We start from the raw sequence: 115,343 nt of genomic DNA on the forward strand, positions 1-115,343 counted from the left end.
GTGATGCCGCAGCATGCGCCACAGCAGCCGGACCGGAGCAGGAAACCGGACATTTCTAATGAGCCAGAACCGGACATTTCTAAAAAGCTCTGACATACAAAAGTTCGATAATTTATCTTATGTCAAATTGACTTTTCAACGGAGGCTATTCACAAAACGTGCTTCGGAGCCTCATCCAGTTTGAAGCGGCCGAAAACCCCGCCGGTCTCTCACGTTTCGTATCCATACGGAAATGAAGTGATTGATTTCGCAAGCCGAGGCAAGCGAGCCAACAGCTTAGATAGGCAAGGTCCTGCAGTTACTCAACGAACTCGGTTTCACTGCGCACGCCAATCCGCCCATCGACATTCCACGGTACATCATGACGCCGCCATTAATAACATCAGCGTTCAAAACCTTCCGCTGCAGCCGCGCCCTCACCTAAGCCCTTTTCCCCAACCCATCCCACCTGGTGTTACCGCCCGCTTATGTCTATGCTTCCTTAACCCCTTGGCCACTCGCAGCGCCAACGACGCTTCCGCGCCAACCGAAGCCGTCCAAAGCCCAGCAAGGGGGAAAACCTAAAACGGAGAAAACCCAATGACAGTATCGATCTCGCGGCGCGCCATTCTGCTGTTCGCCGGTCTCGCACTCTCGGGCACGCTGTCGCTCGCGCAAGCGGCGCCGGTCTCATTTACCGTACCGCTCACGGGCGACCAGCAGGTGCCTCCGGTGCAAACTCCCGGTAGCGGCACCGCCAATCTCACGTACGACTCCAGCACCCACGTCGTGACGTGGAACATCACCTTCAGCGGTTTGACGAGCCCAGCCACCATGGCGCATTTTCACGGCCCGGCTCCTGCCGGTAAAAACGCCGGCGTGAAGGTGTGGATCTCGCAGAAAGGCAATATGTCCGTGACGAGTCCGCTCAGCGGTCAGGCAACCTTGTCCGCGGATGACGCCCAGATTTTCGAAGCCGGCAATATGTACATCAACGTCCACACCAAGACCAACCCGGGCGGTGAGATCCGCGGCCAGGTCATGCCGCCGAAGGGCAACTGACGCACCGCGCTTCAGCCATCACAGCAGACCTGGTCAGAGATAAGCCGCAAGCAGCACCACCACCGCAGCGCCAATCGCAAGCGGCAGCAGTGCCAGCACCGCTGGCCGCTGCCGCGGCGCGGCAATATTCGAAGGCAACGCCTTATAGCCCGTCAGCATCGGGCTTAGCAGGTTGTGCCGCTTCACCACGGCGTACAGTGCGATCACCAGCACATGCAGTGCGACCGCCGCCAGCAACACATCCCACACCACCCCGTGCAGCGTGGAAATTGCACTGGCGATCCAGGCGGGCACCCATTCGCTCAATGGACCCTCGTCCGCGACCTCGTTGTACACGTACAGGCCGCTTAGCGTCTCAAGCAGGAGCAGCACGAGCAGCAACAAGACCATCCATCCGCCGGCCGCGTTATGGCCCACCTGATCGTCCGGCTCGCGGCGAAACAGGTGCGACAGATGCCGCACCGCGGCCGCCGGTGACGCCACAAAATCTCTGAAGCACGCCGTATCGCTGCCGAAGCAGCCCCACAGTAACCTGAACAGCAGCAACGCGAGCAGCGCTTCGCCGGCCCGCACGTGCCAGTCGATCAGATTCAGCTTCAAGGTCGTATAAGCGGCCGCAACCAGTACCACCATCAACCAGTGAAACAGGCGCGTCGGCGCATCCCACACGAGTACGCGGCGACGACCCGGTTGTCCCGGCGGCGAAACGGGTTCGTCAGCGTTCATGAAGTTGGGCCTCCCCAGTGAAGCGGCCAGCAGCGACAGCGATCCGGATGCAACAGAAATCTAGAAGAGATAAAGCCCTGCGACAAACACCACGCCCGAGAACAGCAGCGCCGTTACGCAATATCCCATGATGTCGCGCACGCCAAGGCCGGCAATCGCCAGCGCAGGAAGCGCCCAGAACGGCTGCGCCATATTGGTCCATGCCTCGCCGTAGGCGATCGCCATTGCTGACTTTCCGAGGTCGGCATGCAGCGCCTGCGCGGCCGGCATGACGAAAGGCCCCTGCACCACCCAATGGCCGCCGCCGCTCGGCACGGCAAAATTGATTACCGCTGAACTGAGGAACGCGAGCAGCGGGAACGTATGCACGTTGGCAATCTCCACGAACCATGTGGTGATGATGCCGGCCAGTCCCGAGTGATCCATCAATGCCTGAATCCCGGCGTAAAACGGAAACTGGATCATGATCGCGGAAGCGCCCTTCGCTGCCGCGCCCACCGCGCGCGCGTATGCCATCGGCGTCTTGTGCAGCACCATGCCGGCGGCGAGGAACACCAGGTTCACGGTATCGATGTCGAGCGTAAACCCCTTCTGCACCGTACGCACCACCAGATAGACCGCGCACACCAGCGCTACCAGCAACGCCAGCACGCGGCTTTCCTCGAGCCGCTCGGCAAGCGTTGCATCAGCCGGAAGCTTTCGTTCGACGGATGGCGGGTCCTCGAGCAACGCCGGGTCTACCGCCACGACGTCCTCGGGTTTGGGCATCATCAGCCGCGCCAGGATCGGCAGCAGCACGATCAGACCAAACGTGATGAAGGCGTTGTAGCCGGTGAAGATCGTGTGCGCGACGGGAATCAGTCCAATGGTCTTTTCCATCGGATTGCCCTTGGTGGCCGCAACCAGCGGCACCGACCCGGACAGTCCGCCGTGCCATGTGAGGAAGCCCATATATGCAGATGCCACGAGCAAACGGTAATCGGTGCCCTTCACGCGCCGCGCGACTTCGCGCGCCAGCATCGCACCGAGCACGAGGCCGAAGCCCCAGTTGATGGCGCATGCAATCGCGCCGCAAAACGCCACCAGCATGACGCCTTGCGCAGGCGTGCGGGCCGCACTTGCCAGTGCGATCAACAACCGCTTCACCGGGCCAGAACTGGCGAGCGCATGACCGGTCACCAGAATCATGGCCATTTGCATCGAGAAGGCCAGCAGGTTCCAGAAACCGCCGCCCCACATCGTCACCAGTTCCGCCAGCGCTTTCGGCGTCAAGGCAAAGGCCAGCACGAACGTTGCAATCGTCAGGAAGATCGCAAAGATCAGCGGGTCAGGCAGCACGCGATGCACCACCTGAGTAAAAAAGCGCGAGATACGCTGAATCAACTGTCTACTCCTCGTCACCAATGATATTTTTAACGGGCGGTTTAAATCTTGCGCCGGATTGCTTTGGCCGCGTCTTTTCCGCCCACTTCCCCGGCCGCGATTCTTGCATGAAACGAGGGGTTTTGCTGCGACGCAGGCACACGTCCTGCGTCGCAGCGTGTCTACATAGGAGATTGTCTGATCATGGAATATCGTCAACTCGGCCGTTCCGGCCTCAAGGTGTCGACCGTCACGCTCGGCACGATGACAATGGGTGGCAAAGGAAAATTTGCGAGCGTCGGTGAAGTGGGCCTCGAAGAGGCGCGCCGGCAGATCGATATGTGCCTCGAAGCCGGCGTCAACCTGATCGACACGGCCGATGTCTATTCGAACGGCGCGTCGGAGGAGATCGTCGGCGCGGCGCTCGGCGGCAAGCGCAAAGGTGGCGTGCTGATCGCTACCAAGGCGCGCTTTCCGATGGGCGACGGCCCGAACGATCGCGGCCTGTCCCGGCATCATCTGATCGAGGCGTGCGAGGCGAGCCTGCGGCGTCTCAAGACGGATGTGATCGACCTCTATCAGGTGCACGAGTGGGATGGTCTCACGCCGCTCGAGGAGACGCTCGAGGCGCTCGATATGCTGGTGCGGCACGGCAAGATCCGTTACGTCGGCTGCTCGAACTACTCCGCCTGGCATCTGATGAAGGCGCTGCACGTGAGCGAGCGGGACCGTCTGCCGCGTTTCGTCAGCCAGCAGATCCACTACACGCTCGAGGCGCGCGAAGCGGAATATGAACTTGCGCCGCTCGCGCTCGATCAGGGGCTCGGTATTCTGGTTTGGAGTCCGCTAGCCGGCGGTCTGTTGTCGGGCAAGCATCGCCGCGACACGACGCCGGAAGGCACGCGCCAACTCGCGGGCTGGACCGAACCGCCGATCCGCGATCAGGACCGCCTCTGGAACATCGTCGACGCTCTCGTCGAGATTGCCGGCGAGCTCAATATCTCCGCCGCCCAGGTCGCGCTGGCGTGGACACTGGGACGTCCGGCAGTCGCTTCGGTGATCATCGGCGGGCGCAACGAGAAGCAGTTGCGCGACAACCTCGGCGCGGCCGACGTCAAGCTGAGCGATGCGCAGCGCGAGCGGCTCGATCAGGTCAGCGCCCCTCCTCTGCTCTACCCGTACTGGCATCAGTTGCAGACCGCCAGTGACCGCCTTGGCGTGGCCGATCTGTCGCTGCTGGGGCCGCATCTGAAGAAGAAGGCGTAGGCAAACTGCCTCTGGAGCCGCATGCAAACAAAAGCCGGCCGCCAGCTCCCGCTGGCGACCGGCTTTTTATACTGCCCGGTTTGCGCTATCCGCGCACCCCGCTCAGAACTTGTGGCGCAGACCGAGGCTGACCAGTTCCTGAGTGTTGGTGCCGCCGTAGCCATACGAGCCCACGGAAGCCTGCGCAGCCACGATACCCGTACCTGCTGCATCAAGCGTATCGCCGCTGGCGTGCTGCCATGCGCCCACCAGATACACATCGGTGCGCTTCGACAGGTTGTAGTCCGCGCCCACCGAAACCTGGTGGTACGTCGCGCCCGTCTCGCCGCTCGACTTCGTGTAGCTGTAGCCCACGCCCAGCAGCATCGCCGGGGTCAACTGGTAGTCGAGGAAGCCTTGTCCGGTGTTGAACTTCTCCGTCGAGGCAAATGCCGACTGTCCGTCCGCCTTGTACTGCGCATTGCTGTAGCCTGCGCCGAACGTGAACGGACCGGCCACATACTGCGCCGCAACGCGCGCGATATTGATCGACTTGGCGCTCTGCAGGCCGAGGTTGATCAGCGAACCGTCAAAGGTGCCGTCGGACGTGCTGGCCCAGCCCGAGCCGGTGGCCGTCGAGGCGCGCACGAGACCGTCGGTCGTTTCATTGTCGGCGACGAAGTAACCGGCGGCCACCGAAATCGGCCCGTTGCTATACGACGCTGCTGCCGACCAGGTCTGTCCCGAACCCGTCTGTCCGGCCACGCCGCCGAGCGCATACATACCTTCGACCTGGAAGCCCGAGAACACCGGCGACACGTACTTGATCGCGTTGCTGGTACGCGAGCTGTTGTCGTAGTTGTCGACGTCACCCGCAGTCGCGAAGGTACTGCCGAAATAGTTGTCAGCCGTGATGCCTTGTACGAGGTCGACGAGCGGATCGTACTGGCGACCCAGCGTGAACGTGCCGTACTGGTCTGCGCTCAAACCGACGAATGCCTGACGGCCGAATTCGCGGCCGCCCTGTGCGAGGCCGCCTGTGCTCGGGTTAAAGCCGTTTTCCAACTGGAAAATCGCCTTCAGACCGCCGCCCAGATCTTCGGAACCCTTCAGGCCCCAACGGGTGCCGGACAGGTCGCCATTGCTGGCGTTGCCGACCGACCATTGGTTCTGGCCAGCCGCATTGGCGTTATGGATGAAAGTAACGGCGGTATCGATCGTGCCGTAAAGGGTTACGCTGCTTTGTGCATGGGCCGCACCAGCAGCGCCCAGCAGTGCGAGAGAGAGCGTGGACAGCGTTATTCTTTTCATCATTTCTCCGTGCAGATGAACGATTGGTTATTGCGAAAAGGACAATAACGCGCCGGACTCTTCCGGGACACTGAAAAAAATTTCTGTCGTAAAAAGTCTACAAGGGCTGAAAGCCTTTGCCTGCAAGGCTTTGCCGGACTATTGCTGGAGGAGAAATACTCATTTGATGCAAAGGAGGGTATTGATTCATCGTTAACGGGATTGCAATAGATGGCCCGTTATCCGGTTCATTCTTTCATATTCAGGCAAGAAAGCGGGCTGAAATGTTCAGGTGATTTTAAAATGACTCCGCAATTAGCTGCTTAATCCATTTCTCAACGCATGTTCGTGAGTTATTTTTATGAACCCATTTTCAGACTTTAAAACTCACTCCGCCGCATTCTGCGAACGCCGGTAATGAATATGCGCGGGGACCTTTAGCGAATCGGGATGTGCATTGCCTTCCAGCATCGAAAACACGCAGCGCAAGCTGTGTTCGGCGAGTTGCCGGCTGTCCTGGACGATGGCGTCGATGGCGAGCGGCAGGCAGTCGAGCAGCGGATGATCGTCGAACGACATCAGCCGGCCCGGCGCCTGCGCCAGCTTGTGCGCCTCGCTCATGAAAGACAGCGCGCCCTCGAGCAGGGTAATCGAGCCGGCGAACAGCGCCTGCGGATAGTGCCCGTGCGTCGTGAACCAGTCCTGCATCAGCGCGCGGCCGGATTCGCGCTGGAAGTCGCGCTGGTGAACCCAGTCGGGCTGCTCGCTCAGGCCGTGCGTCGCTAGCGCCTGACGGTACCCGGCGAGCCGGTCGCAGCTTGCCGAGAGTTCCGCCTGGCCGCCGAAGTACACCACTTCGCTCGCGCCCTGCTTCAGCGCGTCGCCCACCAGCGTGGCGACGATTTCGGTCGCATCGGTGACCACATAAGGAATTTCGCTCTGCTCCACCCGGCGATCGGCGAACACGAGCGGCAGGCGCTTTACCCACTTCTGGTAGCGCTCCGGATCGGCGGTGCACGGTACGACCACGAGCCCGTCCACCTGATGCGAAACCAGGTGCGCAATCCCTTCGGTTTCGCGGACCGGATCTTCGTCGCTGGTCACCACGACCAGTTGATAGCTGTATTGCTCGCGGCATCGCCATTCCATCGCCTGGGCCAGCGCGGAGTGCACGGAGTTGGTGAGGTCGGGAATTACGAGGCCGATCGTGTTGCTGCGGCGCGAGCGCAGCGCGCGCGCCGACTTCGACGGCGTGAAATTGTGCTCTTTGGCGACCTGAAGCACGCGCTCGACGGTGGCCGCCGAGATGCGATAGCGCTCAGCATAGCCGTTCAGCACCATGCTCGCGGTGGTGCGGGACACGTTCGCCAGACGGGCGATGTCGTCAATGGTCAGACGCTCGAACTGGGACACGCGGGCTTCCTCGCGGCAGGGTGTTGACGACGATGATATCCGTGCCGGATGGTACTACGGGGACACGGCGCTGAAAACGTGCTGGCTGATCCGCACAAGCCGGAAGGTCAATGCAGGGACAACGGCGTGGTCGATTGCGCGATCGATTGCACAGCTAACTGCTGCGCTGCTCGAGACGCTGGTCGAGGCGCTGTTTGAGCCGCTGCGGCACCAGCACCGGCAAGCGCAACAGGAAACCGCAGAAGAGCCGCAGATGCATCCACGACAGCAGCAGGTTGTCGCGCAGGTAGTTGAAATGCGATACGCCACCTTCGTCGGCGCGGAAATAGCGCACCGGCGCTTCGATCCTGATGGGCCGCACGCCTTCCCAGCACAGACGCACCGCCGCTTCCGGATCGAAGTCGAAGCGCCGCATCCACACATGGCGGCTCATCACCTCGCGCAATGGCTCGACCGGGTACACGCGAAAACCGTAGAGCGAATCGCCGATGCCTGACCACAGGGTTTCGAGGTTGGCGCAGGCATTGGACAGACGCCGCCAATATACGCGCAGCCAGGGCGCTTTCGAATCGAACTTCGGCAAGCCCAGCACCATGGCGCCGGGGTGTGCCTGCGAGGTGGCCATGAAACTCGCGATCAGATAGGCCGGGTGCTGGCCATCGGAATCCATCGTGAGAACGTGCGTGAAACCGAGGCTGGACGCTTGTGCAAGTCCGGTCAGCACGGCCGCCCCTTTGCCCTGATTGTGCGGCAGCACGATTACGCGCAAGCCCTCGTCGTGTTCGGCCATCGCCTGCAACCGTTGGGCACTATCGTCCGTGCTGCCGTCGACGATCACCCAGACGGGGTTCCAGTTCTCGCGCGCACTGCGCACGGTTTCATAGACCTTTTCGCCGGGGTTGTAGCTCGGAATCATGACCAGGTGGGTCGACGATGGGCGGAGTGTGCGCATGGCAAACAGCAGGTTGAGCGCGGCTAGCGGATGCGATGGGTCGCCACGTACGCAGCGAGCGCGCCGAGCGTCGCGAAGATTTTCTCGTTGTCCGGGTTGTCCGAACGCAGTTCGAAGCCGTACTTCTTCGAAATCAGCAGCGCGATTTCGAGGATATCGATCGAGTCGAGTCCGAACCCTTCGCCGTATAGCGGAGTGTCGGCCGTCACCGTGTCGAGTTGCACGTCTTCGAGATTCAGTTCGCCGACGATCATCGCGGCCAGCTCTTCTTCCAGTTTATTCATTGCCTTGGTGTGCCGGAGATCAACGCCAGTGGAAGGGGTGCAGAACGGCCCGTATCGGGTCCCTGCGCCGCTCCTCCTGGCTGGCGCATGGGCAGGCCCTCTAACCCCGTCGCAGCGGCGATCTGCCCGCTGTCTTCGAGTTTGTAAAGTGTGGGGCGATTCTAGACGAAGCCATCCCCGGTCGTATACGGGCAAAGGGTTACATGAAGTTTTGGGCCGGCATGCGTCTTTTGTAAGGCCATGAAAGGCAAAACCCGTCGCGGACCTCGCCCGGGACGGACGGTACGCTAGAATTGCGCCCGCCGCGTGCGCGGCCGGGGTCAAACAAACAGTTACAAAAGCGGGTGCGAACCCCGTGTGCCCGGGCGGGTCTTTAACAGGTCCCCTGCGGGAATGAAAAATGCGTGATGACGGGTATGCCGAGGACAAACGGCGACCATTCATGTGATGAAAGAACCGGCCAGGCGTCGTGCAAGACAGCGGACGAACTGGCTTTAAAAATACCCCTACTTATGCAGCACATTGTCCTTATTCCTGACTGGTATCGCGGGGCGAGCGCGCCGGCGGCTCGTCGAGGGAGGTCGTCGTGGCTCAGCTAAAGCGTATCGTGAGCGGCGCGGCGACGGTCGGCGTGATCGCGGCATGCGAGCTCGGCACGCACTACGCGGCTAGCACGCCGGGCGCGCAAGGCTTCGGTCTGGCCGTCGTCCTCGCACCGCTTCTGTTGCTGACGTTGGCCGCCGCGGCCCGCTCGGCGCAGCGTGCCTGGTTGCTGCCGGGCTGGGTCTGCGGCTGCGTGGCGTTGTGGTTTGCGCGCGCGCCGCTCGTGCGTCACTTCGAATGGGGCGCTTATTTTGAGCACCTCGCCGTCACCCTTATCATGGCGTTCGCATTCGGGCGCACGCTCGCGGCGGGCCAACGCCCCCTGTGCAGCCAGTTTGCCGCGCTGGTGCATGGCAAACTGACGCCGGCCATTGCTCATTACACCCGCCGGATCACGGTTGCCTGGACCGCGTTCTTTCTGGGCATCGCGGCCCTCTCGACACTGCTGTTCGTTGCGGCGCCGGTGGTTGTGTGGTCAACCTTCGCCAACTACATGACGCTGCCGCTGGTGGCCGCGATGTTCGTCGCGGAACATGCATGGCGGCGCGTCGCGTTGCCGGACGTGCAGCGTCCCAGCATGGTCGCCACGGCGCGCGCCTACCGGCATACGATGCACGGCCGGGCCGGACGCGCACAATGAATCCGGTTCAACCTCCGCGCAGCCTTGAATGGCGTAGCGCGGAGCCACGGTAACTGCCCTGACTGACGTTATGCCGAGCTTTCCTTTGTTGTTCCACTCGTCGTCTGAACAGACGATTGCCTGGCGCGACGGCACGCCGGTCTCCGTACGCGAGTTTCTCGCCGACGTGGCGGCCCTCGGGAAGGCACTGCCGGCCGGTGGCCATGTGTTCAACATGTGCACGGACCGCTATCGTTTCGCGGTCGGCCTTTGCGCGGCCCTGGTGGCAGGCAAGATCAGCCTGCTACCTTCCGCGCATACGCCGGAAGCGGTGCGCCAGCTGGCGTCGTTTGCTCCCGATACTTTTTGCCTGCACGATGCCGCCGACTGCGCCGTGGAATTGCCGCGCTTCCGGTTTCCGTCGGCAGGTATTGCTGCGCAGTCCTGTGGGTCTTCCAGCAAGGATTCCTCAGCTGGTTTAGCGGACTCCGCGACCCTCTTCCCCGCTGCTGCAGAAACCGTCGTGCCGCAAATCGACGCGACGCGTGTCATGGCTTATCTGTTCACCTCCGGTTCGACCGGCGCGCCGGTCCCGCATGGCAAAACATGGGGTAACCTGGTGCAGTGCCTGCGCACTTCGGCGGACCGTCTCGGCCTGTTCGGGATGGGTGCCTGCACGCTGGTCGGCACGGTGCCGCCGCAGCACATGTACGGTTTCGAGACCACCGTGCTGCTGGCGTTGATCGGCGGCTTTGCGTTCAGTAACCGCCAGCCGTTCTATCCGGGCGATGTCGCCGCCGAACTCGCTGCCGTCCCGCAGCCGCGGGTGCTGGTCACTTCGCCGGTTCACCTGCGCGCGTTGATGCTGTCCGACCAGGCGATGCCGCCGGTCTCGCTGATGTTGTCCGCGACTGCGCCGCTCACGCAGGAACTGGCGCGCACCGCCGAGGCACGTATCGGCGCACCGTTGCTTGAGATTTATGGCAGCACCGAAAGCGGCCAGATCGCAACGCGCCGTACCGCGCAGGGAGCCGCCTGGGATCTCTATCCGGGCATCAGCCTGGAGACGCGGCGCAGCGGCGATGCTCAAGATACGAGCGGCGAAAGTGAAGGTGAGCCACGAGACGGCGACGCTACGGTCTGGGCGTCCGGTGGTCACCTCGAAGCGCCGTTACCGCTGGGCGACGCAATCGAACTGCTCGATGCCGGCCGTTTTCTGCTGCATGGCCGTAAGGGCGATCTCATCAATATCGCCGGAAAGCGGACCTCGCTGGGTTATCTGAATCATCAGTTAAACGAAATATCTGGCGTGGTCGATGGTGTGTTCTTCATGCCGGACGAACCTGCCGCTGCGCTTGCGGACACCGCCGACACCGCGGGCACTTCGGGCATCACCGGCGCAGGGCGCGACGAGCAGGTGACGCGTCTGACTGCGTTTGTGGTGGCGCCCGGCCTTGCGCCCGCCGATCTCCAGCGTGCGCTGCGCGAACGCATCGACGCCGCATTCATGCCGCGCCCGCTGTACTTCGTGGATGCGCTGCCGCGCAACGCAACGGGCAAGCTGCCGCGTGATGTGCTGACGGCGCTAGTGGCTCAACAGGCTCAACAGGCTCAATCGACGCAACAGATGCAAGGGATGCAACAGGCCCGGAAGGCACAACACGTTCGGCACGCGCAACCGGCAGCCGCTGCGTCGTCCGCAAGCCCGGCCGCCGGCGCGCGCCCCGCCACCTCAACGATTCGCTTCACCATCGCCCCCGACCACCCTGCCCTCGCCGGACACTTTCCCGGCCAGCCGATCGTCCCCGGCGTGGTGTTGCTCGACCACGCCATCAGCGCGATCGGCACCGCGCTGAACCGGTCGCTCGATGCCTGCCGCCTGCGTTCCGCCAAATTTCCAGGTCCGGCTACACCGGGCACACCGCTCGATCTGAGCTTCGAGATCACGGCGAGCGGTGCCATCCGCTTCACCATCAACGCCGCAACCCGCGTCGTGGCGAGCGGCCTGCTGGCTGGCATGGAGCCAGCCGCCCCGGCCACGCCAGTAGCTCCAGCAACCGAGGCGGTGTGCTCATGAAACGCCCCGCCTGGACCCAACGCAAGGAGCGCAGCAACATTCCGCTGATGCGCCTCATGACGTGGCTGTCGCTACGCCTCGGCCGGCGCGTAAGCCGTATCGTGCTCTCGCCTGCCAGCGCCTATTTCATGCTGTTTTCCCCGGCCGCATGCAAAGCGTCGCGTGCTTATCTCACGCGCGCCCTCGGACGGCCGGCGACCTGGCTCGACGTCTGGCGGCACCTGATCGTGTTCGGTGCGACCATCCACGACCGCATCTATCTGCTCAACGACCGCTTCGACCTGTTCGACCTGCGCGTGCACGGCAGAGAAGTCATGCGCGACACGCTGGCCGAAGGGCATGGTGCGTTCCTGATGGGTGCGCATCTGGGCAGCTTCGAAGTCATGCGGGCGCTCGGGCGTACCCAGCCGAATCTGCGGGTCGCCATCACGATGTATGAGGACAACGCGCGCCGGACTAACAAGATCCTTGCGTCCATCAACCCGGCGGCGAAGCAGGCCGTGATCGGCCTGGGACAGGTGGATTCGATGCTCAAGGTTCGTGAGCATCTCGACACCGGCAGCATGATCGGCATTCTCGCCGACCGCACCATACTGGGTGACGCCCGCGATTCAATGCGCTGGGTCGATTTTCTCGGCGCGCCCGCGGCGTTTCCGCTCGGACCGCTGCATATGGCGGCCATGCTCAAACGCCCGGTCATCTTTATGACCGGACTGTATCGCGGCGGCAACCGCTACGATATTCACTTCGAAACGCTGGCGGATTTTTCCAGGGTAGAGCGCGGCAAACGCGGCGCCGAGGTGCAGGCCGCCTTGACGCGCTACGCGGCATTGCTCGAAAAACATTGCCGCGCTGCGCCGTACAACTGGTTCAACTTCTTCGATTTCTGGCACGCCGAGCCGATTCCCGACGGCGCAGCCGCGAGTGGACCGCAGACCGTTGCTGCGACGAGGGTCGAGGTCGAGACCGCGCCCGAAGTGGCGGCCACGGTGCAAACTCAGCCACGCGGTGAAGCCACGGCCGAACCCGTCGCCCGGCAGGCGAGCCGGAGGCTCGCGACACCGTTGGTGTCCAGCGCCGATCTCACCGCGATCAATACGACGATCACCACCACGAGCAGGAATACCTGACGCATGACTGCAGCCCGCCCACTGCCCCGTGTTTCCCTGCGCTGCCGGCTTCGCACGCTCGCCGCGCTGCTGACGCTTGCCAGCGCCTGCTGTGCCGCCGGCGCCGCCACCGCGGCCAGCACCGACGCCACGAGCTGGAACCTCGACCGTCTGATGTCCACCCTGGGACAGAAAAAATCCGGGCGCGCGAGCTTCGTCGAAACGAAGTATCTGTCGATCGCCAGCGAGCCCGTGACATCCTCAGGCGAACTGACGTTCACAGCACCGGACCATCTGGAAAAGCGCACGGACAACCCGAAGCCGGAAGACCTCGTAGTCGACGGCGACAAACTGACGATTGCCCGCAACGGCCACAAGTACACGCTCGCGCTGACGCAGTACCCGGATCTGTCGGCTTTCATCGAAAGCATTCGCGCGACTTTATCGGGCAACCGTTTCGCGCTCGAGCAGGTGTATAAGGTGGCGGTCACGGGAACCGGCGACGACTGGACGCTCACGCTCACCCCGCTCGATTCCCGCATGCTGAAGACGATCAGCACCATTACGCTGACGGGTACACGCGACGTTCTGCATACCGTCGCGATCCAGCAGGCCGACGGCGATCATTCGCTGATGCGCCTGCAAAACGACGCGGCCAACTGATGCGCGAGCAGTCTGTCGGCGGTACATCACCAGGTGGCATGGGGCGGCTGCTGCGACAACGCGCCGTCCTGATATGGCTCGTGTTTTTGCTGGCCTGCGCGGTGGTGATCAGCCGTACGACGTTCACCGCCGACCTGTCCGCTTTCCTGCCGCGCTCGCCGAGCGCCGGCCAGCGCGTGCTGGTCGACCAGTTGCGCGACGGCCTGGTGTCGCGGCTGATTCTGGTGGGCATCGAAGGTGGCGATCCTGCGACCCGCGCGGCGCTCTCGCGCAACATGGCCACCAGCTTGCGCGGCGACACGCAGTTTGCCTCGGTAAACAACGGCGAACCCGTCAGCGAGACGCGCGACCAGCAGTTCATCTTCCAGCATCGCTATGTGCTGAGCCCTGCGGTGACGCCGCAGCGTTTCTCCGCAGACGGCCTGCATCAGGCGCTCGGTGACAGTCTCGATCTGCTCGGCTCATCCGCGGGCATGTTCACCAAGGAGCTGCTGCCGCACGATCCGACCGGCGAAGTTGCCGCGCTCGTCAACCGCCTGGATAGCGGCGCGCAACCGAGGTCGCAGGAAGGCGTGTGGGCCTCGCGCGACGGCAAGCGTGCGGTCATGGTCGTGCAGACCACCGGAGCCGGCTCCGACACCGACGCTCAGGCCCGCGCCATGGCCACGCTGCAACAGGCTTTCGATGCCGCGAAGCGAAGCGTCCCGAATCCGTCCGCGTTCCGCCTGGTAATGACCGGGCCGGGCGTGTTTTCCGTCGAGACGCGCGACAACATCAAGCATGACGTTGCCCGCCTCTCCGTGGTTAGCCTCCTGCTGATCGTAGCGTTGCTGCTGGTGGTGTACCGCTCGCCCCTCACGCTCCTGCTTGGTCTGCTGCCGGTACTGTCGGGCGTGGCGGCAGGGCTCGCCGCAGTCAGCCTCGCGTTCGGCACGGTGCACGGCATTACGCTCGGCTTCGGCACCACGCTGATCGGTGAGGCGGTCGATTATTCGATCTATCTGTTCGTGCAGTCTTCGCGCGCGCAGGCTCATGGTGCCTTGTCTGCTGCTGGTTCTGCATCCTTGCGCGAAGATGCGACGCTGCGCAACTGGATTGCCGTCTACTGGCCAACCATCCGCCTCGGCATGCTGACGTCGGTCTGCGGGTTCGCTTCAATGCTGTTTTCAGGCTTCCCGGGCCTCGTGCAACTGGGCGCGTATTCGATCGCGGGCCTGGTAGTGGCAGCGCTCGTCACCCGTTTCGTCCTGCCGCATCTGCGCGGCGCGCGTTTCGCGATTCGCGACGTCGCCCCGCTCGGCGCAAGACTCGCCACGCTGACCGCCGCCGCACCTCGTCTGCACTGGCTGCTGGTCGCGTTGCTGGTGGCGTCGGTCGCAACGCTGGCTTTTCATCGCCAGCATGTCTGGAGTCACGAACTGTCCGCGTTGAGCCCGGTGTCGGCACAAAGCCAGGCGCTCGACGAAAGCCTGCGGGCCGATGTCGGCGCGCCCGACGTGCGTTATCTGGTGGTGATCTCGGGTGCGAGCCAGGAAGCGGTGCTGGAAGGCGCCGAGAAGGTGTCCGCGCAATTGCAGCCACTCGTGGACAAGGGCGTGCTGGCGGGCTACGAAAGTCCGGCGCTGTATCTGCCAAGCATTGCTGCTCAGCGCGCGCGTCTCGCCAGCCTGCCGTCCGCGGATGAGTTGACGGCACGGATGCGCGAGGCCGTCGCCAATCAGGCTATCAGCGTCAAGCCGGAGGCGTTCGCACCGTTTATTGCCGATGTCCAGGCGGCCCGTCAGCAGCCGTTGCTGCAGCGCGCGGATCTGCGTGGCACTTCGATGGCGCTCGCCGTCGACGCTCTCCTGACCGAACGCGCAGGCCGCTGGAGCGCGATGCTGTCGCTGCGCGCACCGGATAGCGCGCAGAACGCAGGGCATGCCGCCGCCCCCGACGAACCGAGCCTCGACGCCGCCACGATCGGCGCCGCGGTCGCACGCGCCCAGGTGCCGGATGCGCTCTTCGTCGACATGAAGGCAGAGGCCGATCGCCTCTACGTCAACTACGTGCGCGAGGATATTCATCTGTCGCTCGCCGGGCTCGGCGCGATCGTCGTGCTGCTGCTGATCGCGCTGCGCTCGCCGCAGGCGGTGGTCCGCACGCTCGCGCCGCTCATCGCCGCCGTGCTGGTGGTTAGCGCGGGCCTCGCGCTGGCGGGCGAGCAACTGACCATCCTGCATCTGATCGGGATGTTGCTGATCGTCGCAGTGGGGTCGAACTATGCGCTCTTTTTCAACAAGCCCAACCGTGGTTCGGCAGGGGGCCTAAGTATTGCCCCGCAAACTCTGGTTTCACTGCTGATTGCCAATCTTGCGACCGTGGCGGGCTTCGGACTGCTGGTGCTCGCCCGTGTGCCCCTGCTCAAGGCGTTCGGTTTGACCGTGGGTCCGGGCGCAATCCTCGCCCTTTTGTTCTCGGCGATTCTCGCACCGGCCATCACGCGGGGCGACGCGGCCGAAACAGCAGAAACAGTCGAGCCAATCGAAGCGGCCGCACGCCGTACTGGAGAGCGAGTATGAATTCGACGACACCACGCACGTCATTGCCCTCGCGTACCTCGTATGCAGCGCCTGGCGTCGCACGACGCTGGAAGCCGTCGCCTTTTGTCACCGGCTCGGCCGCGCTGCATGTCGGCGCTGCGGCAGCGTTCCTGGCACAGCCAGCGCTCTGGCCTTGGGCGATGGGGAGCCTCGTCACCTCGCATCTGGCGCTGGTAGCCGCCGGTTTGTGGCCGCGCAGCACGCTGCTGGGCCTGAACTGGACAGCACTGCCCGAAAGCGCCGGCAAACAGATCGCGCTGACCATCGACGACGGCCCCAATCCCGAGGTCACGCCGCGCATCCTCGACCTGCTCGACCGTTACGACGCCCGCGCGACGTTCTTCTGCATCGGCGATATGGCGCGCCGCTATCCGCACTGCGTCGAAGCGATCGTCGCCCGTGGCCATGCCGTGGAGAATCACAGTCAGCGGCATCGTCATAACTTTTCGGTGACGGGGCCGCGTGCCCTGGAGCGCGAAATCGCGGCGGCGCAACAGACGTTGACGGACATTACCGGGACGAGGCCGCTCTTCTTCCGGGCGCCCGCCGGATTGCGCAATCCGTTCCTCGAACCGGTGCTGTGTGGGCTCGGACTGCATCTGGCGAGCTGGACCCGGCGCGGCTTCGATACCCGCACGCGCGACGCCGAGGTGGTGGCGCAGCGGCTGCTGCGCGGGCTCGCGCCACGCGACATCCTGCTCGTGCACGACGGCAATCCGGCCCGCGATGCGCACAATCAACCGGTGGTGCTTGACGTATTGCCTCGCGTGCTCGAAGCAGCCGCGGCTGCGCAGTTGCGTTGCACAACGCTGCGCGCTGCAATCGCACCGGGAGCTGAAGATGCCTGAGACGCCGGATAGCACGAGCCTGCCGTTTGCTACCATTGACGCAAGGACTTCGGCGTCATCGGCCGGCCCTGGGTTGGCACAATCCGCCCGGGCCGTTCCATCGAACCGTAACAGGACCGAACCGTCGTGAAACCTCTCCTGCTCACGCATTTCACCGCCACGAGTTGTGCCGGACGCGGCCTCGACGCCACGCTTGCCGCGCTACGCGAGCAACGCGGCGGGCTCTCACCGTGCCGCTTCGAGCGCGCGACGCTCGACACCTGGATCGGCGAGGTCGAAGGCGTCAATGACGAGCCGGTGCGCGCCGACCTGCGCGACTTCGACTGCCGCAACAACCGGCTCGCGCAACTCGGCCTCACGCAAGACGGCTTTGCGCAGGCTGTCGCGGCGGCAGCGCAGCGCTATGGCGCAGAGCGTGTCGGCGTGTTTATCGGCACCAGCACGGCTGGCATCCTCGAAACCGAACTCGCGTACCGGCAGCGCGATCCGCAAAGCGGTGCCCTGCCCACCGGGTTTCACTATGCCGAGACGCACAATCCCTATTCGTCCGCCAGCTTCGTGCGCACTTATTTTGCGCTGAAGGGTCCAGCGCTGGTCGTTTCGTCGGCATGCTCGTCGGGCGCCAAAGTGTTCGGCTCGGCGCGCCGCATGCTCGCCGCTGGGCTGATCGATGCGGCCGTGGTGGGCGGCGTCGATTCGCTGTGTCTCACCACGCTGTATGGTTTCAACTCGCTCGAACTGCTTTCGAATGGTCCCTGCAAGCCTTTCGATACCCATCGCAGCGGCATCTCGATCGGCGAGGCGGCGGCGTTTGCGCTGCTCGAGCGCGTGCCGGATGGAGACGACAGCGCAAGCGCTCCGCTTGCCGACGATGCGATCCTTCTCGCCGGCATCGGCGAATCGAGCGATGCGTACCATATGTCGTCGCCGCATCCCGAGGGACTCGGCGCACGCCTTGCGATGGAGCAAGCCCTGGCGAGTAGCGGGATCGCTGCGGCCCGGATCGACTACATCAACCTGCACGGCACGGCGACGCCCAGCAACGATGCCGCGGAAAGCCTCGCGGTCAACGCGCTGTTCGACGGCACGCCCTGCAGTTCCACCAAGGGGGCGACCGGCCATACGCTCGGCGCGGCGGGAGCGCTGGAAGCCGTCATCGCCGCACTGACGTTGCGCGAGCAGTGGCTGCCCGCCGGCATCAACACGAGCGAGGCCGACCCAGCGCTGGGTCTCAACTATCTGCTGACGAGCCGGCCGGCCAGCCTGCGTAGTGTGCTCAGCAATTCATTCGGCTTTGGCGGCACCAATTGCAGCCTGCTGTTCACCCGCGGGTTCAGCCATGCGGATCAAGCATCTGACGGGACTAGCGGAGACAACGGGAGGGCAGCGTGATGATTCCCTTGAGCGCTGTCATTGAAAGCGTCGGTTTGATAGGTCCGGGCCTTGCCAGCTGGGTCGAAGCCCAGGCCATCCTAGCCGGCCGCGCGCCTTACGAGGCTGCGCGCACGGTAGTGCCGGCACCGGCCAGCCTGCCCTCCGCCGAGCGGCGCCGCACCGGCACCAGCGTTAAACTCGCCCTCGCGGTGGGCCATGAAGCGGTGGCGGCAAGCGGCCGTGATGCCGCCTCGCTTGCCACGGTGTTTTCGGCATCGGGCGGCGATGGTCAGAACTGCCATGCAATCTGCGAGACGCTCGCGAGCGACGACCGCAAGCTCTCGCCCACCCGTTTCCACAACTCGGTCCATAACGCGCCGGCCGGCTACTGGAGCATTGCGACAAGGGCGATGGCGCCGTCCAACGTGCTGTGCGCGTACGACGGCAGTTTCGCCGCGGGCCTCCTCGAGAGTCTTTGCCAGGTGGCGGTCGATGGGGTGCCCACGCTGCTGATCGTCTTCGACACCGAGTACCCGGCACCGATGCGCGACGTCCGGCCGGTCCCCGACGCTTTCGGCGTGGCGCTGCTGCTCTCGCCAGTGCAAGGTGCGGATGTGCGCACACCCGCAGGCACGGATACCAGCGCGCTGGCGCGCATCGACGCACGCCTCACCGACACGCCCGCCAGCGTGCTTGCCGTGCCGGAGTTCGAACAGATGCGCCGCAGCAACCCTGCCGCCCGCGCCCTGCCCTTGCTCGAAGCGTTGGCGAAACAGCGCCCAGCGAGCGTCGTACTCGATTATCTGCAGGACGTACAGCTTCAACTCGATATCACTGTGCCGAACGGCTCTAGCGAGTAGACAACGCGATGACTTCAACCCTGCCGCTTTCACCGCCGCTCGACCGCGCGTGGATTGCCACGAAGATCCCGCACAGCGGCGCGATGTGCCTGCTCGACCACGTCGCGGAGTGGGACGCCGACCATATCCGCTGTATGGCCACCAGTCATCTTGACGTGCATAATCCGCTGCGTGCGCACGGACGCCTCGCTGCGGTGTGTGGCATCGAGTACGCTGCCCAGGCAATGGCCGTCCATGGTGCGCTGCTGGGCGCAGCCGGACAGCAACGTCCGCGGGCAGGTTTTCTGGCCAGCGTGCGCGAAGTCGATGCGCAGGTGGCGCGCCTCGATACGCTGGATGGCCCCTTGAGTGTCGAAGCCGAGCGCTTGAGCGGCAACGAGAATAATATTCTGTACCACTTCGCATTGCGGTGTGACGAGCGCCTGCTGCTGACAGGCCGCGCCGCCGTCATGCTCGATGCAAGCGGTGCTCTTTAGTGGTTCCTTGTTTTGCCCTTGATCTGTCTTTCAACGGCCGGGCTCGCGTCGAGCCCCGGCGTTACTTCAGGACCTGTGTGATGAAGAAGCTCAGCGCGCTGACCGCGCTTATAGCAGTGACATTTGCCACGCTCACTCCGATGGCCCATGCGGACGTCTCCGATGCCGCACATCAATTCAAGAGCGACGTGAAGACCGCTGGAAAGGAAACCGGACACGCGTTCCGTGATGCCGGTCATGCGGTTGCGCACGGGGCGAAGGCAACGGGCCATGCAGTGGCGCATGGCGCGAAGACCGCCGGGCACGCAGTCGCGAACACGACGAGCCACGGGTATCACAAGACCAAAAACTGGGTAAAGGAGAAGACCTCCTGACCGGTTTGCGTCGACTTCGGCATAGGCATAGGCATCGGTACGGGCGCCCTTGTCGCCCTTACCCTCTCCCGCATCAGCGCATGTTCCCCGTGTGCCCTAGCGAGTAACGTCCCGGCTGCGGCCACACCGTCAAGCCATGCGGTTCCATGCCGACCGGAATCAAATGCATGGTGCCCGAGGTCGTGTCGATCGCGTACACCACATCGTCGAAGCGGCCCGACAGCCATAGCATCTTGCCGTCCGCGCTGACGTTGCCCATGTCGGGACTGCCGCCACCGGGAATCGGCCACGTGACCAGCACCTTGCGCGTGGCAAAGTCGAGCACCGAAATGCTGCCCGGGCCATGCCTGGGCCCATGCACACGGTTCGAGCCGCGGTTCGAGATGTACAGCTTCGTGCCGTCGCGGCTCGGATACAGCCCATGCGTTCCGATACCGGTATGGATAAAGCCGACCTTGGTAAAACTATCGCCGTCGACCACGAACACGCCATCGGCCATCATGTCCGCCACGTAGAACACCTTGCCGTCCGGCGAGATTCGGATGTCCTGCGGCATGCCCTTGGCGTCGAGCTGCAGATAGCCCAGCACCTTGCGGTTCACCATGTCGATTTTCGCCAGCTTGCCGCCGAATTCGCAGGTAAAGAGCGCGTATTTGCCGTCGATCGAAAAGTCCGCGTGGTTGATGCCCTTGCACTCCGGCACTTCGAGGCTCGACTTGAGCGCCATCGTGTGAGCGTCGCGGAAGTCGAGCCGGGCGCGCGCCTCGGCCACTACGATTGCTTCCTTGCCGTCCGGCGTGAAGTACATGTTGTAGGGGTCGTCGACCATGTCCTCTTTGCCCGGCTTGCCGGTTTTCGGATCGATCGGCGTGAGGCTGCCATCGAGCCGGCCCTCGGCGTTATTGGCGACCCACAGCGTCTGCAGATCCCACGAGGGCACCACGTGCTGCGGACTACGGCCGACTGCAAATCTGTCGACCACCTTGAAGGTGGCCGGATCGATCACGTAGACATCGTTCGAGCGCAGGTTGGGCACATAGACGCGTGGCAGCGCGCCGGCTACGGCGGCGCTCATGCGATTGGCGCCCGCCTCGCTGTACAGGTTGCCCGCGTTGACCACCGGCGGCATACCCGCCACGGTCGTGACGGCGGGCGCTGCCGCCGCCGCGAGGCTAGTCATCCATAGTCCTGACAGGACCACCCCAACCAGCGACACGAGCTGCATCCAGCGACCGGACCGGTAAGCCATAGCGACGAACTCCATGAACGAGCGGCATATAAGCGCACCACAAGCACAACGCGGACAACGAGGACGAGGCGACAGACAATGCCATGCACAACGCACGCACCTCAGTGCCCCGCCGTATCTTTCCTGATTGCTTCCACAGTGCGCGACACGATTGCGTCGATGCCCTGCTGACCGAGCTCGGCGGTCGCGCGACGCGGATCGCCGCCGTACACGCCATCGGCGGCCCCTGGCTTCGGGCCGCTGCGCAGCTTATCGAGCCGGACCATTTGCGGCGCCACCGCGAGCAGCAGCGACACGTCTGCGAGTCCCGCATGGGTGCCGATCTCGTCGTCGTGAAAGCCATGCTCGCGCAGAATCGCGTTGAAGCCGTCCGAACTTGTGCCGTAGTACTCCGGCGGCACGAAGGCACGCGTCGAGGTGCCGGCCCACGACTTGTTCAACTGCGCGACGACGTGCTTGAGATCGTTCTGATAACCGCCGTGGTCGCCGAGAAACACGATGTTTTTAAAGCCATGCACAGCGAAGCTGTTGGCGGCGGATTCGAGCATCTTTTCGAAGACGTCGTCCGGAATCGTGATGGTGCCCGGAAAGCGCATGTGCGAAGTGGGCGGCGCATAACCACCCTCCGGCACATAAGCCACGATAGGCGCGACGAGCGCATTGCCGAGTCCCTGCGCGATGCGTTGCGACAGCACCGCGACGCGCGCGTTGTGTTTGCCGAGCGCGACGTCGGGTCCACTTTGCTCGGTGCCGCCGATGGGAATGATGATGGTTGTCTTGCCTGCCGCCACCTCGTCGCGTACCTCTGTCCACGTGAGGTTTTCGAGGAACACGGTTTTCGGCGCTTGCGCGAGAGCGGTCTGGGTGGCGATCAGCAACACGATCGCGGCGAGCGTTCGCTGCGGTGAGAAGCGCATGAGGCGGCCCTGTCCCGGAAGATTGACGACGCTTGTGAGTATATCCGTCGCTCGTGCAGGCCGAGAGGCATTTACCGGAACGGGTGGTTCTCGAAACAGGACCTTGTTCAAGGGTTATCCCTGGTGTTTCAATTCCACCAAACCTTTCTTTTTGCTTTCTTTATTCTTTCAATTAAGGTTAAATTGAGGCCTTCGTTAAGCACGAGGAGACCTCAAATATGTCGCACTTCATGCAGGGCGCGGTGACGCTAGGTGGTTGCATCGGCATGTTCACGCTGATGGTGACCATGATTGAAATGCTGAAGGGATAACAGCATCGGCCTTCAGCCCGTGGCATCTCGCCACGAACTGAAGGCCGGCCACCCGCCATCAACTGCAGGTTACGACGCTCCACCTGACACCGGCGACGGATTGCGTTCCGCGAAGCCTTCCTGATGCCAGTACGGATACACGGGGCGCACTGCGCTGGCGGCATCGAGCTTCGCCATCTGTTCGGCCGTCAGATTCCAGCCGACGGCGCCGAGATTCTGCCGCAACTGTTCTTCGTTACGCGCACCGATCAGCACCGTCGAAACCGTGGGACGTTGCAACAGCCAGTTCAGCGCAATCTGCGGCACGGTCTTGCCGGTTTCGGCCGCCACTTCGTCGATCGCGTCGAGCACGCGGAACAGATATTCGTCCGGCACCGGCGGACCCATGTCAGCGGTTTTATGCAGGCGGCTCTTTTCCGGCAACGGTTGACCGCGTTTCAGCTTGCCGGTCAGACGCCCCCAGCCGAGCGGACTCCACACCACCGCGCCCAGGCCCTGGTCGAGTCCGAGCGGCATCAACTCCCATTCGTAGTCGCGTCCTACCAGCGAGTAATACGCCTGATTCGCGACGTAACGCGGATAGCCATAACGGTCGGCCACGTCTTGCGACTTCATCAGATGCCAGCCGGAAAAATTCGACACGCCTGTATAGCGGATCTTGCCTGCCCGCACGAGATCGTCGAGCGTCGACATTACTTCGACGACCGGCGTCTTGGCATCGAAGCCATGTAGCTGGAACAGGTCGATATAGTCGGTCTGCAGACGCTTCAAGGCGGCGTCGACAGACTGGATCAGGTGAAAACGCGACGAGCCGACACTGTTGGGCCCATCGTCGAAACGGAAGGTGGCCTTGGTCGAGATGATGACCTTGTCGCGCTTGCCCTTGATCGCTTCGCCGAGCACGGCTTCGGACGAGCCTTTCGAATAGATGTCGGCGCTGTCGAACATCGTCACGCCCGCGTCGAGACAGATATCGATCAGACGGCGTGCTTCGGCGACATCGGTTGCGCCCCACGCCTCGAAGAATTCGCCCTTGCCGCCAAATGTTCCCGTGCCGAAGCTGAGCACCGGAACCTTGAAGCCGGACGCGCCCAAATATCTCTGTTCCATCGAATAATCTCCGTAAGGTTGCTTCGCATTTGCTGCTCGCTTACTGCTCATGTGCTGCTAATGCGCCGCCCGATGGCCACGCATTTTCCATCCTGCAACAACAGGGCTCGAGTCTACGCGCGTCCGCCGGATCGCGTCGGCGACGCCGGCAGCCTTGGGGAGTTGCAACGCCGTGTAGAAAATTCAAGCGGAGAGGATGACCTTACCTGCGACAGTCCCGCCAGTTCACCAGACTCACCCGGTTCACCGTCACTCGCAAGTCACGAGCGCATGCAGTTCGTCGATATTGAATGGCTTGGCGAGAATCGCCACGCCGATATGTTTGGCGCGTTCCAGTTCGTCGGCGTAGCCGGTCATCAAGGCGATCTTCTGGGCGGGCCAGGAAGTGCGCACCCGTTCTGCGAGGTCGACGCCGTTCAGCTTGCCGGGCATCTGGATGTCGGAGAGCACCAGTTCGAAAGTCTCCCCGGCGGTGAGGACATCAAGTGCCCGGTCCGCAGTCGCTTCGTGATGCACTTCGCATCCGAAAGTTTGCAACACGGCCGCGATGCCCGCTGCGACATCCGCGTTGTCCTCCACCAGCAGCACCACGCCCTGCGCAGCGGAGTGGTCGTCGCCGGTCGCCGTGGCGACTACCGGCTGCGCCGCCCGCGCTTCGCGGTAACGCGGCAGATATAGACGCACCGTCGTGCCGCTGCCCACCACGCTGTCTATTTTCGCGGTGCCGCCCGATTGTTCGCACATCGCGAGGACCTGCGCGAGCCCGAGGCCTGTGCCAGAACCGTGCAGCTTGGTCGTGAAAAGCGGCTCGAAGGCGCGGCGCGCCACCGCCTCGGCCATGCCCTCGCCGTCATCGGAACAGGTGATGAGCACGTATTCGCCATCGGGCAGCAATGTGTCGCTCGACACCAGCCGCACGTTCTGGCAGCGAATCGCGAAGCGCCCGCCTCGCGGCATCGCATCGCGCGCGTTGACCGCGAGGTTCATGATGGCGAACTCGAGCTCGGTCGGGTCGACCAGCACGCGCCAGATCTCGTCCATCAGATTGAGCTTCACCTGCACCTTGTCGCCCACCGCCGCGTCGATCAGCGGGGCGGCGCCGGGCAGCCATTTCGCCAGCTGGACCGGCTCCTGTTTGAGCGGCTGCTTGCGCGCCACGCTCAGGAGGCGGCGCGTCAACGCCTCCGCAGTCGAGGTGGCGCGCTCCACCGCCTTCACCTCGTTTTCCATGTTGTTGAAGCCCTTGTGGCGGGCCATCTGCATGTTGGACGAGACGACCATCAGCAGATTGTTGAAGTCGTGCGCGACGTTGGCCACCAGATTGCCGAGCGCGCCCATGCGTTGCAACTGACGGGTCGATGCCTCGGCGGAAAGCCGCATCGCCACTTCGCCCTGCCAGCGCTCCCAGGCCTGACGCTCGGTCTCGAGCTGGCGCAGCGAGAAGAACACCAGCAGCCAGATGGCGATGCACGGCACCACCGTGATGGTCGCGATCAGGAAGAAGTGGTGCCACCACTGCTCATAGATCGCGGAGGTGGCGTAGGCGCTCATCACATACAGCGGATAGTCGGCGACCCGGCGGAATGCCAGCAGCCGCTCCACCCCGTCGACGCTCGAAGTCATCCGCACGTGGCCGAACAGTTCCTTGTCGCGCAACGCATCGGTAAACGGCGTATGCGCCGACAGCTCGGTGCCCGGTGGCCAGCCCGGATAACGCACCAGCAACTGGCCGTCCTGGCGGTACAGGCCGAGCGCGAGCGATGGGTCGCCTCCCGTCAGGTCGCTGTAAAAACGCGAGAAATAGTCGCTGCGCAGCGCGATGGAGACTTCGCCGAGGAAGCGCCCGTCCGCCGTCGAGCGGGCCAGCGTCGTGTTGAACACATCGGTCTGCGAGACCTGCCCGTACATCGGCAGCGAGAAGTACGTCGACGGGCGGATCGCCTTTGCCGAGAGGAAATCGTCGCGTGTGGCGACCGAGACGTCCGGGGCGGGAAAGACGCGGCTATTGACCAGCAGCTTGCCCGCCGGGTCGAAGATCGCAATGGCCGCCACCTGCGGGAAGTCGCCGCCAATCTCGCGCAGGTGCTGGAAGATCTCGCCTTCGTGGGCGCGGATCGCGGCCGCGTCGTCGTCACCCAGCAGGTCGAGAATACGGGCGATGATCTGCTGGTTCAGATCGAGCACCTTGACCGCCTGCTCGTCGGTCACGCGTGCGAGGCGGTCGATCATGTTGTCGGAATCGGCAATCCGGCGCTGATAGTCGAAGTATCCGTAGCCTGCGAGACAGGCGAGCGGAAACAGGATCGAGGCGACGAACACCACGAGCAGGATGCGCCGCGTTGCAGCAAAGTTGCGTAACGGCAGGGGTAAGTCGACGACGGCGCGCTCCGCATGTTGCACGTGACGATCTCCTCTGACGAATCGATAAAATCAGTGTAGGTCGAACTGGGTGGCTTGCAGACAACGTGCCCGATACCGCGCGCGACCCTAATTCGGTTTCGCCTGACTGTACGACAGGCCGCGCCCAGACACAAACATATGGCGCTTACAGCAGGCTCTATGGCGTTCAAGGGCGTTCCGTCGCGATCCGCCAGGCAACTGGGCACAACGATTGCTGCCGCAGCGGGCACCGCCCTATCGGAACGAATCGTCATGTCTGACCAGACCGCTCCATCCCACGGTGATGAAGACCAGCAACGCGACCGGCAATCCAGCGCCGGCGACTCCGGGCGCGCGGCGAGCGGCCAGAACGGCGCGAACGACCGGTCCACCAAGAACGACAACGGCAGCAAAAACGACAAGGACAGCAATAACGGCAACGGCAAGGACGAAAAGGATGGCAAGGACGCCAACGGCTCCGGAAAGAACAAGAGCAAAAAGCCGCTGATCATCCTTGCCGTAGTGGCCGTGATCCTGCTGATCGGCGCGTTTATCTGGTGGTTCGCGACCCGCAACCAGGTCACCACCGACGACGCCTACACCGACGGCAACGCCATCACGATTGCGCCGCAAGTCTCGGGTTACGTGGTCCAGCTGGCGATCAACGACAACGTCTACGTGCACAAGGGCGAGCTGCTGGTCGTCATCGACAAGCGCGAGTATCAGGCCCAGGTGGACGCCGCCCAGGCTCAACTGGGGCTCGCGCAGGCGCAGTTGAATGCGGCCCAGGTCCAGCTCGATATCGCGCGGGTGCAGTATCCGGCGCAGTACCTGCAGGCCAAGGCGCAAACCTCTTCGGCCGAGGCCAACCTGAAGCAGGCGCAGGCCGCCTACGTGCGTCAGCATGCGGTCGACCAGCGCGCCACCTCGCAGCAGAACATCGATACCGCCGACGCGCAGCAGCAAACCGCCCGCGCCAGCGTGCAGCAGGCACAAGCCCAGCAGCAGACGGCGAGCCTCGTGCCGCAGCAGATCAGGCAGACCGAGGCGACGGTGGAAGAACGCCGTCAGCAGGTTCAGCAGGCTGAGGCGCAGCTCGAGCAGGCACGCCTCAATCTCTCGTACTGCGAAGTGCGGGCGCCCTCCGATGGCTGGGTCACGCGCCGCAATGTGCAGTACGGCAGCTTCCTGCAGGCGGGCGTGTCGCTGTTCTCGATCGTCACGCCGGACGTCTGGGTGACGGCCAACTTCAAGGAGTCGCAACTCGAGCGCATGCGCCCTGGCGACAAGGTGAACGTCGAGGTCGATGCGTATCCGAAGCTCGAACTGCATGGTCATATCGACAGCGTGCAGCTCGGCAGCGGCTCGGTTTTCTCGGCCTTCCCGGCGGAAAATGCGACCGGCAACTTCGTCAAGATCGTCCAGCGCGTGCCGGTGAAGATCGTGATCGACGACGGCATGCCGCGCGATCAGCCTCTCGGTCTCGGACTTTCGGTGTCGCCCAAGGTCTTCCTGAAATGAGCGAGGCCAACTGGAAGCCTGCCGGCAATCCATGGCTGATCGCGATCGTCGTGACGCTGGCCGCGTTCATGGAAGTGCTCGACACCACCATCGTCAACGTGGCGCTGCCGCATATTGCCGGCACCATGTCGGCCAGCTACGACGAAGCGACCTGGACCTTAACCTCCTACCTGGTGGCGAACGGCATCGTGTTGCCGATCTCAGGTTTCCTTGGCCGGGTGATGGGCCGCAAGCGCTATTTCCTGGTCTGCATCGTGGCGTTTACAATCTGCTCGTTCCTGTGCGGGATTGCCAGCAACCTGATGCAGCTGATCGTGTTCCGGCTGCTGCAAGGGTTCTTCGGCGGCGGTCTGCAGCCGAACCAGCAGTCGATCATTCTCGACACCTTCCCGCCTGAACAACGGGGACGCGCGTTTTCGATTTCGGCGGTGGCGATCGTGGTTGCGCCGGTGCTGGGCCCGACGCTCGGCGGCTGGATCACCGATAACTTCTCGTGGCGCTGGGTCTTCCTGCTCAACGTGCCGGTGGGCATTCTCACCTCGCTCGCCGTGATGCAGTTGGTCGAAGATCCGCCGTGGCGCAACAAGGACAGCGGCAAGGTGTCGATTGACTATATCGGCATTACGCTGATCGCGATCGGTCTCGGCTGCCTGCAGGTGATGCTCGATCGCGGCGAAGACGACGACTGGTTTTCGTCGACGTTCATTCGCATCTTTGCGGCGCTGGCGGTGGCGGGCATAGCGGGGGCGATAGCGTGGCTGCTCTATGCGAAGAAGCCCGTGGTGAATCTGGCGTGCATGAGGGATCGTAACTTCGCGCTTGGCTGCATCACCATGGCGGCCTTTGCGATGATGCTCTATGGCAGTGCCGTGCTCGTGCCACAACTCGCCCAGCAGCAACTCGGCTATACCGCGACGCTGGCGGGGCTCGTGCTATCGCCTGGCGCGATTCTGATCGTCATGGAGATTCCGATCATCAGCCGCGCGATGCCCTACGTGCAGACGCGTTTCCTCGTGGCGACCGGTTTTCTGCTGCTCGCGCTCGCCCTTGCCTACTCGCATACCCTCGTGCCGAATGTCGACTACGACACGCTCGTCAAGATGCGTAGCGCGCAGTCGATTGCGATCGGCTTTCTGTTCGTGCCGATTACGACGCTCGCCTATCTGACCGTGCCGCGCGAACTCAACGACGACGCCTCGGCGCTGTTTACGATGTTCCGTAACGTGGCGGGGTCGATCGGCATTTCGTTATCCACCGCGCTGATTCGCGAGCGCACCCAGGCGCGCATGGCGCATTTGTCGGTCCATACGACGACGCTCTCGCAGAACTACAACGACACGCTGCAGCGCACGGCGCATACGATTGCCGGCATGACCGGCCAGCCGCTCGCGCAGGCGATGAAAACCGCCGCCGGGCAACTCTATACGACCTTCATCTCACAGGCGACCATTCTGGCTTACGTGGATGTGTTCGGCTACCTCGCACTTTTCTGCGCCATGGTCATTCCCGTGACGTTTTTCTTTTCTCCGGCCAAAGCCGCAGGCGGCGGAGGAGGACACTGATATGAGCCACGTTCGCCGCGTACGACGTGCCGCGCTCCGGCGTGCACTCCCCGTTGCACTTCCTCTTGCAGTGCTGCTCGGCGCCTGCACGGTTGGACCGCAGTTTCGCGCTCCGCAAGCCGACACGCCGGCGCAATGGCACGATCCGCAGCAGGCTGCCTCAGAGGCGGCGGCTCGTGCCGCGACGCCTGCTTCGGCTGCGGCGCCAACAGCCGCATCCGTGCCCACGATGGACTCGGATCCCGATCCGCAATGGTGGCGCAGCTTCTCGGACCCGACGCTCGATGGGCTGATCGACCGCGCCGCGCGCGACAACCTTGACCTGCAGGAGGCCGTGCTGCGCATCGTCGAAGCACGCACCCAGGAGCAGAGCGCGGCTGCGCAAGGTCTGCCCAACGTACGCGCAAGCGGTAGCTATCAGCGCGAACAGCTCGGCGCGAAGGGCTTTCTGGAATCCGATGGCGTCTACAACAAGGTCGATCAACTGGGCGCGCCGAACTCGCCGGTCAACCAGATCGCCCCTGGGGCGGGCGCTACGCTCGAAAACGGCGCCAACAATGTCCTTAACCAGCTGACCGCGCCGATCAACCTATGGCAGGTCGGTTTCGATGCTTCGTGGGAGCTGGATCTGTTCGGCCGGGTGCGCCGCTCGGTCGAGGCCGCGCATGCGCAGACCGAAGAGGCGGTGGAAAGCCGCAACGACGCACTGGTGTCGCTCGAGGCCGAGGTCGCGCAAACCTATATGCAGTTACGCGGCGCCCAGGCATTGCGGCAGATTACCCAAAGCCTCGTCGATCAGCAGCGCGATATCGTCGCGTTGACGCAAAGTCAGGCGAAGGTGGGGCTTGCGAGTCAGCTCGATGTAAAAAGTGCGACAGCGCAATACGCGCAGACCCAGGCGCAGTTGCCTCAATACGATCAGCAGATCCAGCAGGCGCTCAATGGCCTCGCCTATCTGCTCGGCGAGCCGCCGGGCTCGCTCGCGGATGAACTGTCCGCGCCTGCCGCGGTGCCGCCTGTACCGCCGAGCGTGCCGGTCGGCATGCCGTCGACACTGGCGCGCCGACGTCCGGACATCCGCCGTGCCGAGGCGAGTCTGCATGCGGCCACCGCCGATGTCGGCGTCGCGGTGGCGCAGTTCTACCCGGATATCTCGCTGACCGGCCAGGTCGGCACGCGCGCCACAAACGCGAGCGGTTTGACACACTGGTCGAGCCTGTTCTATTCATTCGGGCCGAGCATCTCGCTGCCGATCTTCGAGGGCGGCTCGCTGGTGGCTAACCTCCATCTGTCGCAAGCGCAACAGCAGCAGGCTGCACTCGATTACCGCAAGACGGTGCTGATGGCGTTGCGCGATGTCGACAATGCCCTCGCTGTCTACCGTACCGATCAGGCGCGCCAGGTGTCGCTGGGCGACAGCGTCGCGGCGCAGCAGGCCGCCTTCGAACTCGCGCGCGACAGCTACCGCAAGGGCCTCGTTACTTTTATCAACGTGCTCGACGCAGAACGGCAGCTAAGCGATGCGCAGCAGCAGTACGCGCAGGAAACCATGCAGGTCAGCACTGACCTCGTGGCACTGTACAAGGCGTTGGGCGGCGGATGGCAAGCTGGTGGGAATGCGACAGGCGCGACGGATGCGGTCCCGGCGAAAGCGCCGGGCGGTTGAGGATGGTACTTCCAGAACTACGCCGCGATATCGTCGACCGTCTGCGCCGGTTCCATTTCCACCGGAACGGTAGCGGCGATCCGGCAGCACGCATTCAGCATGTCCTGCATCGACGTTGCGTAGCAGTCCGCACCGATCGCGCTTTGCAGATCGTCGCTCCACTTTTCCGGCTGCCCTTGCGGCCACAGGCCAACGACAATCGACGCATCAGGCAGGCGCTGACGAACCCGCCTCACGAGATAGCGCAGATGAGAGGGAATACCGTCGATGTTCAGATAGAACAGGCATACGATGGTGACCGCCGACGTATCGAGCGTATCGATAGCAGTGCGCGACGCCGCTTCATGCGGCAGCGAGCGGCAATTCAGATCGTGCTTGCCGAGCAGTTGCAGCAGCAGGCTGGTCGCCAGTTGATCGAGCGGACCGCGTCCGGCGATGCATAGCACCTGATGGCCAGCCCGATTGCGTTCGGCGCGCTCACGCTGGATACGCGTCTCGTCGCTCGTGTTGCCGGCCGTGCCTTGACCTGCCCCCATGCCCGCTTCGCCTTCGCTCGCCGCCGCTTGTGCTCTGGCTTCGCGCTCGAGGCTCGCTTCATCCACGGGCAATCGCGACCGTTCGTCGGACGGCCCGACTGCCGCCCAGTTTTCCTCGGGTTGATCGAGCCTGGGATCGCGATCGGGAAAGCTATCGAGCCCTTCGGCCAGGTCGTTAGTGGTGGATTCGATCCGTGCGAGTTGCGCGGCGGTGACGCTGCCACGCTGCACGTCGTTGGCCGCCAGTTGCAAACCCTTGAGGGCAACTTCATCGTAATACGCGCAGAGCGAACGCTCGCGAAGCAGACTCTCGGCTTGTGCGAGCGCCTCATCCGGGTCGCCGGCCAGCGCACGCTGATAGAAGTTCTCGATCGGCGTGAGCGCGGGTTGATCACCTAGCAGCACGTCGAGAAACTCGAGCCGTCGAACATGACGGCCCAATACCAGCAGACATAAGGTCAAGGGCGTGGAGAGGATCAGTCCGATAGGCCCCCAGATCCAGCTCCAGAAAATCGCGGCGACCACGACGGAAAACGGCGAAAGACCCGTGCTGTGTCCGTACAGCAAAGGCTCGACCACTTGCCCAACCAGCACTTCGACGCTCACGAAGAGCGCCAGCGACCAGATCGCCATCGACCAGCCGGGACTCACCGCTGCGGCCAGAGCGGTGGCAAGCACCGCCGAAATCCAGATGCCCACGTATGGCACGAGCCGCAAGAGCGCGGCCATGATGCCCCACAGGATAGGGCTCGGCACTCCGATCAGAGAAAGGCCGATGCCGATCACCACGCCCACCCCTGCATTCACGCCGAGCTGCGACACGAAGTAGCGGCTCAGACGACGCGCGGCCTCGTCCATCACGGTCGTCGTGCGATGCAGATCGCGCGAACCGAACAGACGAATCGCACGGTCGCGCAGATCGTCGCGCTGGAGCAGAATCACGATCGTCACGACGAAAACGATAAACGCTGTTTCAAGCGGGCTAATGGCAGGTGTCAGAAAACGCCGCGCGAGTTCGAATGGCGTGGGCACCGGCTCGCGCACGACGACGGGCATCGCGGCGGGTGCCTGTGCATCGGATGATGGCGCCACGGCACTGCGCGAGGCCGGTGGCGGCGCGGGGGACGGCTGCTGCTGCGGCTCGGTGACACGCTGCAGCGCCTGACCGGCTGTGCCCATCAGGCGGTCGAGCTTGCCGATGGTCAGGTTGTGCGCGGTGTCGAGCTTGCGCTCGATGGTGGCTTCATAATGCGGCCCGTTGGCGACGAGGTCGGTGAGCTGAGTCCCGATCACGCTGGCGAGCAGCACAATGACCGAGACTGATAGCAGCACCGCGGCAAACACCGAGGCGACGTGTCCTAGGCGGATGCGCAACAACGCATTCGCCAATGGCGCGACGAGGAAGCTGAGCAGGATCGCGAGCGTGATCGGAATCAGCACGTCGCGCGCAAAGTAAAGCGCAGCGACGGCCAGCACGCCGACCGCCAACGTGATCAGCCCCTCGATGCCCAGCGCGGTGCTCGGAGCAATACGTGTCGCCGTGCGCGTCAAGCGTGGGTCGTCGAAGTCCCGCATCTATTCCTTGTGTGTCGGCGTTACCGTCACACCCGTATGCGAGTCGCCCTCCGCGCCCATCGATTCCTTCTCGACTTCAGCGCGCGCCTGCTCCCAGTATTCGTCCGGGTTGCCCTTGGGATCGGTCGCCTGTTCCCACAGGTAGTACGCGCGGGTGCGAATCTTTTCTTCGGTGCTGTTTGTTTCGAGTTCGTGGTCCTGTGCCATCTTGCCCTCCTGGGCGTTTTGCCTTGAGTCTGCTTTGGTCGGAGCGACCGCCGCTGCGTTCTTCATTGCCTGGATTTTCTTCGCTGGCTTGCACCAGAGAATCAGGCGAATGCAAAGGCGCGCGGGGGTGCCTGCGTTTACATGTTCAGCAAGCCCTATACCTGGCGTTACGGACCGTGCTTAGCTCGTTTTGCCGGGATCATCGGTGGTCAACTGCTGCTCGAGTCCGTCCAATACCCGCTGGGTTGCACGGCTTGAAGCATCGAGCGCGAACAACAGCAGCGAGCGGCCGGTGACCTGGTAAGACGCGCCGGCAGAAAATGCCGGCAGTTCGTCGCGTACCGGCATGTTCGTGTCGAGAAGGCAGGTCCATTGATCGCCCTCGGGAACATCCGGCAACGTGAAATTGACCACGTCGTGATGCGCGTTGAGGACCAGCAGCAGTGTCGCGTCGGAGGCTGGCCGGCGAATGCCGCTCGCCTGGGCACGGCCGTCGATCACGAGGCCAAAGCAGCGCATCGCTGCGTCGTCCCATTGTTCCTGCGAGAGATCCTCGCCAGTCGGCGACAGCCAGCGGGTATCGGTCACCTCGAGCGCAGCGTTGTATTCGCCAGTCAGAAAGCGTCCGCGCCGCAGCACCGGCAAGCGATGCCGCAAGGTGGTGAGGTTCTTGACGAACTCTGTCAACGCACGCCCGTCGTCGTCGATCGCTTCCCAGTCGAGCCAGCTGATCTCGTTGTCCTGACAATAGGCGTTGTTGTTGCCCTTCTGGGTGCGGCCGAATTCGTCGCCGGCGAGGATCATCGGCGTACCTTGCGAAAGCAGCAACGTGGCCAGCAGGTTGCGCTTCTGACGCTCGCGCTGCTGGCGGATATCCGGATCGTCGGTAGGGCCTTCCACGCCGAAATTCCACGACTTGTTATCTGAGTGGCCGTCCTTGTTGTCCTCGCCGTTCGCCTCGTTGTGCTTGTCGTTGTACGAAACGAGATCGTTCGTGGTGAAGCCGTCGTGGGCCGCGATGAAATTTACGCTCGCCCACGGACGCCGGCCACGCCGGTTGAACTTGTCGCCGGAGCCGGTAAGGCGTTTGGCGAGATCGGGCACCATACCCTCATCGCCTTTCCAGAAAGCGCGGGTGGTATCGCGGAAGCGGTCGTTCCACTCTGCCCAGCCCGGCGGAAAGCCGCCCACCTGATAGCCGCCCGGACCGCAATCCCAAGGCTCGGCAATCAGACGCACGCTCGAGAGCACCGGATCCTGCCGGCAACTGTCGAGAAAGCCGCCGCCTTCATCGAAACCATGCGGCTCGCGACCGAGAATCGTGGCGAGATCGAAGCGGAAACCATCCACTTTCATTTCGCTTACCCAGTAGCGCAAGCTGTCGGTCACCATCTGCAGCACACGCGGATGCGACAGGTTCAGCGTATTGCCGGTACCGGTGTCGTTGATGTAATAGCGCGGTTCATCCGGCATCAGACGGTAGTACGAAGCGTTGTCGATGCCCTTGAACGAGATCGTAGGGCCGCGTTCGTTGCCTTCGGCGGTGTGGTTGTACACAACGTCGAGGATTACTTCGAGATTGGCGTTATGGAAGCGGTCGACCATCGCCTTGAATTCTTCCAACGATGCATTCGCGCTCGCGAAAAAACGCGGGTCAGCCGCAAAGAAGCCAATCGTGTTGTAGCCCCAGTAGTTCGTCAGACCTTTATCGAGCAGATAACTGTCGTTGACGTACATGTGGATGGGCAGCAGTTCGACGGTGGTGACGCCCAACCCCTTGATGTAGTCGATCACCGGTTGCTGGCCGAGGCCGGCGAACGTGCCGCGCAGATTTTCCGGCACGGCGGGATGGCGTTGCGTGAAACCGCGCACATGCGTCTCGTAGACAATCACGCGTTCCCACGGCAGCGCATTGCGCTCGGGGTGGCTCCACGAGAAATTGGCGTCCACCACCTTGCACTTCGGCACGAAGGGGGCGCTGTCGCGCTCGTCGAAGGAAAGGTCGCCGTCTTCGTGATCGAGCGTGTAGCCGAAGATTTCCGGCCCCCACTTCAGATCGCCAATATGCGCCTTGGCGTACGGGTCGAGCAGCAGTTTGTTCGGATTGAAGCGATGGCCTTCCTCGGGTGCATACGGGCCATGCACGCGGTAGCCATAGATCGCACCGGGCTTCAGATCCGGCACGAAAACATGCCAGACCTCATCGGTATATTCGGGAAGTTCGATGCGCTCAATTTCCGTCTCGCCCGTTGAATCGAACAGACAGAGTTCGACCTTTGTCGCATGCGCGGAAAACAATGCGAAATTGACTCCGACGCCGTTCCAGGTCGCGCCCAGCGGGTAAGGGACGCCTTCCGCGATGCGTGCGGCGTATTGGGCGGGAGGAGTTTGGGAGGCCTCACGTGACATGTTTTTTCCTTGGACGATGGGAGTGATTGCACGGGAGCCTGTGCGAAAGACTAACTTAAGCAAGTTATGGTCCCGAACGGCCGATATCCCTTCGCACGTTGTTTGGCACGCGTTGTTTGAATCGTGCCAAGTGGCAAGGCATGCGTTTTGCCTCTACCTCTTACGCGCACGAATCAGCACGGCGAATTGGGTAGGTCCGCGCTGTCTTTTGCATGACTAAACCAAACGCGCCTCGTCAGGCGCCCCGAGGGTGGACACCATGACACGAACATCGAAGATGCAATTTGCGGCGGGTGTGCTCGCCGCCCTGCTCTCTTGCGGAGCTTTCGCGCAGGGAGCGCCGCAAGCAGTCACTGAAAAACGAACCGACGTCGTGCAACTCGGCAGCGGTTACCGCGCCTCTAAACTGCACGGCGCGTCGGTGTACAACCGCAACAAGGATGACATCGGCACGCTCGACGATCTGATCGTCGCGCCAGGCGATCACAGCACGTATGCCATCCTGTCGGTGGGAGGATTTCTGGGGATGGACAAGCACCTGGTCGCGGTGCCGTTTGCCGAGCTGCAGATCGAGAACCGCCAGGTGATGCTGCCCGAGGCCACGAAGAAGTCGCTCGAGGCGCTGCCTGAATTCAAGTACGCGCCTGATTGAAGAGGATTTTGCAGCGCGGGCTGTGCGCAGGTGTGCGGGATTGTCCGCTGCCAGTTACAGCGGGCCGTCTGCCCTGCTTGTCGTTGCGGCTTCCAGCACGCGCAACAGACGTTGCGGCGTGAGCGGCTTCGCGCAATGCGCGTCGAAGCCCACTGCTTTCGCTCGAGCCCGATCATTTGCCGATGAGAACGCGGTACACGCAACCAGCAGCATATGCGACGTGGAAGGATGAGCCCGCAGCCGCCGTGCGAGCTCTAAACCGTCAAGTCCCGGCATCTTGATGTCGAGCACTACCGCGAACGGTTGCCAGTCCCCTGCCACATCGCAAACCGTCAAAGGGTCTTCGAGTGCGCGGCATTCGAAACCATCCGCATTGAGCAGCAATTGCAATGCGTCGGCCGCTTCGCGGTAGTCGTCGACCACCAGCACGCGGCGATGCGATGCCAACGCTTCACCGATTGGCCGCCACACCACTACGTCGTCGCTATCATTGATTCCGTCGTCTGCAGTCACTGCATTCTCCCCTGTGCCACAAGCGTGCACATCGGACGTCGGCCGCAAGATTCGATCCTGATGGTGCCTGCAAGCAGGCGAAGCGACCGGTCCAAAGGAGCAAGAAGTATCAAAATGCACAAGCGCTGACCAGCCTGGGAAACCCCTTGTGTGCGCAACCAGAGCCATCACGCCACGCATCTGGCATGGCTCTCAGGGAAAATCCCGAGTGGGTTCGCGTCAGGCGGAGCGATCGTCGATAAAGCCTTTTAACATTGCCAGCGAATCGGCATCTTCGATCGTCTTGTCCGTGCGCCAGCGCAGCATGCGTGGAAAACGTACCGCTACGCCCGACTTGTGCCGTGGACTCGCCTGAATGCCTTCGAAGCCGATTTCAAACACGAGCGTCGGCGTCACGCTGCGCACAGGGCCGAATTTTTCTATCGTCGTTTTGCGTACGATCGCATCGACCTGGCGCATCTCTTCATCGGTGAGACCAGAATAGGCCTTGGCAAACGGCACCAGTGTGCGCACGCCATCGGCTTCGTCCCATACGGCGAAAGTAAAATCGGTGTAGAGACTCGCGCGACGGCCGTGTCCGCGTTGTGCATAGACCAGTACGGCATCCACCGCGTAGGGATCGATCTTCCACTTCCACCACGTGCCCGAGGCCTTGGTGCGACCCACGCCGTACATCGACTGACGCTCCTTCAGCATCAAGCCTTCTACGCCGCGGGCCCGGCTTTCGTCGCGCAACTGTGCGAGCGCGGTCCAGTCGGGCGCCTCCACCAATGGCGAGACTCGCAGCAGATCGCGGATCTGCGAGCCGTCCAGCGAAACCGCCAGCGCTTCGAGTTGTGCGCGGCGCTGCGCGAGCGGCGTCATGCGCAAATCGTTGCCCTGTGCTTCGAGCAGATCGTAGGCGAGGAACGCGGCGGGTGAATCGGCGAGAATTTTCTTCGTGAGGGTTTTGCGCGCGATGCGCGGCTGCAGCCGGGCAAACGGCAACGGCGCCAATGCATCGGGTTCCCATGCCAGAATCTCGCCATCGAGCACGAAGCCATCCGGCAATGCTTCGCCCAGCGCGGTGACTTCGGGAAAGCGCGCGGTGATCAGATCTTCGCCGCGCGACCATAGCCATACCTGGCCGGCACGTTTGACCAGTTGCGCACGAATGCCATCCCACTTCCATTCGATCTGCCAGTGTTGCGGGTCGCCCAGCGTCTGCGGTTCGGCCTGCAGCGGATGCGCGAGAAAGAATGGGTACGGCAGACCGAGGTCGCTGTCGTTCGCTGCATCGAGGGGCGCGCCCTGCTCCGCCTCGTTCGTGGCGTCGCCATTTGCTGCATGGTTAGGCTCCGGCGCTATCAGGCGAAGGTAGCGTGCGGCATCGGGTGTTTGTTGCGAATCGGTCCAGCCCACCATGCGCTGTGCGATTCGTTTGTGATCGACGCCTGCCACTTCGGCGAGCGCACGCACCACCAGTTGCCGTGCCACGCCAACCCGAAAGCCACCGCCGATCAGTTTGGTCAGCAGAAACCGCCCGCCCCAGTCGAGTTCGTCCCAGTACGCGAGGAGCCGCGTGCGCAGTTCTTCGGGCGCGACGCCACGCAAGGTCAGCACGCGCTGCTCGATCCACTGCGTGAGCCCCAGCTCCGAGATGCGCTGCGCCGGCGGCAGAATATGCGCGATGGTCTCGGCCAGATCGCCGACCGCCTGGTACGACTCCTCGAAGAGCCACGCTGGCAAACCTGCGCGCTCGCAGGCGATTTCTCGCAGCAGGCGCGTCGGCACCGACTGCCGCGGTTTGCCGCCCGCCAGAAAGTAGGACGCCCACGCGGCATCCTCGGGCGCCGCCGCGCTGAAATAAGTGGTCAACGCTTCGAGCTTGTCGTGCGTCGAGGTGGTGGCATCGAGCGCGGTGTAAAGCGCAGCAAATCGTTTCATGACGCGCGGCTCACGGTGGATCGGATGCGGCTGGCGTGGCGGCTTCGACGGCGCTTGCGGCATCTTCGAGGGCCTCGTCGCCGTACTGCGTGGCGAAGGCGCCCGCTTCGAGGCCCTGTTCGCGCAGCCAGCGCACCATCGGTTCCACCTGGCCATGCGTGACGATCACGCGCTCAGCACCGGTCTCGCGAATCGCGGTGTGCAGGCTGGCCCAATCCGCATGATCGGACAGCACGAAGCCGCGGTCGACGCCGCGTCTGCGACGTGCGCCGCGCAAGCGCATCCAGCCGGATGCAAATGCGTCGCTGTAATCGCCGAAGCGCTTCAACCAGGGGCTGCCTTGCGCCGAGGGGGGCGCGACGACGAGCGCCTGTTTGAAGACGGCTTTGTCCTTCGCGGCAATTTCACCGGCCAGTCGAACTGGCGGCAACGCGACGCCTTCGGCACGATACGCGTTATTGATCGACTCGAGCGCACCGTGGCAGAAAATCGGACCAATGGCTGCGTCGACACCCGCGAGCAAATGCTGCGCCTTGCCGAACGAATAGCAGAACAGCACCGACGCACGCCCTTCTGAAGCGTTATGCCGCCACCACGAGTCGATGCTGTCGAACACGGTTTGCGGCGGCTCCCAGCGATAGATCGGGAGTCCGAACGTCGACTCGGTGATGAAGGTGTCGCAGCGTACCGGTTCAAACGGGGCGCAGGTGGGATCGGAATCGAGTTTGTAATCGCCGGAGGCGACCCATACGCGGCCGCGATGTTCGACGCGTATCTGCGCGGAGCCGAGTACATGACCCGCGGGATGCAGCGAGACCATTACGCCGTTGATGTCGAGACGCTCGCCGTATGCAGCGGTTTGCAGATCGATACCGGGCAGCCTTGATAACAGAACACCCGCGCCTGGCCGAGCGGCGAGATAGTGCGTGTGGCCCCAGCGGGCGTGATCGGAGTGGGCGTGGGTAATGACCGCACGGTCGACGGGCTGCCAGGGATCGATGTAGAAATCGCCAGGCGGGGAATAGAGGCCCTGCGGACGGGCAACGATCAGATCCTCTGCAGGAGTTGCTGGCATCGAGTCGGTTCGGAAGCAATGAGAAGTTGACGAAGCGTTGGACATTCCCTTCTCCCAGTCTAAAGGAATCTAAAGGAATCGCTGGTTAGCCGTTTCCCCCCTGAACTTCGCGCTCTGCAAATATTGCATTCATCTGTGGAATCTACGCTTCCTCCAGCGGTGCAAGCTACCTGTCAGCACCGCCGAATCCCGATACCACGGACGCTTGCGCTAAAAACCCTCGATCAGGCATACGCTCTGCTACTGCGCCTGGGATGCCAATTTCCCACGCGGCCTGCTCCGCTCTCGCGTTCCCATGATGACAAAAGCCTCGGTTCTCGCGGTTCTCTGCACAGCCTGCCTCACCACTGCATGCGTACATGTGGGTCCCACCCGATTGAGAGCTGATCAGGTCGATTACGCGAGAGCGCTAGGCGACGCAAAAAAACGCGAAATCCTGGCCGCAGTCGTCGGACTACGTTATGGCGATGCGCCCGCGTTCCTGACGGTCAGCTCGATCATCGCGGCCTATCAGTTCGACTCGACCATCGGCGCGACCGGAAACGTCGGCTCGGGCAGCGAGCCGAACTATGCGCTCGCGACCGGCAGCGTGTCTTACTCGAATCACCCCACCTTCACCTTCTCGCCGACCACCGGCGAAGCATTCGCCTCGGCCTACATCCGGCCGCTCGCACCTGAACTGGTGTTGCCGCTCGCCGAAGGCGGCATCCCGATCGATCTGTTATTGCGGATCACTGCGCAATCGATTGGCGGCCTGCAGAACGGCAGCGCGCTCGGCGGCGACAATGCCGCGGGCGCGCCGGGCTTCTTCGAGTTGCTGCAGTCTCTCAGACGCCTGCAGATGGCAGGCGAGCTCAACGTGGAATCGCGCCAGGAGAACGGCAAAGCGAGCGTCTATCTGGCGATGAGCGCGGCGACCAGCGGCGTGTCGCCGCAAAGCGTCGCTGACCTGGCGCGCGTTCGCCGTTTGCTGAATCTCGCGCCGAATACACGGACCTATCAGATCGTCTATGGACCGTCGTCTGAACGGGGAGACCGGATCCCCATGGTGACCCGTTCGGTGCTCGGCATCCTGACCGATCTCGGCGCGCAGGTACAGGTGCCGCTCGAACAGATCAGCAGCGGTGCGACCAAGCCGACGGTGGGCCTGATCGGTGGAGAAACGCGGCCTACCATCATCGTGCATTCGGGCGAAAAGCCGCCTGCAGATGCCTATGTGGTGGTCAACTATGGCGCCTCGGCCTATTGGGTCGAGCGCAATGATTTCGATTCGAAATACGCCTTCACCGTCGTGCAGAACCTGATGGCGCTCGCCGAGGCCGATACCAGCACCAAGGCTCCGGTTGTGACGATTCCAGCAAATTAGGAACGCTGATCAAAAGCTGGCGGCACAATAAAAAAGCATTCAGGCGGCCTGCAACTGCCAGGCCAACCTGAATGCCTTCGGACTCACCGGGCGCGAAGTTACTTCTTCTGCACCCGGGCAATCTGCTGCTTGGCCGCGTCGTAGACATGTTCCGGCGTAAAGCCGAACTTTTTCTTCAGTTCGCTCAACGGCGCCGAAGCACCGAACGTATGCATCACGACCTTCGCCCCGAGCCGGCCCACGTAGCGGTCCCAACCGAGTTCCGCGGCCTGTTCGACGCAAACCCGCGCGTCGACACCAGGCGGAAGCACGGAGTCCTTATAAGCGTCGTCCTGGGATTCGAAAATATCCCATGCCGGCATCGACACCACCCGCGCGGCAATACCCTCGCTCTTCAGCTTTTCGTAGACGTCCACGCAGATCGACACTTCGCTGCCGGTTGCGAGCAGTAGCACTTGCGGCTTCTTGCCGTCGGCGGCATCGGCCAGCACGTAGCCACCCTTGCGCACCCCTTCGGCCGAGCCGTATTTTTTGCGGTCGAATGTCGGCAGCGGCTGACGCGTCAGAATGATGCACGAAGGATGGCGCGGCCTCGACAACGCAACGCGCCACGTCTCGGCCACTTCATTGGCGTCCGCGGGCCGCAGCACAGTCAGACCCGGCACGCCGCGCAGCGACGCCAGCTGCTCGATTGGCTGGTGCGTCGGACCGTCCTCGCCGACGCCGATCGAATCATGCGTGAACACATAGATGGCCGGCACTTCCATGATGGACGACAGCCGGATCGGCGGCTTCATGTAGTCGCTGAAAATCAGGAACGTCGAGCCGTAAGCACGCAGGTTCGATAGCACGAGGCCATTCACCGCGGCACCCATGGCGTGCTCGCGAATCCCGAAGTGCAGATTGCGGCCGCCGTAGCTGTCGTGCTCGAAGCTGCCCGCCCCTTCGAACTTCAGATTCGTCTTGGTGGACGGCGAAAGATCGGCCGCGCCGCCAATGAGCCACGGCAGACGCGCGGCGATCGCATTGAGAACCTTGCCCGACGACTCGCGCGTGGCGATGCCTTTGGCGTCCGGCTCGAAAGTGGGAATATCGGTGTCCCAGCCATCCGGCAATTCGTGCGCCTCGATCTGCGCGAACTCGCGCGCGAGATCCGGATACTTTTTGCCGTAGGTGTCCAGTTTCGCGAGCCAGTCGCTACGCGCCGCCTTGCCGCGCGCACCGATGCCGTCCGCGAAGCGCGCCATCACGCCATCCGGCACGTAGAACTTCTTGTCTTCGGGCCAGCCGTAAAAGCGCTTGGCGGCGGCGACTTCTTCGTCGCCGAGCGGCTCGCCGTGCGCGGCCGAGGTGTCCTGCTTTTTCGGCGCGCCCCAGCCGATGATGCTGTTCACCACGATCAGCGTCGGCTTGTCGGTCACGCTTTTCGCCTCGTTGAAGGCGGCTTCGAGCGCGGCGGCATCGTTCGCGTCCGTGACGTGGACCGTATGCCAGTGGTAGCCGTGAAAACGCGCTTCCACGTCGTCGCTATAGGCGAGATCCGTGTGCCCCTCGATCGTCACGCGATTGCTGTCGTAGATCCACGTCAGGTTCGACAACTGCAGATGGCCCGCGAGCGAAGCCGCTTCGTGCGAGATACCTTCCATCATGTCGCCGTCGCCGCACAACGCGTAGACGCGGTAATCGAACAGCGGCGCATCGGACTGGTTAAAGCGCGTCTCGTAGAAGCGCGCGGCCATGGCCATACCGACACTATTGCCTAGGCCCTGGCCGAGCGGTCCAGTGGTGGTTTCGACGCCGGTCGTCATGCGGTATTCGGGGTGTCCCGGGGTATTGCTGTTGAGTTGACGGAACTGCTTGATGTCGTCGAGCGATACAGCGGGTCTGCCAGTCGGTTTACCGTCGTCGTCGACCGCCTTTACACCGGCGAGATGCAGAAGCGAATACAAGAGCATCGACGCGTGCCCTACCGACAGCACGAAGCGGTCGCGATTGGGCCACAGCGGCTCGTCAGGGTCATAGCGCAGATGGTTTTGCCACAGGTGATAGGCGACCGGGGCCAGCGCCATTGGCGTGCCGGGGTGGCCGGAATTCGCCTTTTGCACGGCATCCATCGATAGCGTACGGATTGTGTCGATACACAGCTTATCGAGGGAGGGATTGTTTTGCATGGGAAGCTCCTGTTCTACGAAGGGCGACGTCGAAGTGACGCGCGGCAATTGAACATTCCTGCGGAAACGGGCCGAAAGCGAGGCTTGCCCGGAGCGACCGGCATGGGGCGGCCGGCTGCGGGCGCCCTGCATGGGGACAGCCCATCTTAAACGGCCCAGTGGCGGCCAACCGTCCGATCATGCGCCGATATGCGGCAATAGCCAACTGTATGGCGTGCAACGACTAGGCGGCGGCCGCGCAACAATCGCCGCAATGTCCTGCCTGCTGCCGTCACGCAGCTTTCAAAGCTTGCGGCGACTACAGACTCAAGCAGCATGCAGCCAGTGTTCGACGACCGGACCGTGCGTGCCGTCGAGCGGATCGCGCGGCGGAAACGGCAGCGCCTCCATGGTTGCGCGCTCGGCGGGCGTCAGTGCGTCGCGGCGAATATCCCACTGCTGGCCTGCCGGATAGCCGCCCACCACCTGAAAACGGCCCGAGAAGGCCTGCAGGCAGTGACCGGTGCCTGCAGGCAGCAGCAGCGCATCCCCCGCGGTGACTTTCACGACGCGTCCGCCGGGGCCGCCCACGATCACTTCGGCGGAACCCGAGGCGATGCCCAGCACTTCGTGGGCAGTGGCGTGGAAATGGTGATAGTCGAAAATGCCGTCGCGCCACTGCGGCGGCCAGTCGTTACGCTCGAAGAGAATCTCGAAGGCAGACGCGAGGTCGCCGCTGTCGGCGCGTAAGGCGCGCCGGTAAATCACGACCGGCAGCCTGGAATTGTTCGGTACCCACTCGCGAGGATCCAGCGTGAAAACCTCGTACTGTTCGTTTGCGACGTCCCGCGCGTATTCGGCATCGTTATACATGGTCGACTCCAGAATGTGTCCAGCAACGCTCGTTGTGCCGCACAAACCGCGCCTGCTCTGTGGGTTGCGAGTACGCCTTCTTTGCTCGCCTGAGCCGCCATGAGCCTGCTTTGACGCCCTCGCCCTGGCGTGCGGGGACAGGTTCGTTCATGCAAGGGAACACGTCTTGCTACCGCATTTCATTGATGCCGGTAATCGCCGTGCGTACAGGAGATCTGCAAGCCGCGCCATGTCAACTTCTTCCACCGAGTCTCGCCCGACGGCCCGCGACGCTGCTGCTAAACGCAGCACCGACCAACCCCATCATCGCCCCGGCACCTCGAGCCTCGTGCTGGGTTCGCTTGGGGTGGTATTCGGCGACATCGGCACCAGCCCCATCTATGCGTTCCGCCAGGGGGTGCTCGATGCCGGCGCCAGCACGCCACTGATCGTCATGGGTGTCCTGTCGACCATTGTCTGGGCCGTCGTGATCGTGGTGATGCTGAAATACGTCTGCTACGTGATGCGTGCGGACAACCAGGGCGAAGGCGGTATCGTCGCGCTCACGGCGCTGGTGCGCGCCGGCTGCGACAGGGACGGCAAGCCGGCGCCCCGTATCCTGCTGCTCGTCGGCCTGTTCGGTGCGGCGATGTTCTACGGCGATTCGATGATTACGCCCGCCGTTTCCGTGCTGTCCGCGGCCGAAGGGCTACCGCAGATCGATCATGCATTAGCCCCGCTCGTCGTGCCCGGCGCTGTCGCGATCCTGATTGCGCTCTTCCTGTTCCAGAAGCGCGGCACGTCGACGGTCGGACGGTGGTTCGGTCCGGTCATGACGCTGTGGTTTCTCTGGCTCGCTGCGCTTGGCATTTACCGGATCGCGCAGCATCCCCAGGTCCTGAGCGCGCTGTCACCGTGGTGGGCGATGCACCTCGTGCAGGAACGCCCGACGATCGCCTTCGTGATCCTCGGCGCGGTGATTCTCGCGCTGACCGGCGCGGAGGCGCTGTATGCCGATATCGGCCATTTCGGACGCCGTCCGATTCGCGTGGCGTGGCTGATGGTGGTGTTTCCTTCCATCATCCTCGGGTATTTCGGCCAGGGCGCCACGCAGCTTTACGAGGCCGGCCCGAAGGACCAGCCGTTCTTCTCGATGGCGCCAGGCTGGGCACTGATTCCGACTATCGTGATTGCGCTGCTTGCCACCGTGATCGCGTCGCAGGCGGTGATCTCCGGCGCTTTTTCGATGACGAGTCAGGCAATCGAGCTCGGCTTTCTGCCACGCATGCGCGTGGTGGAAACTTCGCGTGAGCACCGCGGCCAGGTGTATGTGCCGGCCGTCAACCTGATCCTGTTTGCGGCGGTGATGTTTCTGGTGCTGGCGTTTCGCTCGTCCGCGAAGCTCACTTCCGCCTATGGCATTGCCGTCGGTCTGACGATGCTGACCACCACGATCCAGATGATCAGCCTGTCGCGACATGTCTGGCATTGGCCGCGCCTTGCGATGGCGGCCGTCAGCGTGCCGTTGCTGGTGGTAGACGGCCTGCTGGTAGCGGCCAACGTGCCCAAGATTCCGCAAGGCGGCTGGTTTCCAGTCACGATCGGCGCGGTGATGTTCGTGCTCATGACCACCTGGCAGCGCGGCCGTGAGGCAGAGGCGCAGCGCGCCGCGAAGACGGCGACGTTGGAGACCTTTTTGGCTGAAGCGTTGGGCGATGCGGAACCGCTCGCACGTGTGCCGGGCACGGCCGTCTACCCGGGCAATCTGCGCGGCATGACACCGGCCGCGCTGCACAGTAACGTGCGCCATAACCGCGTGCTGCATCGGACCTCGATCTTCTTCACCAATCTCTCGGAATCCGCTCCCCGGGTCGACGAAAAGACCCGTATCGAGACGCGTGACCTCGGCAACGGCTGCTACGAGGTCGTAGCACGGCATGGTTTTGTGGAGCGGCCCAATCTGCCCACGTTGCTCGCCTCGCTCGACGGACGGCTCGGCGACTGGCGCTACGAGCCGAAGCACACCACGTTCTTTTTGCCGCGCGAAGAAGTCGTCAAGGGACATCACGGCGATGCCATGCGGGACTGGCGCAAATCCCTATTTGCTGCGATGTCGTTTCATTCGGCATCGAGCGCCGAGTACTACGGGCTAGATGGCGACAGCGTGGTGGAACTCGGAGTGCAAGTGGTGCTGTGAGCGCTGCTGTGAATCAATGACCGCGCTGCTTGTCCGGTGACACCTGCTGTGCCTCGCGGCCACCGCCTCCGGGTGGCTCGCTACGCTCACCCGTGCCGAGCGGCACCTCCGCAGTCTGCTTCGGACGTTGGCGCGTGCGCGCCGGATCGGTACGCTCCGCCTCTTCCTTTTGTGCCGCCGTAAGGGTATCGCCTCGCGACTTATCCTCATCGCGCGGTCCTGCATTCTGGGGCTTCGTATCGTGTTGCATCACAACCTCCTGTAGATGACGACATGAGCATCGCAGCAACAACCGGACCGCTTTATCTCGCCAGAAAGCGGCAAACCAGGCACGGGGGTTGCAGCAAATTCCTCATCGACTTTGTAAAAAGGAGAACGGCGTGGCCGCCTCCCCGATTGCGATTGCGACGATCCGCGTATCGGACACGGAAATCAAGGCTCAGGCGCAGCACGATCCGCCGCGACAATCGAGCGGCCGTATTCAATCGCGGCATGACGCGCTTCATCCGCGCTTTCGTAGGGTCCGATCTGCGGTGCGCCTTCGAATGGAAACAGGATTCTCCGGTCGGCCTTGCGGATAACCTTTAGGCCACCGATATATCGACCGTCTCCCGTGCTGTGGTAACTCGCGAAGATTTCAAACTCGTCATCGGCTACGTCGGCTTTGTGTCGCGCCATTCTTCATGCTTCCCTGTATAGAGGCTTTCTTCGCCGCATCCCTTTGCGCTCAGCGGTCAGCTTCGCGCGTGGGAGCGTTTAACGAGCACCGAGCAACGGCTGTTCCTGAGCATGACGAAAGATCGCGACGAGCCCGTTTAGCCCCTGTATGGCATGCGCGTTGCATCCGCAGGGTTACGCCCTCGCGCAAATTTTCGTTCAGCGGAAATCATCTTCATGACGTCAATGCCGTTCATCCCAGTCTGGCAAGATCTCGCCATCCGGCTTGCGGTGGCGTTGCTGGCCGGCGCACTGCTTGGCCTGAATCGCGGCGAATCGGGCAAGGCAGCGGGCCTGCGTACCACCATGCTCGTATGTCTCGCCGCTTGCCTCGCGATGCTGCAGATGAACGTGCTGCTCTCGCAGGCCGGCAAGCCCGAAGGTTCGTTCGCGGTGCTCGACCTCATGCGTCTGCCGCTCGGCATCCTCTCCGGCGTCGGTTTTATCGGTGCGGGCGCGATCCTGCGCAAGGACGGTCTGGTCACCGGGCTGACAACGGCAGCAACGTTGTGGTTCGTCACCGTGGTGGGGTTGTGCGCCGGCGGCGGGCAGATTGCGCTCGCCGTGATCGGGATCGTGCTCGGGATGTTCGTGCTGAGCGCGCTCGCAAAAATCGAACACCGGCTGCCGCGCAACCTGCGTGCTTCGCTCACCATCCGCTACGACGTTGCCTGCCGCGAACGGGCCCGATGGCTGGATGAACTCGAACGCCTGCATTGCCGGGTGGCGTCGCGCGGTTTGCGGGTGGATCCGGCAAGCGGTGTCCTCGAAGAGCGCTTCCAGGTGCATTGGCACGCTCCCGAACGCAATGACACAGTCGAGCGGGCGATGGCACACATGGCGAGCACGAGCGTGCACCCCGCGGAGTGGTCGATCGACGACTGACGGAGGTGGGGCATTCTCGATACACGTGCAACGCGGTTGTCCCTGTCTTTGATCAAGCTCAGCGGCCCATTTCTTGCGGATCTTTTTGCGCCGATGTCTTGCATCCAACCCAATGTCCAGGAGCCAGTATGAGCACAGATGCCCCCATCAAGGAGTACTCGCACCCCGCAGGCGGCTGGGGCTCGGTGAAGGCGGTGGCCTCGATCCTGGTTCAGGAGCACGTCGCACTGCACGGCGCGCAGGTGCTCATGCACCAGAACAAACCGGACGGCTTTGCCTGCGTAAGCTGTTCATGGGCAAAGCCCGCCGACCCACACCTGTTCGAGTTCTGCGAGAACGGCGCGAAGGCCACGGCCTGGGAGATCACCAACAAACGTGTCGACGCTCAGTTCTTCGAGACTCATACGCTGAGCGAGCTGGAGTCGTGGTCCGGATTTGAACTTGAATCGCAAGGACGGCTCGGCGCGCCGATGCGCTGGGACCCGGCTAGCGATCGCTACGTCCCCACAACGTGGGAGGATGCGTTTGCCGACATCGCCAGCGAGCTTCGCGCGATGGATCCGAAGGAAGTGGTGTTTTACGCGTCCGGTCGCGCTTCGCTTGAAACCTCGTACATGTATCAGCTTCTCGCGCGCATGTATGGCAGCAACAATCTGCCGGACAGCTCGAACATGTGCCACGAGAGCACCTCCGTGGGTCTCGTGCCGGCGATTGGCGCGCCGGTCGGCACCTTTACGCTCGCCGACTTCGAGAAAGCCGACTGCCTGTTTTTCTTCGGCCATAACACCGGCACCAACGCGCCGCGCATGCTGCACCAGTTGCAGGATGCGCGCAAACGCGGCGTGGAAATCATCACGTTCAATCCGATCAGGGAGCGCGGCCTCGTCGACTTCGCCAATCCGCAGTCACCACTCGAGATGCTGACACCCGGCGCGACACAAATCAGCACCCAGTATCACCAGGTCAAAATAGGCGGCGACGCCGCGGCGATTGCAGGGCTGTGCAAACTGTTGATCGAATGGGATGACGAAGCACAGCGGAGCGGCGCCCCGCGCGTGCTCGACGCCGCCTTTATCGCCGAGCACACGCATGGCTTCGACGAGTTTGCCGCGGCCATGCGTGTAACGACCTGGGAAGAGATTGAAGGCCACGCGCATCTGAGCCGCGCCACGCTCGAAGCAGCCGCTCGCGAATACGCCCGCGCCCAAGCGGTGATCGTGCTGTACGGCATGGGCATTACCCAGCATCGCAGCGGCGTGCATAACGTGCAGATGCTCACCAATCTGCTGCTGTTACGCGGCAATATCGGGCGCCCCGGTGCAGGCATCTGTCCGATTCGCGGCCATTCGAACGTCCAGGGACAGCGTACCGTGGGCATCACCGAGAAGCCGGAACTCGCCCCGCTCGACAGGCTTGCGGAACTGTACGACTTCGAGCCGCCACGCGATAAAGGCATGAGCACTGTTGAAGCGTGTCGCGGTGTGCTCGATGGCAAGGTAAAAGGTTTCATCGGACTCGGCGGCAACTTCCAGGTCGCGACCCCCGATCATCATGTGATGGACCCGGCGTGGCGCAAGGTGCGGCTCACCGTGCAGATTGCGACCAAGCTCAACCGCAGCCATCTGATTCACGGCGAGGTCGCGTATCTGCTGCCGTGCCTTGGACGCATCGAGATCGACCGCCAGGCGAGCGGCGACCAGGCGGTTAGCGTCGAAGACAGCACGGCCTGCATTCACGGTTCGCACGGTTACGTGGAGCCGGCGAGCGAGATGCTGCTTTCGGAACCGGCCATTGTCGCGGGCTTGGCCAACGCACTCCTGCCGCGCAATCCACGGGTCGACTGGGATGCGTGGGTGGACGACTACGCAAAGATTCGCGACGCTATCGAGCAGACCTATCCCGACCAGTTCCGCGATTTCAACGAGCGTTTCTGGCAACCGGGTGGCTTTCACCGTCCCATTCCCGCCTGCGAGCGGAAGTGGAAAACGCCCAATGGCAAGGCGAATTTCATCGTACCCGAGACGCTCGATGAGGACGCGGATATGCCGTCCACCGGTCCGGATGTGCTGCGTCTGATGACGACTCGCGGCGACAGCCAGTTCAACACCACGGTCTACGGTCTGGACGATCGCTTTCGCGGCGTGACCGGCACGCGCGAAGTGCTGCTGATGCATCGTGACGACCTGACGCGGCTCGGCTTTGCAGAAGGCGACGCGGTGCGTATTTCCACGGTGTCGAACGACGGCATCGCGCGCGAACTCGACGGCATGCGCGTGCATGCGTTCGATATTCCACAGGGCTGCATGATGGGCTACTACCCGGAATGCAATCCGCTGATCCCGCTTTACCACCACGCGAAATCGAGCCTCGTGCCGGCGGCGAAGTCGATTCCGGTGCGTCTGCGTAAGTCGAGTGGTGGCTAACGGCTGCAGGCTGGCGTTGCGGCAGAGCGCGACGGTTTCACCTTTGCGAGCGCCTCACAAACGGCGATAATCCGACCCAGGGTAAAGAAAATCTTGGTCTGGATCGTATGCGTCCCCATCTCCCACTTAACGCGCTACGCGCGTTCGAATCGTCGGCACGCCATCTGAGTTTCACGCGCGCCGCGCTCGAACTCAACGTCACGCAGGCGGCCGTCAGCCAGCAGGTGCGCATGCTCGAAGAGCGGCTCGGCACGACGCTGTTCAAGCGCTTGCCGCGCGGGCTCGGCATTACCGACGAAGGCCGGGCGCTCCTGCCGGTGCTGAGCGACGCCTTCGGACGCATCGAAAGCGTGCTCAAGCAGTTCGAGGGCGGGCATTTCCACGAGGTGCTCACAGTGGGAGTAGTCGGCACGTTCGCGGTCGGCTGGCTGATGCCACGGCTCAAATCGTTTCGTGACGCACATCCATTTGTCGAGTTGCGGCTGCTGACCCACAACAATCTTGTAGATCTCGCCGCGGAGGGGCTCGACTTCGCGATCCGCTTCGGCGAAGGAATCTGGCCTGGCACTCACAACGAATTGCTGCTCGACGCTCCGCTGAGCGTGCTGTGCGCGCCGGAGATTGCCAGACGGCTCGCCACGCCTCGCGACCTCGTCAAGGAAACGCTGCTGCGTTCATATCGTGCCGATGAATGGACCCTCTGGCTCGACGCCGCGGGACTCGAGCCGTGGACGATCAACGGTCCGGTGTTCGACTCGTCGCGACTGATGGTGGAAGCCGCCATGCAAGCCGCGGGCGTAGCGCTCGCACCGCCGTGCATGTTCGGACGCGAACTGCAAAACGGGCTGCTGATGCGCCCGTTCGACACTGAAGTGAGCACCGGCAGCTACTGGCTGACCCGGTTGAAATCGCGGCACATGGCGCCGGCAATGGAGTTATTCCGCGACTGGATTCTCGCGGAAGCGCGAGGCATGCGGCTTGCTGCTTAACCTTGACCCGTATCGTTGATCCGGATCGTTCAAGTCAAGGAGCACACCATGTCGAAGCAGCACACCGAGAAGCATCCGCACGCCGACAAGGGCGAAGCGCAGATCGATCAGGCCGTGGAAGACAGTTTCCCGGCAAGCGACGCACCGTCGACGGGCGGCAAGACGCGGCTTGAGCCCAAGGAAGTGCAGCAAAAGGATAAGCACGACCCGCATCATGACGGCGATTCGCGCTAAAAGAGCCAATGGATGCCGCGCATCGGCGTGCGAGACGCGGCATCAATCAGTCCTGCAGAATAACCCCCGGTTTTTTTGAATTTTCGGTTGTCGTAAAACATAATAGATTTGCCATGATTTTTTATGGCGCGGCGCTATCATTTGACGCTTGCTCGGCTGAGTCCGATAAATCGATAAATAAGTAAACAAATGGACGCATCATTGCAAAGGGCGTTAGCAGCGCACGCGCTAGCACCAGAAGATCTGGCTGCTCTAAAAGACATTTGTCTCGCGCTAATCGAGCTTAAGCGTGACGGTGAATTGTTGCCATGGGCCGAGAAGGCATTAACGCTGGATCCCCGGAACATTGAATTCGTCTGCCTGCGCGCGCATTGCCTGACGTTACTCGGGCGGCACTTCGAAGCCATCGCAACCTGGCTTCACTACGCGTCGCTGCCTTGGAACACCACTTTCTATCAATTGAATCTTGGACATAGTCTTGAGATGGCAGGCGACTTCGAGCGCGGCATCCCCATGTTGCGGCGCGCATGGCAGGGGGCCGCGGCCGATAACGCCCCTCTGGCCCCAGTAGCCGAGCGCCTATTGGGCGAGGCCCTCCTCAAGACTGGACTGCCTCAGGGTTTCAACCACTGGCTCGCGCGCAATCAGGACAACAGCGGCAGTTATCGACCAGACGGTGTACCCAGCTGGACGGGTGAACAGGATCTGCGTGGCAAGCGCCTGCTCGTCACGAATCAGCTAGGCTTCGGCGATCAGTTTTTGCTCTTTTCCTGCCTTTCGCATTGGCTTGCGGCCGGCGCCACCATTATGGTCAGTTGCGACAGCCAGATTCACGCGCTGATGAAAGCGGCGTTGCCGCAATGCACCGTTGTCAGTGCAGAGCGCCCGCTCGATCGGGGTGCCCCATTACCCGAGGCGCTACGGGATGCTGTGAGGGCCTTCGCGCCAGACCTGCACATCACATTGCTGCATCTGCCAGTGCTGGCTGCAGCGCGCACGACGCCGCCCGTGCCGTACTTTACGCCCTACATCCAGGCACCCTTAACAGAACGAAATATTGCCGCCGGATGGGTGCAAGCCCTGAGGGCGAAACACTCCGGGAAGCGTCTGGTCGGGCTCTTTTGGGATTGCAGTCAACGTCACTTTATCGAGGCCAGCAGCATTGACCGCTATTGGGCTGCTGCGCGCAGCTTGCCGCTTGCTGCCGTGAATCGCCTGGTTAGCGATGCGCGAGTCGAACCCAACATACACTTGGTGAGTCTGCACCATCCCGCGGCTCAGCCGCTTGCCGGCATTCCGTCGGGCGATCTTGGCCAATACGACCCGGGCATCGAAGATTTTGCGGACACAGCTGCCTGCATCGAACAACTGGACGCGGTCATTGCGGTGGACTCAGGCGTTGCCAATCTCAGTGCAATGATCGGCAAGCCCACCGCTGTGCTGACACCGGTCTCCTGCGACTGGCGCTGGGGTAGCCAAGGCTCTATCACGCCCTGGATGGATAACGTCAGCGTACTGCGCCAAACGTTAACGGGAGACTGGGATACGGTCGTCGACGATGCCATCCGCTGGTTGAACGGATAGGCCCGAGACGCGCACCGGCCGTTATCTGGAACCTTCGAACGCGCTCCGATAGGCGTACAGCCCTGGCAAACCACCCGTCATCACGAACAGCAAGCGCTGTCCGGCGCGATACGCGCCGGTCTCGATTCCATGCAACAGACCCGCAAAAGCTTTACCGCTGTACACGGGATCGAGCAGAAGCCCTTCCGTTGAGGCCAGCAGTCGCACCGCCCGCAGCATCGCTTCAGTGGGGATCCCGTAGCCGTCGCCAAGCTGACTGCCGTCGACAACCACCGCTTCACTGGGCACGCCGAGCGTTGGATCGATCAGGCGGATCGTCTGATTGGCCTTGTCGAGGGTCGCGGCGCGGGCGGCTTCGGCTGGACCATACACACCGTATCCGATGACTGAGGGCGTGGTACGACCCAGCGCGATCATCCCGGCCACGAGGCCGGCGTGCATGCCACCACTGCCGTTCGGTCCCACGATGTAATCGAACGGAACGCCCATCTGCTCCGACTGCGCGACGATTTCCGCCGCGCAATCCGCATAGCCGAGGCAACCGGCCGGGCTCGATCCACCCAACGGACAGACATACACCTTGCGTCCTTCGGCGCGTAAAGCTGTCGCGCGCTCTTCTGCAAACGCTAGCGCATTCGCGTCGCCCGGCAAGTCGTGCACATGGGCGCCGAACAGGCCATTCAGCACGATATTGCCGTTCTCGAGGTAGTCGTCGTCGTACCGCGGCACCAGTCGAGTCAGAACCAGTTCGCACTTCAGACCGGCTCGCGCCGCCGCTGCCGCGGTCAGGCGCGCATGGTTCGACTGGCGCGCGCCGACCGTGATGATCGTGTCTGCGCCCTGCGCGATGGCTTCGCCGACCAGAAATTCGAGCTTGCGCAATTTGTTGCCGCCACCGCCAAGCCAGTTCAGATCGTCACGCTTGACGAACACTTCGACACCGCCAAGCTGCCGGTTCAGGCGTGCGAGAGGCTGGATAGGCGTGGCTCCTTCGAGCAGGCTGAAACGAGGAAACCGGTGGAGTGCGAGTGGAGAGGCGGTCGACATCATGTAGTTCCGTGTTGGCTGAAGCTTTAAGGTAGCACGCTACTCGCCGACCCACGTCCCACGCAGATCGCTGTCGTGCAGCAACTGCAGCAATGTGCCCGCAGGGCGGCTGAGCCGTCTGGCGGCAAGCGCGATGAACTCCACATCCGGCAAAACCGGCAGGCTCGCACTGTTGACCGGCGCCGCGAGGCCACGTGCCGTCAGATATTGCGGCCGCACGGTAATGCCCAGGCCGCCGCGTGCCGCGGCAATGCATCCTGAGTGACTGCTGCTCGTGCATACCACCTGCCAGCTGAAACCCGCTTCGGCGAGCGCATCCAGCACCACGGCGCGGGTGACGCTCGGCTCCGCCACGAGGATCAGCGGCAGCGGTTGCGTCATGTCCACCAGCGTACCGGTACGCGCAAGCCACTCGAGCCGTCCGGTGAAAAGCGGCACGCCGCGCCGGTCGCCGAGACGCCGCTTGCCGACCAGCAGATCGATCGAACCCGCGTCCAGCAGTTCATAAAGTCTGCCGGTCATGCCGATGGTGATTTCCAGTTCCACGTCGGGATGGGCATTGCGGAACGCCGCCAGCACGGTGGGTAGCGGGCCGAGCGCTACGTCATCGGACGAACCGAGCCGCACCCGGCCCTTCAGGCGCGGCGCTCGAAACTGCGATTCGGCCCGCGTCAGCGCCTGCAGGATCACGCTGGCGTGCGCGAGCATCGCCTCGCCATCGGGCGTCATGGCGAGCGAGTGGGTATCGCGCACGAACACCCGGCGGCCGATTTCCTGTTCGAGCCGCCGGATGTGTTCGCTCACGCTCGACTGCGTGAGGCCGAGTTGCCGCCCCGCCTCCGTGAAGCTGTGACACGCGGCGACAGCGGCAAAAGTCTTGAGCCAGATGGGATTGAGCATGCGTCATTGTTATCGGCAATGCCGATAACAGTCAATGTCCCTAGTGGGGTTCCCGATTGACGTATATGTCAATATCATGTCGCTATCCCGATTAATTGCCCAATGCTTGCGTCGTCAGTTGCGTCATCGAATGACTCCCACCGCCTTGTTGCGGTGCAAGGCGCGCGAGGTGCCCCAGCATCCCCGAGAAGTTCACATGAGTAAGGATTCAACCCAGACTGCGCTGCTATGGATCGTCGCTGCCGGCTTCTTCATGCAGTCGCTCGATACGACGATCGTCAACACGGCCTTGCCGTCGATCGCGCACAGCCTGAACGAAAAACCGCTGGCCATGCAGCCGGTGATCGTCGCCTACACGCTCACCATGGCGATGCTCACGCCCGCCTCCGGCTGGCTCGCCGACCGCTACGGCACGCGCCGGGTTTATTTCGCGGCCATCCTGATCTTCGTGCTCGGCTCGTTGTGCTGCTCGAGCGCACACACGCTCGGACAACTGGTGGTTGCGCGGGTACTGCAAGGCGTCGGTGGTTCGATGCTGTTGCCGATCGGGCGGCTTGCCGTGCTACGCAGTGTGTCCGGCGAGCAGTATGTATCGGCGCTGGCGTTTATTTCCGTGGCGGGCCAGGTCGGTCCGATTGTCGGACCGACGCTGGGCGGCTGGTTCGTGGAGGCCATTTCGTGGCACTGGATCTTCCTGATCAATGTGCCGATTGGCGCCATCGGGCTCTTTGCCGTGCACCGCTATCTGCCGCGCGGCACGACCTCGGCCGCGCCGCCGTTCGATCTGGCGGGCTGCGCCCTGCTCTCGCTGTGCATGATCGCGTTCTCGCTCGCAGTGGAGACACCGGTACAAACCCATCGCGCTGCGTGGGCCGCGGGTCTGTTCGTGCTGGGTCTCGTCTCGGCCCTCGCCTATGTGCCTTACGCAAAGCGCCGTGCCAATCCGCTGTTCAAGCTCAAACTGTTTAGCGAACCTAACTTTAGCGTCGGCCTGATCGGCAATCTGGTGTGCCGCGTCGGCTCGAGTGCGGTGCCGTTCCTGCTGCCGCTTCTGATGCAGTTGCAGCTCGGCTATACGCCGCTCCATTCAGGCTTGATGATGTTGCCGGCCGCGCTCGCGGGTACCGTGGCCAAACGCTGGATCGCGCCGCTTATCCGGCGTTACGGCTATGACATGTTCCTGCTGGTCAACACGGTGATTGTCGGTGCGGCAATCGTGGCCTTCGCACTGATCTCGCGCGGCACGCCGCTGTTTGTCGAAATTATCGTGCTGGCCGTGTTCGGCGCCGGTAACTCCATGCAGTTCGCCGCAATGAACAGCGTAACCTTGAAGGGTCTCTCTCACGAGGACGCGGGCAGCGGCAACAGCCTGTTTTCGATGGTGCAGATGCTGGCGATGGGGCTTGGCGTATCGATCGGCGGTGGCTTGGTGAAGCTGTTCGCGGCACAGCTCGGCTCGGCGGCGATGGGCTTCCGTCTGAGCTTCGTCTGCATGGGTGTGATTACGCTGGTGTCGGCGCTGATATTTCGCCGTCTCGACGAAGCGCCGCTCGCTACGGCCAACGTCGGCCGTGCGGCATCCGGTGCCGTGCGCTGACGCGCGGCGGATGATGGCCGCTGGACGCCAACGAGCGTCCAGCGGCCATGTCGATCAGCGAATGTGGTCGCCGAACAGGCCGAGCAGGCCGATGATGATCAGATACAGCGCCACGATGTAATTGAGCAGGCGCGGCACCACGAGAATCAGAATGCCCGCAATCAGTGCCGCGAGCGGCCCCACGTTCGTCACGATATGCATGTGTTTTTCTCCAGGATCGAAAGCGGAAAATGCCGCACGGCTGCAGCCACCGAACCTCCGGCGCCAGCTGCCGCAGATGCAGCGGGTTCGCCCGCGCAACGGCATGCGTTGCTTGAGCGGCTGCTCAGGCGACTGCCTAAGCGCCAGCAAGCGGCGTGCCCGCTCCGGACGGTAGCGCGACGGTAACGTATACGCATGGTCTTATCAATCCGCCAGGTGAATCAACGCCTGTAGCGCTGCCTCGGCGCGAGCCTCGTTGTGGCCACGCCGGCGATACGTTCAGTGCAACTTCAATGCAACGCACGCCACCGCTTCAGGCCGAAGCCCACGGCCGTTACGCCCGGTTTCAAATTCACACAATTTCGCGCTGCCACGGCCCGCGCGCTTACAGCCTAAGCGTCGCCCATCTGCTACGCTGATCACCTACCAACTACAGCGACCTCAGGCGCGTTTCTCATGCCAATCCGGCCCACTGCCACGCTCAAGCTGGCAACCCGCGCGGCGTTTGCCGCAGTACTCGCCTTTCCTTGCGTCGCCTTCGCCCAGGTGGATGCGCTCACGAATCAACCTATCAACCTGATGGCAGGACCCGGCGACGACTATCCGGTAGTAACCGGCCTTGGGCCCAATCAGCCGGTCGAGGTGTTCGACTGCGTCAGCGATTACGAATGGTGCGATGTAGCGCTCGGCGATCTGCGCGGCTGGGTCGACGGCAACTCCCTCACGTATGCGTACGAAGGCAACGAAGTGCCGCTGCAGAGCTACGGCGCGGTGATCGGTCTGCCAATCATCGTGTTTTCGATCGACGACTACTGGGGCCGCTACTATGCCGGCCGTCCGTGGTATGGCGATCGGGATCGCTGGCGTCATGGCGGGCCGCCCGGCGGCTACCAGGGACGCCCGTATCAGCCGCCGCCTCACCCGGGTCAGCCTTACCCAAACGGCGGCCATCCGTACCCGCCGCCGATGCAGGGTCAAGGTCAACCGGTGTATCGTCCGAATGCGGGACCGCATGGCGCCCCGCAGCAGCCGCAGGGACAACCGCAGCAGCAGTACGGTGGCAGACCGCCCGAGAACAGCGGCAGGCCGCCGGCCCAGATGCCGGCACGTCCGCAAGGTCAGCCGCAGCAACAACCGCAGGGCCGCGCGCAACCGAACGAGGGGCGCCACGAGCCGCAGCCGAACCCTTGAGCGCAGCAGGCGGGCGATGCGAATCGTGCAACGCCCGCGTCTGCTGCGACCGCATTGCACGGAGTCCACCTTGAACGACGAACCCAAATCCTCTTCAATCGATGCTAATGGCGGCATCGATCCAGACCTGCTCGACGTCGCACGCGAAGTCTTCGACGCCGCACGGCGCGGTGAAGCCGCCACGCTCGCGGCGGTGATCGGCAAAGGGGTGCCGCCCAATCTGCGCAACGAGAAAGGCGACAGTCTGCTGATGCTGGCGAGCTATCACGGTCACGCCGATGCGGTGCGCACCCTGATTGAACACGGCGCGGATCCTGATCTGCGCAACGACAACGGCCAGAGCCCTATTGCGGGCGCGGCGTTCAAGGGCTTCAAGGAGGTTGTCGAAGCCCTGCTCGCGGGCGGCGCGGATGTCGAGGGTGCCTCGCCGGACGGCCGCACTGCGTTGATGATCGCGGCCATGTTCAATCGCACCGAGATCGTCGATCTGCTGCTTGCCCACGGCGCCAATCCGCAAGCGCGCGACGCGTCGGGCGTAACGCCGCTCGACGCGGCCAACCGCATGGGCGCGCCCGATACGCCGGCGCAACTTACGAAGGCGAGGTCTTGAGATACGGGTCGTCGAACGGATCGCGAATTTCGATAACCTCCTCCAGTTCGCACGGTTCCATGCACGGCGTCGGCTGCAAGGGCTCCGCCGCGGCAGCCGGACAATTTTCATAGCCGTACAACGGCTCGGCCAGCTTGACGCCCCATGCGGACAGCGTATCGCCGAAGCCGCCGCGCGCCCGGCTTGCGCGCCGCGCACTCGTCACGACCCGCGGCGCGGCGCTCCACGCGATGCATGCCCCGCTCGCCTGCAACTGCTCCACCAGTGCCACATCTTCGCTGCAGGCGAGCGGCGCGAAACCGCCTGCCCGACGATACGCCTGCGCAGATACGCCAAGGTTGGCGCCATGCACATGACGATGGCCGTCCGCGTCGACATAGGTCTGGCGGAAGTAGTCGCGCACCTGCTGTGGATGCGCCGCCCAGTCGTCGACGCAGATCGACCCGCACACGGCATCCGCAGCGAGCGACAACTGCGCCGCCAGCCAATCGGGCGCAACGCGGCTGTCGGCATCGGTGAACGCGAGCCAGCGCGCGCCCGCCACGAGCAGGCGCTGTGCACCGGCGCCTCGCGCGATGCCGACATTGCGCGCCTGCAACGCGAGCGTCTCCACGCCGCAACACGTGGCGATCTCGGCGGAACGATCGGTGCAATCGTCGAGCACCACAATCGTTCGCACCACTTCGCCGCCCAGTGCGGGATCGCGCGCCGCTTCGAGAATCGACGCGAGGCAGCGCGCGAGCCACGCCTCCTCGTTATGGGCAGGAATCACGATACCGATCATGCCAGCCCCTCCTGTTCGGCCACCGAGCGCGGGTCAGGCGACCAGACGTCGAGCAGCATGTCGGCGTCTTCGTGACGCGCGAGCCGTGTAAGTCCGCAGCGCGCATCGAGCAACGCATGCACGGATGCCGCCGATTGTGGAGCCGCATCGAAGGGACGGCGCCAATGGCAAGCCAGCAAGGTGCCGTCCGGCGAGAGTGCCGCCTTGATGCATTCGGCTAGCCGCTCCAGTTCTGGCGAGCTCAGGTAATACGCGAGTTCGCTGATGACGATCAGGTCGAATCTGCCGGCCGGCCAGTCGTCGGGCACGCTGCCGCGCTCGACCAGCACGTGTGGCAGCGCCTCGAGGCGCTCGCTTGCGAGGCGCACCGCGGTTTCGTTGAGATCGGTCGCGAGCAGACTGTCGCAACGGGCAGCAAGCTGCGCCGAGAGCTCGCCGTTTGCGCAACCTGGCTCGAAGACGCGCCGATAACGCTCGCGTGGCAGCAGCGCCATCGTCAGCAGACGTTTGCGGCGCTCGTACCAGCGGTTGCGAAAGCCCCACGGGTCGTCGCAGGCTTCATAGAGTGAGTCGAAGTAGCAGCCTGATGAAATCATTTCGGACACCTTGTTTTAAAGCTCGAGGTCTGGCTCGTTGCGCCAGCTCTGTATCAATCGTCAATCCTGCTTGTCCCGCCATTTTCTGAAGCGAATCGCGCGGGCTGTCTAGAGCGACCACGCGCCGTTGTCTCCGCGGGATTCGGCATTACCATTCCCGCCTGCTTGCTCCGACAGCACGCGCTCGCCGAGCGCGGCCAGATCGCGCTCGGCGTGGCTCTGTCTGAGGAAAACCGGCAAGTCGGCCATGGCGCGGGCAAAGCGCTCGTTGCGGCATAGCGGCGCGGCGCCGAGCGCGCGGCCCGCGTGGGTCATGACCGTGGTGGCCGCCGCCTCGACAATCAGGCGTGCGCGTAACGCCGCAATCTGGACGTCAGCGCGCGGGCGAGCGTCGATCTGCGCGGCAGTGGCGCGCAACACCGCCGCAGCACCGGCCAGCGCGACATCGACCGCTCCCATGTGCGCGAGACGATGGGCATCGGGGCGAGCCGCTACGGCGTCGGCCATCATGTGAGCGATGCCTGCGGCGGCGCCGTACCAGCACGCCGCGATACCCGCGCCGCCCTGCCAGAAGCCAGCGCGGTTGACGTAGTCGCGCGGCGTGCCGATCTGAATGGCGCGGGTTTGCTCGAAGCGGACATCGCCGCTTTCGGTCGCGCGCATGCCGACGGCTTGCCAGTGGTCTGAAGAGATCGAAACGGACGGCTGGGTTAGCGCGACGGCGGCCAGCACCGGCTCGTCGCCCAACCATGCGGTCACCACGGCATGGCTGAGCGCGCGTGCGCCTGAGCACCATGCCTTGACGCCATCCAGCTGCAATTGGCCGTTTGCAAGCGGCGTAGCGGTCAAGCGGGCGTCGGGCGCCTCGGCTGCCCATACGCCCCAACTACTTCCGGGGGGCACGGCAGGCGCCTTAAGTTCGGCGAGGATCGCGAGGGCGTCGGTATGCCCTTCGAACAGTTTGACGAGACCGAGATCGCGCGCTGCGACTGCCGCCAACGCACGCCAGCGGGCCAGCGTGTGGCCGCTGCCCGGCAACGGCAAACGGTCATGACCGGCTGCGATCATTTGCGTCAGGATGACGCCTAGTGCGGCGGGATCCGCTGAGTCGAAGCGTGCATGAGTCAGGAAATCTTCGAGCGCCGCGCCGGCAGTTTTTACAGAGTCCTGACGATGGGCGGCGACCGTATCTTCGTCATACACGGCGTTTTGGGCACGCCGCTTCGCCTCGTGATCCGCGGCACGCATACGGGTATCTAACATGAGGGCCTCCCTGGCCGCGTCGATGTGTCGGCGCGGCCGTTCAGGAGCCGCAGCGCTTGCTGTGTTCGAGCAAGCGCTGTGCCGCAGGTAGCGGCTACGAGCAAGACGCCGCTCGCGGGAACAACGCATAATGAGAAAACAGACCCGGTTGTCGCACTTTCGCCCCACGCAGGGCGACGCCGGACAAGGAGATCGAGGTCCCATGAAACGAGCCCTTTCGAACGACGACGCGTTGCAGCGCGCCGTGCTGCTCGAGCTAAACGCGGCGGATGTGCCTGCGGGACGAGCCGCCGTCGCGGTGGATGCCGGCGTCGTGACCCTGCTTGGCTACGTCGAACACGCCGGGCAAAAGCAGGCGGCCGAAAGCGCTGCGTTGCGGGTGGAGGGTGTCAAAGCGGTGGTTGTCGCCATCGAGATTCGCGGTGTTGACTCCGAAATACAGCACGATGACCAGCTCGCTGTGGAAGTGCTCAGGCGCCTCGCGTGGGACGCGTGGTTGCCAAAGGACCTGTTCAAGGTAAAGATCGAACGCGGGCACGTGGCGCTGCTGGGTCAGGTTGACCGGGACGAGCAGCGTTCAGCCGCTTTGGAAGATGTGACCCGCCTGTTCGGCGTGACAGGGGTATCCGACCAGATCACGTTGGCGAGCGGTGACAACGGGCCCAGGCTTGCGAAAACCGGCAAAAGCAACAAAAGCGGCGGCGGGCGCCGCGGCGGCTAACGCTTCTCGTGTTGCATCAACGTCCGGCAATGGCGGGCGATCTGCCGCTCCTCCTCGGTGTGAAGAACGCGCACCCTCCCCGCAGGATTGTCGGCCTTCAACCCGAGAAATTCCAACCCGGTACAGACGCGGCGCCGCACCTCCGCGCTGTGCTCGCCAATGCCGCCCGCAAACACCAGCAGATCGATCCCGCCGAGCAACGCCGCGTAGGCGCCGACATATTTACGCACCGCCGTCGCGAACACTTCGACCGCCAGCTCTGCGTCCCCATCGCCTGCGGCGCTGCGTTTCTCCAGCGCCTGCATATCGCCCTCGCCGTCGGTAAAACCGGCGAGACCGCTCTGGCGTGTCAGCAGCGTTTCAAGTTTGTCCGCATCGAGATGCTCGGTGCGCATCAGGTATAGCAGCACCCCAGGGTCGAGATCGCCACTACGCGTGCCCATCGGCATGCCGCCGGTTGGCGTCATGCCCATCGAGGTATCCACAGAGCGCCCATCCCGCAACGCGCACACGCTCGAACCGTTCCCCAGGTGCGCAAACACCGCCCGCGAAGGCAGATCGGCGCCCAGACGCCGCACCAGCGATTCGTACGATAAACCGTGAAAGCCGTAGTGAATCACGCCGGCCTGCGCATAGCGGCGCGGCAACGCAAGCTGCGTAGCCACGCGCGGCATGGTGCGATGGAACGCGGTGTCGAAACAGGCGTAATGCGCCGCGTCGCCGAAAATCTTCTGTGCCTGATCGATCAAGGCAAGCGCGGGCGGGATATGCAGCGGCGCGAAATGCACCGCCTCCTGCAGACGCTGCCTGACTTCCGGTGTGAGAAGCTGATGCTCGCGCAGATGCGGGCCGCCATGCACCACGCGGTGGCCGACTGCCACCGGCCGCGTATGTCCATGGTCCGCCAGCACGCTGGCGAGACTCTGCAGAGCATCGGTTTGCGACTCCAGCACCTGGTCTTTCTGCAGCAGCACGGTGCCGTCGGCTGTCTTTATCTTCAGGCTGCCGTCCGGTCGGCCGATTCCCTCCGCGCTGCCTTCGAGCAATAACGTTTCGTCATCCTGATCGGCCTGCGAATCGCCGGCAGCGTGAGCCGCCTTGAACAGACCAAACTTGAGCGACGACGAGCCGCTATTCAGAACCAGGATGGTCGGTTCGCTTTTCGCAGTAGTATCCGGCATCGTCTTAGCCCTTCCATGTCCAGTTGCGGATCTCCTCGCAGTCGATACCCTCGGCATGCGCATACGCGACATGCTCGATGATCTGACCGCGCAGCCACTCCTTCACATGATCGCCGACGCCGCGCAGACCGGGCACCCGATCGATCACGTCGATTGCGAGCGAGAAGCGGTCCACCTGGTTGATGATCGCGAGTTCCAGCGGCGTGTTGATGTTGCCTTTCTCGTGATAGCCATGCACGTGCAGGTTCTCGTGATTGGTTCGGCGATATGTGAGCTTGTGGATCAGCGACGAATACGAATGGAAGTTGAAGATCACCGGCTTGTTGGCCGTGAACAGCGAATCGAAGTCGCGGTCCGACAAACCATGCGGATGCTCGGTGTCGGGCATCAGCCTGAACAGATCGACCACGTTGACGAAGCGGATCTTCAGCGTCGGAAACTTCTCCTTCAGAATCTCCACGGCCGCGAGCGATTCCATGGTCGGGATGTCGCCTGCACAGGCCATCACCACGTCCGGCTCGGCGCCGTGATCGGTGGAGGCCCAACCCCAGATGCCGATGCCCTTCGTACAGTGCGTGACGGCGTCGTCCATGCTGAGGTACTGCAGATGCGGCTGTTTATCGGCGACGATCACGTTGACGTAATCGCGCGAGCGCAGACAATGGTCGGCCACGCTCAGCAGACAGTTGGCGTCAGGCGGCATGTAGATGCGCACCACATTCGGACTCTTGTTGGTGACCACGTCGAGAAAACCCGGGTCTTGATGCGTAAAACCGTTGTGATCCTGACGCCAGACCAGCGACGTGATCAGCAGGTTGATGGACGGCACCGGCTGCCGCCATCTCAACTCGAGCTTCGACTTTTCGAGCCACTTGGCGTGCTGGTTGAACATCGAATCGATCACGTGCACGAACGCTTCGTAGGTGGCAAAGAGCCCATGCCGGCCGGTCAGCACGTAACCTTCGAACCAGCCTTCGAGCGTGTGCTCGCTAAGCATTTCCATGACGCGGCCATCCACCGAAAGCTCGCCGCCATCCGCATCGCTGGGTTCGGTTTTGGCGAGCCAGGTTTTCTCCGACACTTCGTAGATTGCGGTTAGCCGGTTGCTGGCAGTCTCGTCAGGGCCGAACACGCGGAAGTCGCTCATATTGCGGCGCATGACTTCGCCGAGAAACTTGCCGAGCACTTCGGTAGGCGGTACGTACTCCGCGCCGGGCGTCTTGACCTCGACGGCGAATTCGCGGAAGTCCGGCATGTCGAGCGCCTTGCACAGCAAGCCGCCGTTGGCGTGCGGATTGGCGCTGATGCGGCGCGTGCCGCTCGGCGCCATGTCGCGCAGTTCGGCGACCAGCTTGCCCTTTTCGTCGAAGAGTTCTTCCGGACGGTAGCGCTTCATCCAGCTCTCGACCAGTTTGAGACTCGCATCGTTGGTCGCCGGATCGAGAATCGGCACCTGGTGCGCGCGCCACGACCCTTCGACCTTATGGCCGTCCACTTCCTTCGGGCCAGTCCAGCCCTTCGGCGAGCGCAACACGATCATCGGCCAGCGCGGCCGCACGGCGCTGCCACTCGAGCGCGCCTGCTGCTGGATCGCACGGATTTCGCCGATGCAATGCTCGAGCGTGGCCGCCATCTTCTGATGCATCGACTCCGGTTCGTCGCCTTCGACGAAATACGGCTTGTGTCCGTAGCCTGTTAACAACGCTTCCAGTTCCTCATGTGGAATGCGGGCGAGGATCGTCGGATTGGCGATCTTGTAGCCGTTCAGATGCAGGACCGGCAACACCGCACCGTCGCGGATCGGGTTGAGGAATTTGTTCGAATGCCAGGAGGTCGCGAGCGGTCCGGTTTCCGCCTCGCCGTCGCCCACCATCACGGCAACGATCAGATCGGGATTGTCGAAGGCCGCGCCATAACCATGCGAGAGGCTGTAACCGAGTTCACCGCCCTCGTGGATCGAGCCGGGCGTTTCCGGTGTGCAATGCGAACCGATCCCGCCGGGGAACGAAAACTGCCGGAAAAAGCGCTGCATGCCGGCTTCGTCTTCACTGCGGTCAGGGTAGATTTCCGAATAGCGGCCCTCGAGATAGCTGCTCGCCAAGGTAGCCGGCGCGCCATGCCCGGGGCCGGCGATATAGATGACGTTGAGGTCGAGCTTTTTGATCAGGCGGTTTAGATGCACCAGCAGGAAACTCTGCCCGGGATCGGAACCCCAGTGGCCCAGCAGGCGGCGTTTGATGTGTTCGGCTTTGAGCGGCTCGCGCAGCAGCGGATTGGCGCGCAGGTAGATCATCCCCGCTGCGAGGTAGTTGCAGGCACGCCAGTAGCGGTCCATCTTGCGCAACGTCTCGTCGTCCAGCACGGGGGAAGTCGAGGGGGAAAGGGTATTGATCTCGGCCATCGGGTCGCTCCATGGTTAGGGTCCCGCGGTTGCCGCCGCCGTAGGTACGGCAGCAGCTCGCCTTCATTCAGTCTCCGAATCTGACAGGGGCAGCGTGTTAAGGTTCGCCGCCTTCTTTTGCATGGTTGTCGTGGGGCGGCCGAGTGGATCAGCCGCCCGCGGATGGTCGGCCAACGGATAGCCGCCTCCGCACTCTCCTATAGTGCGTGGTCGTTATGCCAGCCAGATGACAAAGCGGTGACGGTGCGGGCGTATCGCCATGGCAACCGGCCTTCAGAGCACGCTGAGGTCCATCGAGGCCAGTTCTCCGATATGTTCGACTGTTACGTCTGCCGGGGGATAAGCGGCAATATTGGCCGGATCGAGCGCGTAGTGCCCCTGGCGGGGGAAGACTGTCGTCAGCCGTTCTTTCCAGATCTGCTTCATGGCGGCGAGGATGCGCAGCTTGTCGTCCACCATCACGTAGCGCTTTGCCGGATACCGTTGCACGACTTCGTCGAGCATCCGTTCCTTGTGGATGTAGATCAGCACCCGCCCTTCCACCGCATCCCATAGCCCCGACTGCTTGATCTTACGGGGTTGGAACACGACGTCGCCATCGGACAGGATCACGGTAGGCCCGCGCTTGGCCATATTCCCGATTGCCGCAAGTGCGTCCGGGAACAGGCGGGTGGCGAACGGGTAATCGATCAGGAACGACGACATCAACATCAGCCGCGTGTCGCATTGACGTTCCAGCCGGTAGCGTTGCAAGGCCCCGAGGTAATCAGCGTAACCCAGCTCGCTGCGCAAGGTTTCGAAGATTTCCCAGTAGCGGTCGCTGCTCGTGGTTCCGAACTGTTCGGTCAGGTGCTCGCGTAAATCCGCCACGACCTGATCGTTGTTTAACAAGGTATTGTCGACGTCGAGCAGGAATACGACTTCTTCAGGCGCGCTCATACGATAGGTTCCTCCGCAAACGATGACTGGGATGTTGGGTACGGTAGGTATCGATCATACGCGCGCTGGGGTGATGGTGCCGCTAAAGCGGGCTGAGGGACTGGCGAACGCCGGCAGCGTCGGACGATGATGACCGAATCGGGAATTGGCTAACGGATTGTCAGCTATCCGAAGTGAATGGACTTTGAAATGGAATCGGTGCCGGGCAAAGCTGCATTCTTCGCTCAACCACCCTCCTCCGGCGCCCACCGCTCCTCCCGCGCCACCCGCTCGAGCGCCAGCTCGAACATCGCCCGGGCGCGATTCGCCACCTCCCCCAGATAGCGATGCAGCGCCGCATCGGCCGGCGTGCGCGACATGCAATCGTCGCTGTACTGCTCGAACGACGACAACTGCTGGATCAGGCCGGCAAGATGGCGCGGGCACTCGCACGCGATGGTGGTCGAGCGCCCGGCGATCGATGCAAGCGCGTCGTCGGAGTAGCGACGCGGCGTACGTGCGTAGGCTTCAACAGCATCGCGTGGCTGCGTCTGCGGTGACAGGTCGCGCAGAATCTGCCGTGCCTGCAGCTTCTCAAGCGGCTCGCGATACACCCGCACGCCCGCATAGCGCAGCGTATTCACGCTGTGCTCGGTACCGAATGCGTAGACGACAGCGAGCACCTTGGCATGACACGTTTCGCCGAGCCCAAGCACGGCTTGCACGAGTTCGTCGTGCAGCGACGCGACATGAATCACCAGCGCATCCGTTTTCAGCGGATGCGCCTGAGCGTCCTTGATGTCGTCGAACACGGTGAGGCGTGGCTGGCTGGCGGAACGCAACTCCGGCAGATCGCTGCGCAAACGGCGTGCGAGCGAGGTGCCGACGATCGTGAGCGTCGACTCCGCGACATCGTCCAGCGGACCAGGCGGGAACGCTGCTTCTGCATACGTCAGCGCGAGGCGATCCAGCTGATCGAGTTCGAGCCGCGCGATCGAGCCGATCGCGTGACCGCGTTCCACCAATTTCTTCAGCAGGATCAGCCGCTGCACATCCTGCGACGAATAGAGGCGTTGCCCCGAAGCGCTTTTGGGCGGCGCGACCACGCCATAGCGCCGCTCCCAGATCCGCAGCGTTGTGACGGGCATGCGCGCGAGACGCGCGGCGGCGCCGCTGCGATAGCACTGGAGCTGCGCTTTCTCTTCTTCGCCGACGTCTGACGGGGCAATCGCGGGGTCGTGAGGGGGCTGTTGGGTCATGGGGATTCAATACTCTGTTGACGCGTTAATGCATCGATATTCGACGATTATAGAGACCGACAAAGAGTCAGTTAAGCCTCAATCGGAATATTTACCGAGTCAGTATCGTTTCACATTCACGGCTCGGTTTGCAAAAGCAACCGGCCAATTCCGCTCCGTATTCGCACGCATTGCGCCCGCACGCCACGCCGTGCGAAATTGCCGCGAGCCATCACCCGCTCAGCCGTCAACCTTACAAAACCTTTAGAACAAGAGGCGCTCATGTCCACACAGCAGGCGGCGGAAATCGCCGCCCGGTTTGACCGGTTACCCCCTTCGCGTACCGTCTGGACCATGGTGATCCTGATTTCACTCGGCGGCGTCTTTGAGTTCTACGACCTGTTCTTCACCGGTTATGTGGCGCCCGGCATGGTCGAGTCCGGACTGTTCAAACCCGAATCGCTGGGATTTTTCGCGGCACTGCAGCCGCTCGCGGTGGCCGGGTTCGGGACTTTCGTGTTTGCCACCTTCGCCGGCCTGTGGATCGGCACCGTGGCGTTCGGCTTCGTGGCGGACCGTTTCGGGCGACGCGTCGTATTCACCTGGTCGCTGATCTGGTACATGGTCTGCACGGTGATCATGGCTTTCCAGACGTCCGGCTTCGCGCTCGATATCTGGCGTCTGATTTCGGGCATCGGCATCGGCGTCGAACTGGTCACCATCGACACCTACATCTCCGAACTGATCCCCGGTGGGGAGCGCGGCCGGGCCTATGCGGTCAACCAGTTCATTACGTTCTCGGTCGTGCCGGTGGTCGCCTTTCTCGCCTATGCGCTCAAAGGCACCCAGCCGCTCGGCCTCGAATACTGGCGCGTGGTGATCCTGATCGGCTCTGTCGGCGCCGTGATCGTGTGGATCCTGCGTCGCAAGATTCCCGAAAGCCCGCGCTGGCTCGCGCGCCATGGACGCATTGAGGAAGCCGAGCGCATCGTCGCAGATATCGAACGTCGTGTCGCCGCAGAGAAAGGTGTGGTCTTGCCGCCGCCGCAACCGGTCGCGCCCGAGCAGGCCGGTACGGGCTCATATGGGGAGATTTTCGGGCCGCAATACCGTCGACGTACCCTGCTCCTGTCGATCTTCAACATGGCCCAGGTAGTCGGCTTCTATGGTTTCGCCGCCTGGGTGCCGACCCTCCTCATCCATCGCGGCATCCATGTGACTGCGAGCCTTGGCTATGCATTCGTGATTGCCATCGCCAATCCGTTCGGGCCGCTGCTGGGCGTGTGGTTTGCCGACAAGTTCGAGCGCAAGACGCAGATCTGCGGCGGCCTGATTACGATGGCGGTGGTGATCGCCGTGTTTTCCCAGGCCTCCGAACCATGGCTGCTGATCGTGCTGGGCGTGCTGTTCACGCTCGCGGCGAACATCATGTCGTACGCGTATCACGGCTATCAGGCCGAACTTTTCCCCACCCGGATCCGGGCCCGGGCAATCGGCTTTGTCTATTCGTGGAGCCGGATCTCCGCTGCCTTTGCGGGACTCGCAATCGGGATCCTGTTGCATGGATATGGGGTAGCGGGCGTGGCAGCTTTCATCGGCGTTTCGATGCTGGTCGGCATTGTGATGATCCTGCTCGGACCGTCGACGCGCGGGCTATCGCTCGAGTCGATCAGTCATTGATCCTGATTCATGCAGCTGCTAGCTGTGTGGCCGCCATCCGCATCGCCGATGCGACGGATGGCGCTCGACACGCCCACAAAAAAAGAAAGGCCCGGCTATGGACCGGGCCTGCAAAGGTCACCCCCTGCAAAGCCAAGGGGCAACTGGACGTAACTCTCGGAGACTGCGCGGTGCATGAAACGACCGGTTCGTGCGACGCCGCATACATCACTACTTTATGCGTCCCATCTTAAAGGGAACTTAAGCTCGCATCGTTTGCAATCGGACAGCGGCAATCCTGGATGCGATGCATAATTGACCCCAGCCCATCAACCAACGGACGCCCAGTCATGACTGAACGCGAAAGCGAAGCAGCGAACAAGGTCAAACCATCCGGGCGCGCCCCGGGATCGTCGCGGATAATCTGGGTCATTGTTCTGACATTGCCGGTCACCATCGTGGCGCTCGCCATTACCCTCGAGATTTTTGGTTTTCTGTTGCGCCTCGGTTGAACACTGCAGGATTCCTAAGGTTCGCCAGGGAAAATTCCTGCGAACACTCCATCACAGCTGCACCGCTGCCGTACTATCCTGATCGGCGAACGTTAGCTACCTAATCGTCAAACGCCAGCTCGGCATCGATCTGCTGGCCAAGCGCCAGCACCGCCCCGAATCCCGTCGAAACGATCCCATTCTGACCGAACGTCAGCGCGCCATCGAGCCGCGCATTGGCGCGATAGGCGCTCATCGTGTCGAGTGGCTCGTTTGGCCAGAGCGGATCGGGTACTCCGCTCGCCTGATCGATCGTGGGCATCGGGCAGCGCGCGCAGGGCTTGACGAGTCGAACCTGCACCGCACCCTCCCCCGTCCAGATCGTGAGGCTGTCCACGAAGTCTTCTTCATAGGCATCGAGACCGTTGAACACCAGATTCGGTCTGAAGCGGTTCATCGGGATCGGCGGCGCGCCTTTACCGGCAAGACGGCGGTTCAGATCGGCCAGCGACCCCTCGCCGATGACCAGCAAGGGAAAGCCATCCGCAAAATGCGTGATGGCCTGCATGTCTCCCGTCCAGTCCGGGTCCACCACGCGCTGCACGGCCGGATCGAAGCGCGCGAGCCGTACAGGTTCGCCGAGGAAAGCGGTGAACCAGGCCGCCGTTTGCGGACCGGTGTCGAACGCGGGCATGGTGTCTCGCCAGACCGTGACATCAAACCGTTCGGGCTGTTCGAGCGCCTCGGCCACGAGCGGCGTTCGCAACTCAGGCATGCCTCGCGCGGAGACGATCAGTTCGCTCTCGCCCAACGCCACCTGAATCAGCGCAAGACGTCCGTGGCTGCGCTGCGTCAGCATCTGTCCACTGGGCGTACACGCCAGCCAGTTGCGATCGTATTCGAGGCCCGAGGGCAACAGCCGCGCCTCGTTTAGCGCGATACCGGCGCACGACTTGATCGGATAGACATAAAGACCGCTGACGGCTGGCATGATGGGGGGCGTTATTTGATCGTGTAGAGGCCGATTGTAATAGCCGCCGCGCACGCGCGCCCAACTGGGCATAAATCAGCGCCTGGCTGCCCGCCCCGTCATCCGCCCGAGAATGTCCACGCGCTCGATCAACTGATGGTAGATCACCGCCAGCACATGCCCGGCAATCAGCGCATAAGTGGCCCACGCGAGCAGCGCATGAATCTGCCCGCCGAGATGGCCGAGTGCCTTGTCCTGCGGCACCACGCCCGGCACCTGGAACAGCCAGAACCAGTTGACCGGATGGCCGCCGCCATAGGAGTTGATGTATCCGCTAATCGGCATTGCAAAGAGGATCACGTAGAGCAGGCCGTGGCCGATATGCGCGAGGGTTTGCTCGAACGCCGGGATCGAAGCCGGCAATGGCGGCGCGTTGCCCGACAGGCGGGTGACCACGCGGATCAGCGTCAGCAGCAGGACGGTCAGGCCAATCGATTTGTGCAGGTTGATCCAATTGCCCCGCATCGGGTCGTGGCGATCGAGGCTGGTCATGTACCAGGCAAGCGGAATCACGACGAACATGCACAACGCGGTGAGCCAGTGCAGCACCCGCAGCGTCAGGCTATAGGTCGTATGGACCGACGGCAGCGCGGTGCTCGCCGTTGAGGCTACGCGGGACGGACGGGACATGATGAGAACCTTTCAATCGGATTCGAATGTGAAAAGCTTGACATAAAAATATGGCAGGCGTGCTGTCTGGTCAGTTGCCATTGCCAGTCTCCGGTTACGCAGCGTTACGGACCTCGGGCGGCAAGCGCGCCCGTGCTCTCGATGCGCCGGCGCCGGGTTCCGACACGCCCTGCGGCGCTTGGACGTAAAATCCCGAAGCACAGCGTAGCCGCGACGCCTCGACCGGCGGCGCGCACGGCTCACCCCATACGCAAACCGCGCGCCTCATGAGGGCGCGCCGCAGGATTGGGACGAATAGATGTAGAAGGATCCTTACCATAACCTAGACAGGGAATTCATTATGCTGACGAAACATGTGTTGGGCGTTGCCGAAGTCACGCAGATTCTCGCCGCCGCGCGAGCCGAGGCCGAGAAGAACCAGTGGGCCGTAACGATTGCGGTCGCCGACGACGGCGGCCATCTGCTCGGCCTGCTGCGACTCGACGGCTGTGCTCCGGTCGGCGCCTATATCGCCGTTGAAAAGGCCCGCACCGCGGCCCTCGGCCGGCGCGAATCCAAGGTGTACGAAGACATGATCAACGGCGGCCGCACCGCGTTTCTGAGCGCGCCGCTGTCGGGCTCGCTCGAAGGCGGCGTGCCGGTGATCGTCGACGGCCAGGTGATCGGTACGGTGGGTGTGTCCGGCGTCAAGGCGGACCAGGACGCGCAAGTGGCCAAGGCGGGCGCGGCCGCACTCAAGGGTTGAAATGAATCCGTAACTCCAGCGAAACGACCGACCAAAGCGCAGTAACAAGGCAAACGAGCAAGGCAAACAAGCAAGGCAAACAAGCAAGGCAAACGAGCAACGCAACTGCGCAGGGCAAGCGCGGAAGGCAGCCACCCAGGCCAACCGCGAAGGCCCCTGCGCAAGCAAACGAACCATCAGGCCGGTGACCCCACACCGGCCCAGCCCAATCAGATGGAGCAGTCCATGACTGACATGACCAAGCGAAGCGGACTGCAGGTAGCCGCGAATCTCGACCAGTTTATCGAACACGAAGCCCTGCCGGGCACCGGTGTAGACAGCGCCGCCTTCTGGGCGGGGTTCGACGCGCTGGTGCACGACCTCGCACCAAAGAACCGCGCCCTGCTGGCCGAGCGCGACCGCCTGCAAACCGAACTCGATCAATGGCATCGCGCCCATCCGGGCCCGGTGCGCGACCTGGCCGCTTACCGCAGTTTCCTCGAAAGCATCGGCTACCTCGTGCCGGTGCCGGCCCGCGTCAAGGCCACGACCGATCGCGTGGACACCGAGATCGCCGAACAGGCCGGCCCGCAGCTCGTGGTGCCGCTGTCGAACCAGCGCTACGCGTTGAACGCCGCCAATGCACGCTGGGGCAGCCTGTACGATGCGCTGTACGGCACCGACGCAATTCCCGAAACCGATGGCGCGGAAAAGCAGAAAGCCTTCAACCCGGTGCGCGGCGCTCGCGTGATCGCCCGCGCGCGTGCCTTCCTCGACGAAGCCGCCCCGCTCGCCCATGGCTCGCATGCGGACGCCACCCGCTATAGCATCGAAAACGGCCAGCTCGTCGTGGCATTGAAGAACGGCGCCACGGCGCTGAAGACGGCCGCGCAATTCATCGGCTATCAAGGCGAAGAGGCGGCGCCCTCCGCCATCCTGCTCAAGCACAACGGTCTGCACTTCGAAATCCAGATCGACGCCGAGGATTCGATCGGCAAGACCGACGCGGCCCACGTCAAGGACGTGCTGATGGAAGCGGCGGTGAGCACGATCATCGACTGCGAAGACTCGGTCGCGGCCGTCGATGCGGACGACAAGGTCCAGCTCTACCGCAACTGGCTCGGCCTGATGACCGGCGATCTGACCGAAGAGGTCACGAAGAACGGCAAGACCTTCACGCGCCGTCTGAACGCCGATCGCGTCTACACGGCAGCCAACGGCACGGCGCCGGTCGTGCTGCATGGCCGCTCGCTGCTGTTCATCCGCAATGTCGGTCACCTGATGACCAATCCGGCAGTGCTGACGAAAGAGGGCCACGAGATTCCGGAAGGCATTCTCGATGCGGTGATCACCACCCTGTGCGCACTGCACGACCGCAAGCACAGCCTGAATTCGCGCACCGGCTCGGTCTATATCGTCAAGCCGAAGATGCACGGCCCGGCTGAAGTCGCGTTTGCGAGCGAACTGTTCGCGCGCGTCGAAGATCTGCTCGGTCTCGAGCGCAACACGATCAAGATGGGCATCATGGACGAGGAACGCCGCACCAGCGTCAACCTCGCCGCATGTATCGCCCAGGCGTCAGCGCGCGTCGCGTTCATCAACACCGGCTTCCTCGACCGCACCGGCGACGAGATGCACACTGCCATGCAAGCCGGCCCGATGCTGCGCAAGGGCGACATGAAGTCGACTGCATGGATCACGGCCTACGAGCGCAGCAATGTGCTGGAAGGTCTCGCCGCGGGCCTGCGTGGCCGCGCGCAGATCGGCAAGGGTATGTGGGCGATGCCGGATCTGATGCACGCGATGCTCGAGCAGAAGATCGCGCATCCGAAAGCCGGCGCGAATACCGCATGGGTACCCTCGCCGACCGCCGCCACGCTGCACGCGCTGCACTATCACCAGGTGGACGTGCAGGCGGTGCAAAAGGAGCTGGAGAAGATCGATCTGGCGAGCGTGCGCAGCGAGCTGCTGGATGGCCTGCTGACGATTCCGGTGGTCGAAGCCGCGAAGTGGAATGCCGACGAGATCCGCCAGGAAGTCGAGAACAACGCGCAAGGCATTCTCGGCTATGTGGTGCGCTGGGTCGATCAGGGCGTCGGTTGCTCGAAGGTGCCAGACATTCACAATGTCGGCTTGATGGAAGACCGCGCGACGTTGCGCATTTCCAGTCAGCATATTGCGAACTGGCTGTACCACGGCGTGGTAACGCGTGAGCTCGTCGAAGAGACGTTCAAGCGCATGGCCAAGGTGGTCGACGAGCAGAACGCCGGCGATCCGTACTACAAGCCAATGGCGCCCAGCTTCGACACGATCGCGTTCAAGGCGGCACAGGCGCTTGTGTTCGAAGGACTCGAACAGCCGAGCGGCTACACGGAACCGTTGCTGCACAAGTTCCGGCTCGAGGTGAAGAAGGTCTGAGAAACGCGCCGGCGGCTTCTTCTATAGCCGGACCCTGAGCGAAACGAACGGGCGCCACGCATTTTGCGGCGCCCGTTTTTCATTGGTGTGCCCGCATTCAGCGTCGATCAGTTCTACCAGGATTTCGGCGAACCCACCGACGGCATCGCGCGCCCGTTCCCCGACGCTGCTTTCAGGCCGCGGCAGCTGTGAGATGGAGCGGCAAATAGGCCTGCAGATACTCTTCGAACTCAGCCCGCACTTCCGGATGGCGCAACGCGAACTCGACCGTCGCCTTCAGGTAACCGAGCTTGCTGCCGCAATCGAAACGCGTGCCGAAGTAACGGTATGCCAGCACCTGTTCTTCCGTGAGCAGCGACTGCACCGCGTCGGTCAACTGCAACTCGCCGCCAGCACCCGGCTTGAGCGCGCGGATATGCTTGAAGATGGTCGGCATCAGCACATAGCGGCCCACCACGCCGAGATTCGACGGCGCCTTGTCCGGTGCCGGCTTTTCGACAATGCCCGACAGCTTGATCACGTCCTCTTCCCACTCGCGGCCGTCGACCACGCCATATGAGCGGCTGTCCTCGCGCGCAATGGTTTCCACGCCGATCACCGAGCTGTGATAGTGGTTGAACACGTCGACGAGCTGCTTCATCACCGGTTGCGTGCTGTGCAGCAGGTCGTCGGCGAGAATCACGGCGAACGGGCTGTCGCCCACCAGTTTTTCCGCGCACAACACGGCGTGGCCGAGGCCAAGCGCCGTGGCCTGGCGCACATAGAAGCAATCGACATTGGCCGGTTTGATGCCGCGCACCAGTTCCAGCAGTTGCTCCTTGCCGCGCGCCTCGAGTTCTGCCTCAATCTCGTACGACTTGTCGAAATGGTCTTCAATGGCGCGCTTGCTGCGGCCTGTTACGAAGATCATCTCGGTGATGCCGGCCGCTATCGCCTCTTCCACTGCATACTGGATCAGCGGCTTGTCGACGATGGGCAGCATCTCCTTGGGACTTGCCTTGGTGGCCGGCAGGAACCGTGTCCCGAGACCTGCCACGGGAAACACGGCTTTGGTAACTTTCAGCATGGTATGCATTCCCACATCGGTTGATGAAAGTGTGCGGTTCGCCGGATGGGCGCCGAATAGAACTGATCGAAAGTGTCGTTAAAATCTAATTCGCGTTTCGTCAAAATTAAAGTAAATCGTGTGAAAAAATAATCTATAAGCCTTTATCGCACCGGGTGATTAACTTTGCACGTCAACGCAGGAAACAATTACGCCGGAACAGGCCGAATGCCGTAATTTTTACGGGCCGGTAACTGCCCGGCGCGCGGCGTCAGGCGGCGCCTTCCTCGTTTTCGTCCATTGGCGGCAAATTGCCGGGTTTCATCCGGAAGCGGCCGATCGGTTCATTGCGCAGCGCCTCCCGGTAAGCCGAAGCGGCGACAAGGATCAAAAGCACGGCAATGCCGGCGAGCAGATGCAGGTTCATGACTCCACCTCTGGTCAGAAGAATCAGGGCACCAAACTATCACGACAAAATCGGCAAATAATTCTGTGACCGCTGATTTGCCAGCGAATTACAAATCGAAACACATTTAATTTTTTTGCCACTGGATATGCCATTTTTTATTCATTTTTTTACCTCGGCGGTGTTCTAGCATGTGCATGCGGCGACTGGTGCGCATAGGGCGTCCTTTGAGCGGCCGATTTGCGCACGGGTTCGCGTTCGTATGAACCGCTGGCCGGTTTAGCCGTTTAGCCCCGTTTAGCCTCTTCCCTCGCCCGATAAAGGACCGCGCATGAGCGATTCAGCCTTCGATGCCAGTGGCGCATCCCTGCAGGCTTCCCTCCCCGCTTCCGCGTCCATCCCGGCTCGCCCGCTGCGCGATTCGCGCGTGGACAGCGCCGGCAAGGAACACGTCATCGATGCCATGCGCGGCTTTGCCGCCTTGCTGGTCGCCTATTTTCATTGCCGCCAGGTGGCCTGGGTCGGCATGGAAAGCTTTCACCGGACTGTCGGCCACGCGCTGGGTTTCAGTTCCATCGCGGCCTACCTGACGTTTCCGATCGCCTGGGGCTCGGCAGGCGTGCCGATTTTCTTCGTCATCAGCGGCTATTGCATTCATCGCGGCGGCGCGTTGCGTCTCGCGCAAAACCCGGTTTACCGGCTCGACACGGTCAATTTCTGGGCGCGCCGCTTTGCGCGGATCTACCCGGTGTTGCTGGCCGCGTTGCTGCTGACCTTCGCGCTCGACTGGTTCAGCTTCCAGTTGCCGCCCGTCAACCACAAGTTGCGCGAGATCGGCCTGCAGGCGTTTCTCGTCAACCTGTTCTCGCTGCAAGGCGTAGCGGGCAAGACGTATGGCTCGAACGGCGCGCTGTGGACGCTTTCGCTCGAGGTGCAGTTCTATGTCATTTATCCGCTGCTGTTCGCGCTGCGGCGCCGGATCGGCATGACGCCGGTGCTGGCGCTGGTCGCGCTCGTCAATATCGTATCGGCACTGGTGCTCGAGCGGCACGACCTGCAGTTCTTCACGTCGTACTGGTTCTCGTGGACACTCGGCGCCTGGATTGCCGATGCGCGGGCCCAGACGGGGGCCGCTGTGTCGCTCGACAAGCGGCCTGTCTCGAACTGGCTCTACGCGGTCGCGATGGGGTTCGTGGTGCTGGGCTGCGTCGCGTTTCACTTCGGCCAGTACGGTGCGTTCCAGTTCTGGGCGCTCGGTTTCGCTTTCTACCTGTACAGGGCACTGGATCGGCAACGCGCTGTGGATACGCCCATTACGCGCGTGCTGTCGCGGTTCGGCGACTTCAGTTTCTCGCTCTACCTGATTCACTTGCCGATTTTCGTGCTGCTGTCGTCGCTGCTTTACCGCTCGGCGCTGCAATTGTCGATCTGGCCGTCGTTCGGCTTCATGCTGGTGGCCGTGCCGGTTGCCTATGTGTTCTACCGTCTGGTCGAGCTGCCTGCGATGAGGTGGTCCGCGAGCCTCAAGCCGAAGAACAGGGGCAGTCGTGTTGCTACGCGGGCGGCGTGAAATCGGCAGTGGCAGCCGCCCGTGATTCAATAGTGGCGGCCGCCGCCTAAGCGATACAGCGCAGGCTGCCGGTTGACCTGGCCCGCAGTAACGGCCCGATAGACCAGGCAACAGCAAATCGTCGGAACGCGCATGACAGAAGGGCCGCAACGTTGCCGTTGCGGCCCGTCTGCTTCGTCGAGCTTCGTAGCCTCAACCTCTCGTCTTGCCTCCTGCCACGTCCTTCAGAATCCGTTCGACGCCATTCACATAAGCCTTGGTGCCGAAGCGTCCCAACGCTGTCTGGTAGCCGTTCGTGACGAGCCGTTCGCGCAGTCCGTTATTGCTGCGCAACTCGGCAAGCACATCGGCCAGCGCGTTTGCATCGCCGGGCGTGCACAGCACGCCATTCACACCATCCTCGACGATTTCCAGCACGCCGCCGGCCCGTGCCGCCACGACGGGGCGCTGCGCCAGCATCCCTTCCACGATCACGCGGCCGAACGGCTCCGGCGTGATCGACGTATGGGCGATGGCATCGACCGCACACATACAAGCGGCGATATCGTGCTGAAAGCCCAGAAAATGCACCCGCGCGCCCAGTCCGTGCTCCGCAACGAATGCACGCAACTCCGCCTCGTAAGCGTCTTCGCCAAACAGCGGCGCCCCTACCAGCACCGCATGCATGTGCGGATTGAGGACCATCGCTTCGAGCAGCACATGCTGGCCTTTCCAGCGCGCGAGACGGCTGAACGAGCCCACGAGGAACGCGTCCTGCGGCAGCTTCAGACGGGCACGCAGCGCCGCAACCGGCACGCCGCGCAGCGCGTCGAACGGTGCGGCCGAAATCCCGTTGAAGACCACGTCGATGCGCTTCTCATCGAAACGCGTCAACTCGGCAAACGCACGCGCTGACGCCGCTGAATTGGCAATCACATGCGCGAGACCCAGCTTCGCGCACCACTTGATGATGCTCAGTTGCTTGCCGCCAAAATGCTCGGGACTCACGATATCGCGCAGGTGCCACACCACCGGGCGCCGTGCGAGCCGCCCCGCGAGCGCGCCGATCACCATGGCGCGCTGCGTGTTCGCGTAGATCACATCGGCATGCTTCGCGCGAGCGACGGTGGCCTTCACTAGCCCAGCCACCCCTTTGATAGCACGTCCAAGCGGTGGCGTGCTGCCCTGCTTGCGCACCTCGCGCAGCGCACCGGAATCCAGTACCCGCACGTTCACGCCAGCCGCATCGAGCGCGGTGCGAAATGGCCCATCGTCGAACAGCACGACTTCGATTCGCGATTTCAGCGCCTTGACGATCTCGAGCAGCGACAACTCGGCACCGCCGAGCACGCCGCTCTGATCGAGCGCCAGTATCCGTGGCGTTTTCCCGGCAGCGACTTCAGCAGCCGGTGGCGCAACATACGGCTCGTAAGCCGGCATCGTCGCACCGTGCAGGGCCGGCACGGCAGCTCGCACATGTGCGAAGAAACGCGAGCGGAAATGCGCGGCGGAAAAACGCTCCGCATTGGCACGGCAATCGGCAGCGGAAAAACGGCTTGCATGCGCGTCGAAATCCTCGACTGCGGCGATGATCGACTCGGCGCGCCGATCTTCGAAGAACATGCCGGTGGGCCGCGAGTTCGACAGATCGCGTACGGTTTCGAGCGCCCCGCCCTTGCCGTACGCGATCACCGGCGTGCCGCAGGCCTGCGCTTCGACCACCGAAATGCCGAAGTCTTCCTCGGCAGCGAACACGAACGCCTTGGCCCGCTGCATCTTTTCCTGCAGCACCTTGAATGGCTGGTAGCCCATGATCTCGACGTTAGGCCCCGCCTTCGCGCGCACCTTCTGCATGTCGGGCCCGTCGCCGATCACGACGAGACGCCGCTCCGGCATCCGCGCAAACGCTTCGACGATCAGATCGATCTTCTTGTACGGCACCATCCGCGATGCGGTCAGATAGAAATCTTCCTTCTGCTCGTGCAGTACGAAAGCCTCCACGTCCACCGGCGGGAAGATCACAGCCGCGTCACGCTGATACACCTTGCGGATGCGCCGCGCGATGAATTGCGAGTTGGCGACAAAGGTGTCCACCGAATTCGATGTGCGGATATCCCAGTTGCGGATGTAGTGAAGAATCAGCCGAGCCAGCGCGGATTTAGGCCCGTTGGTCAGCTTCGATTGCTCCAGGTACTGATGCTGCAGATCCCACGCATAGCGGATCGGCGAATGCACGTAGCTGATATGCACCTGGTCCGGGCCGGTCAGCACGCCCTTCGCGACCGCATGGCTGCTCGAGATCACCACGTCGTAAGCCGACACGTCGAGCTGCTCGATCGCGATCGGCATCAACGGTAAATACGTGCGGTACTTCGTGCGCGCCTTCGGCAGCTTCTGGATAAACGAGGTCGTCACCGGCTTGCCGCGCAGGAAGCTGCGGTCCTCGAGGAAATCGACCACGCTGAACAGATCCGCATCCGGAAAGCACGCCACGATCTGTTCGAGCACACGCTCGGCACCCGCGTAGGTGACGAGCCAGTCGTGCACGATCGCCACGCGTACGTGGCTGTTCGCGCGCGGCACACGTCGAGGCGGCGCGTGCTGTGCGGGCGGTGTAGCGACTTCGGCCAGCGCGCTGCGCTGGGTGGGCCGTATGACGGCTTCCTCTAGGACGTCCTGGTTCATGCGCTTTTCCTCGGATTCAGTCGCAACAGCAGCGAACGCGCAAGATCGCGCAAGGCAGGCGTCGAGGTGATGGACCACGCCACATTGACAGCCGCCACTACGGTGCCGGCGACGATCGCCAGCGAGAGACTAGGCACGGCGCCCGCAAGCCACAGGCTTGCCAGCAAGAACGCGAGATGGGGGAGCATGTCGAGCACGATCGGCCGGGCACGAACCGCCGACAGCCACAGCAGTACGCCGTAGTCGAGCAGCGCGCGGCCACCTACGGCCACCGCCGCTCCCGTCAGACCGAAGTACTTGATGCCGAACCACAGGCCGGCGGCATAAACCGGCAATTCGAGCAGGCCGACGCGCGCCGCCACCGCCGGATTGACCTGCGACTGGATCATGATGCGGCTCACGTTGGCCTGGCCGACCAGCCATACCGTGACAATCAGGATGCGGCCCACAGGGGCGGCGATCGTGGCAATCTCATTGCCGACCCAGATATGCAGGAATGGGCCGAGCACGAAAATCGCGCCCAGCGCAATCGGCGTAAAGGCGCCGTTGAGAAACTCGAGCGACTGTTGCGCAATCTGGTCCGCGTGATCGCGGCCGACGGCGGACAGACGCGGAAACAACGTGCGCCCCAACGCGGTGGGCACGATATTCAGGCGCGTCACGAGGTTCTGCGGCACCGTGTAGAAGGTCACGAAGCGAGCGCCGAGGGCGGTGCCGAGAAACACCTTGTCGAGCGTATCGGCCACCATAAAAGCGACGCTCGTCACCAGCATCCAGCCGCCGAAATTGAACAGCCCCTTGGCCACACCGAGTTGCGGCGGCAGGATGCGCCGCAGATTGAGCACCTTCAAGGCAGAGCGTCCGAGCAACAACGCGGCGAACAGACGCGCCACCACCGCGGCGGCCAGTACGTTCTGCAGGCTCGGCCCCATCCACCACGCCACACCTAAAGGCAGCAGCTGAAACGCGAAGGTGCCGAGCGTCTGGTTGGTGTTGTAGACCCCAAAGCGTTCGGCGCCGTTGATCGCGCCGCCAAACACCCATGAGAGGTTGGCAATCGGAATCGCAATCGCGAGCCACGGCAGCGCCATGTAGACCTCGTGCTGCAATGCCGGCGAGACTTTGCTGAAATAGGCGGTGTAAAGAAATGCGCCGAAATAAATAATCAGGCCGCCGATAATTCCCGTCACCAGATTCAGCCAGGTGGCACTCCAGAACACGCGTGCGCACTCGTCCGAGTCTTTCGAAGCGAGCGCCTTCGAGATATGGTTTTGCGCCGCCATGCTCATGCCGAGATCGAGAATCGAGAAATAGCCGATCAAGGTCCACACGAGGGCAATCACGCCATAGCGCTCGACGCCCAGCAGCCGGATATACGACGGCACTGTCACGAGCGAAACGAAGGTCGGCAACACCAGGCCGAAAAAATTGATGCCTACGTTCTTGAGAATGCCTTTGTCCATCGGATGCCTTTTGATTCAGCGATGCAGCGTGCACCGCGATGCACGCGCCATAGAAAAGCCGCGCGATGCAAGCCCATGAAGTCTGCTTCGAGTAAAGCACGTTAAAAATGCGTGCCGTTCTCTATAAATCGACAGAAAAATAATTCGCCGCACGATGCATGTCATGCGTCGAAATGTGCAGCGCCGGAAAATAAATCAATCTGACATCAAGACGGCTTCCATCGGTACATCATCACCTTGCCGCGCGCGTCCTCTTCCACGAACACGAGGTATTCGCCGTTGCTGCGCCGGTAGGCGCTCACGCCGTTCGGCACGTCGACCCAGCCCGAGGCCTTGCCCACCTCCGGCCCCGGCCGGATCACGCCGACTTCCTTGCCGCTGTCCTTGTCGAACACATGCACGGCGCCTACCGGTTCGACCGCGAACACGTATTGCCCTTCCACGGTGAGCCCAATGATCGTTACGACCGGTTTGGCATGCGTTTCCCATGGCAGCGTGATCGAGTAACGCAGGACCGGCTTGCCGCTCGACCAGTTGTCGTAGCGCACCAGCACGCGGCCCACCTCTTTCCAGAAGGACCGGTCGACGGGCATGTCGGCCGTATAGCCGGTCACATAGAGCGAGTCGGTCTGCGGCACGTACACCGCGCGGCGCAGTTCGGTGAATGGCTGCGGTACCGGATAGGTGGTCATGTCCGAATAGGAGTAGACCGGATTGCCCTTCGCATCGAGGCCGCCGAAGTGCAGCCGGTCGATGCCCTTGACCACGCTCGTGCGCCAGATGTCGCCGTTGCTGTCGACCCACCAGCCCCAGCCGCCGACGAGTCGCGTGCCGCTCGTGTTCGGCGTGAACTCGTCACTGTCGAATTTGCCGTTACCGTTCGTGTCGCGCCACATCCACTCGCCCCCGGGCGGAGCGTTCGGCACGCCCGCGACGCCACGCTCGCGGCCCGCAATGAAGCCCGAAGGAATCGCCGTCTCGCCGTCGTGCGCAGCGTCGAAGCGGTAAATCTTCAGATGGTCCGCATACATGTCGGTCAGATAGAGAAACGTGTGTCCCTTCAGTTGCCGGGCGATCGGCAAACCGGGCCACATGTCGGTATGAAAGACCGGATCGTCCGGGTATTTGAAGCGATTCGACAGGAAACCTACGTATTTCCAGTCCTGTCCCGCAGGCTTCGACAGATCGAGTTGAAAGCGTTTGTTGCCGGTGTAGACGCTGTCCGGGCGCGCTGGGTCCATCCACGCGCCATCGACGAATAGCAGCCCCTGCACCTGCCAAAGCTGCTTGCCATCCGGCGCGTAACTTTCGAGCGTGGCGCCGAGGCCCGCGCCAAGCGGCGCGAAATGCGGGCCCATGCCGTTGGTGGACACATAAACGTTGCCGCGCGCGTCGACCCCGACGCCGGTCAGTCCGTTAAAGCGCTGTGGCCCGGGCTGTCCTGCCACACCTGCGAAGATGCCGCCGCGTTCGCCGAGCGTGCCCGATGCCACGTAACGCCCACCCTCCTTGCTGAAGAACAGCACCTGCTGACGCGGACCGTTGTCGGCGACGAGCACGCGGCCTTGTGCGTCGAGTGCGACGTCGACCGGCACCGAATCGGCCGGCAGCGGTAGTGTGTCGGAGAGAAGCTGGCCGCTCGCCGAGTAGTGCGCCACGTGTGGCGTGGCATCGGTGAGCGCGCCGCTTATCACCCACAGCGTGCCGTCAGCCGCGAGCGCCATGTGCCCCGGCTCATGTACGGTCCACTGCGCTTTGCGTTGCATCGATTCGGCGTCGTAGACTTCGACGCGGTTTTGCGTGGTGTTCGATACGTACAGCGTCGTGTCGTTGGCCGCGAGACCCTGGACGTCGGCGTTGGTGCCCGCGGGCACTTCGTTCACCACCAGAAAGCCTGCTGCCATTTGCGCGTGCGGGTCGGTCGCGCCATTGGGCAGCGTGGCCACCGGCTGAAACAGCGCGCTAAGCTTCGGATCTTCGATCTTGCGTCGCGAAATGCCGAACCACTGCTTGCCCTTTTGCGGCCAGATGCCCTGCCCGACCAGATGCCCCCTCTCGTTGCCAAGCGCAACAGCCATGAAGACATAGTGCTGGTTCACCGCAATCGCATTGCCGCCGCCTGCACCCCAGCCATGCGTGCCGCCGGCGAATCCAAGCATCTTGCCGTTCTGATAGGTACTCGCCTCGGCGCCGCTCTCGTCCCATGGAGCGTTGGTGTAGACCTTGCCGTCCGGCGACACCGCGATCGCCGTGATATTGATCTGTGTCCACGTGCCGTCGCCAAAACCGAAGGTATTGCCGATCCAGGAGGTCTTCGCGTTCAGCGCCGTTTCGGCTGAGGCAACGCAAGCTGCAAAAGAAAGCCAGACAACCAGCAGTTTCGCGAAGCTGAGACGAGCCAAGGTGTTCCTCCAGTCAAGGGTTACCGGGCCACATTACCTGCTAACCGCGCCGTGAAGAAATTCGAAAATAATTCAAAAATATTCACTGGAATGCGGTAAATAAAGGCAAATAAAGATTTGAACTTTTGAAAGCATCATTCTGGTTTTTCAATCCGCCGGTTCTTTTCATTCCCGTTTTTTCATCAATTTCTTTTCCTTAGAATGAATCCCACTTCCGTGGCCTGCGCCGTTCGCAGCTGAATCAGGCCGGCAACGCAATGCCCATGCCGCGAACGAGTTCGCCTCACGCCCACCCGATGCCCACCATGGACGGTTCATGACAGTTAGCACCCTGGCTGCCCCGCCTTCTCCTTCTCACTCGCGCCGCATCCTGCAGCTCGACGGCCTGCGCGCGATCGCCGTGCTGGCGGTGTTCGCGCAGCACGCGCTAAAGGCGCCGCTGTGGATGGGCGTCGATCTGTTTTTTGTCCTGAGCGGCTTTCTGATCACCGGCATCCTGCTGGATCGTAAAGCGCGCGGGCAATCGTATTTCGGCTATTTCTATGCTCGCCGCGCGCGCCGCATTCTGCCGCCGTATCTGCTGCTGATGGTGGTGTCCTCATTGCTGTTCGGCTTCGGCTGGGCGAAGCATTGGGAGTGGTACGCATTCTTTGCCACCAACATCGGCGATGCGCTCGGCCAGAGCGGTCATGACAGCCTGAACGTGCTGTGGTCGCTCGCCGTCGAAGAGCAGTTCTACATTGTCTGGCCCTTCGTGATCCTGTTGCTGCCCGAACGCGCCCTTGCGTGGGTCGCCGCTGCGTTGATCGTTGCCGTGCCGGTGCTGCGTGCCGTGGCGACGCCGTGGTTCGATTCGTTCTGGCCGATCTATTACCTCACACCGTTCCGCATGGATCTGCTGGCGGCCGGCGCGCTGCTGGCGGTGGCCGTGCGGCGCAACCCCAACGCATTGCAACCGTTCCGGCCGCTCGCCATGCTCGGCTTCTTCGCTGCGCTGGCCGTGCTGGCGTGGCTACATATTCACTATCCGCGCTTTCGCGCCGAAAACACGCCGCTTTCGAATGCGGCGCTCTACAGCGTTTCGTTGGTCCTGTGCACATCGGTCGTTGTCATCGCCTTGCAAAGCCAGGGCATCGTCAGGCGCCTCCTGTGCAATCCGGTGCTGGTCTACATCGGCACGATCAGCTACACGATCTATCTGATCCACCTGAGCATCCTGTACACGCTGTGGCCGTTGCATATGAGCCGTTATGTCACCGCCGCGCTTGCGCTGGCTATCACGCTCGCCTATGCCAGCGTGACGTGGTTCGCTTTCGAGCGGCGTCTGATTCATGGTCCGGCCTCTCGTGCGCAGCGCGCCGGGGCTACGTTGGGCAGCGCGTCGCGAGCGCCGCAGTCGCGCGCATGAAGTTCCTCGGCAAACTTCGCGGCGCCGCGGGCGCCCTGCTGATGGCTGCGGCATGCGGCCAGGCCAGTGCGGACGGAGCGCCGATGCAGCGCGCGAACGAGCCGCCTCGTGCCGGGACGTCTGCACAGGTCGTGGTCGAAGCCTACGGCGATTCGACCACGCTCGGCATCTCCTGCAGCGAGGGCCATTGCTTCCCTCGCCCACAGAACGCGGTGGCTTATCTGCAGGATGCCTTGCATGCCAGCTTCGGCGAACGCGTGAGTGTCGTCAATCTCGGCGTGGGCGGCACGATGGCCTACCAGTTGCGCGACGGCATGGGCCGCGGCGTGCCGCCGTGGGCACAACGGCTTGCGGCGTCCAACGCGCAGATCGTCACGATCAACTACGGCATCAACGAGGTGATGCATAACCAGACGCCCGAACAGTTCTACGAAGCGGAAACCGCGCTGGTGAAAACCGCGCTCGCGCTTGGCAAACAGCCTGTGTTGCAGACGTCGAATCCGATGCCCGATGGCCGGCTCAATGCCCGCCTTGGTGCGATGGTGGCGATGACCCGCCGGGTCGCGGCCGAGCAGCACGTGCCGCTCGTCGATCAGTACGCGTACATCGAGGCGTTGCCGGGCTGGCAAACCATGATGTCCGACGGTGCGCATCCGAAGCCTGAGTTGTACCGGCTGAAAGCCGAACAGGACTTTCGCGTAGTCGATCCGCTGGTGCAGCGGTTACTGGCCGGCTCGTCGTAGCAGATAGCGCCATCACCTGATCTTCCGATTTTTTTTAACTGCTTCCAGGGCGACCCATGAGCAACCAACGCAAAGCGATTATCACCGGCGTGTCCGGTCAGGACGGCGCGTATCTGACGAAACTGCTGCTCGACAAGGGCTATCAGGTCACCGGCACGTATCGGCGCACCAGTTCCGTCAATTTCTGGCGGATGAACGAGCTGGGCGTTTCCGGGCATCCTAACCTGCGGCTCGTCGAGCATGACCTGACCGACCTTGGGTCGACGCTGCGGCTGCTTGAAGAGGCGCAGGCCGATGAGCTTTATAACCTTGCTGCGCAGAGCTTTGTTGGGGTGTCGTTCGATCAGCCGGTTACTACGGCCGAGGTGACGGGTATCGGAGCGCTGAATCTGCTTGAGGGGCTTCGCATTCTGAGTCCGAAGACGCGCTACTACCAGGCCTCGACCTCCGAAATGTTCGGCAAGGTGCAGGCGGTGCCGCAGCGCGAAGATACGCCGTTTTACCCGCGTAGTCCTTATGGCGTCGCCAAGCTGTTTGCTCACTGGATGACGATCAATTATCGCGAGTCGTATGGGATTTTTGCCAGTAGCGGGATTCTGTTCAATCACGAGTCGCCGTTGCGTGGGCGCGAGTTCGTAACCCGGAAGATCACCGACACGGTGGCCAAGATCAAGCTTGGCAAGCAGGATTCGCTCGAGCTCGGCAATCTCGATGCCAAGCGGGATTGGGGATTTGCGCTCGAATACGTCGAGGGGATGTGGCGGATGCTGCAGGCCGATGAGCCCGATACTTTTGTGCTTGCGACCAATCGGACCGAGACTGTACGTGACTTCGTGAGAATGGCATTCGCGGCGGCCGGGTATCAGATCGAATGGTCTGGGAAGGAACAGAGGGAAGTCGGCATTGATGTCGCCACCGGCAAGACCCTCATTCGCGTGAATCCCAGATTTTATCGGCCTGCCGAAGTGGATCTTCTCATCGGGTGTGCGGACAAGGCCAAAGCTAAGCTTGGGTGGGAACCGCAGACCGAACTCGAGCAGCTCTGCAAGATGATGGTGGCTGCCGATCTTACGCGCAACGAGGCGCATGAGACGTTTTAGCGTTGCTGCTTTTCGCTCGCGCGGTGGTGTTTGAGGAGGCGCCGCGCGAGCTTTTGTTCGGCTTTAATCCTTCATTCGATGCTGACGTGAAAGACGGTCGCATGGACGTCCTTCAAAAAGGCCCGGTGCCCCAGACCTCCCTTAGGTACCGGCCGATAGGCTCCGGACGCGAGCAACTGGACGACGGTGCCCGCTCGACTGACCCGCGCCGTCGCAGCGCTGTAGAGATTGGCTCGGCGTAGCAGGCGCTCTCCAAGTTTCCGGTAGTAATCCGTTGCAATAGCGGCCCGCTGCCGAATCTGTGCGGGCGCTTCCTGCAACACGTGGCGCAGTTTGTCCGCTCGCGCCAGGGCCGACGTCCCCATCCTGCGATAGTGCGTCTGCCCAGCCGCCTTGGCCATGGCGACTTTCTCCCCCATGTCCCTGTCAGGCGAAATACCGCAGCTATTAGCGTCGTGTTGACGATAAAGCGCGAGCTGGTCCTCCAACGCCACCATTTTTCCCAACGACGTCGCGACAAACCAGGCCCATGTATCGTGCGACATCGGAAATCCTGGATCGACGGGATGCTCGGGCCGATCGTGCCAGTCGACGTACTCGTAGATGGAGCGTCGAACGACGGTCGACATGCCGAAAAGCACGTACCAGGGATTCGTCGTCAACGGGTCGTAGACACCGCGGTGCGACCAGTGGCTCGCGGTGTTGTCCGGGCGGACATTGAGATCGGCATCAACCACCTTCACGGCGTGAACCACCAGCATCACTTCAGGGTCCACGAACTCTTTGGCTACCCGCTCCAGCTTGTCGTCCGTCCATACGTCGTCCTGATCGCAGAACGCGATGAAATCGCCACGACATAGCGATATCGCCTTGAAGAAATTCTCGTGAAATCCCAAACGCTGTTCGTTGCGCACTATGCGGACCGGGAACGACACGCGGCGCGAAAACTCGACCACGATGTCGTGCGTTCCACTGTCCGGGCTGTCGTCGGTGATGACCAGCTCGAACGGGGGCAGCGTCTGCCGGGCGATACTGTCCAGCTGCTCACGGATAAAGCGCTCGCCTTCATAGGCGGCCATCGCAATCGAAATTTTCATGGCAGTCCGTGTCGATTAGAGAACCGTTTCCGTGCGCGATTCTTCGCGGGCGGACCGGGTCGTGGGCGCATCTGGCTGTCGCCCAGCGCGAGATGAGAGCATCGATCTGGAAATCAGCATCAGATGATAGTAGAGCCGCGCATTGAGGCCGTAGTTATACGCGGATAGATGCCTGAACGCGATTCGCAGTGCCTTGAACGGCGCGGCATTCTTCGCATAGACCGACACGACGATCGGTACGAGCCGGCGCAACGCGACAGTGCGGGCGGGTTCAACCTGGCGCTCAAGCGTCAGACTGCTGACGAACGCATAGGCGGAAACCGGTGCCGCATTGGTCGAACCGCGCGTGCTCGCCGAGATTGAAACGTCGGTCTTGCGGTAGTACGACACGTATTCGTTCAGGTAGTAGATCTGCTTCGCAGCCAGACAGAGTTCGACGCCGAAGACAAAGTCGCAGCACGTCCCGTACTGTTCCTTATAACTGACCCGCTTCACGAGTTCTGCGTTCGCGAGCCAGCCGTTGTTCGGGAACATCTGGATCAGACCCGTGCGGCCGGGCACTTTCTGCGGTCCCTCGGTGCTTTTCGTTCTGTGAAAATCAGCGTTGAGTTTTGCGCTGACCGCACCATCGACGTGCCCCGCGTGATCCACTTCGTACTGGTCGGCGAAGGCGACATCCAGACCGGGATGACTGTCCCATAGTGAAACCAGCCGCTCGACACCGTCTTCGGCAAGGTAATCGTCGTCGTGGATCAGCAGGATCTTGTCGCCGCTCGCGCGCGCGAACAGGCTGGCGACATTGCGCGCCTGGCCGAGCGACGGTTCGTTTTTCACGTAGCGAATGCGCGGGTCATGCTGGTATTGCGCTGCCATCAGCCGCTGGGTCCGGTCGTCCTTCGAATCGTCGCCAATCACGATCTCGATGTTGGCGTGCGTCTGCGCGAGGCACGAGTCGATGCATTGGACGATCAGCTCCGGGCGATTGCATGTCGGCAGGCAGATAGAAACTTTAAAAGGGCGCGTCATGGCTTCACCTTGATTATGAGCGGAGGCACAGCGGCCGGTTCGCTCTGCGTATGCGTTCACACACGGCGGGTATCTAGCAAAATAGGCTAAAAAAAACCTGAAAAATAGGCTCAATAAATCTAAAAACCTTAGGCAATCCGGGGAATGCGAGTTTCACAATGACATTCGCCCCGGCATACCGGTCAGGGCGTCCATCGGTGAACAATGATGCTGGAGGCGTTGTAGTTATCTTTCGTGACCACATACTCGCCCGAGGACGTGAGATAGGCTCTCAGCCCATACATTGAATCCACGTCGTTGCCGACGTACACCGCAGTTGGGTTCGCGTTGATCAGTGTCGTATCGAGGTGCCCTGTGGTGAGATTGAAGGCGTCGATGTTGGGTACGGTGTGCACGTAGCCGACGAAGAGATAGTTGCCGGCCGCTGTCATCGACTTCGGATTGACGCTGGTCAGGGTGATCACCGGGTTGGGCGTGGTGGTATTGCCGGCGCTCCAGCCGTGATACACCTCGATCCGCGATTGCATCGCCGTCCAGTCCGCGCTCCCGGGGATGCCCTGTGCGAGGATCATGGTGTCGCTATCCGCCAGGTAGATGATGCGTGTCAATGGCCGGATGCTCTCCGGAATGGAGATGGTGACGGCTGGCCCCCAAGTCGGCTTTCCTTCACCATCGAAGCCGGTCAGCGGGTAGTGGTAAATGTGGTTCGTCCGGTCCAGACCGGCCCACACGTCTCCCCTGCTGTCGATGCAGAATCCGGCGGTCACCGCTAATGTCGTGTTGAACGCAGGACCGGGAAGCGCTGCGTCCGGTATGGCAATGTAGCCGTTCGCTGCGTTGAAATGAAAGAAGTAGAAGGCGGCGGGATTCTGGCCGGACGCCACCAGAATGCGATTTCCGCCGACAGTGACGAGTTGACCGAAGTGTTCGTCGCGCTCCGTATCCTGCATGTTCAGGCGCGGATCGGACGGATAGTCGAACGGATCCACGGTGTTCGCAACGAAGGTGCCGCCAGCCGTGCCCGTGTAGATATTGGTGCCGCTATAGAAGTTGGCGCCATCCGTGGAGGGGTCCGGCGCAGCGACGCCTTCGAAGTTAAGCGACTGAAGCTTCCACTGCAGGTTGCCGGCACTGTTGTAGGCGTGAATGTCGGTGCCGCCATTGCGCCCCATGTCCCAGCTTCCACCCCACGGATTGTTGAGCACATAAAGATTGCCGGCCGAGTCTTTGCCGATGCCGACGATGCGGGTGAAACGCTTGTCGCCGACCTGACCTTTGACCCCCTGGGTAGCGTCGAGATAACCGCCCTGAATGCCGAACGTGCCGGCCAGTGTCGGCGTGCCCGAGATGTTGTAGAGCTTGATGTTCATGTCGGGCCCTTCGTCGCCCACCATGAGTTGCCCGGACGAAGCGTCGTAATACAGCGCCGACGGTTGCGAGCCGGCGGGCATCTGGATAGTGTTAAGCGGCGCGCCAGCCGGAGTGAATTCGACAATCGTGCCCGCGCTCTTCTGGGCTACCCAGATATTTCCCGCGCCATCCAGCGCGAGAGCACCGGGACTCGAGACGGCGATGTCACGCTGCAAGACGCCATCGGTGGTGTAGACCCGGACGCGATTGTCAAAAAAGTCGCTCGCATAGAGCAGCGAGCCCGCCGTTGCGAGTCCCGTAATGACATCGGCCTTGCTGACGGCATTCCACACGCTGACGTCAATAACAAGATCGCGTGTCTTGGTGATGCGGTTGTATCTCCCCACCGCAGCGCTGCCGTAAGGGGTACCGCCCTGCAACGCCGCGAAGATCGAGGTGGCATTGCCGGTAATCGCGCCTCCCTGAAAATCGTTGTGAAGGCCGATGGAACCGAGGCTGGCGCCGTTCTGGTAGATCGCCACGCCGCCCTCGTCCTCATCCCAGAACGAAGCGGTATAGATGACGCCTTCGGGTGCGACCCACATCGAGCGCGCGGTGTTACCCACATGGGTGGCATCGGTCCCATACGTATTCGCCAGCCAGTCGGTGGTGTATTGCGCCCAACACGCGGGCGCGATCACGACGAGCAGCAGACCAAGGAATACAGCATGGATTCGCTTCCAGACCATGTGGTGTTCTCCTGAGACCCAGCCTGGCCGAACCGTCAATGCGTCTCACCCGAAGCAATCGCCTCGCTATAGACCGCGGCCACCCGCTTCGCGATCACCGAGTTGTCGAAGTTGGCCCGCGCATAGTCCCGGCAGGCCTGCGCATCCGGCAGCTTCAGACTGCCATCGAGCGCGGCTCCCAGGCCTTCTGCAATCGCCTCTGCGCCAGTCGCCCGCAGCACCAGATTCGGCGACAACCCTGCTACGGCTTCCGGCAAGCCGCCCACCGGCGTCACCAGCACGGGTGTGCCGGAGGCGAGCGACTCCACCGTAATCAGTCCAAATCCCTCCAGCGCCACGGTCGGCACCACACTGATCGTGGCCGCGCGATACAGCGCCGCCAGATGCTGATCCGGCACGAAGCCGAGCAACTTGACGTTGTCGTCCAACCCGGCCTCGCTGATGCGCGTCTGCAACTCCTCCTGCAATCGCCCCTTCCCCGCGATCAGCAACAGCACGTCGGGCACCCGTTTCTTCAGTAGCTTCACTGCATCGATCAGATCCTCCAGCCCCATGCGCCGCACCAGACGGCGCACGGCCAGCACGATAGGGCGGCCTTGCGGCAACTGCAGTTTCAGCCGCGCCTCGCCCGGTGTGATCGGCAAATTGAACTGGTCCACATTCACGCAGCCCGGTACCACGCGTACCCGCTCCGGGGAAATTCCATAGCGCGACGTCAGTATCTTGCCGAAGGCGTCGGACAGCACGATCAGACGCGACGAACGCGCATACACCGACTGCTCCAGATAACGCTTGGCGCGCTGACCGAACGAGTCCGCTCCTTCGACGTGGCTCTCGTCCGCCCACGGCCCCTGGAAATGCGACACCTGCGGGATGCCGCGCGTCACATCGAGACCCGGAAAGGTATAGAGCGCAAAGTGCGAGGAAATCACGTCGGGGCGTTGCCGCGTAATCTCACGGCGCAAGGCGCGGCGTGCTGCCATCAGGCGCATCGGCAACGATTGGGCCGCGGAGCCGAAACCCTGGATCGCGCCGTCCGTGTCCGCCGCGACGCGCGCCGAACCGGCGACCACGCCACGCACCGCCACGCCGGCACCCGGCAATGCGCCCACCAGCGAGTAGTACATGCGGTCGAGTCCGCCAGCACGCTCCGGGAACCAGTGCATGCCGATCTGCAACGATTTGATGGAACTGGCTTTCATGACGGGCTCTCTCGTGTGGCGTGAAATTTCGGTTGAAGCAGTCGCGGTAGCGGTGTTCATTCGGCCACCTTGAAGTTGACCGGCTGGGATTCGCTCGCCGTAGCGGCTCGCTGGCGGTCTTCCCGCTGTCCCGCCAGTTGCCGGTACAGCGCGATGTACTGTGCCGCCATGCGCGCCCAGCCAAAGCCGGTCGCAAGCTCGTGGGCCGCGACACCCATCGCGCGGCGTACGTCGCTGGAATTCGCGAGCCGCGCAATGGCGCCGGCCAGGGCCTTCGGATCGTCCGGATCGTCGAGCACGATGCCGCACTCGGGCGTGATGATCTCCGCCCCGCCCGCCGTGCGCGCGGTGACGACCGGCAGGCCCGCTGCCATCGCTTCGAGCAGCGACAGGCTCATCGCTTCGTAGCGCGAAGGAAACACGAAGGCGTCGACCGAGTGCATCAGCACCGGCATCTCCTTCACCAGCCCGAGGAAATGCACCCGGTCGGCCACGCCAAGCGCGCGAGCCTGTTCCGGGTAAGGACTGCCTGGCAGGTAACCGGCTACCGCGATATGCACGTCGGGCGGTAAATGGCGCAAGGCCTCGAGCACCGTGCCGAGATTCTTGCGCGGTGTGCGCAGATCGCCCACGAACAGAAGCAGAAACGCGTCGCCCGGAAGATTGAACTTCGCGCGGTCGCCGTGGGCAGCAGCAAAGCCCTGAGTATCGACGCCGTTATAGATCACGTCGACGCGGTTGCGCGGCGTCAACCCGATCGCGCGGATCTCGTCGGCCACCTTTTGCGACACTGCCGTAATCACCCGCGAGCGGCGGTATGCCCAGCGCTCGAGCGTCGCATTGACCCGCGTATAGACGAACTGATACGCGGACCACACCCCTTTCGTCAGCCTGAACGGGTAGTACTTGCTGCCGAACCAGCCGCTATGCACGAAGTGTGCGGTGTTCACGTCGGCGGGCACCCACGTGATGAAGCCGTTGACGTGCAGCACATCGTATTCGCTACGGTGCGTGCGCAGCCACAGCGCGCTCCTGAAGGCGAATACCTGTTGGCGCAACAGATTGGTCGGCCACCAGCGGCCGATTTTCACCGGCACCCAGCGCACGTTCGGATGCGCGAGCAAGTCAGGGGCGACGTGCGAGGCGACGAGTGTGACGGCGATATTCTCTTCGAGGGCCGCGCGCGCGATCTCATGATTGACGCGACCCTGGCCGTCGTTATGGCGCACGACATGCGTGACAATGGCGACTCTCAATCAGGTGCCTCCGTGGAGAATGAGCTCTCGCATGCGCTGCTGCTTTTGCCAGTGCGCGGCGGAGAGGATCGAAAAAAGACTGATGAAAAGCAGCAGGCCGCCAGTACCAACCAGCGAATTGGTGAACACCAGCATCGCGAAGATCGCGAGCGAGAGACTTACCGAAGAAGACACGAATTTGTCGTCGCGCATCTTGAACGAGGCCAGCAAGGCCCGCACCATCAGCCACAGGATGCCGGAGAGGTATAGCAGCGTGCCTGGCCAGCCCAGCACGAACGGGATGTTCATCACGCCGCTATCGAAGTTGCCGTATTGGCCAAGCTGGCCGCCGTCGTTCGAGAGCTTCGTCGACGTGCCGGTCGCGCCCATGCCTTCGCCCGAAACGTCGGTGAACGCCTTCTGCGCAAAAGTCGCGTAGAACTGGTTACGCGCCGCATAGCTCTGGTCGTCCTTGAGATTCACGATACTATTCAGGCGCGTCTGCATCCGCTCGGCCACCGGGCCCACTACCAGCAAGGGCACACACAGGCCGGCCAGCACGATCGCACTGCCGACGATGCGCACGCGTACCCGGTTGTTCGATTTGACCAGCTGGACCAGCATGGCGACCACCCAGCCGCCCCACGTCGAGCGCACGAGGCTCAAAGCGAAGGCGAAGAAGCCCAGCACGGCGGCAATCCACCGCACGCGGTGATTCGCGGCCATCACGTAGACCATCGCGCCCATCATGGCGAACGCAAACGGACCCGACGAGTTCATCGTGCTGAAGACGCGCACACCCATCGGTACGGGGTCGCCTTGCGAGTTCATCTGCGAGCCGAGCATCCAGAGCGCGTCCCACGGCGGCATGATGACGAACTGCACCAGTCCGTAGCCGCCCATCACCAGCATGCCCCAGATGAAGGTGTTGACGATGGTGTCGCGAAACGCCGGATAGTTGCGCGTATTCGCCATGATGTGAAAACCGATCAGGAGCGGATAGAGCCAGTTGGCGAGGTCATAGATCGCCGCGAGCGGCCCGCTCGAGACAACGCCGACCATGAACGCGTAGGCGAGCCCGGCGAGAATCAGCAGCACCGGCAAGCCGCGCCGCTGCGCAAGCAGCGGGTAGTGGCGAATCAGCCCTATGCCGCTGATCATCGTCACTGCGAGCGGCGCAATCTGGATCAGGCTGGTGGGCGTAAAGCCGCCCTTCGACCAGTCGGCGAGACGCCGCACTTCGGGACTGAGGAACCACAGCCACCACATGAAGCCGACATAACGCGCAGGACTTCTGAAGTACAGCCACAGCCCGGTCATGGTGGCGAGCACCGGAAAGGCAAGCGTCAGCAGCGAGCCCTGGTGCGCCGCCACCAGTAGCGCGGTAATGAACCACAGCAGCGCGGGCGGCCCCCACTCCATCGGGTCGCTCTTGAGGCGGCGGACGGCGCCGCTTGCGGCGGCACGCGTGATCGTTGACATCGGTTAGAGGCCTCCGCGGGACTGGCCCGATGTCCGCACCTCGGTTCGCACTTCGGCGCGCGCCTCCGGACGGCCGTGTGGCGCCACACGCCGGCGCAGCAGGTCTTCGGTGATCCGCACATGTTGCATGGCGAAATGGTGCGTCGTCAGGTCGCGCGACAGCAGCTGTTCTGCAGCCGCCTGGACCTGGCGCAATGCTTCGGATGGCGAAGCAACCAGCCGGTCAACCGCCTCGCGCATGGCTTGCGAATCGAACGGCGGCACGTACGACGCAGCCTGATGTGAGAAGTAGTCCTCGAGCGCGCCTACGCCGGTGACCACCATCGGCTTGCCGAGCGCCGCAGCTTCGAGCATCACCGTAATACCCGAGGCGTGCGAGTTCGGCCGCAGCGGCACCAGCACCAGATCGGCCCAGTCGTACAGCTCTCGTGCTTTCTTCAGCCCCGCGGCAGGCGCGATATCCACATTCGGTGCGTGCAGCTTTGCCGGAATCTTGCGTCGCGTGGCGAGCCTGACGTGGTAGCGCGGATCGTTGCCGAACGCCTTGATGAGCGTTTCCCAGTCGCGATCGCGGTCGTTGCCGATGGCGGCAATCCGCACCGGCGTATGAGCCTGCCAATCGGCCGGCGCCTGCACCGGAAAGTCGCCGGTATTCAGACCGTAGTACACGTGGGTCGCTGCGCGCCCGAGGTAGCGCTGGCAGAGCTCGGCGTTTTCGCTTGCGAGCGTCGTCAGCACGTCAGCGCGCGCAATCAGCTTGCGATACAGCCAGCGCCGCAGCATGCCGTAGCCGGGCCACTTGTCGAGCAGCCACACGCTTTGTGCCAGCAACAGCGGCGGCGCGTTGCGGCGCCCGCTCAGCAGCAGCACCAGGGCAACCGACAGATACTCGTGCTCCGTATGCGTCCAGATCACATCCGAGCGCAGGATCTCGGCGCGATTGCGCCACGTGTGGATCAGATCGAAGCCGAGCACGGCCTTGAGGCCGCGGCGCAGCAGCCGCACCGGCGCGCTTTCGCGCGCATCCTGCGAATAGGTCAGCGCGAACTCGTCGGATTCGGCGTGGTGATAGCCATACAGGCAGCCGATATTCTCGCCCTTGCGATAGAAGCGCGGATCGGCTCCGTAAAACAGATGCACGTTGACTTTTGTGCTCATTCAGACTCCGGTCTGCAGAGTGACGCGGGGTGAAAAGGCCTCGGCGCAAACGGCCCGCCACTGTGGCAACCGATGGGCGAACGCATCGCGACGCGTCACGAGGCCGTCGCGCGGCGCGCTTCGTTTGCGCCCGTGCGCACCGCACGCCAGCGCGAGAGCCGCGTGCGGCCCTGCTTCGAGAGCAGTGCGAGCACGACGTGGGCGAAGCCGGGATAGACCTTGGTGCCCACCAGCGTGTACCACCACCAGGCGGCCTCGCGCCGCAGCGGCGGCAACTGGTCGCGCAGGATCAGATGCAGGTTGTAGGCGGCGTTGCGCACGGCCATCATGGTCTGCGCGTCGCGGCGGTCTTCGTCGAAACGCTCGGCGGGGTAATGATCGACCGCTACGCGCGGGTCGTACACGAGCTTCCAGCCGGCATGCTTCACGCTCATGCTGAACGCCATGTCGTTATGCGTCTGCGCGCCGGCGCCGCGCAGACGCGCGTCGAAGCGGATCTGGCTGATCGCTGCGCGCCGGTAGCTCATGTTGGCGCCCTTGAGCAAATCGACTTCGCGGGCGCCGCCCACGCCCAGATGGTGGTTGCCGATGATCTTGCCCGACGGCAGAACCTTGCCGACCAGCGGCCGTTCACCGTCGAGAATGCGGCCCTTTTCGTGCACCCAGTCACGGCCGCCGAGCGCACCCAGGCGTGAATCGCTCCCGAACGCGGCGGCGATCCGCTCGACCCAGTCGGGCCGCGGCGCGGCATCGTCGTCGGTGATGGCAACCACGTCGCCGCTTGCCACGTCGAGGCCACGATTGAGCGCGGCGACCTGTCCCGGCGTTTCGACCAGTGCCACCGAAAGCGGCAGCCTACCCTTGACCGCCGGATCGCGCAGGCAGGTGTGCGTCGCGATGTCGTCGGGACGGGCCACGACGACCACTTCGTCTGGGGCGCGCGACTGGCGCTGCAGCGCTTCGAGGCAGCGCGTCAGATCGGCTGGCCGGCGAAAGGTGGGAACCAGTACCGTTACTTTCATCGCGTCATGCTCCGTTGTTAAGCGCTGAGGTATTCCTGCACCGCCGCGTAGCCACGGTCGTAGCCACCGCGTGCGCGTTGCGGCATCGCGTTGAAAATGCCGCCCTGCACGTGCACGCCGGCTGCCTTCAGCCGCTTGAGGGAATCGGCGATCTCGGCTTCGCTATGCACCCCTGAGCGAAGCACGAAGAACGTCGAGCCTGCATATCCGCCGATAATCGACGCGTCGGTCACCGCCAGCACCGGCGGCGTATCGATCAGGATCACGTCGTAACGCTTGGCAAGACCTTCGAGGTATTGCGGCAGGCGCGGCGACATCAGCAGTTCCGACGGATTCGGCGGACGATGGCCGCACGAGATGAAGCTGAGGCCTTCGATGTCGGTGGCGCGAATCGCTTCTTCCAGCGAGATCTGTCCGCTCAGCAGCTCGGACAGCCCGTTGACCTGCGCACCGCCCACATAGCGCTCGAGCGCGCCACGCCGCATGTCGCCGTCGATCATCAGCACACGCTTGCCCGAATGCGCGAGCAGCACCGCGAGGTTGACGGTCAGAAAGCTCTTGCCGACTCCAGGCATCGGCCCGGTGAGCATGACGATGCGGTTGCGCGCATCCATCATCGTGAACTGCATGGAGGTGCGAAGGCTGCGCAGGCTTTCAATGCACACGTCCTTGGGCCGCGCATCGGCCAGCACCGAGCTGAGCCGGTTGCCGCCGCGCACGACGGAATGCTCCAGCACGGCCTGCTCCGCAGAGAGCGGCACGAGCCCGAAGATCGGCAGATGGAACATGCGCTCGACGCGCTCCGGATCGTCGATGCCCTTGAACATATTGCGGCGCAGGAACACGAAGCCGGTCCCGACGATCAGGCCGAGAATCACGGCCGCCGACAGGATCATCGCCTTCTTGGGCTTGACCGGCGTGCCCGGGCGCAATGCCAGGTCGACGATATGCACGTTGCCGCCCGTGCCGGCCCGCTGCACCGACAACTCCTGAATCCGGTTGAGCAACAGCACGTAGATGTCTTCAGCCACCTTGGCGTCGCGCTGCAACTGCACGGCCTTCACTTCGGTGGCCGGCAGATTGCGGAAGCGATCGCTGTATTTGTCGCGCTGCGTTTCGAGGTCGGCCATCTGTTCGCGCGCAGCCTTGATGAGCGGATGCTCGTCGCCATAGCGTTCCTCGAGCGAGGCGATCTGCAGGCGCTGGGCGGCGACCTGCTGTTCGTACTGGATACTGCCCTCCAGATAGACCTTCGCCTCATCGCTTGCATTGATCGAGCCGGACTCGCGCTGATACGCGGTGAGCGCCGCTTCCGCGCGTTCGAGGTCGCTCTTCAGACGCGGCTCCTCGCTCTTGAGGAATTCGAGCATCTTGGTCGCATCGGTTTGCTTCGCGGCGATGTGCTCGCGCAGATACGACTCGGCGAGTGCATTGGCAATGAACGCCGCATGCGCCGGGTCCTTGTCTTCCAGCGAAATCTCGATCACGCCGGTCTGCTTGCCCTGCTCCTCGACCTTGATCGCCGACTGGAACCCGGTGATGGCATCGAGCTCATTGGCGCGCACCACCGTGAATTCAGTGCCTGGCCGCGCGACCAGCTTGTTGACGAGAATCGTCACGCCGCCGCCCTGCTCCGTCTGGCCCGTCTCGCCGCGCAGCAACAGCTTGCCGTTCGGGTCGCGCAGCTCGTACGACGTAGGGGACAGCACGGTCATCACCATCTTCTTGCCTTCGAGCGACGGGTCGACCTCGACCGAATCGACCTCGGCCTGTTCGCCGCCCCACGCGTAGTTGTCAAGACCCAGCCACGGACGGGCCGGCACACCAGGCGTGGCGAAGTGCGCCGCAAGACTGCCGAGAAACGGAAAGGTCCTCGGCGCGACCGAGAAGTCCAGTTTGCCGTCGCGAACCACCGGGCCGACCACGCCACGGCTCTGGATCATCGCGATCTCGGCGTCGGTGGGCAGCGAGGTCTGGCCGCTCGAAATCATCGCGCCCGTCTGCGTCTGCGTGAGGGCCTGCGAGTTGTTGTCGGACTCCTCCACCCGCACGTACGCGTCGGCCTTGTAGGTCGGCTTGGCAAGGAAGCAGTAGACGCCGGCCATTGCAACGATCGTCATCGCGATGGCAAGCAGCCACCAGATGTCGTCGAGAATCACCTGCAATAGTTGACCGAGGACGACGTCCTCTTCTTCGGTCTTGGCCGGCGGGGCCATATACGGATTCAGTTGAGTGCTCACAATTCCATCCCGGTTGGGTCGCCTCGGACCCTGCGCTGTGCATGGGTTCGCATCACGCAGGATCTTCGGCAGTTTCAGGCGACTAGTTCGTCAGTTCCTTGATATAGAACACCGACTGGATCGCCGGCAACACCTGCTGGATGACGCGGTTGAAAGTCGTCGAAGCCGCCGTGCCGACGTAGACCACATCCAGCGGCTGCAGCTGGAACTTGGACGACAGCATGATGGCGTTGGGTTGGGTCATATCGAGGCGATAGACTTCCGGCGTGGTCGGATGGTCCTTCATGCCGCGCATCACGTAGATCTGGCGCGGGTTCGCGTCGGTGTCGAGAATCCCGGTGGCCTGGGTGAGCGCATCGGCAATCGTCAGGCGGCCTCGTAACATCGATACAGCCTGCGGCGCCTTGACCTCGCCCATCACGAATACACGGCTATCCACGCGGTCCGGCACATTCACGATGTCGCCGGCCTGCAGCATCACGTTCTGCCGCACGTCGCCGCGGTCGAGCACGCTATCGGCGTCGAGCACGTAGAGCTTGTTGTTGCGGGTCAGACGCACGCGCTGGATATCCGCAATCGAGGTGCTGCCGCCCGAGCGCGTAATCGCGTCGAGCAGCGTGAGCGGAACGTCGCTGATCGCGAGCGGCCCGGGCGTCTTCACTTCGCCGGTCACCTGAACCTTCTGGCTGCGGAACGACAGCACCCGCACATCCACCTGCGGATTGCGGATGTACGGCACCAGACGCACCGCCAGTTCGTTGCGGATGTCGCCCACCGTCTTGCCGGCCGCCTGCACGCGTCCGACGAACGGGAAGTAGATCGTGCCGTCCGGCGCAACGGTCTGGCCGTACGGGTCGGCCTGGCCCGGCAACGCCGTCGTGTACGGCTGCTGCACGGCGCCTGCGAGTGTCTGCGTGGTGTTGTCGCCGGTCGACAGCGTGCTGCCGCTCGGCGTCGTCAATTCAGGGTGATCCCACACCGTGATGCCCAGGATATCCTGCGGCGCCACGTGGTAGACGTATTGAGACGGGTCGGTGTACCGGCTGGGCGGCAACGGGCGCTGCTGCGCCGCTGCCTGCTGCGCCTGGGTCTGGGCATCGACCAGATCGCCGTCGATCAGATGGACCTGATACGTCTGGGCCGGCTTGTTCGACGAATCCTCTTTGAGACTCGAAGTGTCGAGGTAATTGCCAGGTGCGGTAGCGCAGGCCGACAGAAAAACCGTCAGCAAAAGAGCAACAGTAAAATTTCGATTCAGCATATTTTGTTTAGCCATCCCATGACCAACTGTTCGATGAGCACGAGGCTCGCGCGATATTCGTTTTCCGCCCTGCCATAGGGATCGACGACGTCGGCTTCCGTGCCGAGCGGAAAGACCTTGCCGCGCGCATCCGGCTCGAGTTTCTCGACGTCCTTGACCTGACGGTGTTCGGTGACGAGGATCAGGTCCGCGTCGCGCACGATCTGACGGTCGATGCGCCGCGACTGATGCATGCCCGGCGTCACGCCGCGCTCGGCGAGCAGGCGCCGCATCATCGGGTCCATGCCCCAGCCGTCGACCGCGCGAATGCCCGCCGAATGAAAGCGGATTGCCCGCCGTGCCTGCCCTTCGGCCTCCACGGCGCTGCGTTGCCGCGCCCTGAAAAGCCATTCGGCCGCAGGCGAGCGGCAGACGTTGGCATGACAGACAATCAATACGTTGGCTAACATAGGCGGACTCCTTCGCTGGAGGTCACTGCGTGGCGGCGGCACCGGCGGACCGGGCTGCGCGATTGTCGTGATGCGGATGATTCAGGCTGTGTGCAGCCGGCGTGTGCCCGGCGCCCTGCGCGTGCTGGCGGCCAATCGCGTGATACTCGATGCCGAGCTCCTGCATCGCCTCCGGCTCGTACAGGTTGCGGCCGTCGAAAATCAGCGGTGTTTTCAGGTGCTGTTTGAGACTGCCGAAATCAGGACTCTTGAAGACCTTCCATTCCGTCAGGATCACGAGCGCATCGGCGCCGCGCGCCACGTCCATCTCTTCGCTTTCGAAGGTAAGCCGCGCGTGTTGTTGCGGGACATGCTGCAGATCGAGCGCGAACACGCGCTTCGCTTCGTCCACCGCGACGGGGTCGTAGGCTTTGACGCGGGCGCCGCGTTTGAGCAGTTCGGCGATCAGCGGACGGCTCGGTGCTTCGCGCATGTCGTCGGTATTGGGCTTGAACGCGAGACCCCATACGCCAAACGTGCGGCCCGACAGATCGTCGCCCAGGCGCGCCACGATCTTGTGCGCGAGAATCTTCTTCTGCGTTTCGTTGACCGCTTCCACGGCTTCCAGAATGCGCAGGCCCTGGTCATGCTCGATCGAGGTCTTGATGAGCGCCTGCACGTCCTTCGGGAAGCACGAGCCGCCATAGCCGCAGCCGGCATACAGGAAGTCGTAACCAATACGCGGGTCTGAACCGATGCCGCGGCGCACGGCTTCGATATCCGCGCCCACGCGGTCGGCCAGGTTCGCCAGTTCGTTCATGAACGAGATGCGCGTGGCCAGCATGGCGTTGGCGGCGTACTTGGTGAACTCGGCCGAACGCACGTCCATGTACAGCGTGCGTTCGCGGTTGCGGTTGAACGGCGCATACAGGCGCTTCATCAGCTCGCGGGCCTTCTCGCCCGGCACGTCCTCGTCGCAGCCGAGCACGATGCGGTCAGGGCGCGTGAAGTCTTCGACGGCGGCGCCCTCTTTCAGGAACTCCGGGTTCGATACCACCGAGAACATGTGGTGCGCGCCGCGTGCCGCCAGTTCTTCGGCGATCACATTGCGTACCCGCACGGCGGTGCCAACCGGCACGGTCGACTTGTCGACGATCACCTTGAAGCCGGTCATGTGGCGGCCGATATTGCGCGCTGCCGCCAGCACGTACTGCAGATCGGCCGAGCCGTCTTCGTCGGAGGGCGTGCCCACCGCGATGAACTGGATGTCGCCGTGCGCCACCGCTGCGGCGATGTCGGTCGAGAACGTCAGGCGCCCGGCCTTGCGGTTGCGCGCGATGATCTCCTGCAGGCCCGGCTCGTGGATCGGTACGCCGCCATTGTTCAGCACGTCGATCTTGCGCTGGTCGAGGTCGAGACAGAACACGTCGTTGCCGATGTCGGCAAGACACGCGCCCGTCACGAGGCCCACATAGCCGCTACCAATGATCGTCACGTTCATGAATTACACCTCGGAGATATGAATGGTTCTGAAACCGGGCTCAGGCTTCTGCCTGCGCCCGCATGTGTCCGGTCCGCGCCAGGTACGTCTCTCAGTACGCGTTGCTGCCCACAAAACCCTTCCACAGCGTCAGCACGACGATCTTGATGTCGAGCCAGAAGGTCCAGTTCTGCATGTAGTACAGGTCGAGCTTCACGCGGCCCATCATCTTTTCGATGCGGTCGGTTTCGCCCCGGTAGCCGTTGATCTGCGCCCATCCGGTGATGCCTGGCTTGATGCGATAGCGGTGCATGTAGCCCTTCACCAGATCCTTGTAGATGTCGTCGTGTTCGAGCGCATGCGGGCGCGGTCCCACCACCGACATCTCGCCGCGCAGCACGTTGATGAACTGCGGCAGCTCGTCGAGGCTCGTGCGGCGCAGGAACGCGCCCACCGCGGTGATGCGCGGATCGCGCCGGGTCGCCTGGGTGATCTTGCCGGCCGTTTCGGCGTGCACTTTCATCGAGCGGAACTTGTAGATCTCGAACTGGTTGCCGTCGATGCCCTTGCGCTTCTGGCGAAAGAACACCGGACCCGGCGACGACAGCTTTACCATCACCGCGATAACCAGCATTAGCGGCGCCAGCGCGGTGAGCGCGCCGAATGCGAACAGCCGGTCGAACACGCGCTTGGGCAGCACCCGCAGATCGGTGATCGGCGAGGCCGCGAGGTTGATCGCCGGCACGCCGAGCAGATCGACCATCGGCTGGCTGAACAGCGTCAGGCTGCGCACGTCCGGAATGAAGCGGATGTTCACGAAGTCGTTGCGCAGCTCCATCACGAAGCGGTGAATCGTCTTCTCCTTCGAGATCGGCAAGGCGAGCCAGAGTTCCTTGATGGCGCGGCCGCGCACCAGCTGGATCATCGTGGCGAACTCACGCTCCACCGGCACGCCTTCGATCGCCTGCACCGTGTCCGGATCCTGATACGGATCGATCGTGGCGTCCTCGTCATAGACCACCACGGGGCTAAAGCCCGCCTCCGGGCGAATGCGCATCTGCTCGATCAGAAACTTGCCGTAGGGCGCGCCGCCGACGATCGCCACAGCCTTGTGATTGAAGCCCTCGCGGCGCAGCCCCTTCAGGATCGTGTAGACGAGCGCCTTGGTGATGATCAGCAGCACGATCGTGGCGACGGCCCAATACGCGAGCCACAGGCGCGACAGCAGGTCCGAGCGGTGCAGGCTGAAGCTGATCAGCACGCCGGTGATTTCCACCATCACCCAGCCGCCGCAGACGCGAAACAACAGGTCCATCAGCGGCTTGCCGCGCCACGACTGGTAGATGCCCAGCGCGGGAAAGAACACCACGACGAGCAGGCAGTCGAACGCCAGCGAAACGCTCTGCATGTCGTCCAGCCACAGCCATTTGCCGTTGTGCAGCGCTGCCGCGAGCACGGCGCCGAGCGCGACCATGGCGATGTCGATGATTCTCGATAGGACGCTCAGCATGCGCGGCACCTCAGTTGGTCAGTCAAGTTCCGTCCGTCAGATAAGCGGGCATGCACACCGCGCTTTACAAGCCAATTCAAAAGAGGCCTAAGTCAGAATGAGTGAATACCCGTACAGGACTAGATAAGGGGGCATTAAAAATCGCACTGCAAGATCGTAAAAAATCTCAAATTGTATCGGTCAGAAATGCAATATTTTTTCTGCATTATTTAGGTAATTTTTTCTGATTCGGAGGCTGTTTGGCGCCTCGACGGGGGCATTTCTAGCGTTTATCGGACAGTTTTCGGCAAAGTTTGCACGTCATGACACCTGTCTGTGCTGCCCCTTTTTTAGGCAGCCTGACCACCGAAAAAAATCCAGGACGTTTCTTTGCGAATATTTTTTTGATTTTTTGCTGCGCCGCAATAAACCATCAATTATTTCGAGATTTTTTGCGGGTTCTTTTGATTAGTTTTTTGGAACTTCGATTTATCAAGCTTTTATTGGCTATTTACGCCGTGATACAAATCGACGTACTCACCCAGCCCCGAGGAGCACATCACCATGACAGCAACGGTCACGGCATCCGTCGGCGACAGCCGGCAAGGCGCCGCCCCATCCCTGAAGGTCAAGCTGAAGGTTCATCCCGTCATCCTGGCGGGCGGCTCTGGCACCCGCCTGTGGCCCATGTCGCGTGAGCAGTATCCGAAGCAGCTGATCGGCTTGCTGGGCGACGACTCGCTGCTGCAATCGACCACCAGGCGCCTCGACGCGCTCGATGCCAGGCATCCGCTCGCCGATCAGCTGATCGTGGTCGCCAATGAAGAACACCGCTTCACCACCGCCGAGCAGCTGCGCGTGAGCGGCAAGGCAAGCCGGCTGATTCTCGAGCCGGCCGGCCGCGACACCGCGCCGGCGCTGACGGTAGCCGCCCTGTCGATCGCCTCGCAGGACGACGACGGCATCATGGTGGTCATGCCCGCCGACCACGCGGTCACCGATGTCGAAGCGTTTCACGCGGCAGTCGCCGCCGGCGTGCAGCACGCCTACGAAGGCCATATCGTGACGATGGGCATCGTGCCGACACATGCGGAAACCGGCTACGGCTATATCCGTCTGGGCGCACCGCTCGAGCGTGACGGCGCACTCGATGCGCACCGTCTCGACCGCTTCGTCGAAAAGCCGCATCTCGAACTCGCGCAGCGCTACGTCGAATCCAGGGAGTACTGGTGGAATAGCGGCATCTTCATCATGCGCGCCTCAACCTGGCTTGCGGCGATCAAACATTTTCAACCGGGCATTTACGAAGCCTGTGACGCGGCCTTTGCGGGCGGCAAGGCGGACGGCGACTTCTTCCGGCTGCAGCGCGAAGCGTTCAGCGCGTCGCCGTCGAATTCGATCGACTATGCGGTGATGGAACAGCTTGGCGGCGATCCGTCGGTTGCGACCGGCGTGGTTTTGCCGTTGCAGGCCGGCTGGTCGGATGTGGGTTCATGGGATGCGATCTGGCAGATCCTGCCGAAGGACGAAACCGGCAACGTGGGACGCGGCGAGGTGATGTTCGAAGGCTCGACGTCGACCTTCGCACACTCCGAAGGACGCCTGATTGCCTGCGTCGGCACGCAGAACCTCGTGGTTGTCGAGACCGCCGACGCCGTACTGGTGGCCGATAAATCGCGCGTGCAGGACGTGAAGAAGATTGTCGGCCGGATTCGCGCCGAGGGTGGCGCGGTGGCCGCGAATCACCGCAAGGTGCATCGTCCGTGGGGGCACTACGATTCCGTGGACAGCGGCGAGCGCTTCCAGGTGAAGCGCATTGTCGTGAATCCGGGCGCACGTCTGTCGCTGCAAATGCATCATCACCGCGCAGAACACTGGATCGTCGTGCGCGGCACAGCTCTCGTCACCCGCGGTGAAGAGCGCTTTATCGTCTCCGAAAACGAATCAGCTTATATTCCGCTTGGGACGACTCACCGCCTCGAGAATCCCGGCAAGATGCCGTTGGAAATGATCGAGGTGCAGTCCGGCTCCTATCTCGGCGAAGACGACATCGTGCGCTTCGACGACACTTACGGACGCCAGTAACCTTGACGGCGAATCACCAGCTATTGATGCGGATCCTGCGGCGGTTGCTCCTACCGGCCGCGGGCTGCTCTTTGGCTCACCCTGCGTGGGAGATGAGCTCTGAGGACATCGGGAATCGCTCGGACGTGCTGTTGTCGGCCGGCGTTTCGCTGGGGTAGCGGCGCAGCGGTGCGCGCAGTGCGCTGATCGGGCCATGCAAGGGACCGTGCAGCTGGCCATTGATAGGGCCGTTCAGTGGACCACCAAGCGGGCCGCTGATCGGACCATTTATTGGCCCATTTATCGGCCCACCAAGAGAACCGCTCAGATGATGGCCCTGCGCGTGGATGCCAGCCTGACCAACGTGGCCGTCATTCAGCTGGTTGTCCGCCGCCTGGCCGTTTTTAGCGCCACTCATCTGTCCTGCCTGTCCACGTGCTTGCCCAGCTGGCGGCGCGTCCGCATGCACGCCTGCCGAACTGACGGTGGGCACATTGGGCATCGTACGGGTGGCCGGCAAGGGCCGCGAATAACCTGCAGCGGCTGCGACACTTCCCGCACCTGCGGCAGCGGCCGACGACGCCGCACCTGCCACGTTCGCGACGGTTGCCACATTCGCCGCAGCGCCCACCGTGCGGTACTGCCGGTCGATCCATTGACGCGCCCACTCCAGCGCATACTCCTGCGCGCCATCGGGGTCGGCAAAGCGCGGGCCGACCAGACCGGAGCGCTCGACGCGGCGGCCGTCCAGCTCGATCTCCGCCCACGCGCGATACATGGCGCTCGGCACGCGTTCAGCCGCGACGTAGATCACGTAGCCGCGCCGGTCGACGACCTGCATGCCGCGCGCCGCAAGGCTCATCGGCAACGGACGTTGCGGAGCGTCCAGCGGATGGTCGCAGCGGCGCGGGACGGCGCCCAGTTCCGCTGCCCGGCTTACGGCCGGCTCGGTGCGCACGCCGACATCCGGCGGCACCGTGCCGGACAGCTGGCGCGTCATGTCGGCGAGCGGGTCGAGCGAGGGCCAGCCGCGCGTCGCATTGGCAGGCGTCTGCCACGACTCGGGGCTTTTCCACGACACGCCGCGCAGACTGTCGTCGCGCACGCTCACGGTTTCCAGTTGCGGCACGGGGTTCGCTGCAGCAGCCGGCGGCGATGCTTGCGGGACATACACGAAAGTGCGCCCGGTCTGCGACAGCAGCCGGACCATTTCGGCGAGCGTGCCGTTTACCTGCCATTCCTCAAAACGGCGACGGCAGGTCGGACCCGACGGATAGCGGCCTGGCAGTTTCGACCAGGGCTCACCGGTTGTCAGAATCCAGAGGACTGCATTTGCCACGATGCGTGGTTCGGCGCGCGGCCGGCCGCGTCGGTTGAGACGGACCGCCGGCTCATCGGAAACGAGCGCTGCGAGTTGCGCCCATTCGTCATTGCTTAGCTCATCGAAAAACATGCGGTTCTCCACGCAGCCTGGCCAGGCCGCGGCTTTGGACATCTCACGAATTCAGCGTTCACGATCCGTGTAGTGTCCTCGGTTGCACAAATATGTATTTACGTCCCGGCCGATTCGCGAATTTCGCACTGCGTTAGTGCGATTGTTCCCCACCGCGAAGCACAAAACGTGGTCTCACTCGTGCATAGGAGAAATTGTGCAGGAAGCATACCATCACCAGGGTTTCCGTGAATATCCCAAACACAAGTGTTACGGATGGAAACAAACTTGTGCTTTTTGCCGCGTTGATTTTCCAATAGCCGGGGCAGAAATGCCGTCAGTGGCAACAGCACAACCGTCTATCGCGCGGCACATCCACGATGAAAGAACTGCTTTATTTCAGCCAAATGAATACGGAAAAGTTTTACTGTTTTTTTATGGCCTGATAGACGTGTGTATCGGTACCGCAACACGTTGAGGGCGCAACGAGCCGGCCGGCGATTTGCTCCCGTGCCTCTGCGCGGGAGCACATTTGGGACCGCCGCGCAGCGTAGATCAGGTGACCGGATTCGCTGCGTGCTCACCCACCACCGTCATCCATCCACGCACGCGCCAGCGCGTAACGAGCCCTTCCCGCACGTACGGATCGGCGTTTGCAAAGGCTTCGGCAGCAGCCGGCGAATCGCCTTCGAACAGCAGGATGGCGTTGTCAGCCGGCTCGACGAGCGCTCCGCCAAGCTGTAGTTCGCCGCGCGCGACCGCGGCCCGCGCCAGTTTCAGATGCTCGTCGCGCCAGCTTGCCCGGCGTTCGAGATAGTCGTCGCAGAGGTCGTAGATCAACAGGTAATGCATGGATATCCCTCCTGAATTAGCGGATAAATATTTCCGGTTTAGCCAATCACGTCAATATTGCGGCTTTAGAATAACGGCGGAATTTTCTTCCGGATTTCAATTGAAACCGATCGAATCGAGCTTATACCAATGCGGGCGCGCTTCTGTTCACCGGGAAACTGTGACAAGGAAATTGAAAGGTGTTGTTATCGATCGTCATTCATTCTGTATTCCGAACTATCTGCGCATTTTGCTCATGCCAGGCGTGTCTTGAGTGTCATTGACGGGCGATCGCCGGCGGATGAGCGCCCAGGGAAAACCTGCCCCGCCGCCTGTCAACCAGCCAACATTGCCATCCGTTTTACCTGACAGCTTTGCCATAATAACGACGGCGATGGGCAAACGGATGCCTGTGACGCCCGGTTGTACGACTACCAATAACAGTTTCACTACCGATGGAGTGTCCCATGAAGATCCAGTCCGCGCTCGCAGCCCTCGTCCTCGGCGCCGTGTTGGCGTCGCCCGCTTTCGCTCAAAACAGTCAGCAGTCGAAGATGACCGCCTGCAACCAGCAGGCCGGCGACAAGAAAGGCGACGACCGCAAGGCCTTTATGAAATCGTGCCTGTCGGCGAAGCCGGCCGCCGCGCCGATGTCCCAGCAAGACAAGATGAAGGCGTGCAACACACAAGCCGCCGGTAAGAAAGGCGACGATCGCAAGGCCTTCATGTCGACCTGCCTGAGCAACAAGAGCTGAATCCAGGCGCTTCTGGGCGTTGTAGCGGAGGTGGCGCGGTTAGAACCGCGCCACCTCCGCGACGCCACTGTCGGCAGAGCACACCTGCCTCGCCGCCATCTCTCCACCATAAAGGCCGCCGCGCCTGTCAGCGCTGGTTGCGCCATCAGCAGCGTCCGGCTTCCCCGCCGCTTTCCCGCCTTTCAAAGTCCGTTCGCCCCGATTGCAGCATTTTCTTCTATGATGGCTGCGGAGACGGCCCACCTATAAAACACCATGCGCCATCGGGCCGCCATCTTGTCGTTGATGCCACAGAGCATTGATCGGAGGCAAGAATGGTATGGAGACAGAAAAACCGCTGGTTCAGGCGGTGGCTGGTCGTCATCGTCTTTTGGGCGGTGCCGGTCGCGATCGTCGCGGTGCGCGAGATTCAGGAGGAAATGGCCTACAACGCCGTCGACCTCGATCGCGCCCTGACCACGTGGAATTTCACCGACGCGCAGCGCGCCGCCGGTGCCCCCGCCCGCTGTCATGGCGAGCCGGATGAGGCACGCGCGGCAGGTTGCCCGGCGGACGTGCTGAGCGCCAACGCACCCCGCCAGCAGGAGGCCCGTGACGAATACTCCTTGCGCCGTACTACGCTGTTCGCGTATCTGTGGCACGCGTTCGTCGGCTACTGGATCGTGCCGGCCATCACGCTGTTTCTCCTCGGGGCGCTGATCGGCGGCGTTCGCCGCGCGCTACGCCGCCCTCCACCACCCATCAAAAGCACGCAGAATCATTGAAGGGTGCGCGTGCACCCGCTCGCTGGCGTCAGGTATCGCGGCGAGTCCGTACGATCGCGCAACACCGTCGGCATTGCGGCGTGCGCGCAACACACCCCTTAACCTTTCATATTTATTTCAATCGTCCTGTGTCGCGCTGAAAATCGGTAAAAAGCGACCTGCCGGGTGCACGAAAGACACCGCTCCGCCGGTGCTGGCGAGCCGCCATCTCAGGCACAAATTCTGCGTCCTTCCGTGCGTACGAAGCCCTTCGAAGGCGGTCCAGTGATCGGTCATAGTTACCCCAATGACTTTTCATATTTGCCGCAAACGCCCGTCCCACAAGGGTTTTCGTCGCAAGCGGGAACGCACCCTTTACTCGTGCGTGTGATATAACTAACCTGGCAGCCCGGTAAAAAAGCGTGGTTGCACCCAGGAACCGTGACGGAGAAAAACGATGCAAAGACGAAACTTCATGCTGAAGACTACCGCTGCGCTAGCTTTCGGAAGCCTTGCACTCGCTGGATGCACCACGTCGTCAGGCACCCCCGACAACGCGGCGACCAACATGTCGAAGCGGCAGTCGATTGACTCCAGCGTCGATGGGACGATGTCGCGCCTCTTCCAGACGGTGCCCGGCTCGCGTGAGCTCGTGTCGAAGGCGCGTGGCGTACTGGTATTCCCGTCTGTGCTGCAAGCCGGCTTTATCGTCGGCGGCCAGTATGGCGAAGGCTCGCTGAAGGTCGGCGGCGGCACGGTCGGCTACTACAGCACGGTCTCGGGCTCGTTCGGCCTGCAGGCCGGCGCGCAGTCGAAGGCCATCATCTTCCTGTTCATGACGCAGGACGCGCTCGACAAATTCCGCAATACCGACGGCTGGTCGGCAGGCGGCGATGCCTCAGTCGCTCTCGTCAAGATGGGCGCGAACGGCGCGATCGACACCACTACGGCCACCGCACCGGTCGAAGTGTTCATCCTCACCAATGCTGGTCTGATGGGCGATGTTTCGATCAACGGCACGAAGGTGTCGCGCCTGCATATCTAGGCGGGCAGGATCCGGGGTCGCGTCTTGATGCGATCCCAGACAAAAACGGCGATGCTGCAGGCATCGCCGTTTTTATTTGCCAGACGCGCGCCGGGATCAACGCGGCGTGGTGGTCGTGTCGATCACCTTGAAGCGTGAACGCTTTTGCGCGCGAATCACCGACTGATACGCCTGGACATACTCCTGCGCCATCCGGTGCGACGTGAAGCGCGCTTCGAAGTGCTCGCGCACGCCGGCACGCGGCACCTTGTGCAGACGGTTCACGGCAGCCACTGCGCCAATCTCGTCCTCGACGATAAAGCCTGTCACGCCGTCGTCCAGTACTTCGGGCACGGCCCCGCGATTGAAGCCGATGACCGGTGTGCCGCAGGCCATCGCCTCGATCATCACGAGACCGAACGGCTCGGGCCAGTCGATCGGGAACAGCAGCGCATGCGCGCCCGACAGAAATTCGGCCTTCTGGTTATCGGCGATCTCGCCGATAAATTCCACATACGGCAGATCCAGCAGCGGTTTGATATCGCGCTCGAAGTATTCGAGGTCAGCACTGTCGACCTTGGCCGCGATCCGGATCGGCAGGCCACAGCGGCCCGCAATGCGGATCGCCGTGTCGACGCGCTTTTCCGGCGAGATCCGGCCGAGGAAGGCCAGATACTTCTGCTCCACCGGTTGCGGCGTGTAGAGGTTCTCAGGCAGCCCGTGATACACCGTGGTCAGCCATTTGGCCTGCGGCAAGGGGTGACGCTGCGAATTCGATATCGAGATCACCGGTGCGGTGTTGAACGTGTCGAACACCGGCTGCTGCTCGGGCAAATCGAGGCGGCCGTGCAGCGTCGTGACGAACGGTGTGTCCTGGCGTTTGAACACCGAGAACGAGTAATAGTCCATGTGAAAATGGAGCACGTCGAACTGGTCCGCCTGGCGGCGCACCAGTTCCATCAGCAGCATATGTGGCGCGATGCGGTCCCGGATGCCGGGGTCGAGCCGCAGGGCGCGCGGCCACACAGCCTCGAGTTTTGCGGAGGTCACCGAGTCGCCGCTGGCAAACAGCGTCACGTCGTGGCCGAGGTCTACCAGCGCCTCGGTAATGTACGACACGACGCGCTCGGTCCCGCCATATAGCTTGGGCGGCACCGATTCGGTCAAGGGGGCGATCTGAGCAATTCTCATCGTGTCTCTCCGTGAAACTGACGGCCTGGCCACGCTGAGCCCGGACATCCAGCGCAGCAGCCTGCAACGGCATGTCAGCGGCGCACGAGTATGCCAGCGCCTATGTCTCCAATCAATGTATGACCGGCGTTGCGTTTGCTCGCGCCAGTTTGTGTACTTATTTCACCCGCTTATTTCACCCGCTTATTTCGCCGGCTTATTTCACCGGTTACTGCCGATTATTGCCGATCGCGTACAAAAAAGCCCACAAACCTTTCAATTCCTATGCGCTGTTACAGTCAGGAAACACATCCCGGCTTATCGGGAGGGCCACTTCCACGGCGGCATATCGAGCGCATCCGCTCCGGCAATCCGGGTAGCGCCGAGCTGCTTTTCGAGCACGATCGACTGGCTGCCGTCTTCCCGTTCGAGCGCGGCAATGAGGCGCGCCGCGTGCGACACCACCAGCACCTGCGAATGGCGCGAGGCCCGGGCAATCAGCCGTGCCAATGCCGGCAGCAGATCGGGATGCAGACTCGTCTCCGGTTCGTTCAGCACCAGCAAGGCGGGTGGGCGCGGCGTCAGCAACGCGGCCACCAGCAGCAGATAGCGCAGGGTGCCGTCGGACAACTCGGCGCCCTTGAGCGGACGCAATAGCCCGTGCTGATGCATCGTCACTTCGAAGCGGCCGTCGAGGTTGATCACCGCGATGCTGGCGCCGGGAAACGCGTCGTCGATAGCGTCGTCGAGCGCGGCGGCATCGCCGATTTCGCGGATCGTCTGCAGCGCTGCGGCGAGATCCGCGCCGTCGTCGCCAAGCACCGGCGTGTGCGTGCCGATCTGCGGCAGGCGCACGGGCGATTCGCTATCGGTGCGGAAATGGTCGTAGAAGCGCCACGAGCGGATCTGCTCGCGCACCGCGATCATCTCCGGCGCGGTGCGCGGGTCGGAGAACTCCGTCATCATGCTGTCGAAGCTCGCCACCGGCTGCGGGATGGTCTGCCACTCGCCGCTGTCGTCACGGGTGCGCAGCGTCGGGCCGTGGCGGTCCACCAGCATCGCCGAGGGCCGCAGCAGCGGACCGCTCCAGATGCATTCGCGCTTGATGACCGGGTCGAGCGAGAACGCCGTCGTCGTCGCCTTGATAGTCGGCAAACCGAGGTCGATGGCGTAACCGAACTGGTCGCCGGCAAAGCCGAGCCGCAGATTGACCGGATCGTCGCGCCGCACGCCCTGCACCGGCAGCTCGCCGCTCAGCATGGCGCGCGAGAAGCGTTCGGGGCCGGCCCAGAGCGTCGATGGCAAGCCGCCTTCGCGTGCCAGCGACGCAATCACACCGCCGCGTGCCGTCATCGCCAGTAGCCGCAATGCGCGATACACGCTCGATTTGCCGCTGCCGTTGGGCCCGGTGACGATATTCAACGGACCGAGCGGCGCGATCACTTCCCGCAGCGAACGATAGTTGGCAATCGCCAGCGTGGTCAGCATGAAGCCTCCGGCCAGGCGGCGTTCATCGGTCCATCGCTCGCGCCACCCATCAGGACGACCGCCCCGCGGCACCCGCCCCATGCAGCGGGACGCTGCGCAAGTCGTGCAGGAATGAGTCGCGCCACACACCGAGATCGTTCTTGCGCAGCGCTTCCATATTGATCTCGTGACGCCGTTGACGTGCCTCGAGCGGCATGGACAGCGCACGCTGCAGCGCTTCGCACATCCCCACTGCGTCATGTGGATTCACCAGCAGCGCCCCGCTCAGTTCAGCCGCCGCGCCCGCGAAGACCGACAGCACGAGCACGCCTGGATCGTCGGGGTTCTGCGCCGCCACGTACTCCTTGGCGACCAGGTTCATGCCGTCGTGCAACGGCGTGACGAAGCCGATTTGCGACTCGCGAAACAGCGACATCAGCTTCCAGCGGTCATAACGCTGGTTCAGATAGCGGATCGGCGTGTAGTCGAGGCCCGAATAGCGGCCGTTGATGCGACCTGCTTCGTATTCGAGGTCCTGGCGGATCTGCTGATAAGTGGCGACGTCGGAGCGGGTGGGCGGCGCGATCTGCACCAGCGTGACATTGCCGCGCCACTCAGGCGAGCGTTCCAGCAGATGCTCGAAGGCGCGGAACCGCTCGACGAGGCCTTTCGAATAATCGAGCCGGTCGACGCTCATGATCAGCTTGCGTCCTTCGAGGCTCTGCTTGAGATCGAGCACATGCTGACGGCTCTCGTAGCGCTGCGCCTGCTCGGCAATCTCGTCGGGGAACACGCCGATCCGGTAGACACCCGTGCGCAGGCGGCGTCCAAAGGCTTCCGCGTGACCGTCGGCCGTCACGCTGCCGCGCGCGTGGCGCACAAGGTAGTCGTGAAAGGCGAGCTCGTCGGTGGCAGTCTGGAAACCGAGCAGGTCGTAGCAGCACAGCGACTTCGCCAGCTCTTCATGCGGCGGGATGTTGAGCAGGATCTGCGGCGCGGGAAACGGGATATGCAGGAAGAAGCCGATGCGGTTCGTGATGCCTTCGGAGCGCAGCGCTTCGGCGAACGGGATCAGATGGTAGTCGTGGACCCAGATGATGTCGTCGGGCTCGAGCAGCTTGATGAGACGGTGGGCGAGCCACGCGTTGACGCGCCGGTAGCCGGCATATTCCTCGCGCTCGTAGCGCGCCAGATCGTTGCGATAGTGGAAGACCGGCCACAGCGTCGCGTTCGAAAAACCGCGGTAATACTGATCGTAGTCCTTGCGCGTGAGCCCGACGGTAGCGAAGGTCACGGCACCTTCCTGCTCGAGCGTCGGACCTGCGTTGGCGACG

The 115,343-nt window shown here is 62.8% G+C and carries 94 protein-coding genes (1 of these 94 running past the window's edge); 39 read left to right on the forward strand and 55 right to left on the reverse strand.

Annotation, left to right across the window (positions count from 1 at the left end; genetic code table 11):
• Positions 1-579: 579 nt before the first annotated feature.
• The gene (locus P3T20_RS26765) at positions 580-1,041 is read left to right on the forward strand and encodes a CHRD domain-containing protein (RefSeq protein WP_429288330.1); all 462 of its coding nucleotides are present in this window, start codon (positions 580-582) and stop codon (positions 1,039-1,041) included.
• Between the two features lie 33 nt (positions 1,042-1,074).
• Here the strand turns inward: P3T20_RS26765 and P3T20_RS26770 are convergent, their stop codons facing one another.
• Together P3T20_RS26770 and P3T20_RS26775 are read right to left on the reverse strand one after the other, a co-directional pair.
• Positions 1,075-1,767 carry a cytochrome b/b6 domain-containing protein gene (locus tag P3T20_RS26770; protein WP_429288331.1) on the reverse strand — a complete coding sequence of 231 codons (693 nt, stop codon included), beginning with the start codon at positions 1,765-1,767 and terminating at the stop codon, positions 1,075-1,077.
• 60 nt (positions 1,768-1,827) lie between these two features.
• Positions 1,828-3,150: a TIGR00366 family protein gene (locus tag P3T20_RS26775; RefSeq protein ID WP_429288332.1), complete on the reverse strand. Its 1,323-nt coding sequence runs from the start codon at positions 3,148-3,150 to the stop codon at positions 1,828-1,830.
• A 183-nt stretch (positions 3,151-3,333) separates the two neighbouring features.
• Here P3T20_RS26775 and P3T20_RS26780 point away from each other — a divergent pair, with 183 nt between their 5' ends.
• A complete protein-coding gene (locus tag P3T20_RS26780; RefSeq protein ID WP_429288333.1) occupies positions 3,334-4,395 on the forward strand; it encodes an aldo/keto reductase in 1,062 nt (353 codons plus the stop codon).
• 102 nt (positions 4,396-4,497) lie between these two features.
• Here P3T20_RS26780 and P3T20_RS26785 read toward each other — a convergent pair whose 3' ends face one another.
• The 4 genes from P3T20_RS26785 to P3T20_RS26800 all read right to left on the reverse strand — a co-directional run bounded on the left by P3T20_RS26785 (position 4,498) and on the right by P3T20_RS26800 (position 8,313).
• Positions 4,498-5,685, reverse strand: coding sequence for a porin (locus tag P3T20_RS26785; RefSeq protein ID WP_074264578.1), 1,188 nt, complete (start codon positions 5,683-5,685; stop codon positions 4,498-4,500).
• Positions 5,686-6,051: 366 nt separating this feature from the next.
• On the reverse strand, positions 6,052-7,077 hold the full coding sequence (locus P3T20_RS26790) for a LacI family DNA-binding transcriptional regulator (RefSeq protein ID WP_429288334.1): 1,026 nt from the start codon (positions 7,075-7,077) through the stop codon (positions 6,052-6,054).
• Positions 7,078-7,231: 154 nt separating this feature from the next.
• A complete protein-coding gene (locus tag P3T20_RS26795; protein WP_429288335.1) occupies positions 7,232-8,029 on the reverse strand; it encodes a glycosyltransferase family 2 protein in 798 nt (265 codons plus the stop codon).
• A gap of 23 nt (positions 8,030-8,052) precedes the next feature.
• Positions 8,053-8,313, reverse strand: coding sequence for a phosphopantetheine-binding protein (locus tag P3T20_RS26800; protein WP_074264581.1), 261 nt, complete (start codon positions 8,311-8,313; stop codon positions 8,053-8,055).
• A gap of 586 nt (positions 8,314-8,899) precedes the next feature.
• Between P3T20_RS26800 and P3T20_RS26805 the strand changes: the two genes are divergently transcribed.
• The 10 genes from P3T20_RS26805 (at position 8,900) to P3T20_RS26850 (ending at position 19,898) form a co-directional block, all read left to right on the forward strand.
• On the forward strand, positions 8,900-9,556 hold the full coding sequence (locus P3T20_RS26805; RefSeq protein WP_074264582.1) for a hypothetical protein: 657 nt from the start codon (positions 8,900-8,902) through the stop codon (positions 9,554-9,556).
• Between the two features lie 70 nt (positions 9,557-9,626).
• The gene (locus P3T20_RS26810; RefSeq protein WP_074264583.1) at positions 9,627-11,612 is read left to right on the forward strand and encodes an AMP-binding protein; all 1,986 of its coding nucleotides are present in this window, start codon (positions 9,627-9,629) and stop codon (positions 11,610-11,612) included.
• The gene (locus P3T20_RS26815; protein ID WP_083611411.1) at positions 11,609-12,742 is read left to right on the forward strand and encodes an acyl-CoA synthetase; all 1,134 of its coding nucleotides are present in this window, start codon (positions 11,609-11,611) and stop codon (positions 12,740-12,742) included. Before P3T20_RS26810 ends, P3T20_RS26815 begins: the two co-directional genes overlap by 4 nt.
• A 3-nt stretch (positions 12,743-12,745) precedes the next feature.
• Positions 12,746-13,384 (forward strand): outer membrane lipoprotein carrier protein LolA, encoded by a 639-nt coding sequence (locus P3T20_RS26820; protein ID WP_074264584.1) that lies wholly within the window; start codon positions 12,746-12,748, stop codon positions 13,382-13,384.
• Positions 13,384-15,945 (forward strand): MMPL family transporter, encoded by a 2,562-nt coding sequence (locus P3T20_RS26825; protein WP_429288336.1) that lies wholly within the window; start codon positions 13,384-13,386, stop codon positions 15,943-15,945. Before P3T20_RS26820 ends, P3T20_RS26825 begins: the two co-directional genes overlap by 1 nt.
• Positions 15,942-16,814, forward strand: coding sequence for a polysaccharide deacetylase family protein (locus P3T20_RS26830; protein ID WP_429288337.1), 873 nt, complete (start codon positions 15,942-15,944; stop codon positions 16,812-16,814). The genes P3T20_RS26825 and P3T20_RS26830 overlap by 4 nt, the downstream gene beginning before the upstream one ends.
• Positions 16,815-16,940: 126 nt before the next feature.
• Positions 16,941-18,206: a beta-ketoacyl-[acyl-carrier-protein] synthase family protein gene (locus P3T20_RS26835; RefSeq protein WP_074264587.1), complete on the forward strand. Its 1,266-nt coding sequence runs from the start codon at positions 16,941-16,943 to the stop codon at positions 18,204-18,206.
• Complete coding sequence (locus P3T20_RS26840; protein ID WP_074264588.1) at positions 18,206-19,048, forward strand: beta-ketoacyl synthase chain length factor; 843 nt, start codon at positions 18,206-18,208, stop codon at positions 19,046-19,048. The genes P3T20_RS26835 and P3T20_RS26840 overlap by 1 nt, the downstream gene beginning before the upstream one ends.
• Before the next feature lie 8 nt (positions 19,049-19,056).
• Complete coding sequence (locus P3T20_RS26845) at positions 19,057-19,524, forward strand: hotdog family protein (protein WP_074264589.1); 468 nt, start codon at positions 19,057-19,059, stop codon at positions 19,522-19,524.
• Positions 19,525-19,604: 80 nt separating this feature from the next.
• Complete coding sequence (locus tag P3T20_RS26850; protein WP_074264590.1) at positions 19,605-19,898, forward strand: hypothetical protein; 294 nt, start codon at positions 19,605-19,607, stop codon at positions 19,896-19,898.
• 73 nt (positions 19,899-19,971) lie between these two features.
• Here P3T20_RS26850 and P3T20_RS26855 read toward each other — a convergent pair whose 3' ends face one another.
• From P3T20_RS26855 to P3T20_RS26870, 4 genes are all read right to left on the reverse strand, one after another.
• Positions 19,972-21,123, reverse strand: a complete 1,152-nt coding sequence (locus P3T20_RS26855; RefSeq protein WP_429288493.1) for a YncE family protein — start codon at positions 21,121-21,123, stop codon at positions 19,972-19,974.
• 125 nt (positions 21,124-21,248) lie between these two features.
• On the reverse strand, positions 21,249-22,064 hold the full coding sequence (locus tag P3T20_RS26860) for a creatininase family protein (RefSeq protein WP_074264592.1): 816 nt from the start codon (positions 22,062-22,064) through the stop codon (positions 21,249-21,251).
• Positions 22,065-22,444: 380 nt separating this feature from the next.
• Positions 22,445-23,485 carry an aldo/keto reductase gene (locus P3T20_RS26865; protein WP_074264593.1) on the reverse strand — a complete coding sequence of 347 codons (1,041 nt, stop codon included), beginning with the start codon at positions 23,483-23,485 and terminating at the stop codon, positions 22,445-22,447.
• 249 nt (positions 23,486-23,734) lie between these two features.
• Positions 23,735-25,885, reverse strand: a complete 2,151-nt coding sequence (locus tag P3T20_RS26870) for a hybrid sensor histidine kinase/response regulator (RefSeq protein ID WP_074264594.1) — start codon at positions 25,883-25,885, stop codon at positions 23,735-23,737.
• A 252-nt stretch (positions 25,886-26,137) separates the two neighbouring features.
• Here P3T20_RS26870 and P3T20_RS26875 point away from each other — a divergent pair, with 252 nt between their 5' ends.
• Genes P3T20_RS26875 through P3T20_RS26885 form a run of 3 tightly spaced genes read left to right on the forward strand, consistent with a single transcriptional unit; the run spans position 26,138 to position 30,613 of the window.
• Positions 26,138-27,385, forward strand: coding sequence for an HlyD family secretion protein (locus P3T20_RS26875; RefSeq protein ID WP_074266072.1), 1,248 nt, complete (start codon positions 26,138-26,140; stop codon positions 27,383-27,385).
• Positions 27,382-28,947, forward strand: coding sequence for a DHA2 family efflux MFS transporter permease subunit (locus P3T20_RS26880; RefSeq protein WP_074264595.1), 1,566 nt, complete (start codon positions 27,382-27,384; stop codon positions 28,945-28,947). Before P3T20_RS26875 ends, P3T20_RS26880 begins: the two co-directional genes overlap by 4 nt.
• A 1-nt stretch (position 28,948) precedes the next feature.
• Complete coding sequence (locus P3T20_RS26885; protein ID WP_074264596.1) at positions 28,949-30,613, forward strand: efflux transporter outer membrane subunit; 1,665 nt, start codon at positions 28,949-28,951, stop codon at positions 30,611-30,613.
• A gap of 17 nt (positions 30,614-30,630) precedes the next feature.
• Here P3T20_RS26885 and P3T20_RS26890 read toward each other — a convergent pair whose 3' ends face one another.
• The 3 genes from P3T20_RS26890 to glgX all read right to left on the reverse strand — a co-directional run bounded on the left by P3T20_RS26890 (position 30,631) and on the right by glgX (position 35,340).
• On the reverse strand, positions 30,631-32,724 hold the full coding sequence (locus P3T20_RS26890) for an AI-2E family transporter (protein ID WP_074264597.1): 2,094 nt from the start codon (positions 32,722-32,724) through the stop codon (positions 30,631-30,633).
• Complete coding sequence (locus P3T20_RS26895) at positions 32,725-32,931, reverse strand: DUF2934 domain-containing protein (protein WP_074264598.1); 207 nt, start codon at positions 32,929-32,931, stop codon at positions 32,725-32,727.
• A gap of 180 nt (positions 32,932-33,111) precedes the next feature.
• A complete protein-coding gene (gene glgX, locus P3T20_RS26900) occupies positions 33,112-35,340 on the reverse strand; it encodes a glycogen debranching protein GlgX (RefSeq protein ID WP_074264599.1) in 2,229 nt (742 codons plus the stop codon).
• Between the two features lie 259 nt (positions 35,341-35,599).
• Between glgX and P3T20_RS26905 the strand changes: the two genes are divergently transcribed.
• Positions 35,600-35,992 (forward strand): PRC-barrel domain-containing protein, encoded by a 393-nt coding sequence (locus P3T20_RS26905; RefSeq protein ID WP_074264600.1) that lies wholly within the window; start codon positions 35,600-35,602, stop codon positions 35,990-35,992.
• A 54-nt stretch (positions 35,993-36,046) separates the two neighbouring features.
• Here the strand turns inward: P3T20_RS26905 and P3T20_RS26910 are convergent, their stop codons facing one another.
• The 3 genes from P3T20_RS26910 to P3T20_RS26920 form a co-directional block, all read right to left on the reverse strand.
• Positions 36,047-36,505, reverse strand: a complete 459-nt coding sequence (locus tag P3T20_RS26910) for a response regulator (protein WP_074264601.1) — start codon at positions 36,503-36,505, stop codon at positions 36,047-36,049.
• A 219-nt stretch (positions 36,506-36,724) separates the two neighbouring features.
• Positions 36,725-38,431 carry an ATP-dependent DNA ligase gene (locus tag P3T20_RS26915; protein ID WP_429288338.1) on the reverse strand — a complete coding sequence of 569 codons (1,707 nt, stop codon included), beginning with the start codon at positions 38,429-38,431 and terminating at the stop codon, positions 36,725-36,727.
• A 10-nt stretch (positions 38,432-38,441) separates the two neighbouring features.
• Positions 38,442-39,506: a ligase-associated DNA damage response exonuclease gene (locus P3T20_RS26920; RefSeq protein WP_429288339.1), complete on the reverse strand. Its 1,065-nt coding sequence runs from the start codon at positions 39,504-39,506 to the stop codon at positions 38,442-38,444.
• Positions 39,507-39,801: 295 nt separating this feature from the next.
• On the opposite strand from P3T20_RS26920, the gene P3T20_RS26925 reads away from it, so the two are divergent.
• Entirely contained in the window at positions 39,802-40,872 is a 1,071-nt protein-coding gene (locus tag P3T20_RS26925; protein WP_429288340.1) for a hypothetical protein, read from the forward strand.
• A gap of 98 nt (positions 40,873-40,970) precedes the next feature.
• On the opposite strand, the gene tkt is transcribed toward P3T20_RS26925, so the two are convergent.
• Positions 40,971-43,043: a transketolase gene (gene tkt, locus P3T20_RS26930; protein WP_429288341.1), complete on the reverse strand. Its 2,073-nt coding sequence runs from the start codon at positions 43,041-43,043 to the stop codon at positions 40,971-40,973.
• A 306-nt stretch (positions 43,044-43,349) separates the two neighbouring features.
• Positions 43,350-43,895 (reverse strand): cupin domain-containing protein, encoded by a 546-nt coding sequence (locus P3T20_RS26935; protein WP_429288342.1) that lies wholly within the window; start codon positions 43,893-43,895, stop codon positions 43,350-43,352.
• A 229-nt stretch (positions 43,896-44,124) separates the two neighbouring features.
• Here P3T20_RS26935 and P3T20_RS26940 point away from each other — a divergent pair, with 229 nt between their 5' ends.
• Entirely contained in the window at positions 44,125-46,071 is a 1,947-nt protein-coding gene (locus tag P3T20_RS26940) for a potassium transporter Kup (RefSeq protein WP_429288343.1), read from the forward strand.
• A 13-nt stretch (positions 46,072-46,084) separates the two neighbouring features.
• Here the strand turns inward: P3T20_RS26940 and P3T20_RS26945 are convergent, their stop codons facing one another.
• Positions 46,085-46,321 (reverse strand): hypothetical protein, encoded by a 237-nt coding sequence (locus tag P3T20_RS26945; RefSeq protein ID WP_429288344.1) that lies wholly within the window; start codon positions 46,319-46,321, stop codon positions 46,085-46,087.
• A 182-nt stretch (positions 46,322-46,503) separates the two neighbouring features.
• The gene (locus P3T20_RS26950) at positions 46,504-46,749 is read right to left on the reverse strand and encodes a DUF6723 family protein (protein WP_074264609.1); all 246 of its coding nucleotides are present in this window, start codon (positions 46,747-46,749) and stop codon (positions 46,504-46,506) included.
• Between the two features lie 216 nt (positions 46,750-46,965).
• On the opposite strand from P3T20_RS26950, the gene P3T20_RS26955 reads away from it, so the two are divergent.
• The 5 genes from P3T20_RS26955 to P3T20_RS26975 all read left to right on the forward strand — a co-directional run bounded on the left by P3T20_RS26955 (position 46,966) and on the right by P3T20_RS26975 (position 52,903).
• On the forward strand, positions 46,966-47,673 hold the full coding sequence (locus P3T20_RS26955) for an MgtC/SapB family protein (RefSeq protein WP_429288345.1): 708 nt from the start codon (positions 46,966-46,968) through the stop codon (positions 47,671-47,673).
• Positions 47,674-47,801: 128 nt separating this feature from the next.
• Positions 47,802-50,096, forward strand: coding sequence for an FdhF/YdeP family oxidoreductase (locus tag P3T20_RS26960; protein ID WP_429288346.1), 2,295 nt, complete (start codon positions 47,802-47,804; stop codon positions 50,094-50,096).
• 98 nt (positions 50,097-50,194) lie between these two features.
• Positions 50,195-51,085 (forward strand): LysR substrate-binding domain-containing protein, encoded by an 891-nt coding sequence (locus P3T20_RS26965; RefSeq protein WP_429288494.1) that lies wholly within the window; start codon positions 50,195-50,197, stop codon positions 51,083-51,085.
• 48 nt (positions 51,086-51,133) lie between these two features.
• Positions 51,134-51,319 (forward strand): hypothetical protein, encoded by a 186-nt coding sequence (locus P3T20_RS26970; RefSeq protein WP_429288347.1) that lies wholly within the window; start codon positions 51,134-51,136, stop codon positions 51,317-51,319.
• Positions 51,320-51,508: 189 nt separating this feature from the next.
• The gene (locus P3T20_RS26975; protein ID WP_429288348.1) at positions 51,509-52,903 is read left to right on the forward strand and encodes a hypothetical protein; all 1,395 of its coding nucleotides are present in this window, start codon (positions 51,509-51,511) and stop codon (positions 52,901-52,903) included.
• Between the two features lie 21 nt (positions 52,904-52,924).
• Here the strand turns inward: P3T20_RS26975 and P3T20_RS26980 are convergent, their stop codons facing one another.
• A complete protein-coding gene (locus tag P3T20_RS26980) occupies positions 52,925-53,950 on the reverse strand; it encodes a D-cysteine desulfhydrase family protein (protein ID WP_429288495.1) in 1,026 nt (341 codons plus the stop codon).
• 39 nt (positions 53,951-53,989) lie between these two features.
• Positions 53,990-54,850: a LysR family transcriptional regulator gene (locus P3T20_RS26985; RefSeq protein ID WP_074264615.1), complete on the reverse strand. Its 861-nt coding sequence runs from the start codon at positions 54,848-54,850 to the stop codon at positions 53,990-53,992.
• A 196-nt stretch (positions 54,851-55,046) separates the two neighbouring features.
• Here P3T20_RS26985 and mdtD point away from each other — a divergent pair, with 196 nt between their 5' ends.
• Positions 55,047-56,447, forward strand: coding sequence for a multidrug transporter subunit MdtD (mdtD, locus tag P3T20_RS26990; RefSeq protein ID WP_429288349.1), 1,401 nt, complete (start codon positions 55,047-55,049; stop codon positions 56,445-56,447).
• 54 nt (positions 56,448-56,501) lie between these two features.
• Here the strand turns inward: mdtD and P3T20_RS26995 are convergent, their stop codons facing one another.
• Positions 56,502-56,648 carry a DUF3096 domain-containing protein gene (locus tag P3T20_RS26995; RefSeq protein ID WP_074264617.1) on the reverse strand — a complete coding sequence of 49 codons (147 nt, stop codon included), beginning with the start codon at positions 56,646-56,648 and terminating at the stop codon, positions 56,502-56,504.
• Positions 56,649-57,104: 456 nt separating this feature from the next.
• On the opposite strand from P3T20_RS26995, the gene P3T20_RS27000 reads away from it, so the two are divergent.
• Positions 57,105-57,839: an SH3 domain-containing protein gene (locus P3T20_RS27000; protein WP_429288350.1), complete on the forward strand. Its 735-nt coding sequence runs from the start codon at positions 57,105-57,107 to the stop codon at positions 57,837-57,839.
• Between the two features lie 97 nt (positions 57,840-57,936).
• Entirely contained in the window at positions 57,937-58,449 is a 513-nt protein-coding gene (locus P3T20_RS27005) for an ankyrin repeat domain-containing protein (RefSeq protein ID WP_429288496.1), read from the forward strand.
• Here the strand turns inward: P3T20_RS27005 and P3T20_RS27010 are convergent.
• From P3T20_RS27010 to P3T20_RS27020, 3 genes are all read right to left on the reverse strand, one after another.
• The gene (locus P3T20_RS27010; protein WP_429288351.1) at positions 58,430-59,233 is read right to left on the reverse strand and encodes a glycosyltransferase; all 804 of its coding nucleotides are present in this window, start codon (positions 59,231-59,233) and stop codon (positions 58,430-58,432) included. The two genes, P3T20_RS27005 and P3T20_RS27010, sit on opposite strands and share 20 nt — an antisense overlap.
• A complete protein-coding gene (locus tag P3T20_RS27015) occupies positions 59,230-59,829 on the reverse strand; it encodes a class I SAM-dependent methyltransferase (RefSeq protein WP_429288352.1) in 600 nt (199 codons plus the stop codon). Before P3T20_RS27015 ends, P3T20_RS27010 begins: the two co-directional genes overlap by 4 nt.
• Positions 59,830-59,937: 108 nt before the next feature.
• Positions 59,938-61,092: an acyl-CoA dehydrogenase gene (locus tag P3T20_RS27020; RefSeq protein ID WP_429288353.1), complete on the reverse strand. Its 1,155-nt coding sequence runs from the start codon at positions 61,090-61,092 to the stop codon at positions 59,938-59,940.
• A gap of 202 nt (positions 61,093-61,294) precedes the next feature.
• Between P3T20_RS27020 and P3T20_RS27025 the strand changes: the two genes are divergently transcribed.
• Positions 61,295-61,813 carry a BON domain-containing protein gene (locus P3T20_RS27025; RefSeq protein WP_074264621.1) on the forward strand — a complete coding sequence of 173 codons (519 nt, stop codon included), beginning with the start codon at positions 61,295-61,297 and terminating at the stop codon, positions 61,811-61,813.
• Here the strand turns inward: P3T20_RS27025 and P3T20_RS27030 are convergent.
• From P3T20_RS27030 to P3T20_RS27045, 4 genes are all read right to left on the reverse strand, one after another.
• On the reverse strand, positions 61,810-62,994 hold the full coding sequence (locus P3T20_RS27030) for an acetate/propionate family kinase (protein WP_429288354.1): 1,185 nt from the start codon (positions 62,992-62,994) through the stop codon (positions 61,810-61,812). The genes P3T20_RS27025 and P3T20_RS27030 overlap by 4 nt on opposite strands.
• A 4-nt stretch (positions 62,995-62,998) precedes the next feature.
• Positions 62,999-65,395, reverse strand: a complete 2,397-nt coding sequence (locus tag P3T20_RS27035) for a phosphoketolase family protein (protein ID WP_429288355.1) — start codon at positions 65,393-65,395, stop codon at positions 62,999-63,001.
• Positions 65,396-65,668: 273 nt separating this feature from the next.
• Positions 65,669-66,334, reverse strand: a complete 666-nt coding sequence (locus P3T20_RS27040) for an HAD family hydrolase (protein ID WP_429288356.1) — start codon at positions 66,332-66,334, stop codon at positions 65,669-65,671.
• A gap of 224 nt (positions 66,335-66,558) precedes the next feature.
• Positions 66,559-67,572 (reverse strand): MerR family transcriptional regulator, encoded by a 1,014-nt coding sequence (locus P3T20_RS27045; RefSeq protein WP_429288357.1) that lies wholly within the window; start codon positions 67,570-67,572, stop codon positions 66,559-66,561.
• 261 nt (positions 67,573-67,833) lie between these two features.
• Here P3T20_RS27045 and P3T20_RS27050 point away from each other — a divergent pair, with 261 nt between their 5' ends.
• Both P3T20_RS27050 and P3T20_RS27055 read left to right on the forward strand, forming a co-directional pair.
• The gene (locus P3T20_RS27050) at positions 67,834-69,231 is read left to right on the forward strand and encodes an MFS transporter (RefSeq protein WP_429288358.1); all 1,398 of its coding nucleotides are present in this window, start codon (positions 67,834-67,836) and stop codon (positions 69,229-69,231) included.
• Positions 69,232-69,560: 329 nt separating this feature from the next.
• Positions 69,561-69,722 carry a hypothetical protein gene (locus tag P3T20_RS27055; protein ID WP_429288359.1) on the forward strand — a complete coding sequence of 54 codons (162 nt, stop codon included), beginning with the start codon at positions 69,561-69,563 and terminating at the stop codon, positions 69,720-69,722.
• Positions 69,723-69,822: 100 nt separating this feature from the next.
• Here the strand turns inward: P3T20_RS27055 and P3T20_RS27060 are convergent, their stop codons facing one another.
• A complete protein-coding gene (locus P3T20_RS27060) occupies positions 69,823-70,692 on the reverse strand; it encodes an MOSC domain-containing protein (protein ID WP_429288360.1) in 870 nt (289 codons plus the stop codon).
• A 75-nt stretch (positions 70,693-70,767) separates the two neighbouring features.
• Complete coding sequence (locus P3T20_RS27065; RefSeq protein WP_083611418.1) at positions 70,768-71,361, reverse strand: cytochrome b; 594 nt, start codon at positions 71,359-71,361, stop codon at positions 70,768-70,770.
• Between the two features lie 340 nt (positions 71,362-71,701).
• Here P3T20_RS27065 and P3T20_RS27070 point away from each other — a divergent pair, with 340 nt between their 5' ends.
• A complete protein-coding gene (locus P3T20_RS27070; RefSeq protein ID WP_074264627.1) occupies positions 71,702-72,106 on the forward strand; it encodes a heme-binding protein in 405 nt (134 codons plus the stop codon).
• 225 nt (positions 72,107-72,331) lie between these two features.
• Positions 72,332-74,503: a malate synthase G gene (locus P3T20_RS27075; RefSeq protein WP_429288361.1), complete on the forward strand. Its 2,172-nt coding sequence runs from the start codon at positions 72,332-72,334 to the stop codon at positions 74,501-74,503.
• A gap of 172 nt (positions 74,504-74,675) precedes the next feature.
• Here the strand turns inward: P3T20_RS27075 and galU are convergent, their stop codons facing one another.
• Complete coding sequence (gene galU / locus P3T20_RS27080) at positions 74,676-75,569, reverse strand: UTP--glucose-1-phosphate uridylyltransferase GalU (protein WP_074266076.1); 894 nt, start codon at positions 75,567-75,569, stop codon at positions 74,676-74,678.
• 250 nt (positions 75,570-75,819) lie between these two features.
• A complete protein-coding gene (locus tag P3T20_RS27085; protein WP_167379387.1) occupies positions 75,820-75,975 on the reverse strand; it encodes a hypothetical protein in 156 nt (51 codons plus the stop codon).
• Positions 75,976-76,285: 310 nt separating this feature from the next.
• Between P3T20_RS27085 and P3T20_RS27090 the strand changes: the two genes are divergently transcribed.
• The gene (locus P3T20_RS27090) at positions 76,286-77,524 is read left to right on the forward strand and encodes an acyltransferase family protein (protein WP_429288362.1); all 1,239 of its coding nucleotides are present in this window, start codon (positions 76,286-76,288) and stop codon (positions 77,522-77,524) included.
• 192 nt (positions 77,525-77,716) lie between these two features.
• Here P3T20_RS27090 and P3T20_RS27095 read toward each other — a convergent pair whose 3' ends face one another.
• From P3T20_RS27095 to P3T20_RS27105, 3 genes are all read right to left on the reverse strand, one after another.
• A complete protein-coding gene (locus P3T20_RS27095; RefSeq protein WP_429288363.1) occupies positions 77,717-80,188 on the reverse strand; it encodes a glycosyltransferase family 4 protein in 2,472 nt (823 codons plus the stop codon).
• The gene (locus P3T20_RS27100) at positions 80,185-81,651 is read right to left on the reverse strand and encodes a flippase (protein WP_074264631.1); all 1,467 of its coding nucleotides are present in this window, start codon (positions 81,649-81,651) and stop codon (positions 80,185-80,187) included. Before P3T20_RS27100 ends, P3T20_RS27095 begins: the two co-directional genes overlap by 4 nt.
• Before the next feature lie 206 nt (positions 81,652-81,857).
• On the reverse strand, positions 81,858-84,029 hold the full coding sequence (locus tag P3T20_RS27105; RefSeq protein WP_429288497.1) for a hypothetical protein: 2,172 nt from the start codon (positions 84,027-84,029) through the stop codon (positions 81,858-81,860).
• A 340-nt stretch (positions 84,030-84,369) separates the two neighbouring features.
• On the opposite strand from P3T20_RS27105, the gene P3T20_RS27110 reads away from it, so the two are divergent.
• Genes P3T20_RS27110 through gmd form a run of 3 tightly spaced genes read left to right on the forward strand, consistent with a single transcriptional unit; the run spans position 84,370 to position 87,304 of the window.
• Entirely contained in the window at positions 84,370-85,461 is a 1,092-nt protein-coding gene (locus P3T20_RS27110) for an acyltransferase family protein (RefSeq protein WP_429288364.1), read from the forward strand.
• Positions 85,458-86,204 carry an SGNH/GDSL hydrolase family protein gene (locus tag P3T20_RS27115; protein WP_429288365.1) on the forward strand — a complete coding sequence of 249 codons (747 nt, stop codon included), beginning with the start codon at positions 85,458-85,460 and terminating at the stop codon, positions 86,202-86,204. Before P3T20_RS27110 ends, P3T20_RS27115 begins: the two co-directional genes overlap by 4 nt.
• Before the next feature lie 56 nt (positions 86,205-86,260).
• Positions 86,261-87,304 (forward strand): GDP-mannose 4,6-dehydratase, encoded by a 1,044-nt coding sequence (gmd, locus tag P3T20_RS27120; RefSeq protein WP_429288366.1) that lies wholly within the window; start codon positions 86,261-86,263, stop codon positions 87,302-87,304.
• A gap of 71 nt (positions 87,305-87,375) precedes the next feature.
• Here the strand turns inward: gmd and P3T20_RS27125 are convergent, their stop codons facing one another.
• The 13 genes from P3T20_RS27125 to P3T20_RS27185 all read right to left on the reverse strand — a co-directional run bounded on the left by P3T20_RS27125 (position 87,376) and on the right by P3T20_RS27185 (position 104,544).
• Complete coding sequence (locus tag P3T20_RS27125; protein ID WP_429288367.1) at positions 87,376-88,401, reverse strand: glycosyltransferase; 1,026 nt, start codon at positions 88,399-88,401, stop codon at positions 87,376-87,378.
• Positions 88,402-88,416: 15 nt separating this feature from the next.
• The gene (locus P3T20_RS27130; protein ID WP_429288368.1) at positions 88,417-89,427 is read right to left on the reverse strand and encodes a glycosyltransferase family 2 protein; all 1,011 of its coding nucleotides are present in this window, start codon (positions 89,425-89,427) and stop codon (positions 88,417-88,419) included.
• 182 nt (positions 89,428-89,609) lie between these two features.
• The gene (locus P3T20_RS27135) at positions 89,610-91,526 is read right to left on the reverse strand and encodes an SMP-30/gluconolactonase/LRE family protein (protein WP_429288369.1); all 1,917 of its coding nucleotides are present in this window, start codon (positions 91,524-91,526) and stop codon (positions 89,610-89,612) included.
• A gap of 35 nt (positions 91,527-91,561) precedes the next feature.
• The gene (locus P3T20_RS27140; protein ID WP_429288370.1) at positions 91,562-92,728 is read right to left on the reverse strand and encodes a glycosyltransferase family 4 protein; all 1,167 of its coding nucleotides are present in this window, start codon (positions 92,726-92,728) and stop codon (positions 91,562-91,564) included.
• Positions 92,729-92,784: 56 nt separating this feature from the next.
• Complete coding sequence (locus P3T20_RS27145; protein ID WP_429288371.1) at positions 92,785-93,984, reverse strand: glycosyltransferase family 4 protein; 1,200 nt, start codon at positions 93,982-93,984, stop codon at positions 92,785-92,787.
• Entirely contained in the window at positions 93,985-95,445 is a 1,461-nt protein-coding gene (locus tag P3T20_RS27150; protein WP_074264639.1) for a glucose-6-phosphate isomerase, read from the reverse strand. It lies immediately after the preceding gene.
• Between the two features lie 3 nt (positions 95,446-95,448).
• Entirely contained in the window at positions 95,449-96,603 is a 1,155-nt protein-coding gene (locus P3T20_RS27155) for a glycosyltransferase family 4 protein (protein WP_429288372.1), read from the reverse strand.
• A gap of 95 nt (positions 96,604-96,698) precedes the next feature.
• The gene (locus P3T20_RS27160; protein ID WP_429288373.1) at positions 96,699-97,625 is read right to left on the reverse strand and encodes a glycosyltransferase family 2 protein; all 927 of its coding nucleotides are present in this window, start codon (positions 97,623-97,625) and stop codon (positions 96,699-96,701) included.
• 17 nt (positions 97,626-97,642) lie between these two features.
• Positions 97,643-99,841: a polysaccharide biosynthesis tyrosine autokinase gene (locus tag P3T20_RS27165; protein WP_429288498.1), complete on the reverse strand. Its 2,199-nt coding sequence runs from the start codon at positions 99,839-99,841 to the stop codon at positions 97,643-97,645.
• A gap of 106 nt (positions 99,842-99,947) precedes the next feature.
• The gene (locus P3T20_RS27170; RefSeq protein WP_074264642.1) at positions 99,948-101,126 is read right to left on the reverse strand and encodes a polysaccharide biosynthesis/export family protein; all 1,179 of its coding nucleotides are present in this window, start codon (positions 101,124-101,126) and stop codon (positions 99,948-99,950) included.
• Positions 101,120-101,575 (reverse strand): exopolysaccharide biosynthesis protein, encoded by a 456-nt coding sequence (locus P3T20_RS27175; RefSeq protein WP_074264643.1) that lies wholly within the window; start codon positions 101,573-101,575, stop codon positions 101,120-101,122. The genes P3T20_RS27170 and P3T20_RS27175 overlap by 7 nt, the downstream gene beginning before the upstream one ends.
• A gap of 22 nt (positions 101,576-101,597) precedes the next feature.
• Complete coding sequence (locus P3T20_RS27180; protein ID WP_429288374.1) at positions 101,598-103,055, reverse strand: UDP-glucose dehydrogenase family protein; 1,458 nt, start codon at positions 103,053-103,055, stop codon at positions 101,598-101,600.
• Positions 103,056-103,146: 91 nt separating this feature from the next.
• On the reverse strand, positions 103,147-104,544 hold the full coding sequence (locus P3T20_RS27185) for an undecaprenyl-phosphate glucose phosphotransferase (RefSeq protein ID WP_429288375.1): 1,398 nt from the start codon (positions 104,542-104,544) through the stop codon (positions 103,147-103,149).
• Positions 104,545-105,087: 543 nt separating this feature from the next.
• Here P3T20_RS27185 and P3T20_RS27190 point away from each other — a divergent pair.
• The gene (locus P3T20_RS27190; protein WP_429288376.1) at positions 105,088-106,608 is read left to right on the forward strand and encodes a mannose-1-phosphate guanylyltransferase/mannose-6-phosphate isomerase; all 1,521 of its coding nucleotides are present in this window, start codon (positions 105,088-105,090) and stop codon (positions 106,606-106,608) included.
• 76 nt (positions 106,609-106,684) lie between these two features.
• Here the strand turns inward: P3T20_RS27190 and P3T20_RS27195 are convergent, their stop codons facing one another.
• Together P3T20_RS27195 and P3T20_RS27200 are read right to left on the reverse strand one after the other, a co-directional pair.
• Positions 106,685-108,040 (reverse strand): transposase, encoded by a 1,356-nt coding sequence (locus P3T20_RS27195; RefSeq protein ID WP_429288377.1) that lies wholly within the window; start codon positions 108,038-108,040, stop codon positions 106,685-106,687.
• A 534-nt stretch (positions 108,041-108,574) separates the two neighbouring features.
• On the reverse strand, positions 108,575-108,871 hold the full coding sequence (locus tag P3T20_RS27200) for a YciI-like protein (RefSeq protein ID WP_429288378.1): 297 nt from the start codon (positions 108,869-108,871) through the stop codon (positions 108,575-108,577).
• 446 nt (positions 108,872-109,317) lie between these two features.
• On the opposite strand from P3T20_RS27200, the gene P3T20_RS27205 reads away from it, so the two are divergent.
• From P3T20_RS27205 to P3T20_RS27215, 3 genes are all read left to right on the forward strand, one after another.
• On the forward strand, positions 109,318-109,605 hold the full coding sequence (locus P3T20_RS27205) for a PsiF family protein (protein ID WP_074264649.1): 288 nt from the start codon (positions 109,318-109,320) through the stop codon (positions 109,603-109,605).
• A gap of 314 nt (positions 109,606-109,919) precedes the next feature.
• The gene (locus tag P3T20_RS27210; protein WP_074264650.1) at positions 109,920-110,369 is read left to right on the forward strand and encodes a hypothetical protein; all 450 of its coding nucleotides are present in this window, start codon (positions 109,920-109,922) and stop codon (positions 110,367-110,369) included.
• A 436-nt stretch (positions 110,370-110,805) separates the two neighbouring features.
• Positions 110,806-111,393: a BPSL1445 family SYLF domain-containing lipoprotein gene (locus P3T20_RS27215; protein WP_074264651.1), complete on the forward strand. Its 588-nt coding sequence runs from the start codon at positions 110,806-110,808 to the stop codon at positions 111,391-111,393.
• Between the two features lie 96 nt (positions 111,394-111,489).
• On the opposite strand, the gene P3T20_RS27220 is transcribed toward P3T20_RS27215, so the two are convergent.
• The 3 genes from P3T20_RS27220 to otsA all read right to left on the reverse strand — a co-directional run.
• Entirely contained in the window at positions 111,490-112,563 is a 1,074-nt protein-coding gene (locus tag P3T20_RS27220) for a glycosyltransferase family 4 protein (RefSeq protein ID WP_074264652.1), read from the reverse strand.
• A gap of 297 nt (positions 112,564-112,860) precedes the next feature.
• Entirely contained in the window at positions 112,861-114,030 is a 1,170-nt protein-coding gene (locus P3T20_RS27225) for an AAA family ATPase (RefSeq protein ID WP_429288379.1), read from the reverse strand.
• Between the two features lie 49 nt (positions 114,031-114,079).
• Positions 114,080-115,343, reverse strand: the 3' portion of a protein-coding gene (gene otsA, locus P3T20_RS27230; protein ID WP_074264654.1) for an alpha,alpha-trehalose-phosphate synthase (UDP-forming). Its footprint extends 149 nt past the window's final position; the window shows 1,264 of its 1,413 coding nt (coding positions 150-1,413); its start codon lies off the right edge, out of view — the gene reads right to left on this strand; the stop codon is at positions 114,080-114,082.

The sequence above is a fragment of the Paraburkholderia sp. GAS206C genome (assembly GCF_050435645.1).
GTDB lineage: Bacteria > Pseudomonadota > Gammaproteobacteria > Burkholderiales > Burkholderiaceae > Paraburkholderia > Paraburkholderia phenazinium_B.

What these genes read in the sequence shown, in the direction of transcription:
- P3T20_RS27025 (WP_074264621.1), top strand. Translation starts at nt 61,295, where the DNA reads ATGAAACGAGCCCTTTCGAACGACGACGCGTTGCAGCGCGCCGTGCTG.
- P3T20_RS27215 (WP_074264651.1), top strand. Translation starts at nt 110,806, where the DNA reads ATGCAAAGACGAAACTTCATGCTGAAGACTACCGCTGCGCTAGCTTTC.
- P3T20_RS26890 (WP_074264597.1), bottom strand. Translation starts at nt 32,724, where the DNA reads ATGCGGGACTTCGACGACCCACGCTTGACGCGCACGGCGACACGTATT.
- P3T20_RS27015 (WP_429288352.1), bottom strand. Translation starts at nt 59,829, where the DNA reads ATGATTTCATCAGGCTGCTACTTCGACTCACTCTATGAAGCCTGCGAC.
- P3T20_RS27200 (WP_429288378.1), bottom strand. Translation starts at nt 108,871, where the DNA reads ATGCATTACCTGTTGATCTACGACCTCTGCGACGACTATCTCGAACGC.
- P3T20_RS27165 (WP_429288498.1), bottom strand. Translation starts at nt 99,841, where the DNA reads ATGGCCCCGCCGGCCAAGACCGAAGAAGAGGACGTCGTCCTCGGTCAA.
- P3T20_RS26825 (WP_429288336.1), top strand. Translation starts at nt 13,384, where the DNA reads ATGCGCGAGCAGTCTGTCGGCGGTACATCACCAGGTGGCATGGGGCGG.
- P3T20_RS27180 (WP_429288374.1), bottom strand. Translation starts at nt 103,055, where the DNA reads ATGAACGTGACGATCATTGGTAGCGGCTATGTGGGCCTCGTGACGGGC.
- P3T20_RS27125 (WP_429288367.1), bottom strand. Translation starts at nt 88,401, where the DNA reads ATGAAAATTTCGATTGCGATGGCCGCCTATGAAGGCGAGCGCTTTATC.
- P3T20_RS26820 (WP_074264584.1), top strand. Translation starts at nt 12,746, where the DNA reads ATGACTGCAGCCCGCCCACTGCCCCGTGTTTCCCTGCGCTGCCGGCTT.
- P3T20_RS27090 (WP_429288362.1), top strand. Translation starts at nt 76,286, where the DNA reads ATGAGCGATTCAGCCTTCGATGCCAGTGGCGCATCCCTGCAGGCTTCC.
- P3T20_RS27000 (WP_429288350.1), top strand. Translation starts at nt 57,105, where the DNA reads ATGCCAATCCGGCCCACTGCCACGCTCAAGCTGGCAACCCGCGCGGCG.
- galU (WP_074266076.1), bottom strand. Translation starts at nt 75,569, where the DNA reads ATGCTGAAAGTTACCAAAGCCGTGTTTCCCGTGGCAGGTCTCGGGACA.
- P3T20_RS27170 (WP_074264642.1), bottom strand. Translation starts at nt 101,126, where the DNA reads ATGCTGAATCGAAATTTTACTGTTGCTCTTTTGCTGACGGTTTTTCTG.
- P3T20_RS26855 (WP_429288493.1), bottom strand. Translation starts at nt 21,123, where the DNA reads ATGCAGCTCGTGTCGCTGGTTGGGGTGGTCCTGTCAGGACTATGGATG.
- P3T20_RS26795 (WP_429288335.1), bottom strand. Translation starts at nt 8,029, where the DNA reads ATGCGCACACTCCGCCCATCGTCGACCCACCTGGTCATGATTCCGAGC.
- P3T20_RS27045 (WP_429288357.1), bottom strand. Translation starts at nt 67,572, where the DNA reads ATGACCCAACAGCCCCCTCACGACCCCGCGATTGCCCCGTCAGACGTC.
- P3T20_RS26885 (WP_074264596.1), top strand. Translation starts at nt 28,949, where the DNA reads ATGAGCCACGTTCGCCGCGTACGACGTGCCGCGCTCCGGCGTGCACTC.
- P3T20_RS26945 (WP_429288344.1), bottom strand. Translation starts at nt 46,321, where the DNA reads ATGCAACACGATACGAAGCCCCAGAATGCAGGACCGCGCGATGAGGAT.
- P3T20_RS27220 (WP_074264652.1), bottom strand. Translation starts at nt 112,563, where the DNA reads ATGAGAATTGCTCAGATCGCCCCCTTGACCGAATCGGTGCCGCCCAAG.
- P3T20_RS26895 (WP_074264598.1), bottom strand. Translation starts at nt 32,931, where the DNA reads ATGGCACAGGACCACGAACTCGAAACAAACAGCACCGAAGAAAAGATT.
- mdtD (WP_429288349.1), top strand. Translation starts at nt 55,047, where the DNA reads ATGAGTAAGGATTCAACCCAGACTGCGCTGCTATGGATCGTCGCTGCC.
- P3T20_RS26955 (WP_429288345.1), top strand. Translation starts at nt 46,966, where the DNA reads ATGACGTCAATGCCGTTCATCCCAGTCTGGCAAGATCTCGCCATCCGG.
- P3T20_RS26975 (WP_429288348.1), top strand. Translation starts at nt 51,509, where the DNA reads ATGGACGCATCATTGCAAAGGGCGTTAGCAGCGCACGCGCTAGCACCA.
- P3T20_RS26925 (WP_429288340.1), top strand. Translation starts at nt 39,802, where the DNA reads ATGATGACAAAAGCCTCGGTTCTCGCGGTTCTCTGCACAGCCTGCCTC.
- P3T20_RS26765 (WP_429288330.1), top strand. Translation starts at nt 580, where the DNA reads ATGACAGTATCGATCTCGCGGCGCGCCATTCTGCTGTTCGCCGGTCTC.
- P3T20_RS27190 (WP_429288376.1), top strand. Translation starts at nt 105,088, where the DNA reads ATGACAGCAACGGTCACGGCATCCGTCGGCGACAGCCGGCAAGGCGCC.
- P3T20_RS27185 (WP_429288375.1), bottom strand. Translation starts at nt 104,544, where the DNA reads ATGCTGAGCGTCCTATCGAGAATCATCGACATCGCCATGGTCGCGCTC.
- P3T20_RS26840 (WP_074264588.1), top strand. Translation starts at nt 18,206, where the DNA reads ATGATTCCCTTGAGCGCTGTCATTGAAAGCGTCGGTTTGATAGGTCCG.
- P3T20_RS26995 (WP_074264617.1), bottom strand. Translation starts at nt 56,648, where the DNA reads ATGCATATCGTGACGAACGTGGGGCCGCTCGCGGCACTGATTGCGGGC.
- P3T20_RS27030 (WP_429288354.1), bottom strand. Translation starts at nt 62,994, where the DNA reads ATGCCGGATACTACTGCGAAAAGCGAACCGACCATCCTGGTTCTGAAT.
- P3T20_RS26880 (WP_074264595.1), top strand. Translation starts at nt 27,382, where the DNA reads ATGAGCGAGGCCAACTGGAAGCCTGCCGGCAATCCATGGCTGATCGCG.
- tkt (WP_429288341.1), bottom strand. Translation starts at nt 43,043, where the DNA reads ATGCAAAACAATCCCTCCCTCGATAAGCTGTGTATCGACACAATCCGT.
- P3T20_RS26980 (WP_429288495.1), bottom strand. Translation starts at nt 53,950, where the DNA reads ATGTCGACCGCCTCTCCACTCGCACTCCACCGGTTTCCTCGTTTCAGC.
- P3T20_RS26785 (WP_074264578.1), bottom strand. Translation starts at nt 5,685, where the DNA reads ATGAAAAGAATAACGCTGTCCACGCTCTCTCTCGCACTGCTGGGCGCT.
- P3T20_RS26970 (WP_429288347.1), top strand. Translation starts at nt 51,134, where the DNA reads ATGTCGAAGCAGCACACCGAGAAGCATCCGCACGCCGACAAGGGCGAA.
- P3T20_RS27155 (WP_429288372.1), bottom strand. Translation starts at nt 96,603, where the DNA reads ATGAGCACAAAAGTCAACGTGCATCTGTTTTACGGAGCCGATCCGCGC.
- P3T20_RS26810 (WP_074264583.1), top strand. Translation starts at nt 9,627, where the DNA reads ATGCCGAGCTTTCCTTTGTTGTTCCACTCGTCGTCTGAACAGACGATT.
- P3T20_RS27160 (WP_429288373.1), bottom strand. Translation starts at nt 97,625, where the DNA reads ATGAAAGTAACGGTACTGGTTCCCACCTTTCGCCGGCCAGCCGATCTG.
- P3T20_RS26830 (WP_429288337.1), top strand. Translation starts at nt 15,942, where the DNA reads ATGAATTCGACGACACCACGCACGTCATTGCCCTCGCGTACCTCGTAT.
- P3T20_RS27035 (WP_429288355.1), bottom strand. Translation starts at nt 65,395, where the DNA reads ATGGCCGAGATCAATACCCTTTCCCCCTCGACTTCCCCCGTGCTGGAC.
- P3T20_RS27205 (WP_074264649.1), top strand. Translation starts at nt 109,318, where the DNA reads ATGAAGATCCAGTCCGCGCTCGCAGCCCTCGTCCTCGGCGCCGTGTTG.
- P3T20_RS27060 (WP_429288360.1), bottom strand. Translation starts at nt 70,692, where the DNA reads ATGCCAGCCGTCAGCGGTCTTTATGTCTATCCGATCAAGTCGTGCGCC.
- P3T20_RS27070 (WP_074264627.1), top strand. Translation starts at nt 71,702, where the DNA reads ATGCTGACGAAACATGTGTTGGGCGTTGCCGAAGTCACGCAGATTCTC.
- P3T20_RS26850 (WP_074264590.1), top strand. Translation starts at nt 19,605, where the DNA reads ATGAAGAAGCTCAGCGCGCTGACCGCGCTTATAGCAGTGACATTTGCC.
- P3T20_RS27140 (WP_429288370.1), bottom strand. Translation starts at nt 92,728, where the DNA reads ATGAAAGCCAGTTCCATCAAATCGTTGCAGATCGGCATGCACTGGTTC.
- P3T20_RS26920 (WP_429288339.1), bottom strand. Translation starts at nt 39,506, where the DNA reads ATGCCAGCAACTCCTGCAGAGGATCTGATCGTTGCCCGTCCGCAGGGC.
- glgX (WP_074264599.1), bottom strand. Translation starts at nt 35,340, where the DNA reads ATGTCACGTGAGGCCTCCCAAACTCCTCCCGCCCAATACGCCGCACGC.
- P3T20_RS26940 (WP_429288343.1), top strand. Translation starts at nt 44,125, where the DNA reads ATGTCAACTTCTTCCACCGAGTCTCGCCCGACGGCCCGCGACGCTGCT.
- P3T20_RS27075 (WP_429288361.1), top strand. Translation starts at nt 72,332, where the DNA reads ATGACTGACATGACCAAGCGAAGCGGACTGCAGGTAGCCGCGAATCTC.
- P3T20_RS27175 (WP_074264643.1), bottom strand. Translation starts at nt 101,575, where the DNA reads ATGTTAGCCAACGTATTGATTGTCTGTCATGCCAACGTCTGCCGCTCG.
- P3T20_RS26905 (WP_074264600.1), top strand. Translation starts at nt 35,600, where the DNA reads ATGACACGAACATCGAAGATGCAATTTGCGGCGGGTGTGCTCGCCGCC.
- P3T20_RS26865 (WP_074264593.1), bottom strand. Translation starts at nt 23,485, where the DNA reads ATGGAACAGAGATATTTGGGCGCGTCCGGCTTCAAGGTTCCGGTGCTC.
- P3T20_RS26985 (WP_074264615.1), bottom strand. Translation starts at nt 54,850, where the DNA reads ATGCTCAATCCCATCTGGCTCAAGACTTTTGCCGCTGTCGCCGCGTGT.
- P3T20_RS27110 (WP_429288364.1), top strand. Translation starts at nt 84,370, where the DNA reads ATGACAGTTAGCACCCTGGCTGCCCCGCCTTCTCCTTCTCACTCGCGC.
- P3T20_RS26960 (WP_429288346.1), top strand. Translation starts at nt 47,802, where the DNA reads ATGAGCACAGATGCCCCCATCAAGGAGTACTCGCACCCCGCAGGCGGC.
- P3T20_RS26780 (WP_429288333.1), top strand. Translation starts at nt 3,334, where the DNA reads ATGGAATATCGTCAACTCGGCCGTTCCGGCCTCAAGGTGTCGACCGTC.
- P3T20_RS26845 (WP_074264589.1), top strand. Translation starts at nt 19,057, where the DNA reads ATGACTTCAACCCTGCCGCTTTCACCGCCGCTCGACCGCGCGTGGATT.
- P3T20_RS27115 (WP_429288365.1), top strand. Translation starts at nt 85,458, where the DNA reads ATGAAGTTCCTCGGCAAACTTCGCGGCGCCGCGGGCGCCCTGCTGATG.
- P3T20_RS26950 (WP_074264609.1), bottom strand. Translation starts at nt 46,749, where the DNA reads ATGGCGCGACACAAAGCCGACGTAGCCGATGACGAGTTTGAAATCTTC.
- P3T20_RS27100 (WP_074264631.1), bottom strand. Translation starts at nt 81,651, where the DNA reads ATGGACAAAGGCATTCTCAAGAACGTAGGCATCAATTTTTTCGGCCTG.
- P3T20_RS27050 (WP_429288358.1), top strand. Translation starts at nt 67,834, where the DNA reads ATGTCCACACAGCAGGCGGCGGAAATCGCCGCCCGGTTTGACCGGTTA.
- P3T20_RS27195 (WP_429288377.1), bottom strand. Translation starts at nt 108,040, where the DNA reads ATGTTTTTCGATGAGCTAAGCAATGACGAATGGGCGCAACTCGCAGCG.
- P3T20_RS26800 (WP_074264581.1), bottom strand. Translation starts at nt 8,313, where the DNA reads ATGAATAAACTGGAAGAAGAGCTGGCCGCGATGATCGTCGGCGAACTG.
- P3T20_RS27085 (WP_167379387.1), bottom strand. Translation starts at nt 75,975, where the DNA reads ATGAACCTGCATCTGCTCGCCGGCATTGCCGTGCTTTTGATCCTTGTC.
- P3T20_RS26860 (WP_074264592.1), bottom strand. Translation starts at nt 22,064, where the DNA reads ATGCGCTTCTCACCGCAGCGAACGCTCGCCGCGATCGTGTTGCTGATC.
- P3T20_RS27135 (WP_429288369.1), bottom strand. Translation starts at nt 91,526, where the DNA reads ATGGTCTGGAAGCGAATCCATGCTGTATTCCTTGGTCTGCTGCTCGTC.
- P3T20_RS27055 (WP_429288359.1), top strand. Translation starts at nt 69,561, where the DNA reads ATGACTGAACGCGAAAGCGAAGCAGCGAACAAGGTCAAACCATCCGGG.
- P3T20_RS26875 (WP_074266072.1), top strand. Translation starts at nt 26,138, where the DNA reads ATGTCTGACCAGACCGCTCCATCCCACGGTGATGAAGACCAGCAACGC.
- P3T20_RS27130 (WP_429288368.1), bottom strand. Translation starts at nt 89,427, where the DNA reads ATGACGCGCCCTTTTAAAGTTTCTATCTGCCTGCCGACATGCAATCGC.
- P3T20_RS27010 (WP_429288351.1), bottom strand. Translation starts at nt 59,233, where the DNA reads ATGATCGGTATCGTGATTCCTGCCCATAACGAGGAGGCGTGGCTCGCG.
- P3T20_RS26935 (WP_429288342.1), bottom strand. Translation starts at nt 43,895, where the DNA reads ATGTATAACGATGCCGAATACGCGCGGGACGTCGCAAACGAACAGTAC.
- P3T20_RS27225 (WP_429288379.1), bottom strand. Translation starts at nt 114,030, where the DNA reads ATGCTGACCACGCTGGCGATTGCCAACTATCGTTCGCTGCGGGAAGTG.
- P3T20_RS27040 (WP_429288356.1), bottom strand. Translation starts at nt 66,334, where the DNA reads ATGAGCGCGCCTGAAGAAGTCGTATTCCTGCTCGACGTCGACAATACC.
- P3T20_RS27210 (WP_074264650.1), top strand. Translation starts at nt 109,920, where the DNA reads ATGGTATGGAGACAGAAAAACCGCTGGTTCAGGCGGTGGCTGGTCGTC.
- P3T20_RS27095 (WP_429288363.1), bottom strand. Translation starts at nt 80,188, where the DNA reads ATGAACCAGGACGTCCTAGAGGAAGCCGTCATACGGCCCACCCAGCGC.
- P3T20_RS26915 (WP_429288338.1), bottom strand. Translation starts at nt 38,431, where the DNA reads ATGAAACGATTTGCTGCGCTTTACACCGCGCTCGATGCCACCACCTCG.
- P3T20_RS27065 (WP_083611418.1), bottom strand. Translation starts at nt 71,361, where the DNA reads ATGTCCCGTCCGTCCCGCGTAGCCTCAACGGCGAGCACCGCGCTGCCG.
- P3T20_RS26815 (WP_083611411.1), top strand. Translation starts at nt 11,609, where the DNA reads ATGAAACGCCCCGCCTGGACCCAACGCAAGGAGCGCAGCAACATTCCG.
- P3T20_RS26770 (WP_429288331.1), bottom strand. Translation starts at nt 1,767, where the DNA reads ATGAACGCTGACGAACCCGTTTCGCCGCCGGGACAACCGGGTCGTCGC.
- P3T20_RS27150 (WP_074264639.1), bottom strand. Translation starts at nt 95,445, where the DNA reads ATGTCAACGATCACGCGTGCCGCCGCAAGCGGCGCCGTCCGCCGCCTC.
- gmd (WP_429288366.1), top strand. Translation starts at nt 86,261, where the DNA reads ATGAGCAACCAACGCAAAGCGATTATCACCGGCGTGTCCGGTCAGGAC.
- P3T20_RS27020 (WP_429288353.1), bottom strand. Translation starts at nt 61,092, where the DNA reads ATGTTAGATACCCGTATGCGTGCCGCGGATCACGAGGCGAAGCGGCGT.